Here is a 114,077-nt window from a genome sequence, read left to right on the forward strand (position 1 = left end):
TAAATACAAATTTTTGCAAAAATATTTTTCTTAAATCTATGTTCACAGGAATAATTCAATCAATTGGAAAACTAAAACAAGAAAAAAATATTTTAGAAATTGAAATTCTAGATAATTTATTTGATATGGCAATAGGTGACAGCATAGCTGTTGATGGAATTTGTTTGACAGTTAAAGAGATTTTTCAAAATAAATTTACTGTTGATGTAAGTGAGGAAACATTAAAAAAAACAACTTTAGGAGTCAAGTCGAACCTTAATCAGATTGTTAATTTAGAGCCCGCTCTTAGGGTGTCTGACCGTCTAGGAGGGCATATAGTCAGTGGACATGTTGATGGCCTAGGAACAGTTGAGAATATAGAAAAACTTGAGAAATCCTGGCTTTTATCTATAAAGTGGAAAAATAATAATTTTTCGAAATATGTAGTTAATAAAGGCAGTATTTGTGTAAATGGTATAAGTCTTACAATTGCAAAATATGAGCAGGCAGGAGAAATATTCACTATCGCGATAATTCCTCATACTTGGCATAATACAAATTTAAATAAATTAAATATTGGTGATAGCGTAAATCTTGAGGCAGATGCACTAATTAAATATGTAGAGAAATTACTTTTATTTAATAAAAATAGTAATCAAGATTTATCTTCTAATTATATTTCTTCGGAGTGGCTTAAAGAAAATGGTTGGTAAAATATATTTTTTAATTTAATGGAATCAGATAAATTGTTTTTGACTCTTTTTTAAGATCGATTTTAAATTCCTGACCAGGTTCAAGACCTAATTTTTTTGTGTAAGCATGACCAATTAATAGGTTCCCATTGCCATGAACTTTAGTTTTGAATTCTGTCTGTCTGCCTCTTGAAGCTCTATTACCATTCTTCCCCTGACGACCATTTCCTATTTTGTAACCCTTAGCTTCGATGAGAGCCCTATAAAAACTTTTTCTTAATATTCTTCCGCTGGGACCTACGTACCCACAACCTTTTGCTATCTCATCTTCAGATTTTTTACTTAATAATTTTGCTTTTTCAAGAAGTTCTTTTCCTTCTAGCATTATCTGACAAATTTCTAACTATATATTCTTACTAAAAAGTAGAACTGTGGCAATATAAATTAATAAAAAATATATTTAATTGTTTAAATTTAGTTTTTTATAAAAGATACAAGATAATAAATAAAATAACCCATATTCCATCTACAAAATGCCAGTACAATTCAACAGCTTCCAATGGGAACATATTTTGACTAGTTAATCTTCCGCCATTGATTCTAGATTGCCAAGCAATAATTAAAATCATTAGAGTGCCTAAAGTGACATGTAATCCATGAAAACCAGTAAGAGCATAAAAAGTACTTGCAAATAAATTATCGGTTAATCCAAAAGGTAAATGAAAATATTCAAATAATTGACATATTAAAAATATAATTCCAAGAAAAGCAGTAAAAAATAACCATTTTTGGGAATCAGATTTTTTATCTTTTAATAGTGCTTTGCCTGCTTTATGGAAAGTTGCACTACTAACAAGTAACAAAATTGTATTGAGTGTAGGTATTGGTAGTTCTAATTCATAAATAGCACCATCAGGTAATGGATTTACTGCTTTATAAGTTAAATAAGCAGCAAAGAATCCAGCAAAAGTCATCCCGTCCGCAATTAGGAAAGTTATAAGCCCAAACATTCTGAAGTCTTCATGTGTTTCATTAACTTCAGATTTATTTTTTTGAATTTCTTTTGAGCTATCTAGAGTTGTCATATTTTTTTATTTTTGTTTAGAAATTTCTTTACCATAACCATAAGGTTCTTCAACTAATGGAGCTTCTCCTTCCCAATTTTCAACTGGAGGTGGAGAAGATGTTAACCATTCAGGTGTAAGAGCATTCCAAGGGTTATCTCCAGCATCTTTCCCATTTCTCACACTAAGGAATACATTAATTAAAAAAGGAATTGTACTTATAGCCATCAAAAGAGCCCCAAGGCTACTAATTTGATTAACGAACTGGAATTGAGGATCATATTCTGCAACTCTTCTTGGCATTCCATTTAAACCAAGCCAATGCTGAGGAGCAAAGCACAAGTTAAATCCAATAAAGGTAATGATAAAATGTAAAATTCCTAATTTTTCATTGAACATTTTTCCAGTCACTTTGGGGAACCAATGATAAATTGACGAGAAAATAATAAAAACAGTCCCTCCATAAACTATGTAATGAAAATGGGCCACAACGAAATAGGTATCATGTACGTGAATATCGAAAGGTACCTGTGCCAAAGCAACACCTGTGATACCTCCAAAAACAAAATTTATAATAAATCCGCAAGAGAATAACATTGCACTATTAATGGAAATTTTACCTCCCCATAATGTTGCAACCCAATTGAAAAATTTTATACCTGTTGGAACAGCAATAAATGCTGTGGCAATAGTAAAGAACAATCTCATCCAAGGAGGTGTTCCACTCGTAAACATGTGATGCGCCCAAACAACTAAACCTAAAACTACAATCCCCATTATTGAAAAAACCATTGTTGTATATCCAAAAAGTGGTTTTCTAGCATGTACAGGAAGTATTTCACTAACTAAACCAAAGGCAGGAAGGACCATAATGTATACAGCGGGATGAGAATAAAACCAAAATAAATGCTGATATACGACGACATTGCCACCTAAAACAGGATTGAAAAAACCTGTTTTAGCGATGATATCGAAGCTAAGTAGAATCAAAGTGCCTGCTAAAACAGGAGTTGACAAAACAACTAATAGACTTGTCCCAAGCATTGCCCAACAATACATTGGCAATTGCATAAGTTTTAATCCTGGCCTTCTTAATTTGATAATGGTCGCGATAAAGTTTATTCCACCAAATATAGAACTGCCTCCAAGTAAAAGAACGCTCAGAATCCAAATAATTTGTCCCGATTGAGGAGTAGTTATGCTCAAAGGTGGATAAGCCGTCCATCCAGCCTGAGCAGCACCCTCAACAAAATAGCTTGCTACCAGCATCAAACCTGAAGGAGGAATTAACCAAAAAGCTACGGCATTTAATCTTGGGAATGCCATATCTCTAGCTCCTACATAAAATGGAATTAAGTAATTTCCAAAAGCACCGTTAACTACAGGCACTATCCAAAGGAATATCATTATTGTTCCGTGCAAAGTTAAGACTTGGTTATAAACATCTCTTGGCATAAAATCAGACATTGGACTGGCTAGTTCAATTCTTATAGCGCTCGCTAAGGTTCCGCCTATTAAGTAGAAAAGAAAACCGCAAACTAAGTATTGTATTCCAATTACTTTATGATCAAGGCTAAAACTAAAGTATCTTAGCCAGCCTTTAGGTTGAAGACTTTCATTATTAGTTTTTTGTGGATCAATTGATATTGTCATAAATTCACCTCTGGTTTTTTATTTTTGTTAAACCATTCTTTGTAATCAGATTCTTCTTCAACGATTATGGAGGCTCTCATACCTCCATGATATGGGCCACATAATTCTGCGCAAATTATCGGATATTTGCCTACTTTTGTAGGAGTGAAATTTAGAATAGTGGGTTGTCCAGGAATAATATCCTGTTTAATTCTGAACTCTGGTACCCAAAAAGCATGAATCACATCTTTGGATTCCATCTTCATTGATACTTTTTGATCAACAGGAACGTGTAGTTCTCCTGATATGAAATTGCCCTTGGGATAATTGAATAGAAATGCAAATTGCATAGCTGAAACTTCAATTGATAAATTATTTATTGCTATTTCATTATCAGAAGTTTGACTTATTCCAGCCCATATTTTTTCAGTGTTAGAACTCATCATCTCATGGTTATGATTTAGTTCTTTCATCCCTCCCATTCGATCGTAGATGTTGTAGCTATATAAACCTATTAATAAAACAATTATTGAAGGAATAATTGTCCATACAATTTCTAAGCTTAAATTCCCCTCTAAAGCTATTCCATCGCCTATCTGATCACTTTTTTTCCTAAACTTAAATAAGCTATAAATAACTGCTATGGTCATTCCTATAAAAATTATTAATCCAATGATGAAAAGAATTTTAAAAAGTTCATCGTAAATTGGTGCATTAATACTTGCTTCCGCTGGGAGCAAATTTACATTAAAACCAATCCAAAAAGATATAGCAAAAACGAGGGAAATAGTAAGTATTAAATAAATGTTTTTATTTAACAATTGACCTCTGAAAATTTGTATTTATAACCTCAAGATATTCAATTTTTTTAATTCTGCATCCTTTGTTAAAAGAAAATTATTTAAATTCACAACTTCTTAAGATTTATGAAATAAAAGGCGTATTATTAATAACTTTTATGAGCTAATTGTCAGGGAAAAAAGATTATTTATATGAATTATTTTTTAAATTAAACATATTAATTTTTAATTAATGTTTGGTTTTTGAATCTAATTTATTATGCAGAATATATAGGTTTTATCCATTTGATCAATAACCAATTATATAAATCAAAATATCTGACAATTTTTAAAACTTTGGGGAGTCATAGTGTACTTGCACTTATCGCACTAATAGTAATTGGAGGTGCTACGAGAGTTATGGAGGCGGGACTTGCCTGTCCAGATTGGCCATTATGTTATGGATCCTTTTTGCCTTTTAATCATATGAACCTAAGAGTATTTCTTGAGTGGTTTCATCGTTTAGATGCTTTTCTGGTTGGAATATTAATTCTTTTTAAATTTGCACTTTCAATAATTTGGAAAAATGAAATTCCAAATTGGTTACCTAAAACTTATTCATTATTACTTTTTCTCGTTATTGTCCAAGGATCTTTTGGAGCCTTAACTGTAATAAACCTGCTTGATTCATATACTGTTACTGGCCATCTTTTAATAGCTTTTCTACTTCTAATCACAACAATTTCAATAAATCAAAATTTAGAAAATGACGATATAGAAGAGCCATTAATTTGGTGGAGATTATTATTGTTTTTTCCTCTTTTACTTACTCTGATTCAATCTTTTATTGGAGTAAGGCTTTCATCAACTTGGTCAGCACATATTTGCTTATCTTTTAATAAACAATGTCTTATTCTAAATACTCATAAATTATTTGCTTTTCCAATTGCTTTTTCAATTCTATTGATTATTGCTATAGCAATTTATAAGAGAAATTTGCTTAATGAAAATTGGAAATATCTCTCAGCACTTATTCTTCTATTGTTTTCCCAAATTGGTTTGGGTGTTTTAAGTCTTAAAACAAATTTGAATGAACCTATTTTTATTATCGGTCATCAACTTAACGCCTCATTATTTATTGCGATATTAACAACATTAATTTTTAGAAATCCTTTTCCCAAAAAAGACCTAGACCACTCCCTTAATTCTCAAATGGTTGGTATCAATTCATGAACAGTAGTAACTTAGAAAACTTTAACTATAAATCTCCAACTAGGGATGAAGTTGTGCCTTCAAGAAAAAGATTAACTTTGCCACCTTGGCTTGAGGTGGCAAAACCTAGATTAATCCCACTTTTACTGGCGACAACTTTAGGAGGAATGGCTTTAACAGACGAATGGCCTTTGTCTTCACCAAAGCTTATCTGCACTTTAGGAGGCGGCGCTTTGGCAGCAGCAGCAGCAGGAGCTCTTAATTGCTTGTGGGAAATGGAATTAGATAAAAGGATGACAAGAACTAGCAAAAGAGCCTTGCCAGCAGGAAAATTGTCATCTGAGACTGTATTTTTAGCTGCCGTATCATGTACTTTGGCAGCTTCGATGCTTTTAGTAAGTGGTGTAAATTATTTGGCTGCGGGATTAACTCTTCTTGGTTTATTTAGCTATGTAATTTTATATACAGTTATTTTGAAACCTCGTACAACCAAAAATATTGTTTTCGGAGGAGTTGCTGGCGCGATACCACCTTTAGTTGGTGCATCGGCCGCCACAGGGCATGTAGGTCTTAGTGGTTGGTGGTTGTTTGGTTTAGTTATGTTATGGACTCCAGCTCATTTTTGGGCACTTGCAATTTTATTGAAGGACGATTACGCATCTGTTGGTATTCCTATGCTCCCTTCTGTTAAGGGATCTGTTTTTACTGCTAAAGCAATTTCTCGTTATGGATGGGCAACAGTTTTAATGAGTATTATGGGGGTTTTTGCTTTACCTGAAGGGGGTCTCTTATACGGAATTATGTTATTGCCATTTAATGGAAGACTTTTGCAATTAATAAATGAATTAAAGAAATCTCCTGATGATCTTTCAAGAGCAAAGTCTCTTTTTAGGTGGTCTATTCTATATATGTTTGGTATTTGTCTTTTGTTATTAATTTCCAGAACCCAGCTATCCGTAGAATTTGAGCAGCAATCACTTCAAATATTTTTCTCTATAGTGTCTCTTCTTAGTAATTAAATTAGATGTAAAATGTTATATAAGTAAATAGTAAGTTTGATGAATTATATAAAAGTTAAAGGGCTCTCAAAATCTTATTCAGATATCAAGGCATTAAAAAATTTATCGATGGAAATTGAAGCCGGCACATTATTCGGAATACTAGGTCCAAATGGTGCTGGCAAATCAACACTAATAAAAATACTCGCTACTTTAATAGAGCCTGATAGTGGAGAAGTTTTTATTAATAATATTAATCTGATAAAAAATTCAAGGAACATTAGAGAATTAATTGGTTATGTTGCCCAGGATATTGCACTTGATAAAATATTAACTGGACGAGAGCTTTTGGATTTTCAATCAGATTTATATCACATCAACAAAAACAAAAAATTTGAAAGGATAAAGAAATTAATAGATCAATTAGAAATGAATGATTGGATTGATCGTAAGTGTGGAACTTATTCAGGGGGAATGAAAAGAAGAATAGATCTTGCAGCTGGACTTTTACATTTGCCGAAAGTATTAATATTGGATGAACCTACAGTTGGTTTAGATATTGAAAGCAGAAATATTATATGGCAACTTTTGAAAGATTTGAGAAATAATGGAATGACTATTATTTTAAGCAGTCACTATCTTGATGAAATAGATAAATTGGCAGACAGATTAGTGATAATTGATGATGGAAGAGTCATAGCACAAGGGACTCCTGCAGAGCTCAAAAATAAATTAGGAGGTGATAGAGTAACTTTGAAAGTAAGAGAATTTAGTAATCAGGAAGAAGCAAAAAATATATGTCAAATTTTATCTTCAATAGATGGAATTAGTCAGATTATCATAAATGAAGCTCAAGGTTTCTCGATAAATTTTGTGGCAGATAAGGAAAAAGATTTACTTACGAAACTCAAAGTGGAATTGGCCTTCTCAAAGTTTGAAATTTTTTCTCTAACCCAAAGTCAACCAAGCTTAGATGATGTATATCTTCAGGCAACTGGGAAAACATTATTGGATGCCGAAATTTCTATGGCAGGGAAAAGAGACCTTAAAAAAGAATCAAAGCAATCAATGCGATAAAAAAACTTTTGGTTAACTAACTATAATGAAAACTAAATACTGCTAATTATGGAATTACAACAGTATAATTTATTTTTTTTATATCAAGAAACATTCGCCTTAACAAAGAGGTTATTTATTCAATTAAAAAGAAGACCATCAACTCTTTTAGCAGGAATATTACAACCCATAATTTGGCTTTTTTTATTTGGGGCTCTATTCTCTAAAGCTCCTGAAGGTTTTTTACCAGGAGTTGATTCTTATGGGAACTTTTTAGGGGCGGGACTTATTGTTTTTACTGCTTTTAGTGGAGCCTTAAACTCTGGTCTTCCTTTAATGTTTGATAGAGAGTTTGGATTTCTTAATAGATTACTTGTGGCTCCTTTAACTAGCAGATTATCCATAGTTTTATCTTCTTTTATTTATATAACAATCCTAAGCTTTGTTCAGAGTATTGTAATTATGGTTGTTTCATACATTTTAGGTTATGGATGGCCTAACTTATATGGTTTAGGAATTGTTTTTACAACACTAATTCTATTGGTTCTTTTTGTGACATCAATAAGTTTATGTTTAGCGTTTGTCTTGCCCGGACATATTGAATTAATCGCTCTTATATTTGTGATAAACTTACCTCTTCTTTTCGCAAGCACTGCTCTAGCTCCAATCTCTTTCATGCCAAATTGGCTTGGTTGGTTAGCCTCATTAAATCCATTAACTTTTGCGATTGAACCAATTAGGACTGCTTATACAGAAACTATGAATTTAGAATTAGTAGCGTTACATGCCCCATATGGTGATTTAACTTGTAAGAGTTGTATATCAATTTTATTTTCATTAACAGTTTTTTCCTTGATTATCATAAGGCCACTGTTAAATAGAAAGTTAAATTAATAAATTTATGCTTTTAAAAAATCATCTAATAGAAGTTTTTAAAAAAGCCTCTTCAGCAAAAAAACATTTTGCTTAAAGAAAATATTGTCCTTAAGTGGGTTCATAGATTTGGGATTGATTCGTTAAATGATTTATTAATCCATACCCCAGTTCTAAGGGAATATAAGTTTGAAGAAGAAAATCAAGAACAAATTAGTCTTGAATCTTTTAAAACTTTAGAAAATTTAGAAGAAACAAATTGTGAATCAAATTACTTAAAAATTTCTAACAAAAATCAAGTCTTCAATACTAAACTAGAGTCTAATCAAATACATCAATATATTAAAACCCCAAAATTACCACTACCTAATATTAAAAATTTAAGAAAATGGATTAATAAAGATAAAAAAGCTAGTTAGTTTTTACATCATACCTGGCATACCCATGCCGCCCATACCTGGCATACCCATACCTCCCATACCTGGCATACCCATGCCGCCCATACCTGGCATGCCCATACCTCCCATACCTGGCATGCCCATACCTCCCATGCCTCCCATTGGATCTCCACCTGGTCCTCCTGGGGCTGCGGCTTCAGGCTCTGGAATGTCAGCCATCGCAACTTCTGTTGTGAGGAGCATAGCTGCAATAGATACTGAATCTTGAAGAGCTAATCTTATTACTTTGGTTGGATCTAATATTCCTGAATCCTTTAAATCCTCATATTTTCCTGAATTAGCATTGAAGCCTTTGTTAAGTCTTTTAATTTCAGCGACAACTACATCACCATTAAACCCAGCATTTTTTGCTATTTGTTTAGTAGGTTCCAAAAGGGCTTCTTTTAATATATTTATCCCTGTTCTTAAATCATCGGAAGATGTTTGACTTAAATTTAAAAGGTTATCTGATATTTCAATTAAAGTTTGTCCACCTCCAGAAACTACACCCTCCTCAATAGCAGCTTTCGTAGCATTAAGGGAATCTTCGATTCTTAACTTTTTGAACTTCATCTCTGTTTCTGTTGCAGCCCCAACTTTGATAAGTGCTACTCCTCCAGCTAGTTTTGCTATCCTTTCATTGATTTTGTCCTGATCATACTCTGAGTCTGTTATTTCAACTTCTCTCTTTAATTTTTCTACTCGCGCTTTAACTAAATCCTTAGTGTCTTCGAAGGCAACTATTGTAGTTTTGTCCTTCGTGATAGTTATTTTTTTTGCTTTACCTAAATCATTAATCGATACTTTATCAAGTGTCATCGATTTATCTTCACTAATTAACTTAGCTCCTGTAAGTATTGCAATATCCTCAAGGGCAGCTTTTCTTCTTTCACCAAATAACGGAGCTCTTACTGAAGCTACATTTAACACTCCACTATTCTTATTCAAAACTAGTGTGGTTAAAGCCTCTCCTTCGATATCTTCAGCAAGAATTAAAAAAGGTGAGCCTGATTTCTGAATTTCTTCAAGTATGGGAACCAGATCAACTAAAGTTGAGATTTTTTGATCAGTTATTAATATTTTAGGGTTTTCAAGTTCACAAACTTGTCTTTCTTGGTCTGTTACGAAATATGGAGAACTATAGCCTCTATCAAAAGACATTCCTTCTGTTATATCTAATTCTGTATCTAGTGATTGAGATTCTTCAACAGTTATTACACCATCAGAGGTAACAATATCCATGGCCTTTGAAATTATAGATCCAATTTCTTCATCCCCTCCAGCACTAACTGTTGCAACTTTTTGGATATCAGAACCACTTAATGAAATACTTTTGGAACTTAATTTTTCTAAAACAAAAGCTAGGCCTACCTCCATACCTTTTTTTAACTCCATGGGACTGGCACCAGAAGCAATATTTTTTAATCCCTCCTGAACCATCTTTTGAGCCAAAATAGTAGCTGTTGTAGTTCCATCACCAGCACTCTCTTTTGTCTTAGATGCAACTTGTTCTATTAATTTCGCACCTAAATTAGAAATAGGGTTTTCAATCTCAATCTCTTTAGCAACAGTGGATCCATCTCTTACTATATCTGGTGAACCGAATTTTCTCTCTATTACTACGTTTTTTGCTTTCGGCCCAATAGTAACCTTTACTGCATTAGCTACGAAATTTACACCTTTTTCTAGCTCTTCTCTTGATTCATTAGAAAAACTTAACTGTTTTGCCATGTTTATTCAGTCTTTTATCTTATTCTAATCTCCCACAGAATCATTTTTAAGGGATATTTAATTAAGTGGGGAAAGCCGAATTTCTTTTAATGAGACATACAAATTTATTCAAATAAGAGTATCTTTAATATATGGATGAAACTAATAATCTTATTTTTACTCTTACCGCAATCCTAGCGATTGCAATGACACTAATTTACTTCCCTCTAAGATTTTTCTTGACTTTAACTGCTAGAAGTCGAAGACTAAAACTTTTAAAAAAAATTAGAAGTTTAAGAGATGAATTGGGCCAACCTTACGAAAGTACTTAATTAAATACTCATACCCCCATCTATACTAATTGTTTGTCCTGTAATGTAACTTCCAGCGTTACTTGAAACTAAAAAGGATACTAAGTTTGCAATTTGAGAACAACTTCCTAATTTCCGTAAAGGAATAACTTTAAGAATATCTTCAGTATTAAGTTTTTCAGTCATCTCTGTTTCTATAAAGCCTGGAGCTATTGCATTTACGTTTATACCTCTTGAAGCAAATTCTTTAGCGCAAGTTTTGGTGAATCCAATAACTCCAGCTTTGGCTGCAGAATAATTTGCTTGGCCGGGATTACCAATTAATCCAACAACAGATGAAATATTTACGATGCTACCACTTCTTTTTTTCATCATAAATTTTGAAGCATATTTTGTACAAAGAAAAACTCCTTTTAAGTTTGTATTTAATACGTCATCCCATTGTTCCGATTTCATTCTCATCAATAGTCCGTCTCTAGTAATACCAGCATTGTTAATGAGGATATCAATGGTGCCATTGATTTTTATAATTTCTTCAAAAGCTGAACTCACAGAATCCTCTTTTGAAACATCAAATTTTAATTTATGAGCTTTACCTCCTGAATTTTTTATTGAACTTACTACTTCTTCAGCTTTTTCATCTGATGAAGAGTAATTAATAAAAACTTCTGCTCCTAAGCGGCTTAGTTCTAAAGCAATTTCTTTACCAATTCCTCTGCTAGCTCCAGTGATTAAAGCGACTTTGCCTGATAATGAATCTGTATTTGACATTGTGCGATTTTTATAATCTTCAATCGTAGTACTATTTGTGTAAAGATATAGCTTTTATTTATAATTGTCTAGAAAATATTAAGACCTTTTATCGTGCACTTTTTAATACCAGCTGCAGGCAGTGGTAGCAGAATGAAAGCTGGAAAAAATAAATTACTTATTGATTTAGAGGGAGAGTCTTTGATTTATTGGACACTTAAATCTGTATTTTCTGCAAGCTCTATAAACTGGGTTGGAATAATTGGGCAACCAAAAGATAAAGAATTATTATTAAATTCAGCAAAGAATTTTGCTAATAAAGTGCATTGGATTAATGGTGGAGACACAAGACAACAATCAGTTTTTAATGGTTTAAACGCGCTGCCAAAAGATGCTGAAAAAGTTTTAATACATGATGGTGCTAGATGTCTAATTAATCCTGAATTAATAGACCAATGTGCTAGGCAACTAGATGAAAATGAAGCTGTTATTTTGGCTACTAAGGTAACTGACACAATAAAGATTGTTGATAATGAAGGTTTTATTAAAGAAACACCAGATAGAAATTATTTATGGGCAGCGCAAACTCCTCAGGGCTTTTTAGTAGATAGATTAAAAAAAGCTCATATGATGGCAATTGATAAAAACTGGAAAGTCACAGATGATGCCTCACTATTCGAAATGCTTAATTGGAAAGTGAAGATTATTGAAGGAACTTATTCAAATATAAAAATTACATCTCCTATAGATTTGAAAATTGCAAAACTTTTTGTGAATAACCCTTAGTTAAAAGATGTATCGATACTAAGAATGCCATCATCACCATTTAAGGTAGCTTCGTATCCTAAAGGAATGCAAGCATTTCCCGATATGTGGCCTATTGGGAGGTCAAAAAGAATAGGAAAATCAAACTCTTGGAGTCTTTCAATAATGCAGTTTTTTAGTAAATCTTTCCATTCAAGGTCGCAGGAATCATTAGAAAAACTTCCAAATCCAATACCAGCAATTTCAGTAAGTGTTTTAGTCATTCTGAGGTAAGTCAACATGCGATCAATTTTATAAATATCTTCATTAATATCTTCAAAAATTATTATTTTCCCTTTGCAATCTGGAAAGTGATTAGTACCAATTAAAAAAGTAGCAATAGTTAAGTTAGAAACGATAATTTCTCCTTTAGCTTTTCCATCTCTTAAAGGAATTCCTCTTATGTCCTCAACATATCCCTCAAAAAGTAAATTTCTTAATCTCTCAAGACTCCACTCTGGCTCTTTAAAAAGGCCAGTAACCATTGGGCCATGAATAGAACCTATAAATCCTTGAGAATATTTAGATAGTAATAGAGAACATGTATCTGAGAAGCCAAGCATTAAACCATGCTGCCAAGAAGGTTCTTTTTCTAAAAGTCTTGCTGAACCCCAGCCTCCTTTTGCAAAAATGATTAGCTTACTATTTTGTGCTTTTTCCAGTTCTTCAAATCTAGTTAAATCATCACCTGCAAAATAACCAAATTTTTTTGATAGAGAATTATTTTCATTAATTTCCAAGCCCCATTTTTTTAAGATTTCTATACCTTTTTGAAAATTTTCGTCTTCATCAATAAAGGAGCTTGGAGCTAAAATATCTATTAGATCCCCTTTTTTTAATCTAAAAACCATATTTAGAATTTATGAGGCAAGAATAATTCCTAATAAAAGGACTCCTCCATAAATTGATTGATTTTTGAAGTGATTCCCAATATTTTTTATTGATTGCTTTTCCTCAGGAAATACTTTTAGTATATCTCTCTGCATTAAGATTGAAGTTGTAAGACAAATTGGCCAAAAAATAAAATCCATTTGATTAATAAATGCGCATAATGCTAGGAAACAAGAAGTTAAAAAATAACAAATTTGAATAGTTATTCTTGTATTGTTCTGGAGGTTGACAGCGGAACTATTTATTCCAATTTTGATATCATATTTTTTATCTGCTAAAGCATAAATCGTGTCAAAGCCAAAAGTCCAAAAAATGGTAGCTAGCCAGCAAAATAATAAAACAATACTATTTAAATTGCCTTCATTTGCGGCCCAGGGAATTAATACAGCAAAACCCCAGCATATGGATAAGATTAATTGAGGATATTTAAACCATCTTTTAGCAGAAGGGTAAATTAAAATAATAGGTAAAGCTATAAAAGCAAGTGAAATAGAAAGGATTCTTCCAGGCTCAGGTAGTGACAAAGTTAAAAAAAAGCTACATAAAATTAAAAAGAAAAGGATTAAATAAGCCGTTTTAAGACTAATTTTATTTGCAGCTAGAGGTCTATTTTTTGTCCTAACAACTTTTTGATCAATTTTTTTGTCCCAAATATCATTAACCACGCAGCCTAATCCACTTACTATTAGACCTCCCAGTATTATTCTTACCAACATTAAAAATGTTGGATTAGCATCTGGGGTTAAATATAAACTCCATCCAGCAGGAATAAGTAATATCATTCTTCCAGTCGGTTTATTCCACCTTAATAATTCAAAAAAAATACTTAATTTAATTTGTCGATTTTTATTTTGCATATGACCTATTGTATATTTCATAACTTTAAATAATCTTACTAGGATTAAATGATTTCTATTATTTAATAATCAATCTTGGCTATATTTATTAATGGATTAAAGATATCTGCATCTTATAAAAAGAAATGATACATAAACAAGATTTAAGATATTTTCAAGAAAAGCAAATTTTAGTAGCTTCTATAGATATTGGAACTAACTCTACACATCTCTTGGTAGCAGAAATTAATCTAGAATTAAAATCATTTTCAATAAAATTCACTGATAAATCAACCACTCGTCTTGGAGAAAGAGATGAGGAGGGTAATCTTACTGAAGAATCAATCCAAAGAGCATTAGTTACTCTTAAGCGATTTAAGGAATATTGTAAAAGTAATGGAGTAAAACAAATAGTAACAGCAGCAACAAGTGCAGTTAGGGAAGCTCCAAACGGTCAAGATTTTATTAGAAGAGTTCTTGATGAAACTGATATTCAAATAGAAATGATAAGTGGTTCTGAGGAAGCCAGATTAATTTACCTTGGTGTCCTTTCTGGTATGGCTTTTGAAGATCAGTCTTTTGTAATCATTGATATTGGAGGAGGATCTACAGAATTAATACTTGCTGATAAAAAAGATGCTATAGCTCTTACCAGTTCGAGAATTGGTGCGGTAAGACTTAAAAATGATTTTTTAAATAAAGAGTCCATAAATTCAGAAAGATCAAGTTTTCTAACAACTTTTATTAAAGGATCTTTAGAACCAGCTGTTCGAAAAATAAAGAGTAGATCTAAGGGAGATAAGACTTTATCTATGATTGCAACCAGTGGCACTGCAACCTCATTAGGAAATTTGATTTCAGATGATTTGGGAGAATCTAAACAAAAGTTGCATGGTTATAACTTTAAAAAAGAAAATTTACAAAATGTATTGGGAAAACTTATTAAATTACCAGTTTCGGAAATCAAGAAAATACCTTCATTAAGTGAGAGAAGAGCAGAAATAATTGTTCCAGGAGCATTGATATTAAATACCGCAATGGAGATGTTGAATTTTAATGAATTAACAATAAGTGAGAGGGCTCTTCGGGAAGGTTTGGTTGTAGATTGGATGCTTCGTAAAGGGATAATTAAAAACGAATTAAATATTCAAAGCAATATTAGAAAAACAACAATAGTTCATCAGGCTAGAAAGTTTGGAGTAGATAATAAAAGAGCTGAGAAAATTATTGATATTGCCTTTCAAATCTATGATCAGACTAAAAATATCTTTCATAGTGATAATGACCCTAAAGCCAAAGAACTTCTTTGGGCAGCTTCTAATCTTTATAATTGCGGGAAATACGTGAATGTTGGTTCATATCACAAGCACTCTTGGTACTTAATAAAAAATTGTGAGTTGTTGGGATATTCTGAAGCAGAAACAAATATTATTGCTTCAATTGCTAGATACCATAGAAAGACTCTACCCAAGAAAAGACATGAGTCTTGGCAAAATTTAATATCCAAAGAAGATAAAACATTAGTACTTGAAATGTCATTAATTTTGAGACTAGCAGCCTCTCTTGATCAAAGACCTGACAAGGTGATCTCATCAGTTCAAATAAAATTGCAGGAAAATATTCTTACATTTGAACTTTTACCTTTAAATAGAAACCATGATCTTCTTCTTGAAAAATGGAACTTAGGATTATGTCGTAATGTAATAAAAGAACTAAAGAATTTGGATTTAAAAGTTATTTAGTTTTTTTAATAAGTTCTTGTTTTGGAGTTTGATTCTGAGAAGAGTCTGAAAATAAATTGAAAATTAAGGACGAGGCGATTAGTCCGAGAAGGCCTGAAATTAAAATAAATATCCAAAACCCTACTGGACTTAGATCCTTAGATTGTCTAGTTTCATTAGTTTTTTTAGCAACTTCTTCAACTATTTCTTCTATTTTTATCTCTTGCCTTTCTGTCTTAAATTCATTCATTATAAATTCTGTATCAAGTTTCAGCTTCTGTGCAATTCTACGAACCATTGCTTTAATAAATACTTTTTCAGGTAGTTCTTCTTCATTACCTTCTTCAATGGCTTTAAGTTGATGAGATCCAATTTTTAAATCAGAAGACAATTCTTCAATAGATTGCTCTCTACTTAACCTTGCCTCTTTGATCAAATTTCCAATTCTCTTTAAAGAGGATTGTTCTGTTTTGGTATTGACATCTGGGTTAAATTTTATTTCTTTCAAAACAAATAAATTTTTACTAATTATAGTAATTAATATTTTTCTATCAACTTTAAGTTTATTTATTCCTGAAGAGATGACTATAAGAAGGATTATAAAGATTAGATCTTTTTTGAGAATTACTAATCGCTGGGCTAATTATGTAAATGGTTGTTCTAATTAGTTTTTTCTCAATAGAAAACTTTTCCATATCTTTTAATTCTATTAATGATGTCCAACCATCATCCCAAGATACTCTAAATCCAACAATCACTTTAGTTTCTGGAGGGTAAAACTCTAGTAAAGTTTCTTGCGACCTTTTCACATGCCTAGCACTTAGATAAAGACATATAGAGGAATTGTGTTTTGCAAGATCTTTCAGAGATTCTTTTTCGGGCATCCCTGTTCGCCCTCCTGCTCTAGTTAAAATTATTGTTTGCGTTACTTCAGGGATGGTTAGTTCAGCTTCATGATATGCTGCAGCAACTTGAAAAGCACTTACTCCAGGAACAACTTCGATTTCAATTTTTTCGTTTTTTAAAATTTCGATTTGCTCTCTAATTGCTCCAAAAAGGCAAGGATCTCCATCATGCAACCTTACAACAGTTTTACCTGCCTGAAATTTTTCTATCATGATTGAGGTGATTTGCTCTAAGTTGAGCGAACTCGTTTTTATTTTTTCAGAACCTTCTTTAGAAAAATCTAAAATCTTTTCAGGAATTAAAGAATTAGTCCAAATAATGACATCTGCAATTTTTATCTTTTTTAATGCTTTTAAAGTTAATAATTCGGGATCTCCTGGACCAACACCAATAAAGGATATTTTATTATCCATTCTCTCTATTTTTCCCACTAGATGTTCTCAATCTTAAAAAAAATATTCCAATTAATCCAGAAGAAAATAGAAAAATACTTATAAATTGAGCCATTCTAATACCGCCATCACAGAAAGGCGGAAGCCCACCAATACATAGTGGGTCAGTTCTTAAACCTTCAATCCAGAATCTTCCAAAGCTATAACTTATTAAGTAAAGACAGCTAATAAAGCCAGGCTTGAAAAAATCTGTTTTATTTTGTTTATTAAAGGTAATAATAAGGATGATGAAAATTAAAAGATTCCACAATGACTCATAGAGAAATGTAGGATGAAAAAATTCATAATTAAGAAACTCTAAAGGCCTATTTTTGATAGGTATAAATAATTTCCAAGGTAAATTTGTAGGAACTCCAAAGGCTTCATTATTGAAAAAATTCCCCCACCTTCCTATTGATTGTCCAAGAATTATCGAGGGTACTAGTATATCTATAAAAGTTTTTAAATTAATTTTTTTCGAATTACAGAAATAGATAATAGATATTAATCCTCCAATTAGACCTCCATGGATTGCTATGCCTCCTTCCCAAACTGCAAGAAAAGAAGGTATTTGAATGATGTTATTGAATAGTTTAAAAGAAGTAAAAAAGTTCTCTCCGCTATATTGCCTCCACTCAAAAATTACGTAATAAGCTCTAGCTCCTATTATTGAAGAGATTATTAATGATGGAAGTATTTCACTAATGTACTCTGGGTTAATATTTCTTGCCTTTGCTAGTTTTTTAGAGACAAATAGGCCTATTAAAACTGAAACTGAAATAAGAAGTCCGTACCATCTAATAGTTATAAATCCTAAATTTAAAAAAGTTTCACCTGGAGATTGTATAAAAGCTTGAAGTATAAGCATTTAAAGAAAGTTAGATACCCTCTGCTGCTTGCACTTTTTCTACTTGTTTTTTCTTCAAAACTAAAAGTATTTGTGTTAGGCCTACACCAATGAAGAATGCAATCAATCCAATAACTCTATAAGGGCTCTGAAGTACAACCTCAGCATCTAATTGTCCAAAGCCGCCAACGTTGGGATCATTAGTAAGAGGGTCACCTGCATTTATTTTGTCTTGTGCTTTTACGATAAGTTGAGGACCAACAGGCACTACTTCAGTAGTTATCTCACCATTATCGTTTTCTATATTGACCTTATGGCTTCCATCTTCAATTGTTTCTATTGAATTTACAGTTCCTGATGTGGTAGAAGTGAAAACTACATTATTGCTTTTGTCTCCAGTTGGGTATACCTGACCTCTACCTCTATTGCCTCCGATATGTAACGAGTATTTTCCATAGTGATATTCTTTATTAGTGGATGGATCAGGGGAAAGTACAGGGAAAACTATTTCTTTATTAGTATCGCCAGGTAAAGGTCCTACAATAATGATATTATCTTTCTCTTCACTGTAATTAGTGAAATAAACCCCTTCCGTCTCCTCTTTAATTTCTTCGGTCCATCTTTCTTGTGGAGCAAGTTTAAAGCCATCAGGCAGCATTACAACAGCACCAACTTGTAATGGGACTTCAGAACCATCAGCACCGATCTCTTTTAAGTCATTTTTGTAGGGTATTTTGACTACAGCTTTGAAAACACTGTCTGCTCCAACAGATTGTGGAACCTCTGCAATTGTAGGCATCTGAGCTAAATGACAATTTGCACAGACTATCTTTCCTGTTGCTTCTCTTGGGGATTCATAGTTTTGCTGAGCCCAAAATGGATAAGCAAAAGTGATCTTTGGATAAAATACAATGCTCGAAATGAAAAGCAGAGTACAGATAAATAAACTTGTTTTTTTCATGATTTGATTTTTAAGACCTTTCATTTTTTATGCCCACCATGGATTTTCATTGGTTCTAAAGTCAGTTTCTGACCATTGTTTAACGAGTACAGCATCATCTTCAATATCGACATGCGCTAGGGCTAAAGATAAAGGAGCAGGCCCTCTTACTACTTTCCCATTAGTATCGTACTGACTGCCATGACAAGGACATATAAATTTATTAGCACCACTATCCCATGGGACAACGCAACCTAAATGAGTACAAATTGCATTTAAACCAAATTCTCCTATTTCCCCACCCTCATTAACTATTAAATAAGTTGGATCTCCCTTTAGACCCTGCACAAGACTTCTGTCTCCTGCTTGATGGGTAGCTAACCAACCTGTCTTACTTATTGGATTCCCTAATTCATCTTTAGCAGAAGTTCCACCACCACCACCGCCTGCTCTTAAAGGCATGAAATAATTAGCTACAGGGTAAAGGGCTCCTAAAGCTACACCAGTTGCAGTACCAAATGTAAGAAGATTCATAAATTGCCTTCGACCCATTGATGGGACATCATTGGAACTTAATTGAGTCATTCGCTACTTGGTTCTGTTATTTATTAGTTATTATGAATCAAATTGATCAATTTCTGTTGCAAATAGATAGGACTTTTAATAATTTAAAGTAAAAGTTTAGGAAGTCCTAATTAATTGATTTAAATGAACCCATTGCTCGTAGATGAAGTTATACATTATTTGATTCATCGCTGGGGGAAAAAATATGATTTTAGACTCTTTAGAAGAGGAAAATTTGTATATTTTCAAATGATGTGGGGATTTCTTGGACAGGAATCATTCCCTTTAAGTGAAGATGAATATAAAAAATCGATAGCTGATAAAATCGAGATTTTAAATAGATGTGGATATTCTGAAGAAGTAAGAGAATGGCTAAAGAAAGTCAATGCTAAGCCGAGGTTAGGTAGAGCTGTCAGCTTGCAATTAAATCTTAATGAGAAGATGAAAGAGTTTTTGACTTAAGATTTTCTGATAAGTAAGTTAAACCAGTACCCACAAAAAATAAAAACACAATCGATATAGATAGCAATGACATAGTCAATGGGTCTGTTGAAGGGGTAATCACTGCAGATAATATTGCAGAGGAAATTACAACGATCTTCCAATTCGAAATCATTTTTTCTGTTGTAATTATTCCAAGAGAACCAAGAATAAATTGTAATACTGGCAATTGAAAAGCTATTGCAGTGCTAGACATTAATAACAGAACAAAATCAAAATATCTTTCTATAGACCAAGTTGGTTCAACAATATCAGCACCAAAACTAATGAAGAAATTTATTGCTGCAGGGACTAATATCCACCAGGAAAAAATTAATCCTAAAAAAAACAGAAGACCTGAGCCAAAAACTGCGGGCAATATAAGGCTTTTTTCTTGTTTTGTTAAACCAGGAGAAATAAATAATATTATTTGATAAAAAATATAAGGCATAGAAACTATTAATCCGCTGTAACCTGCAACTTTAATAGCGACAAATAAAAACTCTCCTGGAGCAAGTTGTAGTAAATGAATATCACCAGCTGGGATTTCTAAAAAAGATATTAATGGCTTTATGATGAGAAAACTGAAGAATATTGAAATAAGTATTGAGTAAATTGAGTGTAGGATCCTTTGACGCAGCTCCTCTAAATGATCACTAAAAGTCATCGAATCTGATAATTTATTCTCACTTTGACCTGAACCTCTCATTATTTTTAGATAAAGATTTTGTAAGAAAAAGGTTTAAAATTACTATTGTCAAAGTCCAATTTATTTTCGATAAATTTAATTATTTGCTTAATTTAGGATTAGTTGGATCTGGTAATAAGAAAGGAGGGGCATCATTTAGGGATGATTCACCATAAGTTTCATATTCTCTATATCCACCCATTTTTCCATTTGTTTTCATTAAAGCGCTTACGAAGGCAAGAAGTAAGAAAACAGTAGGAGCTCCAATTATTAATGCAGCACCAAATAGATATCCAACAATAAATTCTGGGAAACTATGATTTCCTAAAAATTCATGAGTGCCCAAAAGAAAATCAAACATTTAAATTTAAAAATTTTTTTTATTATAAACTAAATTACTGTTTTAAGATTTTTTTTAATGTAATCTTCTCCTCTTGTAGGATTTCCCCAAATAATTTCTCCATTTTTAAAGGAAACGCAACCCGGTCCGCCTTTTTTGATTTTTTGCAAATCTTTAATCTTTACTAAATTAATTGGAACTTTAATGTTTCTTTTTGCCTTACTAAATAAAGCAGCTAAATCTGCAGCAATTTGAAGATCTTGTTCAGATGCTACTTGAGATGAAGACTTCAAAACTACATGACTGCCTGGCGCTTCCTGTGCATGAAACCATAAATCGCCCTTTTTTGAGAACTTAAAGCTTATTAAGTCATTTTGCCTCATATTTCTCCCTACCTGAAGCTTCAATCCAGTAGGAGTATCAACTTGAATAGGTGAAGATTGTATCTCTGATGAGCTTTTCTTATCTTCTTTTTGCCTCTTTATGTTGATATTAAACTCGTTACAAATCTCTTCCACAATTTCTTCTAATAGTTTAATTTTAATGAACAGTTCCTCTTGATATAAAGAATTTATATTCTCTAGAAGTGTAGTGAATTCATCTAGTCTATCGATATTAGTTTTGTAAATATTTAGTCTTTCTTTTATTAATTCTCTAGATCTTTTTAGTTTTTTTGATTTTTTGTATAGTTTTTGTCCTCTAATAATATCTTTTTTGTTGATCTCATTTTTTGTGAATATATTGTCAGCTTTCTCTTTATATATTTCGTAGTTTTCTGACTTAGATAGGAGATCATATTGAATATTTAAATTTTTTTTCTCATTATTTGTTTGTTTAAAAATTATCCCTTCAATTTTATTTACTAATAATCCAAATTTTTTTTGTTTTAAATGATGATCATAATAATTTTCTAAACCAGTGCATAAATCTATTTTATTTTTACAGTTAATTTCTTTATCTAAAAACCAAACTGAATAAAAATAATTATTAAATATGGAAAAGTGAAAATTTTTGTTTTGAAATCTATTTATCCATATTTTCCAACTTTTAAATATCTCCTTTAAGTCAACATCACTAATGAAATCAATATTTTTTTCCATTATTTCCGAGTCGTTAGTATTACTAAATACTTCTAGTTGTTTTGTGAGGATAGGGCTTACTCCTTGGTAGGTATTTATTAAACAGTATTTTAAAGACTCAGGTACTGTTGAAATTGATTCTTTCCATGATCGAAAAGATTCATCTTCTTTGGGTTGTTTTTTAAGATTTACTGGAGGGTCAGAATAAATTGATCCTGTTGAAATTGTTCTAAAACTAGATTGACTTGATTTAACTTGTTTACCAACTGCGATAATTTTATGTTTATTATCCAAATAAAAAATATTGCTATGTTTTCCCATTAACTCAAAAATTAAATACTTACTAATTTCATCTCCAGGTTTTTTTGCAAAACCAAATTTTATAACTCTTTCGAATTCATCTTGATCAATCGAAATTAAAGCCATATATTTTAATCCATATCTTATTTGTTTAGAAAGTGTACTTTCTCTTCCCATTTTTTCTGGCTTATTTATCTTTAATATTCTTGGAGATTCACCATTCCATGAAACTTCTAACCAAGTTTGAGAACCTACTCCTCTGAAACATAATTGAATTGTATTTGGTTCAGGTTGTTGAGCAGTTTCAAACTTTGTAGGTAAAATACTATTTGATAAATAATGCAATACGGATCTAATAGATGTAATATCCATTATCTGTGGCACGCTTTTTTGCATTATTTCTTTTAAATTCACAAGAATTTATCTTACTGTAAAAAATTTAATATGAAAAATCTAAAAAAACTAATTATCCTTACTGGACCTAGCGGGGTGGGTAAAGGAACTGTTATTAAAGAAATATTAGCTAAAGATAAAAATATTTGGCTTTCAATATCTGCAACTACTAGAGAACCTAGAGAGGGAGAGAAAGAGGGAGAAAATTATTACTTTTTGAATCAAGAAAAATTTAAAGAAATGATTAAACAAAACCTTTTTCTTGAATGGGCTCAGTTTGCTGGAAACTACTATGGAACGCCTTTGTCTTCTGTAAATGCAAAAATCAAACAGGGACTTTCCGTACTACTTGAAATTGAAGTGGAAGGTGCGAAGCAAATAAAAGAAAAGTTCCCTAATTCTCTATCAATATTTTTACTACCTCCTAATAAAAAAGAATTAGAGAGAAGAATAAGAAATAGAGGTACAGAAAAAGAGGAGGCAATTAAAAAAAGACTCTCAAGGGCTAATTATGAGATTTCAGCATCAGATGAGTTTGATTTTGCATTAACAAATAACGATGTTGATGAAACAGCAAAAAGAATAATTGAGTTAATACAAACTTGATTATTCTCTCTTTTATTAGCTCATTGGATGGAACAATAAATCTGGGAAAAACCTATTAAATTCAATGATTATTCCGGCTGTAAGGCTTAGCCAGATTGCTGCAACTACTGGGGCAGATCTAACAAATTTTGTGTTTAGAATTTTGAACATTTGATTTGCAAAAAAGTTTTTTTAAGTTTTTAACGAGGACCGTTGAGTGTAATATTATTATCCTTTTCTCTTAAATCTCCATTCCTACCTTGTTTATTGGCAAGAAGAGGCCATTGTGCACCTTTAATAAGACATTTTCTAGCTAAGTCTAGATCAATAATGATCTCAAGATCTGCTGGATTCTTAGTCTTTTTTGATTCAATCAAATACTCTCTGCCTGACCAGCCTATAATTCCAGCAATGTAAATGAACAAAACTCCTGGTATGAGTAAATCACCTTCATGGCCTCTATTTAGAAGAGCTCCCCATGGCTCAAGAGGAGGCCCAATTATTAAATGAGGAAGGCCATCATCTCCGCATGATGCTTTACCATACCTTTCAAATCTTGCTATGTCTTTTTGAGTAGTTGCAGAACTTGCTCTCTCCATGAATTTAGGATTTTCAGAGCATTTTGTGAGGGCTGATGCAGTATATTCTGTGCTTGCTCTATCTGCATTTAAGGCAGGCCCATTAGCCGCTAAAGCAATTGGTGTAATTCCTAGGAACAGAAAAACGGATGTTATGATTGAAAAAAAGAATTTCATAAGTTGCAATCTTTAATTCCTTATAGTGGGTTTAGTAAGAAATTAATATTAAAATAGAACAAGTTGAATCAAATATGCGTAAAGTTTTAGCTATTGAAACAAGTTGTGATGAGACATCCGTCTCAATAGTGTCGAACAGTGGTGATACATATAAAATCCATTCAAATATAATTGCTTCTCAAATCGAAGATCATGCAAAATGGGGAGGAGTGGTTCCAGAACTTGCTGCAAGAAAGCATTTAGAATTATTACCTTTTGTTTTAGAAAAGGCTTTAACAGAATCAAAAATCAAAATTGAGGAAATTGATTATATCGCTTCAACTGTAGCTCCTGGATTAGTTGGGTGTTTACGTGTTGGCTCTGTAACTGCAAGATCACTTTGCATGTTACATTCAAAGCCTTTTTTGGGAATTCATCATTTGGAGGGACATTTATCTTCAATTCTATTTTCAGAAAACTATCCAAAGAAATCTTTTCTAACATTACTTGTTAGTGGTGGACATACTGAATTGATTAAGGTTGATGATAGAAGGGTAATGTATAGACTTGGTAAAAGTTTTGATGATGCGGCTGGAGAAGCCTTTGATAAAGTTGGAAGATTATTAGGCCTTAGTTATCCAGGAGGACCGGCAATTGAAAAGATAGCTAAAAATGGGGACCCAATGAAATTCAATTTACCAAAATGTAGGATTTCTGATAAAAAAGGTGGATTTCTTAAATACGATTTCTCATTTAGTGGTCTAAAAACCGCTGTATTAAGATTAGTTGAGAAAATAAATTTAAATGGAGAGACAGTACCTGTTACTGATATTGCTGCAAGTTTTGAGAGAGTTGTGGCTGAGGTCTTGGTAGAGAGAACTATAAGATGTGCAAAAGATCATTGCTTAGATAATATTGTTGTTGTTGGGGGAGTAGCTGCCAACAATACATTAAGAAAAATGATGATTAGTGAAGCCAGCAAAAAATCTATTAAAGTTCATTTAGCTCCCCTTAATCTTTGTACAGATAATGCGGCGATGATTGGAGCAGCAGCGTTGTTCAGAATTAAATTTAAGGATCATTTAAGTTCCCTTAAATTAGGAGTCTCAGGAAGACTATCAATTGAACATGCAAATACACTTTATGAAGAAAATCCTCCTTTTTAACTTTAATGAATAAACAACCTAAAATCGAGATTAAAGAGACAAAAAACTTTGTTGATAAAAAGGAACTGAATTTATGGAAGAGAGGTTTTACACCTCAAGCTGAGATATGGAATGGAAGGATGGCAACTGTTGGTATAGGGATAATTTTAATTATTATTGCTCTAATAAGCCAATTTTCTTAGTAGAAATCAAATTTATTTGAATTAAGAGTAGTTTTGAGAGATTTTTTAAATTTAGTTTTATTCATCATATTAATAAAATTAAAAAGTATTGTATTTAATGGACTTCAGATAGGATTATTGATTTAATCAAAATAATTAATTTTTTTATTATTTAATAAGTTTATATGACGCCTGAAAGGCTTGGACTACTTTGGGGAATAACCGTATTTGCAGGTGCTTGTGCTCGACTATTTTCTTCTCTTACAGGATTCCCCAGTGTAGTTATTTTATTGCTCTCTGGATTATTAATCGGAAGATCAGGTTTAGGACTTGTTGAGCCTCTAGATCTTGGACAAGGGCTTGAAACTATTGTGGGGCTTTTAGTCTGCTTGGTTTTATTTGAAGGGGGACTTAACTTAAAACTGCCTGAGGGGAATATAAGAAATACTGTTCTAAAAATTTCATTGGTAAGACTTTTTATTTCATTATCAGCTGGAATTTTTATTGCTCATTGGCTTGCAGGCCTTTCATGGCAAGTCGCAGGAATATATAGTGCCATAGTCCTAGCTACTGGACCAACAGTTGTTTCGCCCTTAGTGGAACAAATAAAATTAGCCTCCCCTCTTTCGGAAGTTTTAAAAGCTGAGGGTTTGTTACTTGAACCAATTGGTGCAGTACTAGCATTACTACTATTAGAACTAACTTTAGGTGATCTACGTGGGATTAACGATGTATTTATAGCATTAATGCAAAGATTAGGGGGCGGAGTTTTAATCGGTATAAGTACAGGATGGTTACTATCAGAAATTTTAAAAAAAATAAAAAATGAAGCCTCATTTGGTATAGAGCTTCAAGTTACCCTTGGATTTATTTTCCTTGTGTATGGAATTTGTGAATATTTTTTACCAGAATCAGGCTTGCCTGCATCAGTTGCTGCAGGTTTTATTGTAGGTAAAAGAGAAGTAATAGATAAGGAGAAATTGGATAATCTAATAGGTGAATTGGCTCAATTAGCAATCACAGTACTTTTTCCTCTTTTGGCAGCTGATGTTTCTTGGGGTGAATTAAGTCCACTAGGCTGGGGAGGGGTTGTTTGCGTTTTGATGTTGATGGTAATTGTTCGTCCTATCTCTATTTGGATAGCAACAATTGGAAGAGAATTAAACTTAAGAGAAAAAATATTTTTAGCCTGCTTAGCCCCAAGAGGTATTGTTACTGCAGCGGTCGCCTCTCTTTTTTCTATTAGACTAGAACAGGCTGGTATACTTGGAGCTGGACGTCTTCAAGGTTTAGTTTTTCTTACTATATTAATGACAGTAGGAATTCAAGGTCTTTCGGCTAAACCTCTGGCGAATCGACTTGAATTAGGACAAAAAAATAATTTAGATTGACTCAAGACATCTTTCAATTCGAGATATATCAGTTTTACTCTCTGAGAAAAGTTCCCAACTTTGAATTAAATCTGGTCCACTGAGAGAACCAAAAAATGCTACTCGTAGTGATTTCATTAATATCCCTTTTTTAACATTATGTGTTTTTGAAATTCCATTTATTATTTCTTTGGCTTTAACCTTGTCTAATTTTAGAATATTCTGCTCTGTTAAATAATTTAGGATTAGTTTTAGAGATGTTTTGCTATCGTTTTTTTCGAGGAAATCTTGACCTTCTTTTTGAATTGGCGGTATTAAGAAAAATGGTTTTGATTGATCAATGGCGTCTTTTAGAAGGGTCATAGAGTCTTTAATCAAATTTGATAATTTAATAGCCCATTCTTGAGATGGCGGCTCCCAACCATTGTCATCCCAGTATTTTTTAGTTATCTCAATTAACTTTATTGATTCCATTTTTTTTATATATTGAGAATTAATCCAGTTGAGTTTTTCCCAACTAAATTTGGCTCCAGCTTTATTTATTGCTGATAAGTCAAAAATTTCAGATATCTCTTCAAGTGAAAGTATTTCTCTGTCGGCAGATTTTGGAGACCAACCTAAAAATGCCATGTAGTTTGATAGGGCCTCAGGTAAATATCCCATTTCTCTAAATTCGTCGATTGAAGTAACGCAATCTCTCTTAGATAATTTTTTTCCTTCGCTATTTAGTATTAAGGGTGTATGCGAAAAAGTTGGTAAATTAAAATTTAATGCTTTATAAATCAATATTTGTTTTGCAGTGTTCGAGATATGGTCTTCACCCCTTACAACGTGAGTAATATTCATGAAATTATCATCAACTACAACTGCAAGATTATACAAAGGATCACCAATCTCATATCCCTTAGCCCTTCTTGATAAAACTAAATCACCGCCCAAATCCTTCCCTTGCCATTTAATTTCGCCTCTTATCTGATCTACCCATTTTATATCAATTTTTTCATCAATCTTAAATCTTATTACTGAAGTCCGCCCTTGGGATATGAATGTTTCTATTTCTTCTTTTGAAAGACTTCTGTGTCTATTATCATGCTTTGGAGGTAATCCTTTCTTTTTTTGTTCTCCTCTTAATTCAGATATTTCATCTTCTGATGTAAAGCACCTATATGCAGCTCCACATTCCAATAGTTTTTTGATATGACTTTTGTGAATCGAAATTCGGTCACTTTGCTTTATAGGTTCTTCATCCCATTTTAGCCCAAGCCATTTCAAGCCCTCTAATATATTTTTTGTATATTCAGATTTAGATCGAAGAAAATCTGTATCTTCTATTCTGATAAGAAATTTTCCACCTATTTTTTGTGCATACAACCAATTGAATAATGCTGTACGCGCTGTCCCAATATGAAATAAACCCGTTGGACTCGGGGCTAGTCTTAAACGTTTTTCCAAATTTCCTTTAGAAAAAACGGGACCGACGGGATTCGAACCCGCAACTTCCGCCGTGACAGGGCGGTGCTCTAACCAGTTGAACTACGGTCCCAGAGTTTTGTTCTAAATTTATTTAGAACTTCATTCTTAAAATTATCAGATCATAATACTTAATTTATGGGGTTGTAATAAAAAAAATTTATTAATTTGAGGATTTACAGAAATAATTAGTTTTTAACTACCTTAGTGTAAACAACTATTTATTTTTGAGGTCTAAAACCAGCAGGTTCTATCAACCTAACTTGATTGCCTCTAGCAGTAAATTCTCTGCCTTGGTCACTTTGTACGACAACTCTCCCACCAGACTTAACTCTGATAACTCTTGCACGAACCCATCCTAAAGCTGCTGATTCGAGGACTTTAACTACGTCCCCAGGTTGAAGATCTAACTCCATATTATGAAAAAATGATTTACATAATGTTGATCAAACGCGTCGTGGAGGACTTGAACCCCCGACATCAGGTTTTGGAGACCTGCGTTCTACCAACTGAACTAACGACGCATCTAAATGATTATAAGCGTCTTTGTGACCAATAAGTTGATTAATTTACAACTTTATCGGTCAAAGCGTTGTTTTACGCGAGTAGCCTTTCCTACTCTATCTCTCAGATAGAATAACTTAGCTCTTCTTACTTTACCTCTACGTTCAACTTTTAGAGAGGCAACCTGTGGACTATGTAGCATAAATACTCTTTCAACACCTATACCCTGAAAAATTCTTCTAACTGTAATAGTCTGGTTAATTCCTCCATGTCTTTTTGCTATGACAACGCCTTCATAAGGTTGGACTCTTTCTTTATTACCTTCTGTAATTTTCACTCCAACTTTAACAGTGTCTCCAACATATATTTCAGGTAATTCTTTTTTTAATTGTTCGTTCTCAAATTCCTTAATAAGATTGGATGCGGTTAAGGTTTGCGTAGTCTCAGAAACCGTATTTTTTTCTTTTTGTTCAACTGCTACATCAACTGATGCGTCAGCTTTAATACCAGTTTCTAAATCCTTCTCTTGTTTCTCTTTGGCCATTTTGGTAATTATTATCCTACAAGTTCTATATCTTAACCTTTTGACTCGCCTTTAGTAACCTTTTTGGTAAATGAAATTGTTTTTGAAAACATTTGGAATCCTGTGACGAGCATCCATAAAACTCCAAGGGAATTCAATATTACGTATATAAGTTCTCCATTATCTCCAAGCCATTCGCCCTCATGGAGAGACATTAACCAATGAACTTGTTCTCTAGAGTAACCCAGTAAATCTTTTGAAACCCTATAAAGAAGACCAGTAATTGAAGATATAAATAATGGAAGAAAAATCCAGGGCGCCAAAGCCTTATGAAATTGCCTAGAATTAAATAAAGTTTTCATTTTCGTTTCTTTCCCATTGTTATTGATAGATTTAAGATAGCCAAGATCATAAAGGCTATTTTGAAGATATTTACCTATTACTATTATTTATTCCAATGAGACATTTTGCAGATCTTTTGTTAAATAAAAATAATTCCAAAGCTAATGATCAAGTTCCTTTTATTCAGAGGAGAAGAGGAATCGAAATAAAGTCTTCACGTGAAATAAATTTGATGAAAAAATCTAGCAGAATTGTAGCTACTGTTTTGAGAGAAATTAATGACTTAATTAAACCTGGAATGAGTACAAAAGATTTAGATGATTTCGCAGAAAAGAGGATAAAAAGTTTTGGAGCTGTGCCAAGTTTCAAGGGCTACCATGGATTTCCTTCCAGTATTTGTTCTAGTATTAATAATGAGGTTGTCCACGGTATTCCAAGTAAAAATAAAATAATTAAAAATGGTGACTTGGTTAAAATTGATACAGGGGCATATTTAGATGGTTTCCATGGAGATAGTTGTATATCAATTTGTGTAGGAGAAGTTAGTTCAAAGGCTCAAAAACTTAGTGATATAGCTTTTAAAGCATTGTATGCGGGGCTTTCGAAAATCAAGGCAGGGAATACACTTCTAGATGTGGCTGGGGAAATCGAAGACGTTGTTGTGAAAAATGGCTTTAGTGTTGTAGAAGACTATACAGGTCATGGAGTTGGACGAAATCTTCATGAAGAACCATCGGTATTTAATTTTCGGACTAAAGAATTGCCTAACGTCGTCCTTCGAGAAGGAATGACATTAGCGGTGGAACCTATAGTTAATGAAGGGACTAAATTTTGCAAAACACTCAATGATAGATGGACCGTAATAACAAAAGATGGAAAACTATCGGCCCAATGGGAGCATACAATAGTTGTTTTAAAAGATGGTATTGAAATATTGACAGATCGAGATTTTTAGGCACTAAGATTTATATTTATAGATAATTTGGCAATATAAAAAATTAAAAAATTCTTTCAATGGAAAAAGTACATATGTTAAAGGGTTTGGACTAATTATTAATAAATAATTTTTTGAATTAGCTAAATCATAAATTCTTTTAGAAACAAATTTTGGACTCATAATTCCTATGGGATTTAGTTCTGATTTAAAAGGCCCCAAGATAATTTTTTTAATTATTAATTTTTTCTTGGTATCTTTATCCAAAAGATTTTTTTTGAAAGAAACCAATTTACCAATAAGGGATTTACTAATTTCATATGATGGATTTAATGCTGGCAATATTTCTGCTTCAGATGTGTTTATCCAAACTTCTTTTTTAATTAATGACTGACTACTTGAGGCTATATCTTCAAATAAATTTAAAAATTTGAATTTGCTTAATGCATTTATTTCTATAGATTTTTCATAATTAGAATTTTCTCTACTCAAATCATAGATTCCATGGTTCAAAATCAAGATATCTACTTTTCGTAAATGTTTTTTTAATAAAAATTCTTTCCCACATTCCCATCTAATCCATTCATTTGGAGATTCAAGATTTTTTTCATAGTTATTTATACTATGGGTGAATCCAATCACTTTATACCCTTTTTGACGAAACAACTTTGTTAATTCTTTCCCTAGTGCGCCAGAAGCTCCAGTTATACCAATGGTTTGTTTGTTGGGAGTTGAATTAATCATTTTATTAGTTTTGATGAAATACCAAAGGATTAAAATAAATTTACCAAAAAACAAATTTAATTATTTGATTAAAACTCATAAATAAATATTTGTTTAGTTCTAAAAAAAACATTATCTTAAACCTATTGATAAACAATTTCACTAATTATGAGCGATATATTGTTAATTGGTTCATGTGAACCATTTAGTGGTAAGTCTGCATTGGTTCTTGGGATAGCAAAAAGACTCTTACAAGAGAAAAAAAAAGTACGTATTGGCAAACCATTAGCAACATGCATAGAACTTACTAATCTGCCTTCAATGTCTTATGAAGGATTAATCGATGATGATGTTAAGTTTATTGGATCTACATTAAATATCAAAGAGGAGAATTTAATTTCTTCAGTAGGATTGTTGGACAATATATCAGCTGAAAAAAGAATCTTTAATAAAGACTTACTCCCAGGAAAAGGTTTTGATCAAATTGAAGGATTGGTTAATGATGATTTTGAAGGTCTGAATATTTTAGAGGCAGCTGGAAGTCTTCATGAAGGTATGATTTATGGCTTAAGTCTCCCACAATTGGCTAAGGATTTAGATGCGAAAGTTTTAATTGTGAATTTATGGGAAGATTGTAAAAGCGTGGATTCATTACTTGATGCGAAAAAACAATTAGGTGAGAAATTGGCTGGAGTTGTACTGAACGGAGTGTTGCCGCAAGAAGTAGAAAAAGTTAAAAATGAAATAATACCTTCTCTTAAAGAGCTGGAAATTGAAGTGTTTGGGGTGATGCCTAAATCACCGCTTCTAAGAAGTGTCACCGTTGGTGAGCTTGTAAGAAGACTGGATGCTCAAGTAATTTGTTGCCCTGAAAAAGATCAATTACTTGTTGAAACCTTAAGTATTGGTGCAATGGGGGTAAATTCTGCAATGGAATTTTTCAGGAGAAGACGAAATATGGCTGTAGTTACTGGAGCTGATAGAACTGATATACAGCTTGCTGCTTTGGAGGCTTCGACTCAATGTCTAATTTTAACTGGTTTGGGAGACCCTTTATCACAATTGATTCATAGAGCTGAGGAATTGGAGGTACCAATTTTAAAAGTGGGATTAGATACTCTTTCCTCTGTAGAAATTATTGAACAAGCTTTTGGTCACGTCAGAATACATGAATCAGTTAAAGCATCTTATGCTATTCAATTAGTTCAAGAGCATGTGAATCTAAAAAGAATTCTCGAAAAGATAGATTTTCCCTGCAATTTTTCAGATAAATGCTAATTTCAAATATAGGAACTATATTATTTTGAGTCGCTCTCTAGATCTACCAGCAACTGAAGGCGTTGATGCCTTAGCTCAAGAACTTGCAAAACTCCAAGATAATGGGAAAAGGAGAATTGCTTTTTTGGGTAGTAGACACGTGCCTGTTGTAGATATCCACTTAATTGAATTAATAGCAAGGTCGTTAGCAGAGGAAGGGCATAATATCCTTACTTCTGGATCTCAAGGTGTTAATGCAGCTGTTATTCGAGCTGTCTTGGATATCAATCCATCTCTATTAACTGTTTTATTACCACAAAGTCTTGATAGACAAATACCTGAAATAAAGGATCAACTTGAAAGGGTTATGCATTTGGTTGAAAAAAGTGAAAATGATGAATTACCTTTACCACTTGCAAGCAGTCTTTGTAATCAAGAAATTATTACTAGGTGCGACCAATTAATATGTTTTGCCTTTCACGATAGTGAAACTTTGCTAAATAGTTGTAGATGTGCGGAAGAAATGGGAAAAGTGGTTAGTTTGTTATTTTTTGATTAAATTAATCCATTTCCCCTCATGAAAAGATGATTTATGCTAATAATATTTAGCGTTTAATAATTTACCATGGCAGAAAGTTTTTCATTTGATGTGGTTTCTGATTTTGATAGACAGGAATTAGTTAACACTTTGGATCAAGTAAAAAGAGAAATTTCTCAGCGCTACGATCTTAAGGGCACAGATACTTCAGTTGATTTAGATAAAGAAAATATTTTTATAATTACAAATAGCGAACTTACCTTAAATGCTGTTAATGACATAATTAGACAAAAGGCAATAAAAAGGAACTTGTCTTTAAAAATATTTGACTACGGTGAAATTGAAATGGTTAGTGGAAATAAAGTAAAACAGACAATTTTATTAAAACAAGGAATTAAACAAGAAATTGCAAAAAAAATCAGCAAAAATATTAGAGATCAAATAAAAAAAATTAATGTCAGCATAAATGGCGAAACACTCAGAGTTGCTAGTAAGAGTAAAAATGATCTTCAATTAGCAATTAAGCTTGTTACTGAGTTGGAGGAGTCTTTGAATATTCCTCTAAAAGCTAATAACTTTAGATAAGATCTTTACATAGATAATTTTTACATTATGGCAGATTATTCAGAATCTCTCATTAAATCATTGATTAAGAAAGTAAAAGATTATCCTCGTTTTTCTAAAGAAGAAATAGAGAAATTTTGTTGGATGGCGGTACATGAATATAAACATGGTGCTTTACCCTCTGAATATGATATAAGGGAAATAGATGAGGACCTTTATTTAGAACTTTTACGAGAAATTAAATCAAATATCGCCTAAAATATCTGTATTTTTGTTCGCAATTATTAAAAAAATATTTTAATTAAATGGCTTATTAATGCACTAATTAGTCAATTAAAATATGATTAATTAAACAAAAAAACTTAATGTCAACATCCTTTAAAAATGTAACCCCAACAGGTCCTGGTGGGACAGCAACATTATTAATTGTATTATCCTTTACAGGCTTTCTTTTACTCACTCAATCTCTCTTTGTTGTCCCCTCTGGACAAGTTGCAGTGGTTACAACATTGGGAAAAGTAAGTGGTCCCTCTAGGAGAGCTGGTTTAAACTTTAAACTTCCATTTGTTCAGTCTGTATATCCATTTGATATAAAAACACAAGTTCAACCAGAAAAATTTGAAACTTTAACTAAAGATCTTCAGGTTATTAGGGCTACAGCTACTGTTAAGTATTCAGTAAAACCTAACGAAGCAGGAAGAATTTTTGCAACAATTGCAAGTAGAAATAGCGATGTTTATCAAAAGATTGTTCAACCATCTTTACTTAAAGCTCTAAAATCAGTTTTTTCGCAGTACGAGCTAGAAACAATCGCTACTGAATTTGCAGTAATTTCTGAAAAGGTAGGAGATACTGTTGCTCAAGAACTTAATTCGTTCGATTATGTTGACGTTAAAAGTTTAGATCTTACTGGATTAGAGATTGCTGAAGAATACAGAGCTGCTATTGAACAAAAGCAAATAGCTGGTCAGCAATTACTTAGAGCAAAAACAGAAGTAGAAATTGCTGAACAAGAAGCACTTAGATATGAAACGCTAAATAGAAGTCTTGACGATCAAGTGTTGTTCAAATTATTTCTTGATAAATGGGATGGAAGCACACAAGTTGTCCCTGGCCTTCCAGGTTCTGAAGGAGGAAGCCCTCCAGTTATAGTTGGTGGTAGAAGATAATTATTTAAAATATAAGTTTCTGCAACATTTAATCATTTACTTATTTTTCTTGAATGAAAACTTGGTAAATGATTATTTTTTTATCGCATTAAAAGATTGATCAAAAGCTTCGATAGTTTTATCAATTTCTTCTTCACTATGAGAGAGTGATGTGAAACCAGCTTCAAAAGGACTTGGGGCAAGGTAAATCCCTCTTTGAAGCATTTCTCTATGCAACTTGCCAAATAGTTCAGCATCATTAGTTTTGGCCTCATCAAAATTTCTTACTGGCCCGTCGCATAAGAAAAATCCAAACATAGCACTTACACTTCCACCGTTAATAGGAATCCCATTATTCTCTGCAGATTGAATTATCCCTTCAATTAATCTAGAAGTTGTTGATCCTAGTTTATCGTAGGTACCTTCTTGTTTGAGTAGCTCAAGCGTTTTTATTCCAGCAGTCATTGCGAGCGGGTTTCCGCTCAAAGTACCTGCCTGATATACCGGTCCGGAAGGAGCCACCATTGACATTATTTCTTTCTTACCTCCATAAGCTCCAACAGGTAGCCCTCCGCCAATAACTTTCCCAAGTGTGGTTAAATCAGGAGTAACTCCAAATTTTTCTTGAGCGCCTCCATAACTTATTCTGAACCCAGTCATTACTTCATCAAAAACTAATAAGGCACCATTTTCAGTGGTTAATTCCCTTAAGCCTTCTAGGAATCCAGGCTCAGGTGTAATAAAGCCAGCATTACCTACAATCGGTTCAAGAATAACTCCCGAAATGGCATCAGGATTCTCGGAAAATAGTTTTTTTACTGCCTCAAGATCATTGTAAGGAGCTGTAAGTGTATTTGCAGTTGTTGATCTTGGGACTCCTGGAGAGTCTGGTAATCCTAAAGTGGCTACACCTGATCCTGCTTTTACCAAAAACATATCAGCATGGCCGTGATAACAACCGTCGAATTTAATAACTTTATCTCTACCAGTAAATGCTCTCATGAGCCTTAAAACAGCCATACAGGCTTCAGTTCCACTATTTACAAATCGAACCATTTCTACAGATGGAACAGCATCTATTACCATCTGTGCAAGTTTGTTCTCTAAAACACATGGAGCTCCAAAACTGGTGCCTTTCTCAATAGCTTCCTGTAATGCCGTTGTAACTTCAGGGTGGGCATGACCACAAATAGCAGGGCCCCAACTTCCTATGTAGTCAATATATCTATTTCCATCGATATCCCAAGCGAAGGGACCTTTGACTCTATCAAAAACAATTGGTTGACCTCCTACGGACTTGAAGGCTCTTACTGGAGAGCTAACTCCTCCCGGCATTAATTCTTGAGCAGCGGAGAAAATTTCTTCAGATTTGGTGAGATTTAATATATCAGTCACTGTTTAACTAAATAAAGCTTTGAGAAAAATTTTGTCATGTCCTAAATTAGAAATAAGTAAAAATTTTGTCAATAAGATTGAAATTCTACATTATGATATTTTTATTGCGATAGTAGAGATTGTAAATTATTAATTTTTAAGAAATTATCAAATAAATCAATTTATCTCTAAACAACCCTTTACGTATAAGCCTTTTGGGGCTTTAAAGAGATATCTATTTATTTAATTTATATTTCGAAAAAATTATCCTCATCCTCAAAAAAATCTTCATTTATGTCATTCAAGTTAAGATCAATCATTACTGGGGTGTGATCACTGGGACGTGAATTTTCTCTAGGGGAGCTGTCTATCACACAACTTTTAAGTTTTGAAGCAAGTTCTTTACTGATATAGATATGGTCTATTCTCCAACCTTTATTTAATTGATAAGCGTTATTACGGTAATCCCACCAGCTCCAATGACCAGTGTTTTTCTCAAAAATCCTGAAAGAATCTATTAGTCTTCCTTTCAGAACATTATCTAATGCATTCCTTTCTATCTTTGATGCCATAATTCCTCCTTCATATTTCTTCGGATCATGAATATCTAGTTTTGATGGAGCAATATTAAAATCTCCCATAAGACAAATTAATTCTCCTCTTTTTTCCTGCTCATCCAAAAACAATGCTAAGCACTTTAACCAATTAATTTTATACTCGAACTTATCAGATTCTAGTGAAGATCCATTTGGCACATAAACATTTATGATCTTAATACCATTAATATCAGCAGAAATTAATCTTTTTTGCTCCTCGAAAATACTGATTTTTTGATTAGAGTCTTTGCAATCGTAGAATCCTTTTTTTACATTTTCAGCTTTAATTTTAGAAATAATGGCAACACCATTGTATGACTTTTGTCCGTAAACCTCTACTGAATATCCTAATTTTTCGAAAGGTTCAATTGGGAAACTATCATCCATCACTTTTGTTTCCTGCAAACATAGAATATCTGGACTGACTTGATTTATCCAATCTATTATTTGTGAAAGTCTGGTTCTTATTGAATTAACATTCCAAGTTGCTATTAACAAATTTCTACAAATTATGTAAAATTAAATTAGCAAAGATTTTAGTTTTTAAAGAATTTTGAAATTAAATAAAATGAAAAATTATTTTTACAAAAGTCTTCCTAAATCAATATCTTTAGTGATTATTTTTATTTCCTTAATTTCTTTAAAAGGTGATTTCTTAAATGCTGAATATTTATTTGAAGAATTAGAAATTGATAATTCAACTAAAAGAGAAGATGATAGTTCAGTTATTCCAGCTAATCCATTTGAAATTGTTGAAATGATTAGGAGACATAATAGTATGAATGATGCAACTAAACCTTCTGATGCAATTGACGATGCGTTAAAGTCTTTTAGTAGTTTGGAGGAAAAATAAGAAATTTAATACGAAAAATTTTTCATCTCAAATTTTAAATATGTTAAAAAATCCTATCCCACCAGTTACTAATAAATTGCAGTATAGAGCAATCGGTATTATTAACGGTAAATTTATTCCACATGATGGTAAGAAGTTAAATAGAGGTTTTTTAATTGATAAGAAAGGCGAAGAAATTGAAACAGTAGTATTAGGTAAAGCATTATCACTTTTAAAAAAGCATATTGATTTGAAGAAAAATTATTTTTGGATTGTATATCCAAAGAATAAAAATACTCAAAACCTGCATTTACAGGTAGCGGGCATCTGGGATCCTTACAAACTTAATGATTTCCCAAATGATTCTTCAAAAACTAACTTCTCTAGTCTTTTAGAAGAGTTAGATTTAAAAGATAATTATTTTTCTGTTAGAGGAGAATTAGTTTTTGTAAACACTCAAAAAAAAGAAATTGTTATTAAGATATTTTCTGCTTCAAATTTAAGGAATTTAAAAAATAAAAATTTCAAATTAGTTATTAAGGGTGAGCTTTCACTTGAACTTCTTAATAGTTTTGTAAGTTTAGATATCAATAGAGAAGGAAATTCTTTGAAATTAATTAAGTACGAAGTTATTGAACAAGATCTTTCTAAAAAATCTAGAATGAAAGACTGATTTTCATCACAACTTTACCAATCAAGAATTCTTAGATTTATGAGTGATATTTTAATTGAATGTTCTCCGGGCATCTCTGGAGATATGTTGTTAGGAGCTTTTTATGATTTAGGTGTGCCACAAAAAGTCATTGAAAAACCACTTATTGATCTTGGATTAAAGGATCTTTATCATCTAGAGTTCAAAGAATCAAAAAGTTGTTCAATAAGAGGGATAAAAGCAAATGTCCAGAATAGTGACTTGAGTCCTATTAAAAGAACTTGGAGAAGTATTAAAGAAGTTATTTTAAATGGGCACTTAGAAGATAAATTAAAGCAAACAATTTATGAAGTTTTTGAATCTTTAGCAATTGCCGAAGGAAAAGTTCATGGGATCAAATCTGAAGATGTCCATTTTCATGAAGTTGGAGCTATAGATTCACTAGTGGATATAATAGGAGTATGTGCGGCATTAAATTTTTTAAATCCAACAAAGGTTTATTGTAATGAACCAATGTTGGGCAAAGGTTTTGTTCAAACTGAACATGGAAAATTATCTGTCCCACCTCCTGCCGTAATAGAGCTAATAAGCCAAAAAAAAATTAAAGTTTTGTCAAGCTTTGACTCTATAGAGGGTGAACTATCTACGCCTACTGGCATTGCTTTACTTTCTAATTTAGCGGACTATCTAGAACCTCCTTCAAAATATTCTATGAACTCTTATGGAGTAGGAATTGGTAACTTAAAATTCCCATTCCCTAATTTGGTAAGAGTTTATAAAATTAACTCATTTAATGATTCATCTATTAGTGAACAAATTAATCCAAGGTGTGAAGAAATATCTGTACAAGAAGCATGGATTGATGACCAAACACCGGAGGATATATCTAATTTTGTAGAGAAACTTAGAATTGAGGGGGCTTACGACGTTTCATATCAAGCTATCAATATGAAAAAAAATAGAATTGGATTTTCTATTCAAGTAATCTTGCCCATAGAGAAAAAAGAACTTTTTAGACGATTATGGTTTGATTATTCCAATACTATAGGAGTTCGTGAAAGGACCCAATCTAGGTGGGTATTACTTAGACGCAGAGGAGAATGTTCAACGACTTTTGGAAATATAAAAGTTAAACAAACTTTGAAACCAGATGGATCAATAACTATGAAACCAGAAAATGATGAGGTTTTGAGATTAGAGTTAGAGCATAAAATATCAACGCACGAAATAAGAAAGATAATAAAAGAATCAAGTAAAAAATTTAAAGCATTTGAAAACTGGAAATGAGATTTAACTCAAGTAATCAACAAAATTTTAAATTCCTTAAAAAAATTAATTTTAGTTGTTTAAAGAGCATTTTCTTTATTACGAGCTTGTCCTATTTTTGTATCTATTTTTTTGATAATATTGATCAGATTTCTTTTGATGTCAATTTAGAAAGAAATGGAATTAATCTATTTTTTTCATTTTTATTTTGTATTTTAAGTATTTACCTGAATGCTTATGCATGGAAATATATTGTTAGATGGTTCGGGAAAGAATTTAAAAGTAATAATCTAGTCTCTTTTTATGTTTTAACCAATATTCTTAAATACGTTCCAGGAGGGGTTTGGCATTTTGTGGAAAGATTTAATTTTATAAAAAAAATAAGTAATCCTCAGATTGCTTTTTATTCGACACTTATAGAACCTTATTTTATGTTGAGTGGATCTTTTCTCTTGGCATCAATGGGATTGATTTTTTCACCATTTTATTTTTTTTTAATTGTTCCTTTGGTATTCCTAAATAGGAAATTTATTTTTATGATATTAAAAAGATTAGTTTCTCTTAAGGGAAAAGTTTTTGAGGTTTTGAGACTTTCAAATTCAAAGACTCAATTTGAAGAGAGAATAAATATAATTTCATTTTTCCCTACTAGAGCTTTATTTCTTGAAATTGGATTTGTTTTATCTAAATTTATTGGGTTTTATATTTGCTTAAATACTTTTTATGCCAGTAATACTCTGAACATTATATTTTTATTGGTAATCTTTTCTTTTTCATGGTCTATAGGCTTGGTAGTACCGGCAGCTCCAGGAGGAGTTGGCGTTTTTGAGGCTTGCCTCCTTTTATTTGTGGGCAAAAGTATTCCACAAAATATAATTCTTATTAGCTTAGTTTATTTTAGGGTTATATCTACCTCGGCAGATTTGTTCTTAAGCCTACCTTTCCTAATAAGAAAACTTTCTAAAAGAATTTAGTTTTTTTTCTCTAAACTTGGGATTAATGTAATTGATGCGATTAAGCCTAAAGTCATGATAATAATTGCTGGTAATATTGCTTCTACCATCCTCTCGTCTCCAGCATATTGATATATTCTCACAGATAATGTATCAAAATCAAATGGTCTCAAAATAAAGGTTATGGGTAATTCTTTTATCGTGTCCACAAAAACTAAAAGTGACCCTACGAATATTGGTCCCTGAAGAAGAGGTAGATGAATTCTTTTTATGATTCCCGTCCAATTCTCTCCTAGTCCAAGTGCAGCTTCATCAAGACTAGGAGAAATTCTCTCAAGACTTGAATCAATAGAACCCTTAGAAATAGTAAGAAATCGAACAAGATAACCCCAAATTAGAAGGCAAATAGCAACGAAATTGAATTTTGGAGAAAAAATGCTTATTAAAGATAATGCTAATACAGTGCCTGGAATTGCATAACCTATTCCCGCAAGGTTTGTTATTATTTCTAGTAATAAGCTTTTATTTGGTCGTCTTGCTAAGGAAATTATTAGGGAGAATAACATCGTTATTAATGCAGTAAAAAATCCTAGACTTAAAGTTCTGAATGATAGGGTAAGTAATTCTATAGATAACCCTTTTTGAATTTGATCAATATTGAGCAGAACCCAAAAACATGGAATCCCAAAAGAGAAAATTGGAGGAAATAAAGATATTGTTATTGCTAAAAGAGCTCTTGTTTTTTTTAATTCCCACCCCTGAGAGTCTTTTGATGCAGGATTTTCACTCCACCTCTTTGATTTTCTTCTCGAGAACTTTTCAAAAATAATTAAGGTGAAAATTATTAATAAAGCTACCAAAGATAGTCCAATAGCACTTTTTGGATTGCCCTCAATTATCCAATTTTCGGCTATGCCTGTAGAAATACTTGGAATATTTAATAATGCAAATGTACCTAACTCATTCATTACTTCCATACACATTAAACTTATACCTGTTATTAGTGCTGGTAACGCCATTGGAAAAGCGATTTTAAAGAAGCTTCTCCATGGCCCAACGCCTAATCCTCTACTAGCATTGATTTGATTGACTCCAAATTTATTAAAACTTTCGTTAGCAAGAATGAATACATATGGATAAGTAGATATTGAAAGTATTAATACCCCCCACCATAAACCGGTTACTTGATACCCAAAAATACTTCCTAAATCCTGCAAAATAGCTGTGCTTAGGTATGCTGGGGCGGCTAGTGGAATGAGCTGACAAATGCGTAGAACTTTTCTGAACTTAAAATCACAATTTGAAAGTAACCATCCATTTAAAGTGCCTAATCCTCCTCCAAAAAAACTTGTTAGTACTAAAACTTTTAAAGTTTCTAATACCTCTTCTTCTCCAGCAATACCTAATGAAAAATTCCCACTTACAACATATTGGACTCCCTCAATAAGAAAATTGGAAATTGGGATGATTACTAAAAGTGCGACAATAAACGAAGTAAAATAAAAAAGTTTTAATTCGGTTAATGCTTTTTTAAATCCTTTAATAAGTATTTTCAAAAATTAATTAAATCCTAATATTTAAATACTAATCTGTACTAAATCTACATGATGAAAGTTGATTCTTAATAGTTTGATGATTTAAGTTTTTACCAATTAATACGATCTTGTTAGATTTTTCTTTTGTCCATTCTTCATCATCAAGAGAAAATCGTTTTCCAGATAGGTGAAAAATGTGTTTTCTATCACTTTCCATAAACCATAATATTCCTTTCGCCCTAAATACATTTTGTGAGATTTGATTATCTAAGAAATATTGAAACTTCCTTAAGGAGAATGGTTCAAATGTCTCATAAGAAACTGATGTGAAACCCTCAATATTATTATTCAAATCGTGAGAATGGGAAGAGTGATCGTGAGAATGGGAAGAGTGATCGTGAGAATGGGAAGAGTGATCGTGAGAATGGGAAGAGTGATCGTGAGAATTGTCTTCTACATCTTGTTTATCCTTATCGAATTTAAAAGTATCTGTTTCAAATAGACCTACACTCATTATTGTTTGTAATCCAACTTCACTATTGGTTGATCTCAATATCCTTGGTTCTTTTTTTATTTTATTTATAAATGTTTCGACTTTCTTTAATTGTTCTTCGTTGACTAAATCACATTTATTTAGGAGAAGAATATCTCCATATAAAATCTGAGAATAGGCGACACTTGTATTTTTAATTTCAAAATCAAAATTTTCTCCATCAATAACAGTGATGATTGAATCTAATCTTACTTTTTCTCGAAGATCTCCAGCTGCAAAAGTCATGGCTACTGGCAATGGATCTGCTAGCCCAGTAGTCTCAACAATTAAATAGTCTATTTTTTCAGATCTTTCTAAAACTTTGGATACTGTATTTAATAATTCACCATTAATAGAGCAACATATACATCCATTATTTAATTCGATCATATCTTCTGAGCCTTCTATTATTAAATCATTATCTATTCCAATTTCTCCAAATTCATTAACTAAAACAGCTGTTTTAATACCAATTTGATTTTTTAAAATATAATTAAGAAGTGTGGTTTTACCAGATCCTAAGAAGCCACTAATTATCGTAACTGGCAACAATTTTTTAGACATAATGACTATTTAATGAATAAGGTTTTAAATTTATTTATCGAAAATATTGTTAATTTCTGAAGCTAATGTTTGATCCAAATTTGTAATTCCTCCCAAATCATGTGTATTTAATCTAATTATTACTTTTGAATAAACATTATCCCAGTTGGGATGATGGTTATATTTTTCACAGATTAAAGCAACTTTAGTCATAAATGAGAATGCTTCAATAAAATTAGCGAAATTAAATTCTCTTTGGATTTGTTCAGAGTTAACTTCCCAACCAGGTATTTTGACAACTAATTCCTTCAATTCATCATCATGCAAAAGGTAAGGTTTCATTAAATAACTTATCTGAATTTAATACATTATAAATATTTTTCTTTTTTCTCACCAATTATATGTACGTTTATAATTCTTTCCTTTTGTTCAAATCTATGTTCCCATAAATAAACTGCTTGCCATGTGCCAAGCATAATTTTACCGTCTTGAAAACTTAAAGATAAAGAAGTGTTTGTTAGGGATGTTTTAATATGTGCTGGCATATCATCAGCTCCTTCTTGATAATGTTTATAGTTTATTTCTTCTCTATCCTTTGACAAGGATAAGTAGGAATCATATGGCACTATAGATTGCATATATTTTTTTAGGTCCTTTAGTACATTTGGATCTGCATTTTCATTAATAGTTAAGCTGCAACTGGTATGTAGTGAAGTTAAATTGAAAATTCCGGAATGAAAATTATTTTTACCAATAAAAAAATTCAAATCATTTGTGATGTCAATAAAACCCTCACCATGGGTTAAAAATTTTATTTTTGAAAAAATTTGTTCCATATCTAAGTCAAAACCCAATTAATCAATATCCTATTATGGATATAAGATGTATGTTTTTATTCATACATTAAAATTTTTATCTTAAGATGAATCTAATTTAATTTAGATTTTTGGCTGAAACTCAATGGAATAAGCTAGGGGCTTATCTAAAAGAAACTCAAATATTAGGCTCAATCCAGAATACACTTTATTGGGATCAGAATACTGGGATGCCAAAGAAAGGAGCTTCTTGGAGGTCTGAACAACTTACTTATATTGCAAAAGTATTGCATAAAAGAAACTCATCTGAAGAATTTTCTAACTTAATACAATCTGCTAATAAAGAACTATTAGATATTGAACGAAATTCCGATAATGAACTTTTTATTAAAGATAAAGAAAGAAATATTAATCTTTTATTGAAAGAATTTAATAGAGAAAGAAACTTAGATCCTAAATTAGTCGTTTCTTTAGCAAAAGCAAAATCTAAAGGCTATGAAAGCTGGCAAGAGGCCAAGAAAAAATCAGATTTTAAAATTTTTCTTCCATTCTTTGAAGAATTAGTCAAATTGCGGATTGAAGAGGCAAAACAAATATCTGATAAATATTCACCATGGGAGACACTTGCTCAACCCTTTGAGCCTGAATTGACTTTGAAATGGTTGAAAAAAATGTTTCAACCATTGAAAGAAACCATCCCGGCCTTGATTGGAGGAATTAATCAGTCAAAAAAAAATTATTGGGATTTAGATCCAGAATCTCAACAAGATTTATGTTCTAAATTACTTGATGAGTTTGGGAGGGATAAAGATCTCGTTATTGTTGGCAAATCACCTCATCCTTTTTCGATCACATTAGGACCTAATGATTATAGGATTACCACAAGAATTGTTGATGGCGAACCATTATCAAGTTTTTTAGCAACTGCTCATGAGTGGGGTCATTCAATTTATGAGCAGGGTCTGCCATCGCAAAGTCATCAATGGTTTGCTTGGCCATTAGGTCAAGCAACTTCCATGGGGATTCATGAAAGCCAATCTTTATTTTGGGAAAATAGAATAGTTAAATCAAAATCTTTTTCAAAAAGATTTTTTAAAAAATTTGTTTCGGCTGGATGTTCTTTAAATAATTATTTAGAACTCTGGAAATCTATTAATCATATGGAAGCAGGATTCAACAGGGTTGAGGCAGATGAATTGACTTATGGCTTACACATATTAATAAGAACCGAACTTGAAATAGATTTGATTGAAGGAGATTTGTCTGCCGCAGATATTCCAGAAGAATGGAATAAAAGATATGGTGAACTCCTTGGAATAAAACCATCTAATGATTCAGAAGGTTGTCTACAAGATGTTCACTGGAGCGAAGGAGCTTTTGGATATTTTCCTTCATACTTGTTAGGTCATCTTATAAGTGCGCAAATATCTTCTCAAATGGAAAAAGAAATTGGTTTGATTGATAATTTAGTCGAAAATGGTGAATATCAAAAAATCATTTTTTGGTTAAGAAATAATATTCATAAATATGGCAGATCAGTTAATTCTATGGAATTGGTAAGAACTGTCACCAACGAAGAACTATCACCAAACTATTTTATTAATTATTTAAGGTCTAAGATAAATGATATTTACTGAAACATTACTTTTAAATAAATAGTTTGAGTGTGAGGATGTAAGATAAACAAAAATTATTTCTTGATGGCAAACCTTAATCAACCCCCAAGTAGGATTACACCAAATTTATTGCACATATTAGATGCTTTTACTGATAGTTCAAATACGGTAGTTAACAGTATTGTTGAATTGAATTCAAATACAATAAATAAATATGAATTAATTACAGAAACAGGCCACTTAAAACTAGATAGGGTTGGTTATTCTTCACTTGCATATCCTTTCGCTTATGGATGTATACCAAGGACATGGGACGAAGATGGAGATCCACTTGATGTCGAGATTGTTGGCGTAACTGAACCATTAATACCTGGATCTATTGTGGAGGCAAGGATTATTGGGGTGATGAAATTTGATGATGGAGGAGAGGTCGATGATAAGGTAATAGCGGTTCTAGCAGATGATAAAAGAATGGACCATATCTCAAGTTTTGAAGACCTTGGAGAACATTGGTTAAAAGAAACAAAGTATTATTGGGAACATTACAAAGATCTAAAAAAACCTGGAACATGTACGGTTAATGGTTTTTTTGGAATAGAAGAAGCTGTTAGAGTAATTAAAGATTGCGAAAGTAGATATAAAAAAGAAATTGATCCTAAATTAGTAAATTAACTAATTTTTGTTTTCTCTAAACTCTTCAAATATTTCTCTGAGAATTGTTTCGGCACCTTGGAGCTTTAGCTTTTTCGCTAGTTCTATTCCTACTTGCTCAGGATCATTAATTTTGCCAATAACTTGATCTTTTATAAGCCTTTCTCCATCAAGAGAGGCTACCATACCAGTAAGGTAAAGTTGTTCATTCTGAATTTTACTATTAACACCTATTGGAACTTGGCACCCACCTTCAAGTTCTCTTAAAAAAGCCCTTTCTGCCTGACATCTCTGACTAGTGGGTTTATCTTCTAAAACATTTATAATTTCTAAAACTTTTTTATCATCAGATTTACATTCAATGCCTAGAGCTCCTTGACCAACGGCATGGAGTGAAATTTCACTTGGAATTATCTGGTGAATCCTTGATTCAAAGCCCAATCTCTTTAAACCAGCGGCAGCCAGAATTATACAATCGAATTCCCCTGCATCTAATTTTTCTATTCTTGTAATAACATTTCCCCTGATATCTTTGAAAACAAGATGTGGGTACTTATTTCTTAATTGTGCAAGTCTTCTTAGAGAGCTTGTCCCCACAATCGAACCTTTAGGTAAGGTTTCTAATTTATAGCATTCATTTTTTTTGCTTACTACTAAAGCATCTGCAGGATCCTCCCTTTTTGTGATACATCCTAATTTAAGGCCATTAGGCAAATTTGTTGGTAAATCTTTCAGAGAATGCACTGCTATGTCAGCATGGCCTACGAGCATTTGCGCTTCAAGTTCTTTTGTAAATAAACCTTTGTCTCCTATTTTTGCTAAAGCTACATCAAGAATTTTGTCACCTTGAGTTGCCATGGCCTCTATGGATACTTCTAAATTGGGAATATGTTTTTCTAGTTGATCTTTAACCCATAAAGTTTGAACCATTGCTAGTTTACTTCTTCTGCTAGCTATTTTCAGTTTAAAATTTGTCATCAAATATTATTTTGAGTTTAGATTGGAATTAAATCGAATTCATTTTAAGATATTCTTTTGCAACTTTCCAAAGCTGAAAATTATATTTAACTATTTTTATTTTATATATTCTTTTAAAACCCCATTTCGATTTGGATGTCTAAGTTTTCTGAGAGCTTTTGCTTCTATTTGTCTAATTCTTTCTCTCGTTACATCAAAAATCTGTCCAATTTCTTCAAGAGTTTTCATTCTTCCGTCATCAATTCCATATCTTAATCTAAGAACATCTCTTTCCCTTGGACTTAGAGTTGCTAGGACTCCTTCTAGGTCTTCTCTTAACAAAGTTTTAGATACATCTTGCTCTGGATTTTCTATATCAGCCTCTATGAAGTCTCCAAGCCTTGAGTCTTCTTCTTTACCTATTGGAGTTTCTAAAGAAATAGGTAGCTGAGCACTTTTAGCTATAAATCTTAATTTTTCAATTGTCATTTCCATACTCTCAGCTATTTCTTCTTCACTTGGCTTCCTTCCAAATTCTTGGCTAAGAACTTTTGTGGTTTTTTTAATTCTGGATATTGTCTCGTACAAATGAACTGGCAATCTAATTGTCCTACTTTGGTCTGCGATTGCTCTAGTGATAGCTTGGCGAATCCACCAAGTGGCATAAGTGGAGAATTTGTAACCTTTTTCGTGGTCAAATTTTTCTGCTGCCCTAATCAGTCCCAAACTTCCTTCTTGTATTAGATCTTGAAATGATAAACCTCTATTCATATATTTTTTTGCAATGGAAACAACCAACCTTAAATTTGATTGAACCATTTTTTCTTTGGCTCTTCTACCTAAAAGAAGTCTTCTTCTGAATTTGGAAAGAGGCATATCTATTAATTCGGCCCACTCTCTAACTGATGGGAAATGACCTTTTTCTGACTCATATTGTGTTGCCAGTTCTTCTAACTGGAGTAAATCAGCAATTTTTCTTGCCAGTTCAATTTCTTCGTCTGGTCTTAAAAGTCTAATTCTTCCAATTTCTTGGAGGTAAACTCTTATTGAATCTTCGGTGTATATGCCTTTTGGCCCAAGCTTTATATTTCCCAGGCCTTTGTCTTCTTCCTCAGAATCGCTAAATTCATTGTTATTTTCTACGCTTTCGTTAAAACCTGAAGATGGCTGTAAACTTTGATTTTTATTATCTTCTTCAACTACTGTTTCTAGATTTGTATTAATTTTTTTATTAATCTTTTTTTTTGAACTAGGCTTAGAATTCCTTGATTCTGCTGCTACTGGACACATAATGGACTCCTCTCTACGGTGAATTTAACTAGATAAAATTTTATTTAGGGCTAATTTGTACAATTAGTAGTAAAAATAACCTTATTTTTTAAAAGAACTTTTTCGCAAAATGCAAATAAAAAAAGTTTTTAAAATTGTTGAAAAATTTAAATAGTGCTATAGATTACCTTAAGTAAAAAGTCTTGGGATTTCTCAGACAGGCTGATCAGTTTTTGAATTTTTTAATCAATGATCCAAGCTTCATGTCTCCCTTAAGAGCAGGATACTTACAATGTGCAAAAACACTTTGTGGAATGTTCAACAATCCAATACTAAGAAAAAGTTTTGAAGCCGGCAAGTAATCAGTTATCAAATATCTCTTTTAAATTTGAGGTTTTGCTTGATATAGGGACTGTTAGGGATAGTTTTCACTATTTAGATGGAAATAATCTTGGCGTAGAAGTTGGAGACATTGTAATTGTAAAACTTAGAGGGAGGTTATTAAATGGCTTGGTGATCTCCAAAGAAAACTTTTCTAAAATTAATAAAGATGAAACAAATATTACTAAAAGAAAAAATATAAAATATTTGTTTGTTGAAGGTATTTTGCAAAAAAAAATAATTGATGTCTGGTGGAGAGAATTGATAGAATCCTTAGCCTCTTTTTATATGGTTAGTAATTTAAAAATGTTTAAAACTGCATTTCCACCTGGTTGGATTGGTAAACATAAGAAAATTTCTCTGGTTTTAAAAGATCAAATATGGATTGGAACAAAAAAAGAATTAGATATTAAAAATAAATTAACTAAAAAAGAATTTTTACTGATAAATGCCTTGTCCCAAAAAGGTAATTGGCAAAGTGAATTAATAAAGTCTGGGTTTAACTATAGTTTGATTAATTCTATGGTTAGAAAAAATTACCTTGTTAAATCTAAAAGAAAAAAAACAAAAAATCCTAAATTAAATTCCTCTCAAGATGATCCAAGTGCAATAAAAAAACCAAATCTTACAAGTGAGCAGAAAATTGCTTTTCAAGAATATCAAGCGATGCAACCGGGACATGTGTTAGTGCTTTGGGGTGAAACCGGCTCAGGTAAAACAGAAGTTTATATGAGAATGTCTGAAGATCAATTGCTTAATAAAAAAAGTTGTATAATACTTGCCCCAGAAATTGGCCTAATTCCTCAACTAATAGATAGATTTAGTAGTCGATTTAATAATGTTGTATATGAATATCATAGTAACTGCTCCTCTAATCATAGAACTTTAGTTTGGAAGCAAATCATTAGTTCTAATGAACCCCTAATAGTCATAGGGACAAGGTCCGCAGTATTTCTTCCTATTAAAAATCTAGGATTAATAATAATGGATGAAGAACATGATGTTTCATACAAGCAAGATAGTCCTATGCCTTGTTATGACGCAAGAGAAGTTGCTATTGAAATAGTAAAAAGAAATTCTGCAAAGCTAATTTTTGGAAGCGCAACCCCATCAATGCAGACATGGAAAAAATGTTTTTATGAAAAGAATTTTAAATTGGTTCGTATGATTCAAAGAATATCTAGGAATGAGGTTCCTGAAATAAGAATTATCGATATGCGTAATGAATTCAAAAAAGGAAATATGAAAATTTTATCTAGTGAATTATTAGAATTGCTTCCCAAGCTACCTTTAAAGAAAGAACAAGCAATAATTTTGATACCTAGAAGGGGGCATAGTGGCTTTTTAAGTTGTAGAAATTGTGGATACTTAATAAATTGCCCAAACTGTGACGTCCCTTTATCAGTTCATCTTGGTTCGCAAGGGAAAAAATGGTTAAGTTGCCATTGGTGCAATCATAAATCGAGACTAATTAATCATTGTCCTGATTGTAATTCAAATGCCTTGAAGCCTTTTGGAATAGGAACTCAAAGAGTTATGGAGTTTTTAAATGAAGAATTTCCTGACTTAAGAGTTCTTCGATTTGATCGCGATACAACTTCAAGTAAAGATGGACATAGAGATATTCTTTCAAAATTTTCTAAAGGGGATGCTGATATCCTTGTAGGAACGCAAATGTTAGCAAAAGGGATTGACATTCCTAATATTACTCTTTCAGTCGTTATCGCGGCAGATGGATTGCTCCATCGTCCAGATCTTTCAGCAGAAGAAAAATCATTACAATTATTCTTACAATTAGCTGGTAGAGCAGGAAGAGCCAACAAAAAAGGAAAAGTTATTTTTCAAACATACAAGCCAAGCCATCCTGTAATTTCATACCTTCAGAAAAGAGACTATGAAGGATTTTTGACTGAAACTTCGAAATTAAGAAAAAATGCTAATTTATTCCCATACTGTAGAATTTGCCTACTAAAGTTATCGGGTGAAAACTACGAATTAACAGAATTAACTGCAACTAAAATAGCAAAATATCTCCTAAATTACTGTAAAAAAAATAACTGGAAATTAATAGGTCCTGCTCCTAGTTTAATTTCTAAAGTTGGGAAAAAATTTAGATGGCAGATATTAATTTATGGTCCTGAAGGTTCAAATATACCTTTGCCAGATAGGTCATTATTGTGGGAACTTGTTCCTAAAAATGTGTTTTTAAATATTGATGTTAATCCAGCAGAGTTATAATTATTCTGATGGAAGTTGAGGTAAATCTGTACCTAACTTAAACCTATAGAATCTTAAACTATAAGCCAATATTATTGTTATCAGAATAAACAAAATTCCAATTAATATTTTGTTCCAGTCCCAGAAGGAAAATTCGAGGCTATTCATCTGCCCAGGATGTAATTTCCAGATTATGAGATTTTTTGTAATTTCTAGATTTGAATTATTTTTACTAGTTAGGGCAGCTTTATTAGGATGAATGATTTTTAAAATAAGTTCTAGATCATTAACACTTTGAACAGAGTTGAGATCTAAATTCATCTCATAAAAATATTTTTTAAAAAAGATGAAGTTTTTTTGAGCAGTATTTATTTCTATATCTGTTGAACCTCCAACTAGCTCTCCTGCTGTATTTTGTATTGTTTTGAGAACTTTTTTAGTATCTTCTAGATTCAGATTTTTATTTTTCAGTGAAAAAATTGATCCGTCTTGTTCAATTTCTTCGTCAGGGAAAAGATCTTTAATTTTCTCCTCAAATTTTAATTGCCAAGGGAATTTCTTTATGTATTTACTTTCTATAACTAAATTATTAGTTATAGAATCAAATTCACTAAGATCAAGAGTATCCTCAATTTTAACGCAGCCACTTAAGATTGGGATCAATAATAATAGTATTAATAAAATGATTAGTGAAAAGCCTTTCTTAAAAGGTTTTGTTTCACCAGTTGGAGAATCAGTAACATTAATAAATTTTTTTTTCTCCAATACTTCTCTTTTCTTGCGTATTGAGTTAAGAGATTTTTTATTTAGTGATGGGTCGCTTTCAAACTGTACGTTCCAATTTTCTGGCTTTTTTATGTCAGGAGAATCTATAACTTCCATCAAATATTTTGCATTTTCTCTCGTCTTATTATCGTAAGATTTTAGGAGTTCTTTACAAAATCTTTTAGCCTCCTCCTTTTTATTGATACCACAAAGAGCAGTAATTAAAATTGTTCTTAAATTTACTCCCTCTTTGCTTGATAAAGGAAATGATTCGATTATAGGCAAAAGAAATTCAATACAATAATGATACTCACCTTTTGCTAAAGCAAGTTCTACTGTTTCTAAAACTTGCTCATAAGTTTTCATTGGTTAGGCTACTATCATTGTACCTATTCCAGAATTTGTAAAAATCTCAAGAAGTAATGAATGTTCTATTCTTCCATCGATTATGTGAGCTGCTTTGACTCCTTGCGCTAGAGCTCTTATGCAGCATTCCGTCTTTGGGATCATACCTTCAGTGACAATATTTTTTTCAATAAGATCTCTTGTTTCTTTGAGATTCGTTTTTTCAACAAGACTATTTTTATTATTTTTTTCTTTTAAAATGCCTTGAGTATCAGTAAGAAGAATAAGTTTTTCTGCATTAATTGCAGCAGCAATTTCTCCAGCAACAAAATCCGCATTAATATTATGGGAAATACCCTCAATGGTTGATCCAATACTAGAAATAATAGGGATATACCCTTTAGCAATAATAGGATCTAATATTTCAGGATTGATTTTTGTGACCTCTCCCACTAATCCATGGCTCCCATCTCCTAATTCTCTAGATTGAATTAAGTTGCCATCAAGACCTGATATTCCTACAGCTAAGGATCCAGTTTTATTGATACCTTTTACAATTTGCTTGTTAACCCTACCCATTAGAACCATCTCGACAATATCCATTGTTTTTTGATCAGTAATTCTTAATCCATTTTCGAATTTAGGAGATATTTCTAATTTTTTTAACCAATTATTAATCTCGGGTCCACCTCCATGAATCACTATCGGACACACCCCCACTGTTGATAAAAGTGCTATGTCTCTAAAAAAAGCATTTTTTAAATCATCATCCTCCATAACAGAACCTCCATACTTGATAACAATTTTTCTACCTGAGAAACTTTGAATATATGGAAGTGCTTCGCTTAATATTGATACTCTTTGAGAATCATTCATTATAAAAATTAAAACTTGATTGGATTGAGAAATTCGGTTTTTATAAATATATCCCTATATTCAATAAAAGAGAATAAAATCAAATTCTTTTTTATTATCGTCGATAATAAATTCTGATTCAAGACCTTTGACGAAAAACCTGTTTAATCTTTCTTGTTTTTCAACCCATTTTTCTAGGGGGACAGCGTTTAATTCGAAGCGCATTCTGAGACCATTTTTTTCTTCCTTTCTAATTTCTTCTATTTCTTTTAGTTGAGGGGGATTATCCTCATCCCACAAATTTAAAGATTCTAATGACGATTCAAGATGAGCTTTTATCCCGTATCTCCATCTTGTAACATCTTTAACTAGTGCTGTTAATTCTTTTGGTCTATTAAATTTATTTGTCGCAAAATTTTTCTTGTCAAACAACTCTACAGGAGGTATTTCGGAAGTCTTTAAACCTAATCCAATTAAAAAAATAGGTACTCCATAAAAAAAAGTAGGTACACTTAAATTTACTGAGTCTGTAAAATAAGCAGTCATTCCAACAAAAGCTAATATACCCCCAGTGGTTACGATTAAGTTTCCAGGGGATAGGTATTTCTTCATTTTGATTTAGTAGAATGAGTTTTAAATGGTCTAACAAATATTATGCAAGATTCTAATACTGCAAATCAAGGAGATTTGATTTTTAAACTTGATCAAGATAGAGCATGGCTTTTAGAAAATCTTGATAAGGGTAAATGGCCAGAAGTTAGAAGCGAACTTGCCGCACTTGAAAGAAAAATAAGCAAATTTATTATAAGTGTTCAAGAAAATAATGTTGATATTTGATTAAAAAGGTATTTCATCAACTTCAGGTACTAAAGGTGAACTATCCCAACTGGAATTTTTGGTGTTTTCTTTTTTTTCAAATGAATCATTATTTTCTTTTTGATCAGACTTAATAACATCAACAGGCGACATTTGATGAATTTTTGAGGCTGTTAGTTCTGGTTGCTTTTCTTTCGTTCCGTCTTTTCTAGTGACAGAATTCATCTTTAGACGTCCCTCAATAACAATATTTTGCCCCTCCTTTAGTTCATCTACCATTTCTTGGGCAATATTTCCCCATCCTATGATCTTGAGATCTCTGGGTGGATCTTCACTACGTAATCCTTTAAAATTAACAATCATTTCTGCAATTGGAGTTTGGTTTTCTTTGGTATACCTCATTTGGGGAGCGCTATTAATGACCGCCTGAATTAAACAATGATTCATTACTTACTATTTAATTAAAGACATACTGATGCAGAATCAAGGAAATTGCTATAAAAATGTTTGGATCCTATCAGGAACTTCGGACGGACCTGTAATAGCTAATAGGCTTCTTGAACTTAATTATTCAGTCTTTGCAAGTGTTTTAACTTATAAAGCAGGGCAAGCTTATATTGAAAATCCAAAGTTACATATCATTACGGGGAAATTAAATAATAAAGATCAAATAATTAATTTCATAAATAAAAATAAAATCACATGCGTTATCGATGCTACTCATCCGTTTGCCGTAATAATTTCTAAAAATCTTAATAATGCATGTAAAGAGATTAATACACCTCTTTTACTATTTGAGAGGAAATCTCTGATAAATAACACTAATAATTTTTTTTATATTGATGATTTAAAGGATATAAATAACGTTGATATTGAGAATAAGAATATTCTTCTTGCAATAGGCTCAAGATTCCTTAACGATACAGCTAATTATTATATGAATTGTAAAGCAAATGTATTTACAAGGGTACTTCCAACTTATGAAAGTATAACTAAAGCTTTTGGATCATGTATTGAAAATTCAAATATAGCGATACTTGAACCGAGTAAAAATAATAGAAGCATTTTAGAAAAAAAACTTTGTGATTTTTGGGAGATAGATTATGTTTTATGCAGGGAGTCTGGAAGTTATTCTCAGAAAAACTGGGAGAGTATAGTTTCTGGAACTAAAATGAAGTTATTTTTGGTTAAAAGGCCAAAAGTTAAAAATGATTATTCTTACTCTTTTGATCAATATCACAATTTGATAAATCACATAATTAAAAAATATTGATGTTTAATTCATTATGGAAGTATTAGTTATGATCACAACTGAATCAAGTAACGCAAATGCTTTGCGAATGGCTAAATTACTATTACAAAATAAACTTGCAGCTTGTGTTTCGATAAAGCAAATTTTTTCAATTTATCAGTGGGATGATGATATTGAAGAAACTAAAGAGTTTGAAATCACAATAAAAAGTAAACTAGAATTTAAAGATTGTTTAATTGATTTCGTAAATAAAAATTCTACATATGAAGTTCCTCAAATTATTTACAAAAAATACCATGCTGAGATGAAATATTATGATTGGTTGAATAAGAATATTTGATTAAATCTATTTTATTAACTCTTTAAGATCAATATCTGATCTAGATCCTAATTGTGTAATTATTTGTCCTGCACAAATTGAAGCTATCTCTCCGCATTTTTTGAGGGAACAATTATTTATTAATCCATGAATAAATCCTCCTGCATAGATATCTCCAGCTCCTGTAGTATCAATAATCTTGCCTTTCGTTATTGACTTAATTATTTCGACATTATTTTTGTTAACGATGAGAGAACCATTGCTTCCAAGAGTTACTATGACTAATTCACATAAGGAAGATAGGTCTTCTTGGCAGCTTGCTAATTTGTCATTTTCAAATAGACTTAACACCTCGGATTCATTACAAAAAACAATATCTACATATTCATAAATTAATTCCAAAAAACTCTCACGATGTCTATCTACACAAAATGAATCAGATAAAGAAAGGATTATTTTTGTATTAGATTGTTTTGCAATTTGTGCGGCTTTAATAAAAGCTTTTTTAGCTAATTCGCTGTCCCATAAATATCCTTCTAAATATAAGTATTTACTTTCCTTAATTACAGTAAAGTCAATGTCTTTTGGTTCAAACTCTACAGATGCTCCTAGGTAAGTGCACATAGTTCTTTGTGCATCAGGTGTAACCAAAATGATTGAATGAGCTGTTGGAGCACCTTCAATAGTTGGTGGAGTGTTAAATATAGTTTTACTTTTTTTTATATCGTCAGAAAAGAAATCCCCAAATTGATCATTTTTCACTCTTCCTATAAATTGCACATGATTGCCTAATTCTGCCAAAGAAACAACGGTATTTGCTGAGGATCCACCTGAAATTTGTTTGATCACTTTGCAATTTTCTAACAATCTCTGAGATTCATCAGAATTAATTAGATTCATTGATCCTTTATCCAGATTATTTAACTCAAGAAACTCATCTTCAATATTTACAATAATATCTACTATTGCGTTGCCCAGACCAATGAGATCAACTTTTTTATGTTCAAAATGTCTAAAGGATTCCTTCATTAATTTGGAACTAAATTACCTTAGTAGTGCTCTTTTAGGACCATGTATTGGGTCTTCAATGACTATAGTTTGATCTCTATTAGCCCCCAACGAGACAATGGCAATTGGAACCTCCATTAATTCAGCTAAAAATCTTAGATAATTCATAGCATTCTCTGGGAGATCAGATAGTTTTCTGCAGTCTGCAGTTGAACATTGCCAACCTTTTAATTTTTTGAAGATTGGCTTACATTTTTTTAAGTCATCTGAATTTGTAGGAAAGTAGTCTATTTCCTCTCCATCGAGATCATATGCAATGCAAACTTGAATCTCATCTAATTCATCTAACACATCAAGTTTCGTAACGGCTAAACAATCAAGACCATTGACAGATACGGCATATTTACCAATAACTCCATCAAACCACCCACATCTTCTCCTTCTCCCAGTAGTGGTTCCAAATTCACTGCCTCTATCACAGAGTTGATCATTAATACTTCCTTGTAATTCCGTTGGAAATGGCCCCTCACCTACTCTTGTGGTATAAGCTTTTGCGACACCTATGACTCTATCAATTAAAGTTGGACCCACTCCAGCCCCAATGCATGCCCCTCCTGATATAGGGTTTGATGAGGTAACAAAAGGATAAGTCCCATGATCTAAGTCAAGTAGAGTACCTTGAGCACCTTCGAAAAGAATATTCTTCTTGTTTTTTGAGGCTGCATGGATAGTCCTCGTACAGTCAACAATATGCATTGATAATCTTTCCCCATAGTCAAAATATTCTTCAACAATATCTTCTAATTTAAGTGGTTTAATGCCATAGATTTTTTCTAGTAGACCGTTTTTTTCTCTTAATGGAATTTCGATCACATCACTTAGCCTTTCCTTATTGAGCAAGTCTCTTATCCTAATGCCATTTCTTTGTGACTTATCCGCATAAGTTGGGCCAATCCCACGACCTGTAGTCCCTATTTTGTTTGAACCTCTATCAGCCTCCATAGCTTCATCTAATATTCGGTGGTAGGGCATTGTTACATGTGATGTTGATGAAATTTGTAATCCTGAGATATCAATTCCATTATCAATTAACATGTCAATTTCTTTAAGCAAGATTTTTGGATCTACAACAGTTCCAGAACCAATTAGACAAGAAGTATTTTTATAAAGTATCCCTGAGGGAATTAAATGTAATTTTAAGACTTTATCATCTACGACTATAGTATGACCTGCATTAACTCCCCCTTGATAGCGAACGACAACATCTGCCGAACGACTAAGTAAATCAGTTATTTTACCTTTTCCTTCGTCACCCCATTGGGCTCCGATTACAACAACATTAGCCAATTTTAGAAGAGCATTATTTTTGTGCGAATATTTAATATATTCAAAAATCTTGGTTTACTTTTAAAAAGTAAATGAATTGTATCAACTTTCTCTTAGAACCATTTTTTCAGCAAGAGAAAATTCTTTGGTTAAACGCTCTTTTAGTTTATCTGGTAAAGGTCTACTTGCAAAGTTTTTGTAATGACCTGCCATAGCATTTAATGCTGTTTGCATTGTGGTAAATGATTGCGTTTTGTTCACCATCCCTCTATTTCTATATCTAGAAATATAGTCAGTTATTAGTGTAAGAGCCTCACTTCTTACTTCATCTTTATTTGGAGAATCTTTTGGAGTATCAACAGCTGTTTGTAATGTTTTAACAACTGAAATTGTATCCTTTGTATAGTCACCTGTCATAGCAGTTTTTGCAGCTATGGAAGGGGAACTAAAAAGTGTAAAAACAACAATTAAGGATATTGCAAAAGATATAGCTTTGGTAAGATTCTTAAAAAATAATTTTGATGTCCATTTCAGTAACATAACTTAGCTCCCAAAAAAAATAAGCCTCAAGACTTTTTATTGTACATTATTTCAGATTCGGAAATAAATGTTTCTAACAATTTATCAGTACTAATTTTAAGCTTAGTATTATTTGTTCTGCATAAAAGTTCTACTTCTTTATTAATAGAGTCTCTGCCAATAATTATCTGAAAAGGAATACCAATTAATTCCGCATCTTTAAATTTCACTCCAGCTCTATCGTTTCTATCATCAAGAAGGACATCAATTTTATTAATTAAAAAGTTGTTATAGATTTGCTCAGTAAGATCACTTTGAATGGGATCTTTTAGGTTTGTTGGGATAATAATAACTTCAAAAGGAGAAATCTGGATAGGCCAACAAATTCCTTTTTGATCATGATTCTGTTCGATAGCAGCTTGAGCTATTCTTGTTACTCCAATGCCATAACAACCCATCCATAAATTTTTTAACTGACCATCCTTATCAGAGAACTTTGCATTTAATTTTTCACTATATTTCTGACCTAGTTGGAAAATATGTCCAATCTCGATACCTTTTTTTTCTTTAAGTTCCTCATTACTATCAATATCTATTTTATCTCCTTTTTTGGCATTTCTGATATCCCCAATTAGATAATCTTTCGGAGCAAAAGAGAATTCTTGAAAAACTTTATGGAAATTAACTTTATTCCCACCACTTATAAAGTTTGAGAGGTTATTTGCAGAATGGTCAATTATTCTGGTCCATTTTTTATCCCAATTAGAACTAGCTTTAATAGTTTTATTATCTAAATCTGGTCCGATAAAACCTAAAGGAAAATCAACTAAATTTTTTTCGATGGTACTTTTATCTTCAATCTTCTTAAGATTAAGGAGATTGAAATTATGTAGTTTATTTAATAAGTTAAAAAGCTTTACTTCATTAATATGCTGATCACCTCTTATGCATGCAAGAATTGGAACCTCAAATTTACCTTCGAACTGTGCTAGGAACACTACTACTTTAATAATCTGACTAGGGTCTAAATTATTATTTTCGCAAACATCGAGGATCGTTTTTTGTCGCGGTGTTTCCAACCACCCTGAAATATTATCTTTTAGTGGAATAGGTTGAGAGGGTAGAGAAACAGCTTTTTCAATATTTGCAGCATAAGAACCGCTTTGAGTAAACAAAATGGAATCTTCCCCAGCATCAGCAGTAACCATGAATTCTTTAGAGGAGGCACCTCCAATCGCTCCACTATCAGCTTCAACCCCTACTGTTTGAAGTCCACAAGATTTAAAAATATTTTCATAAGCATTGCCCACTTTCTCATAGAAAGAAGCTAGATCGTTTTCTGAAGAATGAAAAGAATAACCATCTTTCATTATAAATTCCCTACTTCTCATCAATCCAAACCTTGGCCTTATTTCATCTCTAAATTTTGTCTGAATTTGATAAAAACATTGAGGCAATTGCTTATAGGAATTGATGGTCTCTGAAGCAATACTAGTGATTACCTCTTCGTGAGTTGGAGCCAAACCAAATTCTTTACCTTGTCTATCTTTGAGATTAAACATTATTCCTTCCCCTGCAGTATATCCTTCCCATCTTTCACTTTTTTTCCATAAATCTGCAGGATGAAGTTGGGGTAATAGTAATTTTGTACAACCAATACTATTAAGTTCTCTCTCTATTATTGCGGATATTTTTTCAATAACTCTAAGCATTATTGGCATGTATGCATAAATACCACTGTTAACTCTTCGAATATACCCTGCTTTTAAAAGTAATTGATGTGAAATAATCTCAGCTTCAGAAGGTGTGTCACGAAGTGTCCCCAGAGGAAATGAGGTTGTCACGCGCATACAAAAAAGTCCTTATTAATACTTAATTTTATCAATTAAGATGAAAAAAGAATTTAAAGTGTCTTGAGTCCCTCAACGCGGCTAGTCTAAAAATATTCTTTCTGCTAACTTCTTCAGTAATGAAGTTCAAACTCTTTTAAAAATTTATTATTACTAAAACATTTTCTTAAGTTTATGGAAAATATAGATTCCAATATTTCAAGTGAAGAGGAATTAGTAGGTATTGATGAAGTTCAAAAATTCCTAAACAGATCTAGAGCTTCTGTCTACAGGTATACAAATACAGATTTAAGAAATCTAAACCCTAGCTTTAATCCGAGGAAATTAAATCCTGAATTTAGAACTGATCAAAAAGACCCGTTAAAATTCCATCCTAATGAAGTTGCGAGATTTGCAAAAGATATTCTAAGAATTAAAGAAGTAACTGTTGAGGTCTTTAATACACCGTCCTCTGCTGCTCAAAATATACTGGTACAAATATTAGACGAATTAAAATCTATTAGGACTTTACTAGAAAATAAGTAATTAAAAAGTTACCAATTAATATTTTGATTTATTGACATTTTGAATGTAAAATAATCATGTTTAATTATCTCATTAATCTTTACCAATTAAGAGTTCTTGAGTTACACGAAATCAAAGCAGTTTATTCAAAGTAAATCAAGCGAAGAATCTTCTCTTGTTTCTGCTCGAAGTGATTTTGCAAGAGATGATGATGACCCCTTAAGTATAAGGAGTTTATCTATAACATCTTTAGGTATTATTTTTGCCTTTTTGACAATTTTATTACCTTCAATAAGCGTTTTAATTGGCAGACCTTTAACTCAAGGAAACGAGATAATTCATAATCACGATTTTAAAAAAGATGGACCTTAGTTCAATACCTCCATCTCCAATGAAGGGAATTGTAAATATTGTTGTTGAAATACCTGCAGGGAGTAGGAATAAATACGAATATTGCTCTGATGCAGGAATAATGGCTTTAGACAGAGTATTGCATTCTTCAGTGAGGTACCCTTTTGATTATGGTTTTATCCCAAACACCCTAGCTGATGATGGAGCTCCTCTTGATGCAATGGTGATAATGGACGAGCCTACTTTTGCTGGTTGTCTTATAAAAGCTAGACCTATTGGAGTTTTGGATATGCATGATTGTGGTGCTTATGATGGAAAACTTTTATGTGTGCCTATGGCGAATCCTAGGCAGGCTAATATATTGAGTATTAATCAAATTGCCCCTAATCAGCTTGAGGATGTTGCTGAATTTTTTAGAACAAGTAAAGGACTTGATGGAAGAACAGTTCAAATAGATGGTTGGAGGGATTTTGACGTGGTTGAAAGTTTATTGAAAAGTTGTATACCTTTAAAAAAGAAAAACTTTAAAGTACTTAAGAAATCAAAAATTAGTAAATTAAATTGAAAAAAATAATTTTTTATAGTTATTTAAAATGCTCTACTTGTCGAAAAGCTGCAAAGTGGCTTAAAAGCAAAGATTTAGAATTCCAGTTAATTGATATTGTAAAAGAACCACCACTTGTTAATTATTTAAATCTAGCCTTAGAACAATACCCCGAAGATAAGAAAAGGATTTTCAATACAAGAGGTAAAGTCTTTAAAGCTCTTAATCTTGATATTTATGGTTTATCAAGGGAAGAAATTATTCAACTTCTTTTAAGTGATGGAAAATTAATAAAAAGACCATTTTTGATTTACGAAGGAAAAAAAGTAATATTAGGTTTTAACGAAAGTGAATATGCCAAACAATTCTTATAAGTTTAAAAAATCAAGACTTCATTAATTTTATGCCTATTTATATTAAAAGTTTTTTAAAAGAATGGGGTTTACTAATTCTATTAACTTTTTTTGTTTCTTCTTGTAGATCATTTTTCGCAGAACCACGTTATATTCCTTCTGGTTCAATGCTCCCAGAATTACAAATAAACGATAGGTTAATTATTGAAAAATTTTCACTAAGAAACTCTTTACCAAAAAGAGGAGATATCGTTGTTTTTAATTCACCTTACTCTTTTGACGAAAAATTAATTTCATCAAGATCTAAGCCTTTACCCAAAAAAAGATATTGTTTTTTTATGAGTTTTCCTCCAATGTCTTTTATTCCTGGTTTGAGGGATCAAGCTTGCGATGCATATATTAAAAGAGTTGTGGCACTTCCAGGGGAAATTGTCAGTGTAAACAATAACGGTGAATTAATAATAAATAATAAATTGATTTCTGAACCCTATGTCTCTTATAAGTGCTCATTATCCCTCTTTAATAAATGTGGTGAATTTGAAAATATAAAAGTGCCAGAAGATCATTTTTTAGTTTTAGGTGATAATAGGGCAAATAGCTGGGATGGAAGATATTGGCCTGGAAGTAAATTTCTTCATAAAAAAGAGATAATTGGTAAAGCATATTTCAGATTTTGGCCTCTTAGTCAAGTTGGCTTTTTCAGTAAATAAAGCCTTTTTTGACTCTGACTTGATCAAAATAAATTTTTAACAAGGCTTATTTTAAAGTGCTCCTGAAGCAGTTGAATCAAGTATCCCCCCAAGGTGTGTTGTAATGTTAAGAGCGCTAATCACAGGGGGCTTATTGGGATCCTTAAAAAGGTCAATTATAGTTATGCCGCCATTGCCCTGTTTTATCATCCAAATATTTGAATAATTAATCCCAAGGATTTTGCAAATTAGAGTTTTATTGACTGCATCATGAGCAACCAGAAGGCTAAGATCATTATCCTTTTGAGATAAACAAATCTTGCCAAAAGCTTCTATAGACCTTTCTGATACATCTTTTATAGATTCACCTTCAGGCATTATTACTTCTTCTGGTTTATCATGCCAATTTTTTAATAAAACGGGCCACTGTTCTCTGATTTCTGCTTCCAGTTTACCCTCCCATAATCCATGACTAATTTCTACAAGTGAATCTATTCTTTCTATTTTTAAATCTTTTCTATTTTGAAGGATTATTTGTGCGGTCTCATAAGGCCGATGCATTGAACTTGAAAATGCCTTATTGAAAGAAATATTTCTCAAATATTCAAAAGTCTTTCTAGCTTGGTCTTTCCCGTTTTCATTTAAAGGAATATCAATTTGCCCTTGAAATCTACCTTCTTTGTTCCAGTTAGTTTCACCATGCCTTATTAGAAATATTCTGGAATCTCCAATTTGATTTGGAATATTTTTATTCAGATGGGAAGTTTGATTTAAGCATTCAATTTGGGTCTTAAAAGAGTTATCCTCCCTTGATATATTGAGTATCGATAAAGAGGCATTTTCTAATCTTATTTTCCTAAAACCTTGCTTAGGCTTTCCTAATAGCGAGAGGATTAAACATCTGAGAATAGCATTATGTCCTACAACTAAAATATTTGCATCATCTTTGTCTAGATAAATTTTTAAAATATCTTCTACAAAATTTGTTGCTTGAAAAAATAACTCTTGAATTGGTTTATAAGTTTTATTGTCTTTTCTTTTTAAGATTAGATTTTCTGGATCACTTTTCCATATAGGGTAAATTTCTGGAAATTTCTTTTTTATTTCATCAATTTTTAGACCAGACCATTCACTAAGATCTACCTCTAGCAAATTATCATCGAATACAATATCTTGTTCTTTATTGAAGGTCTTTTTAATTGTTTTTGCAGTCTCTGCCGCTCTCACAAGTGGAGAGGAATAGATTTTATCGAAGTTTATTTTTGATAATGCTTTTCCTGCTTTTCGGGCTTGTTTGTATCCTTCATCAGTTAATAATGAATCGTCTGTTCTTCCTTGAATTAATCCTTTTGCATTGAAACTGCTTAGTCCGTGCCTAACTAAAACTAATCTTATAGCCATTATATAAATTTGAAAATTAAGATAATTTAATCATCTCATGGCGTGATTAAAATAGATACATAAATATAAGGAAATTCAATGATAACTAACTTTAGTTTTCAAGAATATAATAAGTTATGATCTTTAAAAATAGTTCTAAGTCAAAACTCACTTTAGCTTTTATTTCTATCGTCATAACTTTTTTTGTATGGCAACAAGGCTTAAGAGATAGTTTAAATAGACCATCTGTTTCATTTGATATTAGTCAAAAAGAGCAAGAAATTGCTGAATTATCTGTCCAATCAATACCTGTAAATCTTAAAAAATTTTTTATCATTGATGATCCTGTTGATCAAATTAATAAATCACTCTCTGATGTCTCATTTGAAGAGCTAACAGAAAGAAATAAATTAATTCGAATAATCACTTCAGAATCAAATGATTCCTTAATTTATGAAAATATATCCAAAGATTTTAAAGATAAAAACTTTAAATTTCTGATTGATGAGATAGAAAAAAAATCTAATAATAACTCATATAAAGCAAATTCTGATAAATTTGATTTATTTAAAGGTGATAGATTTTTATATCACCTTTTAAGCAGGAAATTTGATTTTGACGATAGTGAATTAATAACAAAATCATTTTCAAGAAAAATGTTTTTTAAAATATTAGCCATAAGGCTAATTCCACTTTTAACAATACTTATTGGCTCTATTCTGGCTTTAAAAATATTATGGAAAACCATATCTTTGAAAAAGTTTGGTTGGAAAGAAATTAAATCTTTAGATTTAGAATTAATAGATATGGTTTTATTAATTGCAGGTGGATTTGTTGTTTTAGGAGAAGTGGTATCACCTTTATTTTCTATCAGTTTGGTTGAACTTTTTTCTAAAAATATCTCTAATGAATTGTCTCAATCTTTAAAAATTTTCTTTGGATATATTTTTATGGCTATTCCGCCATTATGGATAGTTTTTTATCAAATTAAATCCTTGAATGGTGAATTTTCTTTTAAAAAGGATTATTTGCAGTTCAATTTCTTGCCAATAAAATATGCAATTTTTCAGGGAATTATAGGTTGGTTAACAATTGTTCCTTTTGTTTTATTGATCTCTTTAATTATGAATAGTCTGATCGATAATCAGAATGGTAGTAACCCCTTGCTGGAAATTGTTCTTAATAATAATAATTACTTATCATTTTTTCTATTACTTGTAACAACAACTCTATTAGCTCCTCTATTTGAAGAGATTATATTTCGCGGTATTTTACTGCCAACTCTTTCAAGAGATTTTGGAGTAATTTCGGGCATCATAGTTTCAGCTTTTATCTTTGCATTAGCCCATTTAAGTTTGGGAGAAATGCCGCCATTATTTGTTCTAGGGATTGGATTAGCAATTACAAGAATTGCTTCAGGGAGTTTGTTTTCATCAGTGATTATGCATTCTTTATGGAATGGATTGACTTTCTTAAATTTGTTCCTATTGAGGACATAAAGAATTTAATTTTTACTTGCGAATCAAACAAAAAGATGTTTATTTAATTAATAACACTTCTTTTATTTAAAAATAAATCATAGATGAAACCTTATGGGAATCAACTTAATTTAAAAAAAAAAGTTTCATATGAAAGTAAAAAAAACTCTGGAAAAATATCTATAATTAATTTCAAATTAATACATCAAATTTTCGACACCATTAATATCACTCTTTTGGTATTAATTTTCATCTTTTTGTTCTTGTCTTTTAATAGTCAAAGAAAATGGTCAAATACATATAAAAACTTATCTAAAACAAGAGCTTTCAATAATAATCTTATTGATTATATTTCCAAAATTGAGGAACTTTATATTAGTGAACTTGAGTCTATTAATACTTATACAAAAACTAAACCTAAAGATTTAATCTATCTAGATAAACTTCAAGAAAAAAAAGAAAGTTTATTTAAGAAAAATTTAAGTAGTTTCATTGAAGGTTTTGTTGATAGCAAATATCAAAGGGGATATTGATGAAAAAATACAAAAAAATTGTTCGTCTAACACCACTGGATCAAGGAAGATTTAAATTTCTCTATATTTTTAGCTTACTATTAATATTTTGTTTGTTTGGTAGGTTAGTTAAATTGCAGGTCTTTAATGCCTCTGATTTGCAAAGGAAAGCTAGATTAATACAGTCTTCTAAAACTAACGCCTTAAAAAAAAGGAGAGCGATTGTTGATAGAAATAATAGAATAATTGCTTACGATAAACCGCTCTATAAATTATGGGCCCATCCAAAATATTTTAATTTTCCTGGTGATTCAATTAACAGAGTTCGCAGTATTGAAGAAGTTACTGAAAAATTGTCACCTATCTTGGACATAAATGGTGAAATACTCTTAAGTAAATTTAATAATAAAATCAGTGGCATCAAGCTTTTGGATAAAATTTCTGAAGAAAAGGCAGAAAAGATTAAAAACCTTCAAATAAGCGGACTTGATTTGTTTAAATATTCGCAGAGATATTATCCACAAGGGGAGATTTACTCTAATCTTGTCGGTTTTGTTAATGATGAGAATATAGCTTCAGCAGGTTTAGAGCTTCATTTAGATAATCAAATTAAAGTTTTTAATAAGAGTAATTTTATAAAAATAGGAGGAGATGGAACACCTCTACCGGATAATTCAGCCCCAGGTGATTTTATTTCTGATTACAAAAAATTAGGCCTAACTATAGATTCAAAATTACAGAAAGCGTCATTCAATGCTTTATCAAAGCAAGTTCGCAAATGGAAAGCAAAGAAGGGATTTGCCATAGTTATGGACGTTAATAATGGTCGAATTCTCTCCTTGGTTTCATTCCCCTCGTACGATCCAAATAAATTTTGGCAGTATGATTCTGAACTTTTTAGGGGTTGGTATTCTCAAGATTTATTTGAGCCTGGTTCAACTTTTAAACCTATTAATCTTGCCTTAGCTTTAGAAGAAAAAGTAATCCAGAAAGATGGACTAGTTGAAGATATTGGAAAAATTAATGTTGGAGGATGGACACTTTCTAATTGGGATAAACAAGGTAATGGATATATTGACTATCCAAAAGTTTTGCAGGTTTCAAGTAATGTTGGGATGGTAAAAATAATGCAAAATTTAGACCCTTCAATTTATTGGGATTGGCTAGAAAATTTAGGTATAAATAAAAATTTAGAGACTGACTTATTTGAATCAACTGCTGGCCAACTAAAGAGAAAAGATTTATTTGTAAATCAATCAATTGAGCCTGCTGTAACTTCTTTCGGCAAAGGTTTCTCAATCTCGCCACTTAAATTGCTTCAACTTCATGCGGCTCTAGCAAATGGTGGTTATGAAGTTACTCCACATGTAACCTCAACTTTCAAAGAAAGAGTTAATAAAAATCCAAAAAAACAATTTTTTTCACACGAAGTCTCAAAAACTGTTCTTGAATGGATGGAGAGCGTAGTTGATAAAGGTAGTGGATCTGGAGTGAAAATCGAGGGTTATAGAATAGCTGGTAAAACGGGCACTTCCCAAAAAGCTTTGAATGGTTCCTATACAAATAAAAAAGTTTGCAGTTTTGTGGCGACCTTACCAGTTAATGATCCTAAATATGTTGTCCTTGTAGTCGTTGATGAGCCTTCTAAATCTTATGCATATGGTTCAACTGTTGCTGTACCAGTTGCTAAAGAAATTATCGAGAGTTTGATAGTAATTGAAAAAATACCTCCCAAAATTAAAGATCATGGAATGATTGTTAAAAAACCCTAAAATTTTCCAATTTTATAAATATTTAGTTCATTATCTGATGATTTCATTAGGAATAAAAGCTAGTTTATGTATATATATATGATTATCTAGATATGAAATCAATTTTAGAACAGTTGTCCTCAATGACCATTGTTGTTGCTGATACTGGAGATTTAGATTCGATAAAAAAATTTCAACCAAGGGACGCCACCACCAATCCATCTCTAATACTTGCTGCTGCTAAGAACCCTGATTATGTGAAATTAATTGATAAAGCTTTAGAAAATTCAGAAAATGCATTGCCCCAAGGATTCTCCGAAATTGAATTAATCAAAGAAACTGTTGACCAAGTTTCAGTATTTTTTGGAAAAGAAATATTGAAAATTATTTCAGGGCGCGTATCTACAGAAGTTGATGCAAGACTGAGCTTTGACACCGAAGCTACGGTAGAAAAAGCGAGAAAATTGATCAATCTTTACAAAAATTTTGGAATTGAAAAGGAAAGAATTTTGATTAAGATTGCTGCTACTTGGGAGGGAATTAAGGCAGCTGAAATTTTGGAAAAAGAAGGTATTAAGTGCAACTTAACTTTACTTTTTAACTTCTGCCAAGCGGTAACCTGTGCCAATGCAAAGATAACTCTAATTTCTCCGTTCGTTGGCCGTATATTAGATTGGCATAAAGCAAAAACTGGTAAAACTAGTTTTGTTGGTGCTGAAGACCCTGGTGTTATTTCGGTTACGCAAATATACAAGTACTTTAAAGAAAAAGGATTCAAGACAGAAGTAATGGGGGCAAGTTTTAGAAATCTTGATGAAATAAAAGAATTAGCAGGTTGCGATCTTTTAACAATCGCACCAAAATTTCTTGAGGAACTGAAAAAAGAAAAAGGAGAGTTAGTTAGGAAATTAGATGTAAGTACCCAAATAAATAATTCTATTGACTATGAATTTGAAGAAAAAGATTTCAGATTAAGTATGTTAGAAGATCAAATGGCAAGTGAAAAGCTTAGTGAAGGTATTACTGGATTCAGTAAGGCTATAGAAGAATTGGAAGAGCTGCTACTAAAGAGATATTCAGAGATTAAAAATCATAAATTGATTTCTGCTAACTAAATTTAAGTTTGAATTGAAACAAATTAAGTCCCACTTTTTGTTAAAAGCCTTCTGATAACTCTTTTTGCAATATCTTCATAACTCATTTCTCCTGATAATATTTGAGCAATACGTTTAGGTGCTGTTTTTCTTTTGACACCTAATTGATATCCAGTCCTGGGAAATCTATAAAATACTTGGGCTATTCTCCTTCCCCAAACCATTGATTTCCCCCAAATGTTGTTAATTTTTTTTGTATAAAGATTTAAATCATCTACTTTTCCTGATAGGGACTGGTCTATGTATTCTGCAGCATAAAAACTGCTAATTAAAGATGGTCTAATTCCTTCAGCTAAAAATGGATCACATAGAGATGCTGCATCTCCAACCGCTAAAACTTTATCACCATTAATTGAGTGGAAGCCATTCCATATTCTCAGTTTCTTAATAATTGTTTTATCAGGAAAATCATCAAAACCGAAGCTTCTGATTACTTGTTTATTTATAGCCTGATTTTCTAAAAGACCATTATTTATAAATGTACCTAACCCAATATTTAAGCTGTCTCTTAAGGGGAATGCCCATGCAAAACCATATTTTATAAATCCAAACTCAAATCTAACTGCATCTCTAGGTATTTCACCTAACCCTTTTAATCTTAATGAGAGTGTATTTGCAAATTTCGGTTTTCTTGGCCCTAAATTGAAATAACTCGCCCATTTCGATTGGGAACCATCTGCAATTACAAGAAATTTTGTAATATATTTTATTTTGTTATTGCAAGTAATTTCCCATTTATCATCTTTTTTTATGATTTTTTCTATTAATAATGGCCTCATTATCTGAGCTCCATTACTCAAGGATTCATCAAGTAATAATTTATCTAGTTTTTCTCTTTTAACAATCCAAAAAGGGGATTCACCAGTCAGATCAGCAGTTACATTATCTGCAGCCTTCCATCTGAATTCAACATTCTTAATTTTTGATTCTATGCAATCTTCAATATTTAAAGGAAGAAATCTTTGCATTGAAGATGCCATCCCACCTGCACATGGTTTGTAATCTTGAGATTTTTCTTTTTCAATAATTAAAACTGAATATCCTTTCTTTGATAGGTTAAGGGCGGTGGAAGATCCTGATAAACCTCCACCAATTATTACAACATCAAATTCTATCAAACTTTTAGAATTTCCTTCTCTTTTTCAGACAATTTAGTTTCTATTAAAGCAATATATTTATCGGTAATTTTCTGAATTTCAGATTGATTATCTCTCGATTCGTCAATAGAAATAAGGCCATCTTTTTCGTCTTTTTTTTCTTTATCAACAGCATCTCTTCTGATATTTCTCAAAGCTACTTTTCCTTCCTCTGCATATTTAGAGGCTAATTTACAAAATTCTTTTCTTCTTTCTTCTGTTAAAGGAGGAACATTTATTCTTATTACTTTCCCATCATTATTTGGAGTAATACCTAAATCACTCATAGAAATAGATTTCTCTATCGCTTGTAAACATGAAATATCAAAAGGTTGTATTGAAATTGTTTGCGAATCAACAGTGCTTATAGTGGCAAGCGACTTGATTGGTGTTTCTGCTCCATAGTACTCAACACTTACTCTGTCTAATAAGGAAGCATTAGCTCTGCCTGTCCTGATTGTATTAAAGTTTCTTTGTGTAGCTTCAATACTTTTATTCATATTTTCTTGAATTTCTTTTTCTTTCATAATTAAAAAAATTAAATGATCTTTAACTAATTAAAGAGCCTATTGGCTCACCAGCAACAGCTTTGGAAATATTTCCTTTTTTGAATATATCAAAAACCATAATTGGGATATTATTATCTTTGCATAGTGCAATCGCAGTACTGTCCATTACTGCAATTTCATCACTAAGAACTTGTTGATAACTGAGAGAGGAATATTTTTTTGCATCTTTAAATTGATTAGGATCACGATCGTATACTCCATCAACTTTAGTAGCCTTCATAACAACTTCAGCGTTTATCTCTGCTGCCCTCAAAGCTGCCGTAGTATCAGTTGTAAAAAATGGATTTCCGCATCCACCTCCGAACACTACAACTCTGCCTTTTTCTAGGTGCCTCATGGCTCTTCTTCTGATATAGGGTTCGGCAATTTCCTGCATTTCGATAGCAGTTTGCACTCTGGTTGCAACTCCTACTCTCTCAAGACCATCTTGAAGTGAAATTGCGTTCATTACTGTTGCTAGCATCCCTACATAATCAGCAGTCGCGCGATCCATTCCGTCTGCAGATCCTTTAAGCCCCCTAAAAATGTTTCCACCACCAACAACTATTGCAAGTTGTACATTATTTTCGACTACTTTTGAAACATCCTCTGCAATTGATTGGACTATAGCAGGATCAATACCATAAGGTTTTTCACCCATTAGTGCTTCACCACTAAGTTTTAAGAGAACTCTTTTGTAAGCCATTCAATAATTGTACTTTTAAGACCTTAGCAAGTAAATGAACCAATTTTATTTTTTGTTCAGATATTGCTTGCGTCTTTAAACATTTCTAAACTTGCCTAAAGAAAATTTTAAATAATAATTTACTTCAACTAAAATTCAACACACTTTTGCGCTTTTATTCCTTGTTCTTTAAATGGATGTCTTATTAGTTTCATTTCTGTAACTAGATCAGCGTAATTGATAATTGAATCAGATGCTCCCCTCCCAGTTAAAACAATATGATTTTTTCTATTATTTAAGCTTTTTAAAAAAGTGATTATTTCTTCGGGTGCAAGATAACCAAGTTTTGTCGCAATATTAATTTCATCAAGAATGATAAGTTTATAAGATTCGTTTTGTATGTATTTTTTGGCTAGTTGCCAGGCCTCTTGAACTAATTTTTCATCTCTTATTCTGTCTTGTGTTTCCCAAGTAAATCCTTCTCCTAATGAATGCCAAGATATGTTTGAAGACAAGTTTTTAAGTGCTTTTTCTTCTCCAGTGGTCCAGCCTCCTTTGATAAATTGAATTATTGCTACTTTATAGCCATGCCCTATCGTCCTTAAAGCCATACCTAAAGATGCAGTTGTCTTGCCCTTGCCATTTCCTGTAAAAACAATCAATAAACCTTTTTTTGTTTTTCTAATTTGTAGTCTTTCGGCTTGAATATCTTTTCTTTGTTGCATTCTTTTTTTATATGAACTCTCATCGCTATCCGGTGATAATTTACCTCCCATTCCAAGTTTATTCGCTTGATTATCGAGGTTAAATATTTTCTCGGAAGATGAAGGTTTTTCTTGCATATGACCATTATTTTTATTTAGTTATTATAAATCTTTAAATATTTTTAACTCTTTTAACTTTTAAAAGTGCATTATTTACTGCCTTTTGTTGATCTCTTTTAGTAATCCAGTGGTGATAAGTTTGAGTATGTAAACTAACAGAATGCCCCATCATTCTGGCAGCTACAGTATCAGGTAAATCATAAAAAATTGTTCTCACTGCCCAAGCATGCCTTAGATCATAAGGTTTTATTTGTAAAGAGTATCGCTTAAACTGATCTGTAATTTTTTTTCCAATATTCTGTAAGGTTGTAATTTTAAGGTCTCTATTAATATTTGGTAGAAGTTCTGGATTCTCACCAAGTTTTGATAATTCGAACTTTTCCACCCATTCAGGATGAAATGGCCAAACTTGATGTTCCCCAGTTTTAGTTGTAGGTAAAACTCTAATAATTTTGTCCCCAAAATTAGTAAGAGAACTTAAATCACAAAAAAATACTTCATGATTCCTTAATCCATATGTAGCCATCAGACCAAAAACAAATTTCCAAGACTTGTTTGGTATCGTCTCCCACATTTTTTCTATTAATTCGTCTTTAGGTAGATCCCTAAATCCTGCTTTGTTCAGACCATATCCTCTAGAATTTAATTTCCAATCTTCTGGTAGTTTAATTTCCAAAAACTTAGCCAAAACACTTAAAGAAGTAGCGCATTGTTTCCTACTTCTGGTACTTTCCTTATAACTTTCAAGTGTTTTTTGAAATATTTTTTCTAAAGTTTCATTCTCATAGTCATTGTAAATATTTAGGATTCTTTTTATATATGGTTTGTAAGAACTTCTCCAAGTAGTTTTTCTAGTGCTAGTTCGAAAATCACTTTTGTTTTCTTTAAAAAAAAATTCCTCAAATTGATTTAATCTTTTTGGGAAGTCAAAACTATCTTTTATTTCCTTTTTATAAGGTTTGCCTATCCAATTAATCCAATCAAATTGATTCAATTCCAATTGCAAATTGATTAATTGTAATTTTTTTTTGGCCTCCTCTAATCCAGAAATATCAGCCTTTAAACCAAGAGATATTCTTTGAATTTTAAAGTTATTGTTATCTTCTTTGGAGGGTAGTGAACCACGAATATTTAATTTCTCTCCTCTTTTCTCAATTTTAAGCTTGCTTCCTTGAGTAGCAAATTTATCATTGACATTATTAATTTCCTGAATTACGTTCATTTACTTATATAATTGTCCATATAATGACGTTTTTAATGTTGATTTTCAATCTCCATAAGTTTTAAATGGATAAAATAGGCGTCTTACTAATGAATTTAGGAGGGCCTGAACGCATTACTGATGTAGGCCCATTCTTATACAATCTTTTTTCTGATCCAGAAATTATCAGGACCCCTTTTCCTGTTTTTCAAAAGCCCCTAGCTTGGTTAATTAGCACGCTTAGAAGTACTACCTCACAACAGGCCTACCTTTCTATAGGTGGAGGTTCACCTATCAGAAGGATAACTGAACAACAAGCAAGAGAATTACAATCTAAGTTAAGGGAAAAGGGGTTTAATGCTACTACCTATATCGCTATGAGATATTGGCATCCTTTTACCGAATCAGCAATTGCTGATATGAAAGCAGATGGCATAGATCAAGTTGTTGTAATACCTTTGTATCCACATTTTTCGATAAGTACTAGTGGTTCGAGCTTTAGGGAATTAAAAAAATTGCGAGATTCTGATGATGAATTTAAGAAGGTTCCAATGAGATGTGTAAGGAGTTGGTTCAGTCAATCAGGTTATTTAAAGTCTATGGTCGAATTAATTTCTGAACAAATTTCACTTTGTGAATCACCTTCAGAAGCTCATATATTTTTCACTGCTCATGGAGTTCCCAAGAGTTACGTAGAGGAAGCTGGAGACCCTTATAAACAACAAATTGAAGATTGTTCTCTATTAATTATAAATGAGCTAGAAAGATGTTTAGGCCATAGTAACCCTCATACACTTTCTTATCAAAGTAGAGTTGGTCCTGTTGAATGGTTGAAGCCTTATACCGAAGAAGTGTTAGCTGATCTTGGGAGGTCAAATGTTAATGATTTGATTGTTGTACCTATAAGTTTCGTTGGAGAGCATATCGAAACATTGCAAGAAATTGATATTGAATATAAAGAAATTGCTGAAAAGTCTGGTATTAAAAACTTTCGGAGAGTTAAGGCTTTAAATACTCATCCTACTTTTATTGAAGGCCTCAGTGATCTAGTAATTTCCTGTTTGGAAGGACCTCTTGTTAATATAGAAGAGGCATCACAGTTGCCTGAAAAAGTTAAACTTTATCCCCAAGAGAAGTGGCAATGGGGTTGGAATAATAGTTCAGAAGTATGGAACGGAAGGGTTGCAATGATTATTTTTCTTGTACTTTTTATTGAACTTATTTCAGGCTCTGGACCTCTACATAAATTAGGTATTTTATAAAGAACAATTGAAATTAATTTGAAAAGTATTAATTTCTTGCAAGACTATTTTGAATACATTTCTGACATTACATTTATAAATGAGGCAAAAGTATTTAATTAAGTTTAATATTTATAGTAAATATTGAATTTCTTTAGTGACCCTTACTTCGAGATCCTTTTCAAAGGGTAGTTCAAAACATGAAAATCCAGTTTGGATAACTGGTGCAGATGCACTAATGGATTCTTTGAAAATTCATGGAGTAAAAGTTATATTTGGATATCCTGGGGGAGCCATACTACCAATATATGACGCTGTTCATAAGGCAGAGCAAGATGGTTGGCTAAAACATTATATGGTTAGGCATGAACAAGGTGGTTCACATGCGGCTGATGGATATGCAAGATCTACTGGTGAAGTAGGAGTATGTTTTGGGACCTCAGGCCCAGGTGCAACAAATTTGGTAACTGGAATTGCTACTGCGCAAATGGATTCAGTTCCCTTAGTTGTAGTTACTGGTCAAGTCCCAAGACCTGCTATAGGGACAGACGCTTTTCAAGAAACTGATATTTTTGGTATAACTCTTCCAATAGTGAAACATTCATGGGTAATAAGAGATCCTTCAGATATCGCGAAAGTAGTTTCTGAAGCTTTTTTTATAGCATCATCTGGAAGACCTGGCCCTGTTTTAATTGATATACCCAAAGATGTAGGTCAGGAGTTCTTTAATTACCAAAGAGTTTTGCCTGGTGAGATTATTCCTAAAGGATTTAAAAGGAATGGAGAAATTAATGATTGCGATATCAATAAAGCAATTAAATTAATAGAAGATTCTGAAAGACCTCTTCTATACGTAGGAGGAGGGGCAATATCTTCAGGAGCTCATGATGAAATAAAAAATTTGGCAAAGAATTATCAAATACCAGTTACAACAACATTAATGGGAAAGGGCGCTTTTGATGAAAAAGACAATTTGTCAGTAGGGATGTTAGGAATGCATGGAACTGCTTACGCAAATTTTGCTGTTACAGAATGCGATCTTTTAATTGCTATTGGAGCTAGATTCGATGATAGGGTTACAGGAAAATTAGATACTTTTGCACCTAATGCAAAGGTAATTCATATAGATATCGACCCAGCAGAAGTTAATAAAAATAGACGTGTAGATGTTGCAATTGTTTCTGATGTCTCAAAAGCTGTTCTCAAAATTAATGAACAATCTCTAAAAAACAAATTTACTTGTCAGACGAAAAACTGGTTAGAAAAAATTGATTTTTGGAAAAATAAACATCCTTTATATGACCCGCCTAAAGAAGGAGAAATTTATCCTCAGGAGGTTCTTTTAAAAGTGAGGGAACTTTTACCAGAAGCTTATGTAACTACAGATGTAGGACAACATCAGATGTGGGCTGCTCAATACCTTAGGAATTCTCCAAGAAAATGGATTAGTAGTGCAGGCTTAGGAACTATGGGTTTTGGATTGCCAGCGGCAATTGGAGTAAAAGTAGCCTTACCTAATTCAGATGTAATTTGTATTGCAGGAGATGCAAGTGTCTTAATGAATATTCAAGAATTAGGAACTTTATCCCAATATGGTCTAAAGGTGAAATTGATTATTATCAATAATCGCTGGCAAGGGATGGTAAGACAATGGCAGGAAAGTTTCTACGATGAGAGATATTCTTCATCTGATATGAGTTGTGGTGAACCTGATTTTGTAAAACTTGCTGAGTCTTTTGGAGTTAAAGGATACTTAATTTCTGATAGAAAACAATTACAGAATGAATTAAAAAATGCAATTGATTATGACGGCCCTGCCTTGATTAATATCCTTGTCAGAAGAGGTGAAAATTGTTATCCAATGGTTCCTCCTGGTAAAAGTAATGCTCAAATGGTTGGATATGTTAATTGTGAAGACTAATTTTTTAAAATTCGTCATTTTAAAAAATTAACTTTAAGATAATTTAAAAACTTAGATATTTCTGAATTGAAAAAATTATCAAAAATTTTAATTATAATCTGCTTGATTGTTCTTAATCCTGTAATAGTTAACTCTGCCGAAATTCTTCAAATTAAAAGTTCAAATACTATTTTAGTTGGGGATCAAAATAGGAATTTAACTATTGGACTATTTTGTGTAGATGTAAATGAAAATGAAGAGCTTGAAGCAACTAATTTACTTAAGAGTGAATTTCCAAGGGGAAGCAAAGTTAAAATAAAACCTTTTGGTTTCAAAGAGAATGTTTTGTTAGCCAAAGTTTTTAATATTAAAGGTACTAAGGAGATGACAGAAATATTAGTCGCCAAAGACTTAACTAGTGAAATTTGTCCAAGTTAACTATCTTTATGAGCAAATAAAATTCCATTGTCTCGAGAATGTTTTGCTTCTTCTCCAGGAATTAAATTCATTTTTTAGTTTGTATGTGCATAAATTTGAGATTTCTATATTTGTATTGGGAATGCTCTCATTTAAAAGTTGCTTATAAGCAGATCTTTTAAGATCAAGTTGATTTAAGTCTTGCTCTTTGAAGTGATTCGAATCACTAAAACATAGATCTTTTTCAGCTTTAGTCAAATTGTTCGTTATGTTTTTGTCTTCTGCCTTTCTATAAAATTCTGTCATTGTTATTTTATCAACTAGATAATGTTCCTTCGAAATCGCTGGTCCTATAGCAACAAGTAAATCATCTCTAGAAGTACCTAAATTATCGAAAATTTTAATCATATTTTTTATTATTTTTTTTTCTAAACCCTTTCTTCCACAATGCAAAGCTGCCACACTTCTTTTCCTTTTATCTGCAAAAAATATTGGCATACAATCAGCCGTGTAAACCCATAAGTTTTGATTGAATTTATTACCAACAAGACCATCTGCATCAGCCTTACTCCCTTCTTGCGAATGTGATCCAAAAACTATCACATTACTGTGAATTTGATTAGAAACACAATTTATGTAATTTTCACAAAAGTGATTCCCTAATACTCGAAGAAATTTCTCAGAGCTAGACTTAGCAAAATATGCATGTTTGAAATTATAATGACTAAGAATAGGCGATGAATAATACTCAAATTTTTTGTTTTGAATAAAAATTTCAGCTTTTGAGAAATATATTTCTTTGTAATGAATAGTTCCTGCTCCTAAACTTAATTTATGAAATTAATTCAATATCTCTTAATATCCAGAAGCCTGCAAATTTTTCGATGTATGGCGTTGATTGTATGGAAATAAATTGATAACCAAAAGAATTTTTTTTATTCTCTAAAAACTTTTTACTTAAAATATTTGCATCTTTTTCTGGTAGATCTGTTACAAGCCATTTATCATCTTCTGAAGCTTCAAGGATGAGTTGGTTCTTATTGATAACTAATTTAATAGGTTCTAAACAACTGAACCATGCAGAAAGTGCTAAGGATCTATCTTTGCTAAAAAGTCTTAATCCTGGAACTAAGTCATTATCATCTAAATCTTGCTGAATTGGGAAAATATTTCCAAATTCTATAGGCCAATTTTCTGCTGATTTTAGTTCGCCAATTGATATTTCAGAGATAGTTAAAGCATCACCCCTCACTGCTTCTGGTAGAGGTTGAGGAGAGTTTTCCATTTTGGAAGTAAAATTAGGAGCTAGTACACCTCTTACATAACCTTTTTCCTTTGGATAAATTTCTTTTTCAAGAAATTCGATCCTATCGAATAAATCGTAAGTTCTTCTACTAACAAGAGCCTCGATACTTGTTGCCTCTAGAGATTTTTTAATAATCGATTTCATTGACGATCTCCAAAATCTAACTACTGAGGGTTTTGCCCAGCCTTCTTTTTTTGCATCGTTAATTGCTTCATTTAGTGCTTTTGTAAGCCATACTGAATTAACTTCATTAGCAGGGCATTTTTTATTCCAAAGAAAAATATCTTCTGTCTTATAACTTCTCGTAGAGCAAATAATTAACTCCCACCTTTTTTTTCCATTTGATTCAATAATTGGTCTTGAGTAAAAGTCTAATTCCCAATTTGAAATTTTCAATTCAAGACTTGGTTCTACTTCATTATTAATGTTCATTTATCTTGCTCTTTTTTATCAAAGAGTGCTTTAGTTTTTAGGGCTCTATCTGTGGCTTCTTTCATGACTTTTTGCTTATCAATAATTAATTCTCCTGCAGAGTTCTCCAAGAGAGCTGTGTTGAGACCAATGCGCCCTTTTTCGAGGTCAATTTCTGATATTAAAGCTTTTATAATTTCCCCTTCTCTAAAAATTTCTCGTAAAGAACGAATCGATCCATTTGTTAGTGAGGATTGATGAAGAAGTCCACTAGCTCCACCTAAATCAATAAAGAATCCATATGGTTTAACTGCTAAAACTTCTCCTTCAATTAATTGGCCTAATTCTAGACTTGTAAGTTTAGAGACTAATGATGCTTTCTTTTCAGAGAGAACTAATTTTCTGGATTCTGGGTTCACCTCAATAAAAGCTACTTTTAGAGTTTTGCCAACAAAGGATTGATGATCTTGTCCATCTTCAAGTTGGGATCTTGGGATGAATCCTCTCAATCCATCTACATCACAAGTAAGCCCACCTCTGTTAAATCCATTAATTAAAACGGTAATTAATTCTCCGTTTTTTGCTGAACTTGATACTTTCTCCCAACTTTGCCTGAGAATTAATGCCCGAGCACTTACTGTTACCATTCCATCAGCATTTTGTTCTTTGATAACCAAAACTTCCATTTCAAGGCCTATAGAAAATTTTTCTTTAAAGTTAGTTATGACGCCCAACCCACATTCTTTTTTTGGCATATAACCAGGTGCTTTCCCTCCAATGTCAACATATAGACCATCACTTTCGATTGCTATTACCTTCCCTGAAATTGTTTCTCCTGTAGCCCCAATTGGCTCATTTGCATTCAAAGCCTCCAAAAAAGCACTTTCATCAAAATCGAATTCATCAACTGTTCTTTCTATTTGAAAATCTGTTTTTTGTTCAGAAAAATTAAGGGGTTTATTTATGTCTTGTTGAGAATTATCAAAAGATTTTGTGTTCTCATTATTTTCTTTAATTTCTTTTATTGATTCATCTTTAATTATTTGAGGTTTGATTGCTATATTTTCTTTTTTAATTTCCTCTTGCGAATTGTTTTTCTCATTCTGTATTTCTTGAGTATCTTTTTTGCTTATGTGAAGTACCTGAAGAGGTTTTTTGAAATCTTTTTTATTGCCCTTTGGTTGGATATTATCTTGGGCATTTTTATTACTGACTCCCATCGTAGGTAAAATAAGAATAATTAATTATTAACATACTCTAAATGTTAGTACTCAAAATTAAAATTAATGAACTTTAAACCAATACCTAATAAATTTGAATATTTAAATTGGCAAGAAATTGAGAGTATTGCAAAAGATAAAAGATCAACAGTAATTTGGCCCTTTGGCGCTGTTGAGCAACATGGACCACATTTGCCTCTCGCTACAGATAGTATTTTTGTTGATGAAATAATTAGCGAAGTTTTTAAATTATTACCTTCCGATATCCCATTAAAAAAACTCCCAACTCAATATATTGGGTTTTCCCCAGAACATAAGGGTTTTGCTGGGACAATTTCACTTTCCTCAAGTTTAATAACCTCAATGATTAGTGAAGTCGGAGGTCAGTTGTCTGAAATGGGTTTTAAGAGATTGATATTAATTAATGGACATGGAGGTCAAATTTCACTACTAAATGCAGCGGCGAGAGAGCTAAGAAGTTTAGCACCTGAGATGGCAGTTTTCCCTTGTTTCTTGTGGAGTGGTGTTGATGGATTAAGTGAATTATTAACAAAAACTGAGATCGAGAATGGACTTCATGCTTCTTTAGCTGAAACAAGTTTAATGCTCGCTTTAAAACCAGAATTGGTGGGTGATGAGCGCCCAAATGAGAGCATCAAAGGAAAGATCCCAGAAGGTTGGAGTTTAGAGGGAAATGCGCCTACTGCTTGGCTTACTGATGACATAAGTAAATCAGGTGTTATAGGAGATAGCAGAGGGGCTAATGAGTCTTTAGGAAAAAATTTAAACGAATTATTGATTAATCATTGGTTCAAATTGATAATGAATCTCATGAAATCAGATTGGCCAAACAATTCCTAAGTAAAAAATTTGACTTAACAATTGAAACTATTTTCATGATATTTAAATAAACTCACTATAATCATGTAATATTCATGCATAATGAGCTAAAGATTACTGACATGCAAACTCTAGAATCAAATAAAAAAACTACTGAGGAATCTCCTAATCCGATTTCTTTAAATTTACCTGACTTTACTACAGATTCATATAAAGATGCATATAGCAGAATTAATGCAATAGTTATAGAGGGAGAGCAAGAGGCTCATGATAATTACATTTCAATAGCAACTTTAATACCAAATGAGGTAGAAGAGTTGACTAAATTAGCAAGAATGGAAATGAAACACAAAAGAGGTTTTACTGCATGTGGAAGGAATTTAGGCGTTCAAGCTGATATGGAATTTGCTAAAAAATTCTTTTCTGAATTACATGGTAATTTTCAAATTGCTCTTGAAAAAGGTAATTTAACAACATGTCTTCTAATACAAGCAATTTTAATCGAAGCCTTTGCAATCTCTGCTTATAATGTCTATATACGAGTTGCAGATCCTTTCGCTAAAAAAATAACAGAAGGTGTTGTTAAAGATGAATACCTTCATTTAAATTATGGTCAAGAGTGGCTTAAAGAGAATTTATCCACTTGTAAAGAGGAATTAATGGAAGCTAATAAGGTTAATCTTCCTTTAATTAAAAAGATGTTAGATGAAGTTGCAGATGATGCATCAGTTTTAGCTATGGACAGAGAAGAATTAATGGAAGAATTTATGATTGCTTACCAAGATACTCTTATGGAAATAGGTCTGGATAATAGAGAAATTGCAAGAATGGCTATGGCAGCTATTGTTTAATTATATTTCCAGTTAATTAGCAATTTTAATAATTAATTTTTTTATTTAAATAGATAGCTCTGTGCTATTCTTCATAACATTGTATTGAAACCATTTATAAACTTTAAATGTTTGGGTTAATAGGCCACTCAACTAGCTTTGAAGATGCAAAAAGAAAAGCTTCTTTACTAGGCTTTGATCATATTGCAGATGGTGACCTAGATGTTTGGTGCACAGCTCCTCCTCAATTGGTTGAGAATGTGGAAGTTAAGAGTGCTACTGGAATATCTATTGAAGGCTCTTACATAGATTCTTGCTTTGTTCCTGAAATGCTTTCTAGGTTTAAAACAGCTAGAAGAAAAGTATTAAATGCTATGGAACTAGCTCAGAAAAAAGGGATTAACATAACCGCCTTAGGAGGATTTACTTCAATTATTTTCGAGAATTTTAATCTTCTACAACACAAACAAATTAGAAATACTTCATTAGAGTGGGAAAGGTTTACTACTGGCAATACTCATACTGCTTGGGTTATTTGTAGGCAACTAGAAATAAATGCACCTCGCATTGGGATAGACCTTAAAAAAGCAACTGTTGCTGTAATTGGTGCTACAGGTGATATTGGTAGCGCTGTTTGTAGATGGCTTATAAATAAAACTGGGATTTCAGAACTTCTTATGGTGGCAAGACAACAAGAACCACTAGAGCTTTTACAAAAAGAATTAGATGGTGGCACCATAACAAGTTTAGATGAGGCATTGCCTCAGGCAGATATTGTTGTGTGGGTCGCAAGTATGCCTAAAACTATTGAAATTGATACTGATAACTTAAAAAAACCATGTTTAATGATTGATGGTGGATACCCAAAAAATCTTGATGAGAAATTTCAAGGTGAAAATATTCATGTTTTAAAAGGAGGTATAGTAGAGTTTTTTAATGATATCGGTTGGAATATGATGGAACTTGCTGAAATGCAAAACCCTCAGCGAGAGATGTTTGCTTGCTTTGCAGAAGCTATGATTTTAGAATTTGAAAAGTGTCATACAAACTTTAGTTGGGGAAGAAATAATATTTCTCTCGAAAAGATGGAATTTATTGGAGCAGCTTCTTTAAAACATGGTTTTTCTGCGATTGGACTCGATAAGCAGCCTAAAGTATTAACTGTCTAAATTATGGCTAAACGTTACCTTCTTGATTTTGAAAAGCCTCTTGTTGAACTTGAGAAACAGATAGAGCAAATTAAAGAATTAGCTCGAGATTCAGAAGTTGATGTCAGTCAACAGCTTCTACAGCTTGAAACCTTAGCAGCGAGAAGAAGAGAAGAAATATTTAAATCTCTAACTCCTGCACAAAAGATTCAAGTAGCTAGACATCCTCAAAGGCCCAGTACTTTGGACTTTGTTCAAATGTTTTGTGATGACTGGATCGAATTACATGGAGATAGGAATGGCGGCGATGATATGGCATTAATTGGAGGAATAGGTTCGATAAATAATAGACCAGTTATGATGTTAGGGCATCAGAAAGGTAGGGACACAAAAGAAAATGTAGTAAGAAACTTTGGGATGGCAAAACCTGGAGGTTACAGAAAAGCCCTTAGATTAATGCAGCATGCAAATAGATTTTCCTTGCCAATTCTTACATTTATTGATACTCCTGGAGCTTATGCTGGTTTAAAAGCTGAAGAACAAGGTCAAGGGGAAGCGATTGCAAGAAACCTAAGAGAGATGTTTGGACTGAAAGTTCCTATAGTGGCTACTGTTATTGGAGAAGGCGGTTCAGGAGGCGCACTTGGAATAGGTGTTGCTGATAGGTTACTAATGTTTGAACACAGTGTTTATACAGTTGCGAGTCCAGAAGCATGTGCATCAATTTTGTGGAGAGATGCTGCGAAGGCACCAGAAGCAGCATCAGCACTTAAAATTACAGGTAAAGATTTACTTAAATTGGGGATTATAGATGAGGTATTACAAGAGCCTTCTGGAGGGAACAATTGGGCTCCTTTAGATGCTGGCAATACATTAAAAGAGGCTATTGAGAAACACCTTAATTCTTTATTGCAAATGTCTGAAGACGAATTAATTGAGGAAAGATACAAAAAATTTAGGGTTTTAGGTAAATTTATTGAAGCAAATAATATTGAAGAGATTTATAGTGAAATTCCCCAGAAAACCGAATAAATTGAAACTTGCTTTTATAACGGGTGCTACTAAAGGTATTGGCAGATCAACTGCAATTACTTTTGCTAATGCTGGCTGGGATTTAATTTTGCTCTCCAGGAATATGGATGTAATGGAGAAACTAAAGAGCGAACTTTTGACTACTAAATCAAAAATTAACCTAGTTAAATGTGATTTATCAAATCCTCTAGAAATAGAACAGTGTGTTAAAGAAGCGATTGAGAAGTATGGGTGCCCTTCAGTATTAATAAATAATGCTGGTTGTGCATTTAATGGTCCTTTAGTTGAAATGGATTTAGGTCAATGGGAACAAACTATGCAAATAAACCTCACAAGTGTTTTCCAAATTTGCAGTTCAATAATTCCTAAAATGAGAAAAAATGGTGGATTAGTCATTAACGTTAGTAGTCATGCTTCTTATAATGCATTTCCCCAATGGGGAGCGTATTGTATTTCAAAGTCTGCACTATCTATGTTTACTAAATGCTTGAGGGAAGAAGAGAGATCTAATTCAATTAGGGCCTGTACAATAACTTTAGGTTCAGTAAATACTCCTCTTTGGGACTCAGAATCTATCAATGCTGATTTTGATAGAACTTCTATGCTCTCCTCAAGCGAAGTATCAGATACTATTCTCTACATGGCTCAACAACCTGAATCACAACTTATTGAAGACTTAACTTTAATGCCCTCTGGAGGAGCTTTTTAAACATTCTTTTTCTTTTCTTAATCCTTAAAAAAGTGATTTTTTTTAGGGCTACGTGAACCCGATTAAACAAGAGAGTGTGATATAGTGTATAAGTAATTTAAGCTTTTAGAAGATACAGTTAATTAAGTTGCATACAATTTTCTGTCAAGAATTTTATGACCTCTACATTACCCAACGATAATATTAGAAACTTTGACGACCAGATTACTAATAAATTAATCTCCGAAATTATAAGAGACAGAATCAAAGATTCTGGGACCAGATTTAGCGCCAACGATAATATTGCAGATTTTATAAATCCTGGAGAATTAGAGATTTTAGAAAGGGAAGTTGCTTCAAGAGTCAAGGACTTACTAAAGTCCCTCATAATTGATGTTGAGAATGATCATAATACTCAAGAAACTGCTGAAAGAGTTTCAAAAATGTATTTAAATGAAGTTTTTAAAGGCAGGTATCATCAACAACCTAAAGTTACAAGTTTCCCAAATGACAAGAATCTTGATGAGATTTATACAGTTGGCCCAATTTCTGTTAGATCTGCATGTTCGCATCACTTAGTTCCAATTTTAGGAGAGTGTTGGATAGGTATTAAACCTGGGAATAAAGTAATAGGACTTTCAAAATTTGCTAGAGTTGCTGATTGGGTTTTTTCAAGACCTCATATTCAGGAAGAAGCTGTAATGATACTTGCAGATGAAATCGAAAAACTATGTGAACCTAAAGGTTTAGGGATTATTGTAAAGGCCCAACATTATTGTATGAAATGGAGGGGAGTCAAAGAACCAAATACAAGTATGATTAATTCTGTGGTGAGGGGAGATTTTAGACACGATTTAAGTTTAAAACAAGAATTTTTTGAACTTGTAAAACAGCAGTCTGCTACTAATAATTACTAATCCTTTTTTAAAAACTTAAAAAGTTCTTCTGTTTTTTTTATATCTTTTAGACCAGGAGAAATCTCAATACAACTAGAAATATCTAGCCCATCAGGTTTGATATCATTGAGTATTTCATCAATCCATTCAATTGATATCCCACCGGCTAACCACCAAGGCTTGCTAAATTGCAGATTTTTTAAGTAAGTAGATTTTATTTTTTTTCCTGAACCTCCATAAGTTTCTCTATTCCAAGAATCAAGTAGTATCGCATCTACAAAATCCTCAAAAGGTTTGATTTTGTCTATGTCCTTTTCTGTTTTTATTCTAAAAGCCTTCCATAAGCCAATATTGGGAATTTTTTTCCTTATATTTTTGCAGTAATCAATATCTTCATCTCCATGTAATTGAATGATAGTTTCACTTGGGTCTCCTAAGAAATTTTTGATAATTAAGTCTATTGGACAATTTTGTACAACTGATATTCTCTCGATCTTTGGATAAAACCTCTCTATGGTTTTAAAAATTTTTTTCTTAATTTCAGCTGATATATACCTTGGTGACTCTTCCACTGAAATAATCCCTATAGCATGCGCTCCTAATTTTGCGATTTGAAGAGCCTGATCTTCAGAAGTTAGTCCACAAATTTTAACTAAAGGATTAGTCTTGGGCATATCATTATCCTGCATGTAAGATTAATATTATTGTTAAATATAGCGGAGATTATTTTTGAGAAGTTGGCAAATTTTTAAAATATGGGGAATTCCCTTTAAAGTTCACCCCTATTGGTTTGTTATTCTCTTTTTTTTCTCATGGAGTATAAGTAATCAGGTCAATTTATCTTCTGGTGATATCTACAATAATAAAGAAGCCTGGATTATAGGGTTTTTAACTTCTTTTTTCTTATTATCTTCAATTATTTTTCATGAGGTTTTTCATACTTTTGTTTCACTTAATCAGGGTGTAAAAATAAAAAAAATTACTTTTTATTTTTTAGGAGCAATTTTACAAATAGATAAGTATTGTCAAACTGCTTTAGGTAATATAAAAATTGCAATTGTTAGACCTCTTTTATGTTTCGCTACAGCATCTATCCTACTTTTAATTAGTAATAACAGTGTATCTCAAGAACAAATAGCAGTTAATGTAATTTCAAGAGTAGGTATATTTAATTTATTCTTAGGCTTCTTAAATTTGATTCCAATTGGTTCTTTAGATGGAGGAAATTTATTAAAAAGTATTATTTGGCATTTCTCAGGGAGTAAAAATAAAGGAAGAAATTTCCTCAATAAAGTAAATTTATTATTATCTTTTTTTGTTTTATTTTTTGGGATAATTTGTTTATTTAGATTTAACTTTTACTTTGGTTTTATTCTCTCTTTTTTGGGCTTGTTTGGAGTTAATTCTTCAAAATCTGAAAGTCAATTTTTTAAAATTGAAAACATACTTAAATTTAGTAAAATTTCTGAGATCAAATTAAAGCCTTTGAGGAAAATTGAATACGACTCAAATTTCTCTGAATTTAATAAATTTATAAAAAATAAGAAGGATGCATCGGATAAATATTTTTTTGTAACGAATAATGGTAGATGGACCGGTTTTGTTGATGAAAATATTTTAAAAACTATTTCCTTAAAAAAATGGGAACGGAACTTTGTTGGTGATTTTAAGAAACCAATCAATAGTTTTAAAAGTGTATCTTATAACGAGAAATTATGGAGAACTATAGAAAGACTTGAAGAAACAAATGAAGGTTTTTTATTGGTTCTCAATGCTGCAGATATTCCTTTGGGGATAATTGATAGGTCAAAAATTGGAAACTTTGTATTGAATAAATTAGGTTTTAATTTGCCTTCAGATATTGTTAACAAATTAAAATTTAAAAATCATTATCCCTTAGGAATTGAATTGCCGAGAATAATTAATTCAATGAAGCAGAAAGGAGATCTTTAATAATTCTTGTGATTAAAATTTTCTATTTTTTATTATCTATGGCAATATTTTTGAAATTTATATTTGATTTATTTATCAGGAATGAATTTCTCAAATGTTGAACTATTTCATCATTTGTTAGCTTTAAATTTACTTTTGGTGGAGCTTCTTCTTTGAATAATTTGAACCACAAATCTCTTGAAGGATTTGTTTGAATTTCTCCATGTTGAAGGAATGCACCTTTTTTACGAAATTGAGCACTACCTATTCTCTTAAACCCATCTTGATCAACTAAATCGGAAATTAATGAAGTTCCAAAACAATTTGTTTTAATGCTTGATTTTCGTAAATTACCATATTTTAAGTTTAGACCTAATTCTCTAAAACTTTCAATTAACCAATTATTAACCATTTCATAACTTAAGAATTTATAGTAAGTTTTTTTAAATGTTAATGCATATGTTATGCCTCCTGAATGCAGAACAGCACCCCCTCCAGAAGGACGTCTTACAATATTAATTTCCCCATTCGATAATAAATTTTTCCAATGAAGAGGAATTTCCTTTTGGTGATAGCCAATTGAAAGCCAATCCCCAGTCCAATAGTAGAACCTCAATGTGAGAATTATTTCAGGATTCGAAATTGTCTGATCTAAAGAATTTAAATCTAAAGCCATTTGATCAAATCCAGATAAATTATTTGTTGAAAAAATTAAAGCCTGATTTTCAATTCCCAAAATTAACTTTGTAGGTTTATTTATGATAATTTTCAATAAATTTTTTCTTTCAATTTGTTAATTACGTAACATCATTTTGTAATAGTGTTTCAAATCTTCTCTTTTCGGTGGAGAATATAGAAAATCATTTTTTTACCATGGAGCCAACTCAAACAATAAATCTTATTGCATTAAGCCTCATCGTTGTTATGCATGCAGGAGTTTTAGCATTAAGACTAGGAATTAGTTTAGGTAGGAACTAAAGTCTATTAGAAAATTTAAAATTTATAAGGTAATAATAAAGTAAGACTGAATTAATTTATTCAGTAAAAATTTCAACTACTTAATTTGTCAAAATCTTTTTATAAAAATAGTATTTTCTACAAAAAATATTTAGGGTCCGTATTTATAAAAAGACAACAGAAACAGGATAATTTTGCATCATTAGTTTTTTTAATTATAAAAATTAGCTTTTCCCTTTTAGCAATAATAAGCCTAATTAAACTTGGCTATAGCTCTAAAGTAAGGTTGACCAGATTAAGGGAGATTGAAGACTCATTTTTATACGAAAAATATAGATTTAATGTTTTAACAGATAAGTTTGATGATTTATTCTCTTCTGAAGGTGAGCAAAGATTTATGAAGGATCAGGATCAAATAATTTCTAGGGACATTATCAGAGTAATATGGCGTTGATAAGGATGATCTTGAATCATCCTACTTTTCATTTTTCAATTAACTTTTTTACTAGTGAGTAAGAACATTAAAGGTTTAGTCCTAATAACAGGAACAACTTCAGGAGTTGGATTAAATACTCTAAAACCTCTATTAAGATTTGGATGGGAGGTTATAGCAGTTAATCGATCAAATAAAAGAGCTATAAAAATAGCTGAGGAATCACTGACAAAAGAGGAAGTTGAAAATGTTCACTTTATAGAAATAGATCTTTCTAATTTGGATGATGTGAGAAAAGGTTGCGATGAAATATTAGAAAGATTTAAAAAACCAATAAATTCTCTTATTTGTAATGCAGCAGTTTATAAACCGAGACTAAAGAGACCTGAAAGGTCAGCACAGGGGTTTGAAAACTCTATGGCAGTAAATCATTTTGGGCATTTTCTTATGATAAATCTACTTATGGAAAATATTTTATCTTCTGAAAGAGAAATTGTTTTAAATGGCAAATCAACTGTATTCAAGCCAAGAATTACAGTATTAGGTACTGTTACGGCTAATTATTCAGAACTTGGTGGAAGAATCCCCATCCCTGCACCAGCTGATTTGGGAGATTTATCTGGATTCAAAAATGGTTTTTTATCTCCAATAAGTATGGCGAATGGAAAGAAATTTAAACCTGGTAAGGCTTATAAGGATAGTAAACTTTGCAATATGGTGACCGTTCAGGAATTATCAAAAAGATATCCTGCAGAGAAGGTCATTGTAAATTCTCTATATCCTGGATGTGTTGCTGATACAAAACTTTTTAGAGATACACCTTGGTTATTTAGATTCCTTTTCCCGATATTTCAAAAATTCATAACAAAAGGATATGTTTCACAAAGAATGGCAGGAGAGAGGGTCGCTCAAGTGGCAACTTATAAAGAATTTGCTAAACCATCAGTCCATTGGAGCTGGGGAAATCGTCAAAAAACTGGCAGAAAAGCTTTTTCTCAAAAGTTGTCAAAAAGAATAATTGATACGAAGACCTCTCAACAAACTTATGATTTAACAAGCCAATTGCTTGGATTAGATTAATTAAGACTAATCGAATCCTAATAAATCAAAAATTTCTCTATCTTTAAGTGGATTCCCTTCTAAAGGTTCTACGTTTTCAAGCATATTTTTGGCAAGAGATAAATATTCATTTTGAACTTCAATAACATCTTCAGTTGGTTCCATTTCAAAAATGGTGCATTTTTTTAGTCTTGACCTTCTAATGGCGTCGACATCTTTAAAGTGGGCCATAGTTTTTAAACCTGTTCTTTCATTGAATTTATCAATTTGATCTGTATCTTTTGATCTATTTGCGACTACCCCACCTAATCTGACTTTATAATTTTTTGCTTTTGCCTTAATTGCAGAGACAATTCTATTCATAGCAAATATTGAATCGAAGTCATTAGCGGTAACAATTAGACAATAATTTGCATGTTGCAATGGAGCTGCAAATCCTCCGCAAACGACGTCTCCTAGGACATCAAATATAACAACGTCAGTATCTTCTAATAAATGATGTTCTTTTAATAGTTTAACTGTCTGACCGGTTACATATCCCCCGCACCCTGTCCCAGCAGGAGGACCTCCACTTTCAACGCACATAACGCCATTAAAACCTTCAAACATGAAATCGGTTGGCCTCAATTCTTCGCTATGAAAATCTACCTCTTCGAGAATATCGATAACTGTAGGAACCATTTTGTGCGTCAAAGTGAAAGTGCTATCGTGCTTCGGATCACATCCAATTTGTAGAACCTTTTTACCTAATTTTGAGAATGCTGCAGAAAGGTTTGATGATGTAGTTGATTTTCCGATGCCACCCTTCCCATACACGGCAATAACTAAAGCCCCTTCCTCAATATTTATTTTTGGATCTTGTTTTACTTGAACACTTCCTTCTCCATCAAGAGGTCTATTTATAGTACTTGTCATTTAAAGCTTAAAACACATTATTATTTATATTCTTGCAGCGCAAATACACATGAAATATGTTTCTAAACAAATATGTATTTAATTGTATTAAAAGCGGGAAATATGTTCTTATAACTGAATTTTTAAGGATTAAATTTATTAGATTTTGAGTGAAAATACTCATGACTTAATTATGGTTTGTTAGTAAAAATTAACTGAAATAGGCTTTTGCATCGTAAAGGGTCTCATCGCTTATTTCTGGAATTCCTCTTAAGATTGCGTATTTTTCAGTATTCGTTTTAACTTTCCCTCTTACGAAAAATGGAACTTTTGTTAATTCAGCTCTACCAGCTTCAGTCCAGATAATTCCTTCTTCACTATTTTTTTCTTTTTTTTCGTCAGACTTTAAAAAGTCTTTTGTGCTTGTTGCTGTATGTCCTAAATGGCTTTGATGACCATCAACGAACTCAAAGTCATGTTTGAACATATCAATAAGATGCTCTTCTAATCCCATCATTAGGGGATGTACCCAGTCATCGAAAATCACATTTGCTCCTTCCCATCCCATTTGAGGGCTGTATCTTGCAGGAACATCTTGAACATGCATTGGAGTGCTAATTACTGAGCATGGAATACCGAGTCTTTTTGCACTATGCCTTTCCATTTGGGTCCCTAAAACTAGTTCAGGGGCCGATTTTTTCATGGCATCTTCTACTTCTAGATAATTGTTGGTTATCAGAGCTTCTACATTTAGATCTTTTGCAGTAGCTCTTACTTGCCTCGCCATCTCCCTACTGTATGTACCAAGACCAACTACTTCAAAACCTAATTCCTCTTTGGCAATTTTTGCAGCCGCGATTGCATGTGTTCCATCACCAAAAATAAAAACCCTTTTACCAGTTAAGTAATTAGAGTCAACTGATTTTGAGTACCAAGGAAGTTTTGACTTGTGTTCTAATTCTTCTTTATTAGTCAAAGGGAGATCCAACTTGTTATGAACTTCATTTATAAATTCAATTGTATTTTTTATTCCAATTGGAATTGTATTTGTATATTGCATTCCAAAGTTCCGTCTAAGCCATTCACATGATGCTTCAGCAATTTCTTGATAAAGACAAATATTTATTTCAGCATCAATTAATCTTTCAATATCTTCTGGACTAGCACCTAATGGAGCAACAACGTTTGTATCTATTCCTTGTTCTGAGAGTATGCGTTGGATTTCAATAACATCATCCCTGCATCTAAATCCTAGTAATGAAGGACCCAATATATTGACTTTTGGCCTGCGACCTAATTCCTTCCACCTTAGAGGACTTATTTTTTCTGAAGAACTTACTTTCTCTTTTAAAAGAGTTCTTGTTAATTGATAAAAAGTTTCTGAAGCGCCCCAATTTTCTTTTTTGCTATAAGCAGGTAATTCAAGATTAACAATTGGCATATCAAACCCCATTCCTTTTGCAAGAGCTCCAGGTTGATCTTGGATTAGTTCTGCTGTACAACTTTCTCCAACTAAAAGAGTTTTTGGTTTAAATCGTTCTACAGCTTCCTTAATATTTTTCTTCACTAATTCAGCAGTATCGCCTCCGAGGTCTCTAGCCTGGAAAGTTGTATAAGTCACTGGAGGCCTTTGCCCCCTCCTCTCAATCATTGTAAAAAGAAGATCTGCATATGTATCTCCTTGAGGTGCATGAAGAACATAATGTATATCTTTCATTGAAGAGGCAATTCTCATTGCACCAACATGTGGTGGTCCTTCATATGTCCATAGAGTTAATTCCATATTCTTTTAATGAGTTACTAAAGTTTTTGTAGTTAGTATTTGATTCCTTCTTAAAGGTTTGGAGAAGAGACCTGCTAAGTCTGCGGCTTGATCGATACCATGAATTGGACTGAATACCATTTCTATTGACCACTTAGTACTAATTCCTTCGGCCTCCAGTGGGTTAGCTAAGCCCATCCCACAAACTACCAAGTCTGGATTAGATTCCCTTACTCGGTCTAACTGTTTTTCTACATGTTGCCCTTCGACAATTTTTGTATTATCAGGTAATAAATTAATCTCCTCTTTCATTAAATCTTTATTTAGGTAAGGAGTGCCTACCTCTATAAGATCCATCTCGCATTCATTATGCAAAAATCTTGCCAAAGATATCTCCAATTGCGATTCAGGAAGAAGAAATAATCTTTTCCCCTTTAGTATTTCTTTGTGAGATTCAAGAGCAAGTTTTGCTCTATTAATTAAAGGCGAAATAATTTCATGAACTTTAAGTTCACTAATTTTGAAAGCTTTCGCTGCAGCTAAAAACCATTCAGTACTTCCTTCGATACCAAGAGGAAATGGAGCCGAAATTATTTCACAACCACGATGTTTTAGGTCTCGAACGGTATCACTTAAATAAGGCTGAGTTAATAAAACTTTTGTATTTTTACCAATCTTTGGTAATTCTGTTGATTGACGGGGTGGGAAGCTCTCAATATTTGAAATTCCTAAATTTCTAAAAATCTTTTTAAACCTATCCTCTACATTATTAGCAAGAGTCCCAACTAATAATAATTTCTCCTCATTTGATGACTCCATTAATGGAATTAAAGCTTTTAAGGCGCCATCCTCGCCTTGGGTAAAAGTTGTTTCTATCCCACTGCCAGAGTAATTTACAAATCTTACTTGACCTAAAAATCTTTTATTTAATTTCTCTGCAACAGTGGCAAGATCTAATTTGATTACCTCACTTGGACAAGATCCAACTAGAAAAAGAGTTTTTATTTCTGGTCTTCTCGCAATAAGATTATTGACCACTCGATCTAATTCTTCATGAGCGTCAGCAAGACCAGCAAGATCTTTTTCTTCAAGAATAGCCGTCCCAAATCTTGGCTCAGCAAAAATCATAACTCCAGCAGCACTTTGAATTAAATGAGCACATGTCCTTGAGCCTACAACTAGAAAAAATGCATCTGGCATTCTTCTGTGGAGCCAAACTATTGAAGTTAACCCACAAAAAACTTCCCTGGGCCCAGTTTCTTTATTAAATTCAACTTTACTCATTAAAAATTTTCTAGAGCTTATATTTCAAGCTTGCATAAACTTTTTAATTTAAGAAAGTAATTAATAAGTTCTCTTACAAAATGAACACATTTAAAAAACTTATATGAATGTTTAAATACTTAAATGGGAATTATGAAAAAAAACTTTTGGGGCGCATTCTAATTTCTGTAGAAGGAATTTCCTTGATTTATTTTTGAAATCTTCCACACATTTCTAGCTATTTTCGTTGCTAATAATCCTGCTCTTTCTAACTTAGATTTCCCGGGCTTTGCCCCAATTAAAGCTGTAACTTCTGAAGTGGTTAAAGGTGCTCCAGTATTTATAGCTAATTGCGTTAACTCCAATCTATCTCTAAGGTTCTTAAGATTTACTTTTTCAATTTTATCTTCTTCTAACCAACTAAATGATGGGTCTTTTTGAGATAGTTTTTGCATTAAGCTTAGGCTAACTAATCCAAGAGTTTGATCAGGAGTTAATTCTTTTTCAGTACCAGAAACATTTGGTTCTTTTTTTTGAGAAGTTCCCATAAAAATGCATATCTTTTACTTGAAGTTATCGTTTTGTGGGAAGCATGCAAGTAAATTTAATAGAAAAAATGAACCATTATCCGTTATAGTCGCGTGAATGGAACCAACTTCGAGTTTAAACAGAGGGGAACGAAAAAAAGGCAGTTCTCTTGTTACAGGATCTGAGGTGCAATCTCAGGCCAGTGGTGCAAGCTGTTTTATTACAACTGATTCAGAAAAGTCTTTGGTGTCCAGACAAGCAAGTCAAGTTGAGCAAATTGAGTTGAGAACATATGTTTTTTTGGATTCTCTTCAACCTCAATTAGCTGCATATATGGGTACGGTTAGTAGAGGTTTTTTACCTATACCTGGAGATTCATGCCTTTGGATGGAAGTTTCACCTGGGATGGCCGTGCATAGAGTCACTGATATTGCCTTAAAAGCAAGTAATGTAAGACTTGGTCAGATGATTGTTGAAAGAGCATTTGGCTCTCTTGCTCTTTATCACAAAGATCAAAGTACTGTTTTACATTCTGGTGATGTTGTTCTGGATGCTATTGGAAGTGAAGTTAGAAAAAGAACCAAACCTTCAACAAGTTGGACAGAAGTTATTCGAGCTATTACTCCAGATCATGCTGTTTTAATAAATAGACAAAATAGAAGTGGATCAATGATTCAATCTGGAATGAGCATGTTTATATTAGAAACTGAACCGGCTGGCTATGTCTTAAAAGCAGCAAATGAAGCAGAAAAAGCATCAAATATAACTGTTGTTGATGTAAAGGCAGTTGGTGCTTTTGGTAGATTAACTCTAGCCGGGAAAGAAGGAGATGTAGAAGAAGCAGCAGCTGCTGCTATAAGAGCAATAGATGAAATTTCAAATTATTGATAATTTTTTAATTTAAACCAATTTCTTTTTTGAGGTAAGGAGACATGATTTTGGCAGCTTTACCTCTGCTTCCTAACTTACTTAGTTGTGATTGTGAGAGCTCTCCATAAACAGAGTTAGCTTCTTTTACCCAAAAAATAGATTCAAACTCCCCATTTGGATATTTTGGTGCCTTAAGAATTTCTCCCCAGCATATTCCAGTTGTATCTTTCACTAAGTTTCCTGAGGGATCACATAAAACCATACAACTTATAAATCTTGCGCTCCTGTAAGGGCTATCAGAAAGTTCATTAATTAATTTTTTAATTTTTTCAGCGTTGTTTTTGGCATATCGAGCAGAATATATGCCTGGTCGACCATCTAAAATATCCACTTCAAGGCCTGAATCGTCAGCTAATGCCCAAGTTTTTGTCTCTAGAGCAGCCGCTTTTGCTTTTAAAAGTGCATTTTCAAAATAGGTATTTCCAGTCTCTTCGATATTTAAATATTCTGGTTGCTTCTGAACCCTTAAGGACAAAACATCCAGCATTTCCGAAATTTCAGAAACTTTACTTTTGTTGCCACTCGCAATAGTAAGGACTGGAAGATTCAAAATAACAAATAAATTTATTGAGAATATTATCTTACTTCAAAGCTAGATACGGAGACAGGAAAGGTTGAACATTCCACACCTGTGTAGACAGGGCCTGCCTCGTACGGAAATAACATAATGTAAATTTTTTCTTAACACAAGAGTATGTTTTGATGCACTAACTAATTTGCATAAGTATTGACATATCAATAATACCAAGGGTGATAAGTTTAACTTATGAATGATAGAAAAAACATTAATGGAGATTTTATCGAAAACGCTTGACTTATAAGTACTTAATGAAGCATTCTTCGAATTGAACATTCCACATTTAGTAATTAGTAGACAATGGCTACAGAAACAATGGGTATCGCTCTCGGCATGATCGAGACACGCGGACTAGTACCTGCAATCGAAGCAGCAGATGCAATGACAAAGGCTGCAGAAGTTCGCCTTATTGGTCGTGAATTCGTAGGTGGCGGTTATGTCACAGTATTAGTTAGAGGCGAAACAGGCGCAGTTAACGCAGCTGTAAGAGCTGGTGCTGATGCTTGTGAAAGAGTTGGTGACGGCTTAGTTGCAGCTCACATTATTGCTCGTCCTCATAGAGAAGTTGAACCTGCTCTTGGTAATGGTGAATTTCTTGGTCAAAAGGACTAATTAAGTAAAGCAAGATTTATAAATTTTGCACAATAATTATTTTCCCTACACAGACCTAAATTTATCCTTATGAGTAAGAAGTATGATGCAGGGGTAAAGGAGTACAGAGATACCTACTGGACTCCTGAATATGTACCCCTAGACACCGATTTACTAGCCTGTTTCAAATGTACAGGTCAAGAAGGTGTTCCCAGAGAAGAAGTTGCAGCAGCTGTTGCCGCTGAATCTTCAACAGGTACTTGGTCAACAGTTTGGTCCGAGTTACTTACAGATTTAGAATTTTATAAAGGACGTTGTTATCGAATCGAAGACGTTCCTGGAGATCCTGAAGCTTTTTATGCTTTTATTGCATATCCTTTAGATCTTTTTGAAGAAGGTTCTATTACAAACGTATTAACATCTCTAGTAGGAAACGTTTTTGGATTTAAAGCTCTAAGACACCTACGCCTAGAAGATATTAGATTCCCAATCGCTTTCATCAAAACTTGCGGTGGTCCACCAAATGGAATCGTGGTTGAAAGAGATCGTTTAAACAAATATGGAAGACCTCTTCTTGGTTGTACCATTAAACCTAAATTAGGATTATCTGGTAAAAACTATGGTCGAGTTGTATACGAGTGCCTTAGAGGTGGTCTTGATTTAACGAAGGATGACGAGAACATAAACTCTCAGCCATTCCAACGTTGGAGAGAAAGATTTGAGTTTGTTGCAGAAGCAGTTAAGCTTGCTCAGCAAGAAACTGGAGAAGTTAAAGGTCACTACCTAAACTGTACTGCCAACACTCCTGAAGAACTTTACGAGAGAGCTGAATTTGCAAAAGAGCTAGATATGCCAATCATCATGCATGATTATATAACTGGCGGTTTTACAGCAAATACTGGATTAGCAAACTGGTGTCGTAAAAATGGCATGCTTCTACACATTCATAGAGCGATGCATGCTGTTATTGATAGACATCCAAAACACGGTATTCATTTCAGGGTTCTAGCAAAATGTTTGAGACTCTCCGGAGGGGATCAATTACATACTGGAACTGTTGTTGGAAAACTAGAAGGTGATCGTCAAACAACTCTTGGTTACATTGATAACTTAAGAGAGTCATTTGTTCCCGAAGATAGATCAAGAGGTAACTTCTTTGATCAAGATTGGGGTTCAATGCCAGGAGTATTTGCTGTCGCATCAGGTGGTATTCACGTATGGCATATGCCTGCACTCCTAGCGATTTTTGGAGATGATTCTTGTCTTCAGTTTGGTGGAGGAACACATGGTCATCCATGGGGTTCAGCTGCTGGAGCTGCAGCTAACAGAGTTGCTTTAGAAGCTTGTGTAAAAGCACGTAATGCTGGTCGCGAAATCGAAAAAGAGAGTAGAGACATTCTTATGGAAGCTGCTAAACACAGTCCTGAATTAGCTATCGCTCTTGAAACTTGGAAGGAAATTAAGTTTGAATTTGATACCGTCGACAAACTCGACGTTCAAGGTTAAACCAGATTTCAAAATTGAGGAGATTCTTCTTCTCCTCAAACTTCTACAAATCTCGTTCTATTACGAGTAATTTTATTCACATTTAAATTTATTATGCCTTTCCAGAGCACAGTAGGCGACTATCAAACAGTTGCAACCCTGGAAACATTCGGTTTCTTACCACCGATGACCCAGGAGGAAATATACGATCAAATTGCATACATAATTGCTCAAGGCTGGAGTCCTGTTATTGAGCATGTTCATCCTAGTGGAAGTATGCAAACTTATTGGTCTTATTGGAAGCTCCCATTCTTTGGGGAAAAAGACCTTAACTTGGTTGTAAGTGAATTAGAGGCATGTCATAGAGCATACCCTGATCATCATGTAAGAATCATCGGATACGATGCTTACACCCAAAGCCAAGGAACAGCTTTTGTAGTTTTCCAAGGACGTTAAATCTACTTTAGGTAGTAAATATCTTTCTCCAAAAAATATTTTTGGAGAAAGTTTTTTCAAAAGAGTTTCACATTTGAAGATTATGTCAAAAAAAACCAGTAGAGAGATTGCACTAGAAAGAAGAAAGGCGATGAGTGATAGCGGCAAAAAAGCTGCTGCTTTTTCTTCAACTACTCAAGATAGAGTTCGATCTTTTCAAGATATACAGATTTCTGGTACTCAGTCTTCTCCAAATAATAAAAATATTACTAAACCAGTTACAAAACATATCCCAAAAACTTCGGTCAATAGTAAGTTTTCTTCAACAACTTTATCTAGTAAAGAGTTAGTAATAGAAAGAAGAAAAGCAATGTCTAGTCATGGTAAATCCGCAATTACTTCATCAGATAGAACTCGTACTGATGTTAAAAAAGAAAGCCCTGTAAACACAGTTAAAATTACTCCAAGCAAAAATCAAGAAGTTCAAAATTCACATAATACAGAAATTAAAATATCAAAATCAAACGTTAAAAGAAGAATTAATCAGAAGAGAAAGCCTATTACTAATACAAGTAGAGATATTGTTTTAGCGAGAAGAGAAGCTCAATCTAAGCATGGTAAATCAGCAACTAAACAAAATACCAGTGCAGCTTCTTTAGCTAGAAGGGGAGACCCAGATTTAAGTAGTAGAGAGATTTCGCAGAGAGTGAGAGAGCTAAGAAGTAAAACTGGTGCCACAGGCAAAAAAGGTAATGGTAAATGTAGACCATGTGGTCCAAATAAAAATGGGGCCAAACAAAATATTGCTGATGCTAGCTGGAAAGTTGGTAAAAGTGAAACTGATTCAGGTCAAATAGTTACTGGAACACAAGCTAATAGATCTGTAAAAACTACAGGTAATGAAGCAAGTACGTGTAGAACTGTCACTGGTACTCAATATATGGGAGCAGAAGTGGTTGACCAATTTTGTCAAGATAGATCAAGTTATAAACAACCACTTAGATCTACTGTTACCTCTACAACATCAGGTAATAAAGTAACTGGAAATGAAGTCGGTAGATCTGAGAGGGTCACAGGCGATGAGCCTGGGACTTGTAAAAACCTTACAGGTACTGAATATGTATCTGCTAATCAATCACAGAAGTATTGTGATGATGTCCCAAAAAATCCCTCAAAGGTTAAACTTAGTACTACAATTGATGGATTAAAAGTATCTGGATCACTTCCTGGTAGATCAACTCTGGTAACTGGAGATGAATCAGGTTCTGGACATCAGTTAACTGGAGATCAATATCTTGGCTCAGAGCCAAATCCTAAAGGCAAAGCATTTGAAAAAGTAGGCAGTTACAATACTCTAAATGGGAATAATGTAACTGGTACAGGGGTAGGAAGATCAGACCATATGACAGGCAATGAACATGGTAGTTGCAAGAATGTAACTGGTGATGAGTACATAGGATCTCAACAATATGAGAAGTTTTGCGGTTCAAAACCAAAACCAGAAGCTAGAAAAGTAGGTTTAAGCCTTTCTTCAAAGTCAAATTTAATAAGTGGGACTATGACAGGAAGATCAAAAATAGTAACTGGAGACGAACCAGGTTCATGCAAAGTGCTAACAGGAACTCCATACGCAGGCTTAGATCAGATTAATGATAATTGTAATAATGAAATTTCTGAAGATATGAAATCACGAGCAATAGTTAATTCTGGAAATAATTCAAATGCCAGACTTACAGGTCAACAACCAGGAATTGGCGGAGTAATGACAGGTGCTAAGAAAGGTGCTTGTAAAAACCTAACGGGGACTCCTTATGTTGGTGGAGATCAGTTCTCACAAGCTTGTGATAATCCTCCAAATGATACTGCTTATGCGAATCCAGAAAAGTCAGCAGGCAACTCTTGGAACGAATTCTCTGTTAAATCACCATCAAGAGATCAATATTCTGAAAAAAATACCCAAGGTGTTACGGGTAATGAATATGAAAATGGTTCAAAGGTAACAGGACCTTTTGATATGGCAGTTGATAAGGTCACTGGTACTGAAAAATTTAGATTTGAACCGAATAAAAATATTACTTATAAACAAAAAATGGAAATCGAAGAAGCAGACCGTGCTGCAAAGACACCAGAAAAAAGAGTAGCATCAAGGATTACTGGTGAAGGACAATCAGTGGGAAACGTAACTGGTGATGATTGGGATCGCGGTGATAAGGTAACAGGCACTGAGGGAGCTTCTTCTAGAAAGCGAAATCCATCAAGAGCAGGATTCATGAGCGCAATGCCCCCTATGGAAGTTAAAAGAAATGAGGAAACAGAAAAACCAGATTTCTTGATAACTGGATCTAGTGGTAATACTCGTGAAGGACAACTTGTTACCTTTTCAGGTGGTGCAAGAGGGTAAGTAAATAATGCCTTTAAGAGGACTGGCTAAAGCCAAGAACTTCACATTGGGGCCAACCGCTCCAATGAAAACTTTTACTGAGAATATCCATATACAAACTAAAGAATCAAATAATTTACGAAATTCTGGAAAGTCTCATCAATTAACCAATAATATTCAAAATGAAAATCTATTTGGGTATGAAAGCAAGATAAAAAGTGATTTTGATGAAATTGTTCCAACTCTCAAGGAAATTGCCCGAATTCAACATCATGAAGATTTTATAAATAAGGCTCAGAAAATATCAAGAAAAAATTTAGGAATAGATTTACCTCTACATGTATTAGATAAATCTTGGGTTAAACCTCTTGATATGAGAGCTTTATATGCATGGTGTGCTTTCAAACAGCATGAGAAACTTAGCGACAATTTTTTTAACAATGATCCACTTGAAGGTGCTACTGGAAGTAGAGATGCGGAAGACTTTGAAAAATTTCTTTTAGATTGTGGAATACATTTGCTTGATATTACTCCTTGTTCAGATGGAAGATTAGCTCATTCAGTTGCTTATGTAATGAGAATACCTTTTAGTTCAGTAAGAAGAAGATCCCATGCTGGAGCCCTTTTTGATATTGAAAATACCGTTAATCGATGGGTAAAAACTGAACATAAAAGATATAGAGAGAATGTTCCTAATGAAGCTCATAAAGATACCAGGTACTTAAAAGTTGTAACTTATCATTTTAGTTCAGTAGATCCTTTGCATCAGGGATGCGCAGCTCATGGAAGTAATGACGAGTTAGCTGCAGCAGAAGGTAGAAATAAATTGTATGCTTTCAAAGAGGCTGTAGAGAATAGCTTTTGCTGCGGAGCTTCTGTGGATTTAATGTTAATTGGACTTGATACAGACACTGATTCATTAAAAATACATTTACCAACTAGCGATGGAGGTATAGATTTAGAAAAAACTATTTCTACATCAGAAATTTATAATTCAACAATAAATTTTTCAAAAGAGGATGCGGAAAGAGAAATTTGCCAGATAATTTCTAAGCAATCTTCAAAAGATAAACTCAGTGGACTGGAAAAATTTACGTATAAATTAATTGTCAATAATATTTCTCAAATTGATTATGTTAAGAGTTTTCATAATGGTTCTTATGAAGATATTGGACATGCAGAGAGGTTTATTGGAGTAGGTATAGGTTTTAAAGAAGTACATCTCAGAAATTTAACTTATTTTGCTCATTTAGATACAGTCGAAGAAGGGGCTCCAGATTTAGATGTAGGAGTGAAGATTTTTACTGGATTAAATGTTTGTCAAGATCTACCTATTCCCGTAGTAATAAGATTTGATTACTCTGGTAAAGTACCCGGCGCAAAAGAGAGGGCTATAAATGATTGTGAAAGAGTTAATAATGCGATATCAATTAGATATAAAAATTTAGTTGATCAAGGTTTGTTACATACTTGCTCTACTATTAGAGACAGGGACAACATTCATTCCGCCCAAATTATTGGAATGTCTTTAGATAAAAAAACAGAGGAGGCTCACTAATCATGTTAATTTGTAAGGTTGTAAAACCACTTGTTTCTACCAATAGGATTCCTGGATTTGAACATAAACATCTGCAGGTCGTATTAGATGGTTCTTCTAATAAAGTTGCAGTTGATTCTGTTGGCTGTAAACCAGGAGATTGGGTTATTTGTGTTGGAAGTTCTGCAGCTAGGGAAGCAGCGGGAAGTAAATCTTATCCAAGCGATTTAACTATTGTTGGAATAATTGATCATTGGGATCCTGACAATTCATAAAAAAGGAGGATATAAATTGTGGAAATCATGAAGGTACTAGGAAGGATGGTATGCACTCAAAGAGTTTCTGGCTTAGGTCATATGAATTTACGAATTTTAGAAAATAATAAAGGAAAGAAATTAGTTGCTGTTGATCCTGTTGGAGCTAGAGAAGGTAACTGGGTTTTTACTGCTAGTGGCTCTGCCGCTAGATTTGCATGCCCTAATCCAGAAGTACAAACCGATTTAACAATTGGCGGTATTATTGATTATTGGGAGAGTGACTAAAGATTTTAACTTCAAAAATTTATTGAGAAACTTTGTAGAAGGTATAGTGTAATTAGTCTTGAATAAAGAATGTAATGTGGAATGAAAGAGAATCACCTTTGAGGATTGAAAAAAGATTTGAATTTGATCAATACTCAAGAATTAGTAAATTCATGGGGGAAATTGAGAAATTATGTAAAGAAAGGGATATCTATCCAAATATCAGCTTCGGTAGGAATTTTGTAAGTCTTTCAATATTTTTAGATACTAAAGAAATATCAGACAAGGAAAAAGACTTTTCAATGGAAATTGATAAATTTTATTTAAAAGATTAGTACTTTTTAATAATTATTTGGCTTTGCAATATCTCTTTTGATTAAAGCCATTAAATATTTTGGTGCTTTATATCTGCCAGGTAGACATCTATTTAAAGTTTCAAGATGACTCCAGCACACTGTCTTTTCTATATCTTTAACTGAGTTTCCTTTTAGAATTAATAGTCTAAGAGCTTTGCAAAATAAAGGATAACCTGCTTCTAGTTCATCTATATTAAGCTTTGCTGCTGACATAGATCAAAGATGAATTATCAACTAATAATCTATACAACTATGGTGCACAATTGGCTCATATTTCAAATTTCTCAATAATTAGAAATTAATCTAGAAATGCGACGCAATCTATTTCAACTAAAACTCCTTTTGGCAGAGATGAAACTTCCACACAGGCTCTTGCTGGAGGATTCTCTATATTAAAAAAATCACTATATATTTTATTGACAATTTGAAAATTACTTAAGTCCGTTAAGTAAATAGTTGTTTTTATTACATCCTCTATTTTGGCTCCGCCAGCTTTAAGAACTTCTGCGAGATTTTTTAAAACTTGAATAGTTTCCTTCTCTATATCACCTAAACATGTTATTTCATTTAAAGTTGGGTCTATAGCAATTTGACCAGAACAATAGATAAAATCCCCAGCTTTTATTGCTTGATTATAAGGTCCTACTGGATCTGGAGCATTTGATGTTTTAATTACTTGTTTGGGGGACATTTGTTTAATAAGATACCTATTTATTTAAACCCATAAATCTTTATTTGTTCTTAAAAAAGTAAATTCTTCTAAATTTTTTGCTCTTAAGAAAAGGTTTATTTTCATCTCTTCATCAAGTAAAAATGGAATTGTTAACTCATTAAGAGAAAGTTTTTTTTCAACTTCCAAAAGTTTATTTTTTATATCTTGATCTTTTGGCTTGAGATTCAATGCCCACAATATATTTGCCTTTGTATATTCATGTGCACAATATATGAGAGTATTTTTTGGTAAAGATTTGATTCTTTCTAGTGAAGAATACATTTGTTGATAAGTTCCTTCAAAAATTTTTCCACAGCCTCCAGAAAATAATGTATCACCAACAAAAAGAATAGGATTTTTGTCAGTATTCAAAAAGAAGGCAATATGTGAGCTTGTATGTCCTAATACTTCAATTATTTTTACTTCTTCACCTAGGATATTCAAAGTTTCTCCATCTTTTACGGATACATTTTGAAAAGGTATTCGCTTTTTTTCTTTGGAAGAAGCAATCACCTTAACATTTGGCCATTTTTCAATAAGATACTTCGTTCCTCCAATATGGTCTGAATGATGATGAGTTTGCAAAATAGCTTTTAAGTGGAAATTATTTTCATCTATATATCTAATTACTGGTTCGTGTATAGATGGATCTACAACTACAACGGATTTATCTTTTACCCACAACCAAATGATGTTATCACTTAAAACTCTGAGTCCTATTATATTTCGAGCTTTATTAAATTCCATTGTTAACTTAGAATGAAGAATCCTTGGAAGAAATTGATCTATGTTTACTATAGCTTTACCAAAAGGAGCTCTGTTAAAAGATTCAATTTCAACTTTTAAAAGAGCTGGGTTAGATTTTTCTGATGCGTTGGACAAAAATAATAGATCATTAACCTTTGAATCAAATTGTAAACGAGCTAAAGCTTTATTAGTAAGAAATGGGGATGTTCCTGTTTATGTAAGTTATGGTCAAGCTGATTTAGGCATTGTTGGGTATGACGTATTAAGTGAATCTGAATTAAAAGTCGCAAAGTTATTAGATTTAGGATTTGGGGGTTGTCATATGTCGTTGGCGGTCAAGAAAAATAGCAATTATTCAAAACCAACTGATCTTCCAGCGAATTGTAAAGTAGCAAGTAAATTTATTAGAACAGCGAGATCTTATTTTGATGAATTAAATATTCCTGTAGAAATAGTTCATTTGACAGGTTCAGTAGAGCTTGGTCCTATTACTGGTATGGCAGAGGCAATAGTTGATTTGGTGGCAACTGGAAAGACTCTTAAGGAGAATGGTTTAATTAAAATAGATGATCTTTTCTACTCGACGGCAAGATTAATTGGAAATCCTTTATCTATGAGGTTAGATGATAATCATCTCAGAGATACGATTTTATCAATAGAATCTACAAATGTTTTATAAAGAATAGCTTAATGTTTAAGGATTTTAGAAGGATAAAAAAGTTAGGTAAATATTTAACTAAAGATAAAAAAACAATCTATTTAATCTTAATAGTTTTGTTACCTGTTTCTTTCTCAGGAGCTATTCAACCATTGTTAGTTGGTCAAGCAATTACCCTTCTTAAAAATGAAAGTACAGAAGTTTGGCTAAGTAAAACTTTTATTGGGCAGTCAATAAATGCCATCATTTTAACCTTATTTGTAACAGTAATATTTAGGTTGGTTTTGCAAGGATACCAAACCTACAATATTCAAGCGGTGGGGCAAAAATTAACTGCAAGGATAAGAAGAGAACTTTTTGATCATTCAATATCTTTGTCACTTAAGTATCACGATAAAATGCCTGTTGGGAAATTACTAACTAGATTAACCAATGATGTTGATGCTTTAGCTGAGGTTTTTGGTAGTGGAGCAGTTGGAGTTATCGCTGACTTTGTCAGCCTGATTGTGATTTCATTAACAATGCTTTCAATTGATCGAGGACTTGCCATTTTATTGCTCTTAACTCAAATTCCCGTTTCATATTTCATTATTTGGCTGCAAAAACGTTATAGAAGAGCTAATTATCGAGTAAGAGAGGAGTTATCTCAACTCAACTCTGATTTTCAAGAGAATCTTCAAGGTTTAGAAGTTGTTCAGATGTTCAGAAGAGAGGCTTTCAATAGCAAGAAATTTTCTACTACTGGAGGTGCATATAAAAAAGCAGTTAATGGAACAATATTTTATGACAGTAGTATTTCCGCATTTATAGAGTGGATTTCGCTTGCCGCTGTTTCCTTAGTTTTAGCAGTTGGAGGGTATCTTGTTACCTCTGGGAATATTGGTTTAGGAACTTTGACAACTTTTATTTTATATTCCCAAAGACTTTTTGAGCCTTTAAGACAGCTTGCAGAAAGATTTACTCAGATCCAAGGAGGTCTTACGGCTGTTGAAAGAATAAATGAATTATTGGATGAAGAAATTCAGATTAAAGACTCTACTTCGGCAAGGCACTTTTCAGAAGATATCCGAAATGCAAATAAATTTAAGGGTAAGATTGAGTTCAAAAATGTTAGTTTCTTTTACAATGAAGGTGAATATATTTTAAAGAATTTATCTTTCTTGATAAACCCAGGAGAGCATGTAGCTTTCGTGGGGCCAACTGGTTCTGGTAAAACAACCATAATTAGATTGTTATGTAGATTATATGAACCTCAATCAGGCCAAATTTTAATCGATGATATTAATATAAAAGATATTCCTATCGCTACTCTTAGAAATATGTTGGGAGTAGTTTTACAAGATACCTTTATCTTTAGTGGGAATGTTGCAGATAATTTGAAACTAAGTGCCAATATAGACAATCTCAAACTAGAAAATATTTGTAAAGAATTAGGATTAAATAATTTGCTAAAAAAATTACCTGAAGGTTTGAATACTTATCTTAGAGAAAGAGGTGGGAATCTATCTTCTGGAGAGAGACAACTTATATCGGTAGCAAGAGTAGCGATTAGAAATCCTGTTGTTTTGATAATGGACGAAGCCACAGCATTTATGGATCCTTCTACTGAAGCTTCTTTGCAGAAAGATCTTGAAAGAATTCTTACAAAAAGAACTGCATTAGTCATAGCGCACAGATTAGCAACTATTGAAAGTTCTGATAAGATTTTAGTTTTAAAGGGAGGGTCGTTAGTTGAAGAGGGCTCACATCGTGAATTAAGAATGAAAAAGGGTTTATATTTTCAGCTCTCTGAGCTTCAAAGAAAAGGATTCGCAAATTTTTAATGATTTTTAGAAACCAGGGCTCATCAGTAAAAAAATCTAACAGTATATCGAGGGATAAACTTATAGATATCTATGGTTTAAATTCTTATGAATTTACTCAAAAAAACAAAGAAGAAATTTTTGTATGTAGTAAAAGAAAAGAATTAGATCTTATTGAACTAGATCAACTTTTACAAACTGTTGGATGGAGCAGGCGACCAATAAGAAGAGTTAAAAGAGCTTTGGACTTTAGTATTTTGGTTGTTGGTTTATGGCGCCATGACGATAAATTTCCTAGGCTAGTAGGATTTGCAAGATGTACTGGCGATGGAATCCTAGAAGCAACAGTTTGGGATGTGGCTGTTAATCCTGTCTATCAAGGGCTAGGACTGGGTAAAGAGTTAATGAAATATATCCTAAAAGAATTAAAAAATATTGGCATTTCAAAGGTTACACTTTTTGCTGACGCGGAAGTGGTTTCATTTTACAAAAGACAAGGCTGGGTATTAGAACCTAAGGGATCTAAATGCGCTTTTTGGTACGCAAATTAATTATTTTTTGTAGTAATCAGAATATATAGATTTTGTTGATTCGCCATTTAACCATCTTCTTCTAAAGTTCCAGTTTTTGAAAGCTTGGAGAAAAACATTAGTTTTTTCCCATTTCCTAGAACTTGTAAAAATAGGTAAATTTAATTGCTTTAAATCTTTTTTTTTCTTTAATCTCCTTATAAAATCTAAGTCTTCCATTAATGCAATGTTTCTAAATCCATTATTCTTGAAATAAATAGATCTATGAATTATTAAACCTTGGTCTCCATAAGGCTCTTTAAAATATTTGCTTCTAAAATTAACAATAGGCTCGAGGAATCTATAAATTATCTTTTTGTTGTTTATTTTGAATTTAAAATAGTAAATATATTTTTTATCTCCCTTAAAAACTGATTTTATTTTTGTAAACCACTTATTGGTTAATCTAGTGTCCGCATGTAAAAATATGAGCCAGTCTCCTTTTGAATTTTTAGCACCTATATCTAATTGTAAGCCTCGATTTCTTTCTTTAGATTTATATACTTTCGCTCCATATATATTGCCTATGTCAATAGTTTTATCTTCACTACCACAGTCAACTATAAGAATTTCCGCCTCTTTAGGAATAATCAACAAGTCTGAAAGCAATAATGGCAAATTATTAGCTTCATTGATGGTTGGAATAATAATTGAGATTTTAGACAAGTTTTTTTACTTTCTATTTTCAATATCTATTATTGTATCTATATCTATTTTTTGATTTAGAAACTTATATTTCAATTTAGTAGACGAAAAATTATTAATAGTATTTTGTAAAACAGTTTCTTTACTCCAACTAATATTGATAAATGGTAAATGAAGATGTTGAGATATTATTTTTTCTGATAAACCAATAAGCCAATAACCCCCATCATTAGATGGACCTAATACAAGATCATTTTGTTTTAGCTCTTTGATGGTATTCAATAAATCTAAATGGCATAAATCTGGGAGATCAGTACCAATAAAAATAATATTTTTTATCTTGTTCTGATTACAAAATTTTTTGTTTATGATTATTTGCCTCTTCATTTTTTCTCCCAAGCAACCTTTCCCCTGTAAATTAAACTTTTTAATTCCTAATTGCCGAGACCATTTTCTACAATTATTTCCCCCTAGACCTGATATGGCTATAGAAATATGAATTGGTTTAATTCTTTGGAGAGCTTTGGCGACGGAGATAGTGTGTTTGGTCATCACACTTTGCACATGTGCCGAATTAATCTTACCTATATCTCTGGATAATCTTGTTTTGCATCTTCCAAAACCATTCCATTTAGCCATGATAATTAGTAATGCTTTATCCAAAACTTCAACAAGATTTATAATAATTATATGTCTATAAAATAAAAAAATTTATTGCTATAAATTTTGAGCATGCTTTGTTAAAAAATTTTAAATTTGTCGTGATCTTGTGATTTGATAATGGCCAATTATTAAATTCCAACTAGATTAATAATCTATAGATTAAAACTTTGCAAGCAACTAATCCTATTTGGGCGGAAGTTCAACAATTACTCCAAAAAACTTTAAGTAAGCCTTCATTTGAAACATGGATAAGGCCTGCTAAATTTAACTGTTTTGAGAATGGGGTATTGACCTTAATCGCTCCAAATACATTTTCCAGTGATTGGTTAAGAAAGAATTATTGTGAAACCATCGAAAAAGCTGCACAAGAAATTTGTGGCCATAACGTAAAAGTTTCTTTTAAATCTGAAACAAACATGAGGAAGGAAGTTATAAATAATGAAAACCTAATTGAACAAAACGTTAATCATAAAAATAAATCTTTTTCAAAAAATAGCCAAGATAATTCTTCAAAAAATCAATTCAAAAATCCTAATGGTTTAAATTTACGTTACGTTTTTAAGAGATTTGTTGTGGGCCCAAATAGTAGGTTGGCTCACGCAGCAGCTTTAGCTGTTGCAGAATCTCCTGGGAGAGAATTTAATCCTTTATTTATTTGTGGTGGAGTAGGTCTTGGTAAAACTCATTTAATGCAAGCAATAGGTCACTATCGAGTAGAAATAGATCCAGAAGCAAAAGTTAAATATGTTTCTACAGAGACTTTTACTAATGATGTTATTAGTGGTATTAGGAGAGATGGAATGACAGCTATTAGAGACAAATATAGAAATGTAGATTTAATTTTAATTGATGATATACAGTTCTTAGAAGGTAAAGAATATACACAGGAGGAATTCTTTCATACTTTTAACGCTCTTCACGAATCAGGAAGTCAAATAGTTATAGCAAGTGATAGGCCTCCAAATCAATTATCGGGGATTCAAGAGAGATTGATTTCTAGGTTTTCAATGGGTATGACTGCAGATATTCAACCACCTGACCTTGAAACGAGGACGGCAATACTTCAAAAAAAGGCAGAACAAGAAAGGATGAGCCTTCCGCGAGATTTAATTCAATTCATAGCAGGAAGATTCACTTCGAATATTAGAGAATTAGAAGGGGCATTTACTAGAGCTGTTGCATTCGCTTCAATAACAGGCTTGCCAATGACAGTTCAATCAATTGCTCCAATGCTTGATCCTAATAGTGTTGGAGTAGTCGTAACTCCTAAACAAGTTATTAACAAAGTTTCAGATTTTTTCAAAGTTTCTACTGATGAATTGATTAGTTCAAGTAGAAGAAAACCAGTAAGTCAAGCTAGACAAATAGGCATGTATCTTATGCGACATGGAACCGATTTAAGCCTACCAAGAATTGGAGATGAATTTGGGGGAAAAGATCATACAACTGTTATGTATGCTATTGAACAAGTTGAAAAAAAGTTATCTGTCGATCCTAATATCGCAAGTCAAGTTCAAAAAATAAGAGATTTACTTCAAATAGATTCAAGAAAAAATTTATAGTTAATTAGAAATGAAATTTCTAGGATCTTGATCATATCTATGGTTGAGGGGTATCTTATCTATTTCATTATTATTACTTAGTAGTTCAATTTTATTTAATGATTTTCTTAATAATCTTGCAGAAATAATTGGCATATCTCTTGGTACTGAGATTCTATTTTTTAAATATCTCAAAGATTTTCCTGAAATATTCACAGGAATACTAACTTCACCTGTAACCATATGTGTCAATGCTGATCTCAGTGATTCTTCAAAGTATCCATTATCGTATGGATTTACTTTTATTAAACTATCTTTATGCTTTATTACTCTGTTCAGAGCGAATGCAGCGTAAAATTTTGAATCATACTTTTGATTAAATTCAAAATTACCAAGGCCCTCCCCACTATCTATTGAATTAGAGAAATCAATCTGTTCATCGTTACTTTCTTTGTAACATCCCCCCATTTGTGGCGGTAAATCATGAGAATGAGTATGAAAATCTCCCTGAGTTCCTCTATAGGCACTTTTCCCTTCAAAAAGGGTAAGCCATTTATCTACATATTGGTAATTGGATCTTAAATTAAAACCTTTATAATAAGTTAAAGAAGCATTCATTCTTTCCATATAAGGAATAAAAATTATATCCCCAGTACCAGGCTCAATATCACCAGATTTAGATAATGCTGGATCAATGAACCCAGAAACTGATCCGCTCAAGATTTTATCAAATTTAGAAATAGATTCTTTAAATCTTTTTTTTCTAAAAGAGTTATCCAAAAAATTAAAGCTTTCTCGGCAAAGCCAATTACACCAGGAGCTGAAAATTTCTCTCTCTAATTCTCTAGTTTTTCTGAGGTGACTCGAAGTTATAAAAGACCCAAGAGCTCCAAATTTGTTTTCTAAAAAAGCTATGATGTTGTCACTTTCAGTTATAACTTGTCCTTTAAATTCAATCGCAGGTAATTTACCTGATCTGACTTTATCGAGGAACCAACTTTCTTTTTGACCATAGCAAAACATATTTATTTTTTTTACTCTGTACGGAATCCTCTTGAATTCAAGCCATAACCATATTTTCTGGCAATAAGGGCACCAAGAATGTCTATCTCTATAAAGAGTAACTATTACATCATCTTTAGTGTGCCCAAATAATCTTAAATTTGCTTGGGAATTATTAATACCATTGACTCTATCAAATTCTTCAATTTCAAACTTATTTAAATCATCCCATGTCAAAATCCCGTTCATTATTTGAATTAAAGCTATAAACTAACGTTATATTAATTGATTAAAAAAGTCTTGGAATTTAAATTTGATTTAATTGTTGTCGGTGCTGGGTCTGGGGGACTGGCGGCGGCTAAACGTGCTGCTATTTATGGAGCAAAAGTTGCAATCATTGAAAAAAATAAAATTGGAGGAACTTGTGTAATACGGGGATGTGTCCCTAAAAAATTGATGGTTTATGCTGCTGTAAGTAAAAGAAATATGAGTTCTTCTGAAGGATATGGCTTAAAAAGTACAGGTATTAGCTTTGAATCCAGTATTTTATTGAAGAATGTTAGGAAGGAGGTTTCCAGATTAAGTAATTTACATAGAAATTCTCTAAATAAATTAGATGTAACTGTTTTTGAGGGCCAAGGAAGATTTACAACTCAAAATGAATTAGAAATAATTTGTCCAGAAACAAATAAAATTATAAATAAGATAAGTTCAGAGAAAATTCTTATTTCAGTAGGAGGTAAACCTAAGAAATTGAATATTCCTGGGATAGATTTAGCATGGACTAGTGATGATATTTTTGAATTAGAGAAGTTTCCCAAATCAATATTAATAGTTGGTGGAGGATATATTGCTTGTGAATTTGCTTCTATTTTCGCAAATTTAGGTACTGAAGTTACTCAGTTAATTAGAGGTCAAAATTTACTTAATGGCTTTGATGAGGATCTTTCTTCATGTCTTGAGGAATCACCTACTTTTAATCAAATAAATATAATCTCCAATACTAGATTAAAGTCTATCAAGAGAGTAAATGGAAATTTGGAATCTACCTTAGACTCAGGCGATAACCTTCTAACAAATAATATCCTTATTGCTACAGGTAGAGAACCAAATCTTTTGCCCTTAAATTTAGATTTCTTAAATCTAAAGATGGATGGCCAATATTTGGATGTTAATGAACTTAATCAAACAAGCAACGCAAATATTTTTGCAGTTGGCGATATTATAAATAAACCAAACTTAACTCCAGTAGCAATAGAACAAGGTAGAGTTTTTTCGGATAATTTTTTTAATGACCAAAAAAGAAAAGTAAATTATGACTATATCCCTAAAGCCGTATTTACAATTCCTGAACTTTCAACAGTTGGCTTAAGTGAGAAAAAAGCTAAAGAGATTTACACTGAAAAAAATATAAAAGTTTTCAAATGCAAATTTACCCCTATGTCTAATACTTTTAAAGAGAATAAATCAAAATGTATGTTAAAGATTGTAGTTCATAAGCTAACTGATAAAGTCCTGGGATGTCATATGTTTGGAGAAACATCATCTGAGATTATTCAAATGGTATCAATTTCATTAAATGCAGGGATAACAAAAAAAGACTTTGATATTACTATGGCTTTGCACCCAACCATCTCAGAAGAGTTTGTGACAATGTATGGCTAAAATTATGAATTAGAAAATTTTAATTTTTCTTGAGCAAATAGAATTACTATAAGTAGTGAAAAGTAAATAAATAAACCTATCCTTAATTCAGAGAGATAATTAAATCCATTCAAAAAGAGTATCTTATCGAGAATGTAAAAAATATAAAAATTAATCAAAATAAACCCTTCAATTCTAGTGATTTTCCCTTTGCTCCAGAAAATTGGTAAGCATGCAAAGGTAGTTAAAACCATAAAAGGTAAGTCAACTTTTATTAGACTTTGTTCAATTACTAGACCTTTAAATCCTGAGAAAATACTACAACTTCCAAGGATTAGAAGTTGATTGAGCAAATTACTTCCTATCACATTACCAATCGCAAGATCTGTTTTACCTTTAAATGCAGCAATTATCGAAGTCACTAATTCGGGCAATGATGTTCCGGTGGCGACGATAGTTAAACCAATAACAATTTCATTTACTCCCAAAAGAGTAGCAAGCGTTTGAGAACCATTTACTAAAATATTTGAACCAAAGCTTAAAAGAAATATTCCCAATATTAACTTTATTAAAATATTAAGTTTCCCTTTATAGTTATCTTTAAATTCTTCTATCTCTGGTTCAGCATCTTTTGTCTCTTCCCCTTTCTCATTGATGGTATTAATTTCCCATATTGTATTTAAGACTAAACAAAATATTAGAAAGACCCCTGCTTGCAAAGTCAATAAGCCAGTTGATGACATGGCCCAAACAGCACAAGAGATAGCCATTAATAGAGGAACATCTCTTCTGACTATTCTGCTTTTTACCTTGAGAGGCGTTATCAATGAGCTTATACCCAAAACAACGAGAACATTGAAAATATTGCTTCCAATTACATTGCTCGCCGCAAGCGAATCACTGCCTTTAAAAATTGAACTTAAACTTACTAACAACTCAGGAGAGCTTGTTCCAAGAGAAACAACTGTTAATCCAATTACTATTTGAGGTATTCCTAAAATTAAAGATAAAAATATGGCTCCTTGAATAAAGAACTCTCCTCCAGCAAAAAGTAGAACTACTCCTAAAACTATTTCTATTATTGGAAATAAAAAATCACTCATATCTAGGATTTATTTAGATAATAAAAATCTTCATAATTGGTTAATAACTATCCTCGAATATCTATAAATTATTGTCAATTTTAATTTGCTGTTAAAATTGATTAAATAGAAAAAATTTTGAAGACTTTAACTATAATAAAACCTGATGATTGGCATTTACATTTAAGAGAAGGTCTTGTATTAAAAAATATCATTCATTTTACTTCCAAATTTTTTGGAAGAGCTATCGTTATGCCAAATACTAAAACTCCTATTACATCCGTTGAAAGCGCTATCTCTTACAAAAAATCTATTATTGAAGCGTTATCAGAAAGTTCTAAGTTTGAACCACTAATG

At 32.3% G+C, this 114,077-nt stretch carries 130 protein-coding genes and 2 tRNA genes (1 of these 132 only partly in view); 68 read left to right on the plus strand and 64 right to left on the minus strand.

Features of this window, described 5'->3' with window-relative positions:
• Positions 1–38: 38 nt before the first annotated feature.
• Complete coding sequence (locus HA145_RS02310) at positions 39–692, plus strand: riboflavin synthase (protein WP_209127673.1); 654 nt, start codon at positions 39–41, stop codon at positions 690–692.
• Positions 693–702: 10 nt separating this feature from the next.
• Here the strand turns inward: HA145_RS02310 and HA145_RS02315 are convergent, their stop codons facing one another.
• The 4 genes from HA145_RS02315 to coxB all read right to left on the minus strand — a co-directional run bounded on the left by HA145_RS02315 (position 703) and on the right by coxB (position 4,188).
• Entirely contained in the window at positions 703–1,056 is a 354-nt protein-coding gene (locus HA145_RS02315) for an AbrB family transcriptional regulator (protein ID WP_025955288.1), read from the minus strand.
• Positions 1,057–1,153: 97 nt separating this feature from the next.
• Complete coding sequence (locus tag HA145_RS02320; protein WP_209127674.1) at positions 1,154–1,756, minus strand: cytochrome c oxidase subunit 3; 603 nt, start codon at positions 1,754–1,756, stop codon at positions 1,154–1,156.
• A gap of 6 nt (positions 1,757–1,762) precedes the next feature.
• The gene (gene ctaD / locus HA145_RS02325; RefSeq protein WP_209127675.1) at positions 1,763–3,388 is read right to left on the minus strand and encodes a cytochrome c oxidase subunit I; all 1,626 of its coding nucleotides are present in this window, start codon (positions 3,386–3,388) and stop codon (positions 1,763–1,765) included.
• Positions 3,385–4,188: a cytochrome c oxidase subunit II gene (coxB, locus tag HA145_RS02330; RefSeq protein WP_209127676.1), complete on the minus strand. Its 804-nt coding sequence runs from the start codon at positions 4,186–4,188 to the stop codon at positions 3,385–3,387. Before coxB ends, ctaD begins: the two co-directional genes overlap by 4 nt.
• Before the next feature lie 264 nt (positions 4,189–4,452).
• Here coxB and HA145_RS02335 point away from each other — a divergent pair, with 264 nt between their 5' ends.
• The 5 genes from HA145_RS02335 to HA145_RS02355 all read left to right on the plus strand — a co-directional run bounded on the left by HA145_RS02335 (position 4,453) and on the right by HA145_RS02355 (position 8,704).
• Positions 4,453–5,379 (plus strand): COX15/CtaA family protein, encoded by a 927-nt coding sequence (locus tag HA145_RS02335; RefSeq protein ID WP_209127677.1) that lies wholly within the window; start codon positions 4,453–4,455, stop codon positions 5,377–5,379.
• Positions 5,376–6,377: a heme o synthase gene (locus HA145_RS02340; protein ID WP_209127678.1), complete on the plus strand. Its 1,002-nt coding sequence runs from the start codon at positions 5,376–5,378 to the stop codon at positions 6,375–6,377. The genes HA145_RS02335 and HA145_RS02340 overlap by 4 nt, the downstream gene beginning before the upstream one ends.
• Before the next feature lie 39 nt (positions 6,378–6,416).
• Entirely contained in the window at positions 6,417–7,433 is a 1,017-nt protein-coding gene (locus tag HA145_RS02345; RefSeq protein ID WP_209127679.1) for an ABC transporter ATP-binding protein, read from the plus strand.
• A 48-nt stretch (positions 7,434–7,481) separates the two neighbouring features.
• Positions 7,482–8,306, plus strand: a complete 825-nt coding sequence (locus HA145_RS02350; RefSeq protein WP_032524162.1) for an ABC transporter permease — start codon at positions 7,482–7,484, stop codon at positions 8,304–8,306.
• A gap of 68 nt (positions 8,307–8,374) precedes the next feature.
• The gene (locus tag HA145_RS02355) at positions 8,375–8,704 is read left to right on the plus strand and encodes a hypothetical protein (RefSeq protein WP_245151763.1); all 330 of its coding nucleotides are present in this window, start codon (positions 8,375–8,377) and stop codon (positions 8,702–8,704) included.
• Between the two features lie 3 nt (positions 8,705–8,707).
• Here HA145_RS02355 and groL read toward each other — a convergent pair whose 3' ends face one another.
• Entirely contained in the window at positions 8,708–10,453 is a 1,746-nt protein-coding gene (groL, locus tag HA145_RS02360; RefSeq protein WP_209127680.1) for a chaperonin GroEL, read from the minus strand.
• Positions 10,454–10,584: 131 nt separating this feature from the next.
• Here groL and HA145_RS02365 point away from each other — a divergent pair, with 131 nt between their 5' ends.
• The gene (locus HA145_RS02365) at positions 10,585–10,764 is read left to right on the plus strand and encodes a hypothetical protein (protein WP_209127681.1); all 180 of its coding nucleotides are present in this window, start codon (positions 10,585–10,587) and stop codon (positions 10,762–10,764) included.
• On the opposite strand, the gene fabG is transcribed toward HA145_RS02365, so the two are convergent.
• Positions 10,765–11,514, minus strand: coding sequence for a 3-oxoacyl-[acyl-carrier-protein] reductase (fabG, locus tag HA145_RS02370; protein WP_209127682.1), 750 nt, complete (start codon positions 11,512–11,514; stop codon positions 10,765–10,767).
• A gap of 93 nt (positions 11,515–11,607) precedes the next feature.
• Between fabG and ispD the strand changes: the two genes are divergently transcribed.
• Positions 11,608–12,279, plus strand: coding sequence for a 2-C-methyl-D-erythritol 4-phosphate cytidylyltransferase (gene ispD / locus HA145_RS02375; protein ID WP_209127683.1), 672 nt, complete (start codon positions 11,608–11,610; stop codon positions 12,277–12,279).
• Here the strand turns inward: ispD and HA145_RS02380 are convergent.
• Together HA145_RS02380 and HA145_RS02385 are read right to left on the minus strand one after the other, a co-directional pair.
• On the minus strand, positions 12,276–13,148 hold the full coding sequence (locus HA145_RS02380) for an LD-carboxypeptidase (RefSeq protein ID WP_209127684.1): 873 nt from the start codon (positions 13,146–13,148) through the stop codon (positions 12,276–12,278). The genes ispD and HA145_RS02380 overlap by 4 nt on opposite strands.
• Before the next feature lie 9 nt (positions 13,149–13,157).
• Complete coding sequence (locus tag HA145_RS02385) at positions 13,158–14,066, minus strand: 4-hydroxybenzoate polyprenyltransferase (protein WP_432421776.1); 909 nt, start codon at positions 14,064–14,066, stop codon at positions 13,158–13,160.
• Between the two features lie 104 nt (positions 14,067–14,170).
• Between HA145_RS02385 and HA145_RS02390 the strand changes: the two genes are divergently transcribed.
• Positions 14,171–15,766, plus strand: coding sequence for a Ppx/GppA phosphatase family protein (locus tag HA145_RS02390; protein ID WP_209127685.1), 1,596 nt, complete (start codon positions 14,171–14,173; stop codon positions 15,764–15,766).
• On the opposite strand, the gene HA145_RS02395 is transcribed toward HA145_RS02390, so the two are convergent.
• The 5 genes from HA145_RS02395 to petC are packed head-to-tail and all read right to left on the minus strand — an operon-like array spanning position 15,759 to position 19,454.
• A complete protein-coding gene (locus HA145_RS02395; RefSeq protein ID WP_209127686.1) occupies positions 15,759–16,253 on the minus strand; it encodes a helix-turn-helix domain-containing protein in 495 nt (164 codons plus the stop codon). The genes HA145_RS02390 and HA145_RS02395 overlap by 8 nt on opposite strands.
• A gap of 55 nt (positions 16,254–16,308) precedes the next feature.
• Positions 16,309–17,064, minus strand: coding sequence for a precorrin-4 C(11)-methyltransferase (cobM, locus tag HA145_RS02400; protein WP_209127687.1), 756 nt, complete (start codon positions 17,062–17,064; stop codon positions 16,309–16,311).
• Positions 17,057–17,950 carry a prolipoprotein diacylglyceryl transferase gene (gene lgt / locus HA145_RS02405; RefSeq protein ID WP_209127688.1) on the minus strand — a complete coding sequence of 298 codons (894 nt, stop codon included), beginning with the start codon at positions 17,948–17,950 and terminating at the stop codon, positions 17,057–17,059. The genes cobM and lgt overlap by 8 nt, the downstream gene beginning before the upstream one ends.
• A 10-nt stretch (positions 17,951–17,960) precedes the next feature.
• Positions 17,961–18,890, minus strand: a complete 930-nt coding sequence (gene petA / locus HA145_RS02410) for a cytochrome f (protein ID WP_245151800.1) — start codon at positions 18,888–18,890, stop codon at positions 17,961–17,963.
• 27 nt (positions 18,891–18,917) lie between these two features.
• On the minus strand, positions 18,918–19,454 hold the full coding sequence (petC, locus tag HA145_RS02415) for a cytochrome b6-f complex iron-sulfur subunit (protein ID WP_032521364.1): 537 nt from the start codon (positions 19,452–19,454) through the stop codon (positions 18,918–18,920).
• A gap of 123 nt (positions 19,455–19,577) precedes the next feature.
• Here petC and HA145_RS02420 point away from each other — a divergent pair, with 123 nt between their 5' ends.
• Positions 19,578–19,895, plus strand: a complete 318-nt coding sequence (locus HA145_RS02420; protein WP_209127690.1) for a DUF3067 family protein — start codon at positions 19,578–19,580, stop codon at positions 19,893–19,895.
• Here HA145_RS02420 and tatC read toward each other — a convergent pair.
• The 3 genes from tatC to HA145_RS02435 all read right to left on the minus strand — a co-directional run bounded on the left by tatC (position 19,864) and on the right by HA145_RS02435 (position 22,692).
• Entirely contained in the window at positions 19,864–20,622 is a 759-nt protein-coding gene (gene tatC, locus HA145_RS02425; RefSeq protein ID WP_209127691.1) for a twin-arginine translocase subunit TatC, read from the minus strand. The genes HA145_RS02420 and tatC overlap by 32 nt on opposite strands.
• A gap of 79 nt (positions 20,623–20,701) precedes the next feature.
• Entirely contained in the window at positions 20,702–20,962 is a 261-nt protein-coding gene (locus tag HA145_RS02430) for a hypothetical protein (protein ID WP_011376025.1), read from the minus strand.
• 29 nt (positions 20,963–20,991) lie between these two features.
• Positions 20,992–22,692, minus strand: coding sequence for an Rqc2 family fibronectin-binding protein (locus HA145_RS02435; RefSeq protein WP_209128293.1), 1,701 nt, complete (start codon positions 22,690–22,692; stop codon positions 20,992–20,994).
• Between the two features lie 72 nt (positions 22,693–22,764).
• On the opposite strand from HA145_RS02435, the gene gmk reads away from it, so the two are divergent.
• Positions 22,765–23,319 carry a guanylate kinase gene (gmk, locus tag HA145_RS02440; RefSeq protein WP_209127692.1) on the plus strand — a complete coding sequence of 185 codons (555 nt, stop codon included), beginning with the start codon at positions 22,765–22,767 and terminating at the stop codon, positions 23,317–23,319.
• Between the two features lie 15 nt (positions 23,320–23,334).
• Here the strand turns inward: gmk and psaJ are convergent, their stop codons facing one another.
• A complete protein-coding gene (gene psaJ / locus HA145_RS02445) occupies positions 23,335–23,469 on the minus strand; it encodes a photosystem I reaction center subunit IX (protein WP_011862490.1) in 135 nt (44 codons plus the stop codon).
• 29 nt (positions 23,470–23,498) lie between these two features.
• Positions 23,499–24,053 carry a Photosystem I reaction center subunit III gene (locus tag HA145_RS02450; RefSeq protein ID WP_209127693.1) on the minus strand — a complete coding sequence of 185 codons (555 nt, stop codon included), beginning with the start codon at positions 24,051–24,053 and terminating at the stop codon, positions 23,499–23,501.
• A gap of 74 nt (positions 24,054–24,127) precedes the next feature.
• Here HA145_RS02450 and tsaD point away from each other — a divergent pair, with 74 nt between their 5' ends.
• The 3 genes from tsaD (at position 24,128) to HA145_RS02465 (ending at position 26,750) form a co-directional block, all read left to right on the plus strand.
• Positions 24,128–25,198: a tRNA (adenosine(37)-N6)-threonylcarbamoyltransferase complex transferase subunit TsaD gene (gene tsaD / locus HA145_RS02455; protein ID WP_209127694.1), complete on the plus strand. Its 1,071-nt coding sequence runs from the start codon at positions 24,128–24,130 to the stop codon at positions 25,196–25,198.
• 5 nt (positions 25,199–25,203) lie between these two features.
• Positions 25,204–25,380 carry a hypothetical protein gene (locus HA145_RS02460; RefSeq protein ID WP_025971820.1) on the plus strand — a complete coding sequence of 59 codons (177 nt, stop codon included), beginning with the start codon at positions 25,204–25,206 and terminating at the stop codon, positions 25,378–25,380.
• A gap of 164 nt (positions 25,381–25,544) precedes the next feature.
• A complete protein-coding gene (locus HA145_RS02465; RefSeq protein ID WP_209127695.1) occupies positions 25,545–26,750 on the plus strand; it encodes a cation:proton antiporter in 1,206 nt (401 codons plus the stop codon).
• Here HA145_RS02465 and gltX read toward each other — a convergent pair.
• The 6 genes from gltX to HA145_RS02495 all read right to left on the minus strand — a co-directional run bounded on the left by gltX (position 26,742) and on the right by HA145_RS02495 (position 29,588).
• Positions 26,742–28,181 (minus strand): glutamate--tRNA ligase, encoded by a 1,440-nt coding sequence (gene gltX / locus HA145_RS02470; protein WP_209127696.1) that lies wholly within the window; start codon positions 28,179–28,181, stop codon positions 26,742–26,744. The genes HA145_RS02465 and gltX overlap by 9 nt on opposite strands.
• 17 nt (positions 28,182–28,198) lie before the next feature.
• Positions 28,199–28,272 (minus strand) — tRNA-Asp (locus HA145_RS02475).
• 148 nt (positions 28,273–28,420) lie between these two features.
• Positions 28,421–28,615 carry a hypothetical protein gene (locus tag HA145_RS02480; protein WP_002807701.1) on the minus strand — a complete coding sequence of 65 codons (195 nt, stop codon included), beginning with the start codon at positions 28,613–28,615 and terminating at the stop codon, positions 28,421–28,423.
• 35 nt (positions 28,616–28,650) lie between these two features.
• Positions 28,651–28,723, minus strand: a tRNA-Trp gene (locus HA145_RS02485).
• Positions 28,724–28,776: 53 nt separating this feature from the next.
• The gene (rplS, locus tag HA145_RS02490; protein ID WP_432421778.1) at positions 28,777–29,256 is read right to left on the minus strand and encodes a 50S ribosomal protein L19; all 480 of its coding nucleotides are present in this window, start codon (positions 29,254–29,256) and stop codon (positions 28,777–28,779) included.
• A 23-nt stretch (positions 29,257–29,279) separates the two neighbouring features.
• Positions 29,280–29,588: a PepSY domain-containing protein gene (locus tag HA145_RS02495; protein WP_025945734.1), complete on the minus strand. Its 309-nt coding sequence runs from the start codon at positions 29,586–29,588 to the stop codon at positions 29,280–29,282.
• A 95-nt stretch (positions 29,589–29,683) separates the two neighbouring features.
• Here HA145_RS02495 and map point away from each other — a divergent pair, with 95 nt between their 5' ends.
• Positions 29,684–30,523 (plus strand): type I methionyl aminopeptidase, encoded by an 840-nt coding sequence (gene map / locus HA145_RS02500; protein WP_209127697.1) that lies wholly within the window; start codon positions 29,684–29,686, stop codon positions 30,521–30,523.
• A gap of 3 nt (positions 30,524–30,526) precedes the next feature.
• On the opposite strand, the gene HA145_RS02505 is transcribed toward map, so the two are convergent.
• Entirely contained in the window at positions 30,527–31,246 is a 720-nt protein-coding gene (locus HA145_RS02505) for an SDR family oxidoreductase (protein WP_209127698.1), read from the minus strand.
• A gap of 147 nt (positions 31,247–31,393) precedes the next feature.
• On the opposite strand from HA145_RS02505, the gene HA145_RS02510 reads away from it, so the two are divergent.
• From HA145_RS02510 to HA145_RS02530, 5 genes are all read left to right on the plus strand, one after another.
• The gene (locus HA145_RS02510; RefSeq protein ID WP_209127699.1) at positions 31,394–32,503 is read left to right on the plus strand and encodes a phosphotransacetylase family protein; all 1,110 of its coding nucleotides are present in this window, start codon (positions 31,394–31,396) and stop codon (positions 32,501–32,503) included.
• A gap of 25 nt (positions 32,504–32,528) precedes the next feature.
• Positions 32,529–33,041, plus strand: a complete 513-nt coding sequence (locus tag HA145_RS02515; RefSeq protein ID WP_011817989.1) for a hypothetical protein — start codon at positions 32,529–32,531, stop codon at positions 33,039–33,041.
• Between the two features lie 66 nt (positions 33,042–33,107).
• A complete protein-coding gene (locus tag HA145_RS02520) occupies positions 33,108–33,605 on the plus strand; it encodes a YajQ family cyclic di-GMP-binding protein (RefSeq protein ID WP_209127700.1) in 498 nt (165 codons plus the stop codon).
• 27 nt (positions 33,606–33,632) lie between these two features.
• Positions 33,633–33,842 carry a hypothetical protein gene (locus HA145_RS02525; RefSeq protein ID WP_209127701.1) on the plus strand — a complete coding sequence of 70 codons (210 nt, stop codon included), beginning with the start codon at positions 33,633–33,635 and terminating at the stop codon, positions 33,840–33,842.
• 107 nt (positions 33,843–33,949) lie between these two features.
• Positions 33,950–34,753, plus strand: coding sequence for a prohibitin family protein (locus HA145_RS02530; RefSeq protein ID WP_025894130.1), 804 nt, complete (start codon positions 33,950–33,952; stop codon positions 34,751–34,753).
• Between the two features lie 72 nt (positions 34,754–34,825).
• Here the strand turns inward: HA145_RS02530 and hemL are convergent, their stop codons facing one another.
• Both hemL and xth read right to left on the minus strand, forming a co-directional pair.
• Entirely contained in the window at positions 34,826–36,127 is a 1,302-nt protein-coding gene (gene hemL, locus HA145_RS02535; RefSeq protein WP_209127702.1) for a glutamate-1-semialdehyde 2,1-aminomutase, read from the minus strand.
• A 227-nt stretch (positions 36,128–36,354) separates the two neighbouring features.
• Positions 36,355–37,200 carry an exodeoxyribonuclease III gene (gene xth, locus HA145_RS02540; RefSeq protein ID WP_209127703.1) on the minus strand — a complete coding sequence of 282 codons (846 nt, stop codon included), beginning with the start codon at positions 37,198–37,200 and terminating at the stop codon, positions 36,355–36,357.
• 70 nt (positions 37,201–37,270) lie between these two features.
• Here xth and HA145_RS02545 point away from each other — a divergent pair, with 70 nt between their 5' ends.
• The 4 genes from HA145_RS02545 to HA145_RS02560 are packed head-to-tail and all read left to right on the plus strand — an operon-like array spanning position 37,271 to position 40,426.
• Positions 37,271–37,555, plus strand: a complete 285-nt coding sequence (locus tag HA145_RS02545) for a hypothetical protein (RefSeq protein ID WP_209127704.1) — start codon at positions 37,271–37,273, stop codon at positions 37,553–37,555.
• Positions 37,556–37,595: 40 nt separating this feature from the next.
• Positions 37,596–38,207: a hypothetical protein gene (locus HA145_RS02550; RefSeq protein WP_209127705.1), complete on the plus strand. Its 612-nt coding sequence runs from the start codon at positions 37,596–37,598 to the stop codon at positions 38,205–38,207.
• Between the two features lie 39 nt (positions 38,208–38,246).
• Entirely contained in the window at positions 38,247–39,473 is a 1,227-nt protein-coding gene (gene larC / locus HA145_RS02555) for a nickel pincer cofactor biosynthesis protein LarC (protein ID WP_209127706.1), read from the plus strand.
• The gene (locus HA145_RS02560; RefSeq protein WP_209127707.1) at positions 39,470–40,426 is read left to right on the plus strand and encodes a hypothetical protein; all 957 of its coding nucleotides are present in this window, start codon (positions 39,470–39,472) and stop codon (positions 40,424–40,426) included. Before larC ends, HA145_RS02560 begins: the two co-directional genes overlap by 4 nt.
• Here the strand turns inward: HA145_RS02560 and HA145_RS02565 are convergent.
• From HA145_RS02565 to HA145_RS02580, 4 genes are read right to left on the minus strand one after another with little or no spacing between them, the layout of a single operon-like run.
• Entirely contained in the window at positions 40,423–41,961 is a 1,539-nt protein-coding gene (locus tag HA145_RS02565) for an ABC transporter permease (RefSeq protein WP_209127708.1), read from the minus strand. The genes HA145_RS02560 and HA145_RS02565 overlap by 4 nt on opposite strands.
• A 28-nt stretch (positions 41,962–41,989) precedes the next feature.
• A complete protein-coding gene (locus tag HA145_RS02570; protein ID WP_209127709.1) occupies positions 41,990–43,036 on the minus strand; it encodes a CobW family GTP-binding protein in 1,047 nt (348 codons plus the stop codon).
• Positions 43,037–43,066: 30 nt separating this feature from the next.
• On the minus strand, positions 43,067–43,357 hold the full coding sequence (locus HA145_RS02575; protein ID WP_209127710.1) for a 4a-hydroxytetrahydrobiopterin dehydratase: 291 nt from the start codon (positions 43,355–43,357) through the stop codon (positions 43,067–43,069).
• A gap of 26 nt (positions 43,358–43,383) precedes the next feature.
• Positions 43,384–43,851 carry a secondary thiamine-phosphate synthase enzyme YjbQ gene (locus HA145_RS02580; protein WP_209127711.1) on the minus strand — a complete coding sequence of 156 codons (468 nt, stop codon included), beginning with the start codon at positions 43,849–43,851 and terminating at the stop codon, positions 43,384–43,386.
• A gap of 110 nt (positions 43,852–43,961) precedes the next feature.
• Between HA145_RS02580 and HA145_RS02585 the strand changes: the two genes are divergently transcribed.
• A complete protein-coding gene (locus tag HA145_RS02585; protein ID WP_209127712.1) occupies positions 43,962–45,467 on the plus strand; it encodes a carboxypeptidase M32 in 1,506 nt (501 codons plus the stop codon).
• A 63-nt stretch (positions 45,468–45,530) separates the two neighbouring features.
• The gene (locus HA145_RS02590) at positions 45,531–46,118 is read left to right on the plus strand and encodes an inorganic diphosphatase (RefSeq protein ID WP_209127713.1); all 588 of its coding nucleotides are present in this window, start codon (positions 45,531–45,533) and stop codon (positions 46,116–46,118) included.
• On the opposite strand, the gene hemC is transcribed toward HA145_RS02590, so the two are convergent.
• Complete coding sequence (gene hemC, locus HA145_RS02595; RefSeq protein WP_209127714.1) at positions 46,119–47,075, minus strand: hydroxymethylbilane synthase; 957 nt, start codon at positions 47,073–47,075, stop codon at positions 46,119–46,121.
• A gap of 96 nt (positions 47,076–47,171) precedes the next feature.
• A complete protein-coding gene (rpoD, locus tag HA145_RS02600; RefSeq protein ID WP_209127715.1) occupies positions 47,172–48,344 on the minus strand; it encodes an RNA polymerase sigma factor RpoD in 1,173 nt (390 codons plus the stop codon).
• Between the two features lie 182 nt (positions 48,345–48,526).
• Here rpoD and HA145_RS02605 point away from each other — a divergent pair, with 182 nt between their 5' ends.
• Positions 48,527–48,685: a hypothetical protein gene (locus HA145_RS02605; protein WP_209127716.1), complete on the plus strand. Its 159-nt coding sequence runs from the start codon at positions 48,527–48,529 to the stop codon at positions 48,683–48,685.
• Positions 48,669–50,942, plus strand: coding sequence for a replication restart helicase PriA (gene priA, locus HA145_RS02610; protein ID WP_209127717.1), 2,274 nt, complete (start codon positions 48,669–48,671; stop codon positions 50,940–50,942). Before HA145_RS02605 ends, priA begins: the two co-directional genes overlap by 17 nt.
• Here priA and HA145_RS02615 read toward each other — a convergent pair whose 3' ends face one another.
• The 3 genes from HA145_RS02615 to HA145_RS02625 are packed head-to-tail and all read right to left on the minus strand — an operon-like array spanning position 50,943 to position 53,498.
• Positions 50,943–52,052, minus strand: coding sequence for a DUF3153 domain-containing protein (locus HA145_RS02615; protein ID WP_209127718.1), 1,110 nt, complete (start codon positions 52,050–52,052; stop codon positions 50,943–50,945).
• A 3-nt stretch (positions 52,053–52,055) separates the two neighbouring features.
• Positions 52,056–52,907 (minus strand): acetylglutamate kinase, encoded by an 852-nt coding sequence (argB, locus tag HA145_RS02620; protein ID WP_209127719.1) that lies wholly within the window; start codon positions 52,905–52,907, stop codon positions 52,056–52,058.
• Between the two features lie 60 nt (positions 52,908–52,967).
• Positions 52,968–53,498 (minus strand): DUF2854 domain-containing protein, encoded by a 531-nt coding sequence (locus HA145_RS02625; RefSeq protein WP_209127720.1) that lies wholly within the window; start codon positions 53,496–53,498, stop codon positions 52,968–52,970.
• 42 nt (positions 53,499–53,540) lie between these two features.
• On the opposite strand from HA145_RS02625, the gene HA145_RS02630 reads away from it, so the two are divergent.
• Positions 53,541–53,723 (plus strand): hypothetical protein, encoded by a 183-nt coding sequence (locus HA145_RS02630; protein ID WP_209127721.1) that lies wholly within the window; start codon positions 53,541–53,543, stop codon positions 53,721–53,723.
• Here the strand turns inward: HA145_RS02630 and HA145_RS02635 are convergent, their stop codons facing one another.
• Positions 53,724–54,149, minus strand: coding sequence for a single-stranded DNA-binding protein (locus tag HA145_RS02635; RefSeq protein ID WP_209127722.1), 426 nt, complete (start codon positions 54,147–54,149; stop codon positions 53,724–53,726).
• 28 nt (positions 54,150–54,177) lie between these two features.
• Between HA145_RS02635 and cobK the strand changes: the two genes are divergently transcribed.
• Together cobK and cutA are read left to right on the plus strand one after the other, a co-directional pair.
• Positions 54,178–54,975, plus strand: a complete 798-nt coding sequence (gene cobK, locus HA145_RS02640) for a precorrin-6A reductase (protein WP_209127723.1) — start codon at positions 54,178–54,180, stop codon at positions 54,973–54,975.
• A 13-nt stretch (positions 54,976–54,988) separates the two neighbouring features.
• Positions 54,989–55,294: a divalent-cation tolerance protein CutA gene (cutA, locus tag HA145_RS02645; RefSeq protein ID WP_209127724.1), complete on the plus strand. Its 306-nt coding sequence runs from the start codon at positions 54,989–54,991 to the stop codon at positions 55,292–55,294.
• A gap of 6 nt (positions 55,295–55,300) precedes the next feature.
• Here cutA and HA145_RS02650 read toward each other — a convergent pair whose 3' ends face one another.
• The 4 genes from HA145_RS02650 to HA145_RS02665 form a co-directional block, all read right to left on the minus strand.
• On the minus strand, positions 55,301–56,302 hold the full coding sequence (locus tag HA145_RS02650; RefSeq protein WP_209127725.1) for an adenosine kinase: 1,002 nt from the start codon (positions 56,300–56,302) through the stop codon (positions 55,301–55,303).
• Positions 56,303–56,317: 15 nt separating this feature from the next.
• On the minus strand, positions 56,318–57,628 hold the full coding sequence (locus HA145_RS02655) for an adenylosuccinate synthase (RefSeq protein ID WP_209127726.1): 1,311 nt from the start codon (positions 57,626–57,628) through the stop codon (positions 56,318–56,320).
• 81 nt (positions 57,629–57,709) lie between these two features.
• The gene (gene psb27 / locus HA145_RS02660; protein ID WP_025926148.1) at positions 57,710–58,147 is read right to left on the minus strand and encodes a photosystem II protein Psb27; all 438 of its coding nucleotides are present in this window, start codon (positions 58,145–58,147) and stop codon (positions 57,710–57,712) included.
• Positions 58,148–58,173: 26 nt separating this feature from the next.
• The gene (locus HA145_RS02665) at positions 58,174–59,976 is read right to left on the minus strand and encodes a proline--tRNA ligase (RefSeq protein ID WP_209127727.1); all 1,803 of its coding nucleotides are present in this window, start codon (positions 59,974–59,976) and stop codon (positions 58,174–58,176) included.
• A gap of 174 nt (positions 59,977–60,150) precedes the next feature.
• On the opposite strand from HA145_RS02665, the gene HA145_RS02670 reads away from it, so the two are divergent.
• The 5 genes from HA145_RS02670 to lepB all read left to right on the plus strand — a co-directional run bounded on the left by HA145_RS02670 (position 60,151) and on the right by lepB (position 62,438).
• Positions 60,151–60,501 carry a resolvase gene (locus HA145_RS02670; RefSeq protein WP_209127728.1) on the plus strand — a complete coding sequence of 117 codons (351 nt, stop codon included), beginning with the start codon at positions 60,151–60,153 and terminating at the stop codon, positions 60,499–60,501.
• A gap of 96 nt (positions 60,502–60,597) precedes the next feature.
• The gene (locus tag HA145_RS02675; protein WP_209127729.1) at positions 60,598–60,852 is read left to right on the plus strand and encodes a hypothetical protein; all 255 of its coding nucleotides are present in this window, start codon (positions 60,598–60,600) and stop codon (positions 60,850–60,852) included.
• A complete protein-coding gene (locus HA145_RS02680; protein WP_209127730.1) occupies positions 60,842–61,396 on the plus strand; it encodes an inorganic diphosphatase in 555 nt (184 codons plus the stop codon). Before HA145_RS02675 ends, HA145_RS02680 begins: the two co-directional genes overlap by 11 nt.
• Complete coding sequence (locus HA145_RS02685; protein WP_209127731.1) at positions 61,393–61,749, plus strand: Spx/MgsR family RNA polymerase-binding regulatory protein; 357 nt, start codon at positions 61,393–61,395, stop codon at positions 61,747–61,749. The genes HA145_RS02680 and HA145_RS02685 overlap by 4 nt, the downstream gene beginning before the upstream one ends.
• 29 nt (positions 61,750–61,778) lie before the next feature.
• Positions 61,779–62,438 (plus strand): signal peptidase I, encoded by a 660-nt coding sequence (gene lepB, locus HA145_RS02690; protein ID WP_209127732.1) that lies wholly within the window; start codon positions 61,779–61,781, stop codon positions 62,436–62,438.
• A gap of 51 nt (positions 62,439–62,489) precedes the next feature.
• Here lepB and HA145_RS02695 read toward each other — a convergent pair whose 3' ends face one another.
• Entirely contained in the window at positions 62,490–63,818 is a 1,329-nt protein-coding gene (locus tag HA145_RS02695; protein WP_209127733.1) for a histidine phosphatase family protein, read from the minus strand.
• A 116-nt stretch (positions 63,819–63,934) separates the two neighbouring features.
• On the opposite strand from HA145_RS02695, the gene HA145_RS02700 reads away from it, so the two are divergent.
• From HA145_RS02700 to tal, 4 genes are all read left to right on the plus strand, one after another.
• Positions 63,935–65,296 carry a CPBP family intramembrane glutamic endopeptidase gene (locus tag HA145_RS02700; RefSeq protein WP_209127734.1) on the plus strand — a complete coding sequence of 454 codons (1,362 nt, stop codon included), beginning with the start codon at positions 63,935–63,937 and terminating at the stop codon, positions 65,294–65,296.
• 83 nt (positions 65,297–65,379) lie between these two features.
• The gene (locus tag HA145_RS02705; RefSeq protein ID WP_209127735.1) at positions 65,380–65,808 is read left to right on the plus strand and encodes a hypothetical protein; all 429 of its coding nucleotides are present in this window, start codon (positions 65,380–65,382) and stop codon (positions 65,806–65,808) included.
• A complete protein-coding gene (locus tag HA145_RS02710) occupies positions 65,808–67,559 on the plus strand; it encodes a peptidoglycan D,D-transpeptidase FtsI family protein (RefSeq protein WP_209127736.1) in 1,752 nt (583 codons plus the stop codon). Before HA145_RS02705 ends, HA145_RS02710 begins: the two co-directional genes overlap by 1 nt.
• A 92-nt stretch (positions 67,560–67,651) precedes the next feature.
• Positions 67,652–68,653, plus strand: a complete 1,002-nt coding sequence (tal, locus tag HA145_RS02715) for a transaldolase (RefSeq protein WP_209127737.1) — start codon at positions 67,652–67,654, stop codon at positions 68,651–68,653.
• A 23-nt stretch (positions 68,654–68,676) separates the two neighbouring features.
• Here the strand turns inward: tal and HA145_RS02720 are convergent, their stop codons facing one another.
• From HA145_RS02720 to HA145_RS02740, 5 genes are all read right to left on the minus strand, one after another.
• A complete protein-coding gene (locus HA145_RS02720) occupies positions 68,677–69,810 on the minus strand; it encodes an NAD(P)/FAD-dependent oxidoreductase (protein ID WP_209127738.1) in 1,134 nt (377 codons plus the stop codon).
• On the minus strand, positions 69,807–70,355 hold the full coding sequence (frr, locus tag HA145_RS02725) for a ribosome recycling factor (RefSeq protein ID WP_011818029.1): 549 nt from the start codon (positions 70,353–70,355) through the stop codon (positions 69,807–69,809). The genes HA145_RS02720 and frr overlap by 4 nt, the downstream gene beginning before the upstream one ends.
• A gap of 22 nt (positions 70,356–70,377) precedes the next feature.
• The gene (pyrH, locus tag HA145_RS02730) at positions 70,378–71,082 is read right to left on the minus strand and encodes a UMP kinase (RefSeq protein WP_025955359.1); all 705 of its coding nucleotides are present in this window, start codon (positions 71,080–71,082) and stop codon (positions 70,378–70,380) included.
• A 128-nt stretch (positions 71,083–71,210) separates the two neighbouring features.
• The gene (gene cobO / locus HA145_RS02735; protein ID WP_209127739.1) at positions 71,211–71,903 is read right to left on the minus strand and encodes a cob(I)yrinic acid a,c-diamide adenosyltransferase; all 693 of its coding nucleotides are present in this window, start codon (positions 71,901–71,903) and stop codon (positions 71,211–71,213) included.
• A gap of 34 nt (positions 71,904–71,937) precedes the next feature.
• Positions 71,938–73,107 (minus strand): site-specific integrase, encoded by a 1,170-nt coding sequence (locus tag HA145_RS02740; RefSeq protein WP_209127740.1) that lies wholly within the window; start codon positions 73,105–73,107, stop codon positions 71,938–71,940.
• 65 nt (positions 73,108–73,172) lie between these two features.
• On the opposite strand from HA145_RS02740, the gene hemH reads away from it, so the two are divergent.
• The 3 genes from hemH (at position 73,173) to HA145_RS02755 (ending at position 76,665) form a co-directional block, all read left to right on the plus strand.
• A complete protein-coding gene (gene hemH, locus HA145_RS02745) occupies positions 73,173–74,348 on the plus strand; it encodes a ferrochelatase (RefSeq protein ID WP_209127741.1) in 1,176 nt (391 codons plus the stop codon).
• Positions 74,349–74,484: 136 nt separating this feature from the next.
• Complete coding sequence (gene ilvB / locus HA145_RS02750; protein ID WP_209127742.1) at positions 74,485–76,248, plus strand: biosynthetic-type acetolactate synthase large subunit; 1,764 nt, start codon at positions 74,485–74,487, stop codon at positions 76,246–76,248.
• Between the two features lie 66 nt (positions 76,249–76,314).
• Positions 76,315–76,665 (plus strand): hypothetical protein, encoded by a 351-nt coding sequence (locus HA145_RS02755; protein ID WP_209127743.1) that lies wholly within the window; start codon positions 76,315–76,317, stop codon positions 76,663–76,665.
• A 6-nt stretch (positions 76,666–76,671) separates the two neighbouring features.
• Here HA145_RS02755 and pgeF read toward each other — a convergent pair whose 3' ends face one another.
• The 3 genes from pgeF to HA145_RS02770 are packed head-to-tail and all read right to left on the minus strand — an operon-like array spanning position 76,672 to position 79,581.
• A complete protein-coding gene (gene pgeF / locus HA145_RS02760; RefSeq protein WP_308789005.1) occupies positions 76,672–77,454 on the minus strand; it encodes a peptidoglycan editing factor PgeF in 783 nt (260 codons plus the stop codon).
• Between the two features lie 22 nt (positions 77,455–77,476).
• A complete protein-coding gene (locus HA145_RS02765; protein WP_209127744.1) occupies positions 77,477–78,382 on the minus strand; it encodes a Tab2 family RNA-binding protein in 906 nt (301 codons plus the stop codon).
• A complete protein-coding gene (locus tag HA145_RS02770; RefSeq protein ID WP_209127745.1) occupies positions 78,379–79,581 on the minus strand; it encodes a S1 RNA-binding domain-containing protein in 1,203 nt (400 codons plus the stop codon). Before HA145_RS02770 ends, HA145_RS02765 begins: the two co-directional genes overlap by 4 nt.
• Positions 79,582–79,647: 66 nt before the next feature.
• Between HA145_RS02770 and HA145_RS02775 the strand changes: the two genes are divergently transcribed.
• The 6 genes from HA145_RS02775 (at position 79,648) to folE (ending at position 85,036) form a co-directional block, all read left to right on the plus strand.
• Positions 79,648–80,442, plus strand: a complete 795-nt coding sequence (locus HA145_RS02775; protein WP_209127746.1) for a creatininase family protein — start codon at positions 79,648–79,650, stop codon at positions 80,440–80,442.
• 101 nt (positions 80,443–80,543) lie between these two features.
• Entirely contained in the window at positions 80,544–81,272 is a 729-nt protein-coding gene (locus HA145_RS02780) for an aldehyde oxygenase (deformylating) (protein WP_209127747.1), read from the plus strand.
• A gap of 107 nt (positions 81,273–81,379) precedes the next feature.
• On the plus strand, positions 81,380–82,420 hold the full coding sequence (locus HA145_RS02785; protein WP_209127748.1) for a long-chain acyl-[acyl-carrier-protein] reductase: 1,041 nt from the start codon (positions 81,380–81,382) through the stop codon (positions 82,418–82,420).
• A gap of 3 nt (positions 82,421–82,423) precedes the next feature.
• Positions 82,424–83,431, plus strand: a complete 1,008-nt coding sequence (locus HA145_RS02790; RefSeq protein WP_209127749.1) for an acetyl-CoA carboxylase carboxyltransferase subunit alpha — start codon at positions 82,424–82,426, stop codon at positions 83,429–83,431.
• On the plus strand, positions 83,406–84,140 hold the full coding sequence (locus tag HA145_RS02795; protein WP_209127750.1) for an SDR family oxidoreductase: 735 nt from the start codon (positions 83,406–83,408) through the stop codon (positions 84,138–84,140). Before HA145_RS02790 ends, HA145_RS02795 begins: the two co-directional genes overlap by 26 nt.
• Before the next feature lie 155 nt (positions 84,141–84,295).
• Positions 84,296–85,036 (plus strand): GTP cyclohydrolase I, encoded by a 741-nt coding sequence (gene folE / locus HA145_RS02800; protein WP_209127751.1) that lies wholly within the window; start codon positions 84,296–84,298, stop codon positions 85,034–85,036.
• Here folE and HA145_RS02805 read toward each other — a convergent pair.
• A complete protein-coding gene (locus HA145_RS02805; RefSeq protein WP_209127752.1) occupies positions 85,033–85,689 on the minus strand; it encodes a phosphoribosylanthranilate isomerase in 657 nt (218 codons plus the stop codon). The genes folE and HA145_RS02805 overlap by 4 nt on opposite strands.
• Positions 85,690–85,744: 55 nt before the next feature.
• Here HA145_RS02805 and HA145_RS02810 point away from each other — a divergent pair, with 55 nt between their 5' ends.
• Positions 85,745–86,968, plus strand: coding sequence for a site-2 protease family protein (locus HA145_RS02810; RefSeq protein WP_209127753.1), 1,224 nt, complete (start codon positions 85,745–85,747; stop codon positions 86,966–86,968).
• A gap of 22 nt (positions 86,969–86,990) precedes the next feature.
• On the opposite strand, the gene HA145_RS02815 is transcribed toward HA145_RS02810, so the two are convergent.
• Positions 86,991–87,719 carry a lipoyl protein ligase domain-containing protein gene (locus tag HA145_RS02815; RefSeq protein ID WP_209127754.1) on the minus strand — a complete coding sequence of 243 codons (729 nt, stop codon included), beginning with the start codon at positions 87,717–87,719 and terminating at the stop codon, positions 86,991–86,993.
• A gap of 101 nt (positions 87,720–87,820) precedes the next feature.
• Between HA145_RS02815 and psaM the strand changes: the two genes are divergently transcribed.
• The 3 genes from psaM (at position 87,821) to HA145_RS02830 (ending at position 89,417) form a co-directional block, all read left to right on the plus strand.
• Complete coding sequence (psaM, locus tag HA145_RS02820; protein WP_025887817.1) at positions 87,821–87,925, plus strand: photosystem I reaction center subunit XII; 105 nt, start codon at positions 87,821–87,823, stop codon at positions 87,923–87,925.
• Positions 87,926–88,010: 85 nt separating this feature from the next.
• Positions 88,011–88,358 (plus strand): hypothetical protein, encoded by a 348-nt coding sequence (locus HA145_RS09680; protein WP_209127756.1) that lies wholly within the window; start codon positions 88,011–88,013, stop codon positions 88,356–88,358.
• 54 nt (positions 88,359–88,412) lie between these two features.
• Complete coding sequence (locus HA145_RS02830) at positions 88,413–89,417, plus strand: protochlorophyllide reductase (protein ID WP_209127757.1); 1,005 nt, start codon at positions 88,413–88,415, stop codon at positions 89,415–89,417.
• Between the two features lie 6 nt (positions 89,418–89,423).
• Here the strand turns inward: HA145_RS02830 and bchL are convergent, their stop codons facing one another.
• The 4 genes from bchL to HA145_RS02850 all read right to left on the minus strand — a co-directional run bounded on the left by bchL (position 89,424) and on the right by HA145_RS02850 (position 93,863).
• Entirely contained in the window at positions 89,424–90,311 is an 888-nt protein-coding gene (bchL, locus tag HA145_RS02835) for a ferredoxin:protochlorophyllide reductase (ATP-dependent) iron-sulfur ATP-binding protein (RefSeq protein WP_011818051.1), read from the minus strand.
• A 190-nt stretch (positions 90,312–90,501) separates the two neighbouring features.
• Positions 90,502–92,073, minus strand: a complete 1,572-nt coding sequence (locus HA145_RS02840) for a ferredoxin:protochlorophyllide reductase (ATP-dependent) subunit B (RefSeq protein ID WP_209127758.1) — start codon at positions 92,071–92,073, stop codon at positions 90,502–90,504.
• Positions 92,074–92,079: 6 nt separating this feature from the next.
• A complete protein-coding gene (locus HA145_RS02845; protein WP_209127759.1) occupies positions 92,080–93,336 on the minus strand; it encodes a ferredoxin:protochlorophyllide reductase (ATP-dependent) subunit N in 1,257 nt (418 codons plus the stop codon).
• A gap of 158 nt (positions 93,337–93,494) precedes the next feature.
• A complete protein-coding gene (locus HA145_RS02850) occupies positions 93,495–93,863 on the minus strand; it encodes a hypothetical protein (RefSeq protein ID WP_209127760.1) in 369 nt (122 codons plus the stop codon).
• Positions 93,864–93,960: 97 nt separating this feature from the next.
• Between HA145_RS02850 and HA145_RS02855 the strand changes: the two genes are divergently transcribed.
• Positions 93,961–94,731: a hypothetical protein gene (locus HA145_RS02855; RefSeq protein ID WP_011818055.1), complete on the plus strand. Its 771-nt coding sequence runs from the start codon at positions 93,961–93,963 to the stop codon at positions 94,729–94,731.
• Positions 94,732–94,738: 7 nt separating this feature from the next.
• Here HA145_RS02855 and HA145_RS02860 read toward each other — a convergent pair whose 3' ends face one another.
• The gene (locus tag HA145_RS02860; protein WP_209127761.1) at positions 94,739–95,323 is read right to left on the minus strand and encodes a non-canonical purine NTP pyrophosphatase; all 585 of its coding nucleotides are present in this window, start codon (positions 95,321–95,323) and stop codon (positions 94,739–94,741) included.
• 327 nt (positions 95,324–95,650) lie between these two features.
• Between HA145_RS02860 and HA145_RS02865 the strand changes: the two genes are divergently transcribed.
• The 8 genes from HA145_RS02865 (at position 95,651) to HA145_RS02900 (ending at position 102,634) form a co-directional block, all read left to right on the plus strand.
• On the plus strand, positions 95,651–95,962 hold the full coding sequence (locus tag HA145_RS02865) for a BMC domain-containing protein (protein WP_002807869.1): 312 nt from the start codon (positions 95,651–95,653) through the stop codon (positions 95,960–95,962).
• 69 nt (positions 95,963–96,031) lie between these two features.
• Positions 96,032–97,447, plus strand: coding sequence for a form I ribulose bisphosphate carboxylase large subunit (locus HA145_RS02870; RefSeq protein ID WP_002805854.1), 1,416 nt, complete (start codon positions 96,032–96,034; stop codon positions 97,445–97,447).
• A 93-nt stretch (positions 97,448–97,540) separates the two neighbouring features.
• Entirely contained in the window at positions 97,541–97,882 is a 342-nt protein-coding gene (locus HA145_RS02875) for a ribulose bisphosphate carboxylase small subunit (protein WP_011376108.1), read from the plus strand.
• 82 nt (positions 97,883–97,964) lie between these two features.
• Entirely contained in the window at positions 97,965–100,262 is a 2,298-nt protein-coding gene (gene csoS2 / locus HA145_RS02880) for a carboxysome assembly protein CsoS2 (protein ID WP_209127762.1), read from the plus strand.
• Positions 100,263–100,269: 7 nt separating this feature from the next.
• Positions 100,270–101,799: a carboxysome shell carbonic anhydrase gene (locus HA145_RS02885; RefSeq protein WP_209127763.1), complete on the plus strand. Its 1,530-nt coding sequence runs from the start codon at positions 100,270–100,272 to the stop codon at positions 101,797–101,799.
• A gap of 2 nt (positions 101,800–101,801) precedes the next feature.
• Positions 101,802–102,053, plus strand: coding sequence for a carboxysome peptide A (locus HA145_RS02890; RefSeq protein WP_209127764.1), 252 nt, complete (start codon positions 101,802–101,804; stop codon positions 102,051–102,053).
• A gap of 18 nt (positions 102,054–102,071) precedes the next feature.
• Entirely contained in the window at positions 102,072–102,320 is a 249-nt protein-coding gene (locus tag HA145_RS02895; RefSeq protein WP_209127765.1) for a carboxysome peptide B, read from the plus strand.
• 74 nt (positions 102,321–102,394) lie between these two features.
• Positions 102,395–102,634: a 4a-hydroxytetrahydrobiopterin dehydratase gene (locus HA145_RS02900; protein WP_209127766.1), complete on the plus strand. Its 240-nt coding sequence runs from the start codon at positions 102,395–102,397 to the stop codon at positions 102,632–102,634.
• A gap of 6 nt (positions 102,635–102,640) precedes the next feature.
• Here the strand turns inward: HA145_RS02900 and HA145_RS02905 are convergent, their stop codons facing one another.
• The 3 genes from HA145_RS02905 to gloB all read right to left on the minus strand — a co-directional run bounded on the left by HA145_RS02905 (position 102,641) and on the right by gloB (position 104,114).
• Positions 102,641–102,868: a DUF3136 domain-containing protein gene (locus HA145_RS02905; protein WP_209127767.1), complete on the minus strand. Its 228-nt coding sequence runs from the start codon at positions 102,866–102,868 to the stop codon at positions 102,641–102,643.
• Positions 102,869–102,953: 85 nt separating this feature from the next.
• Complete coding sequence (locus HA145_RS02910; protein ID WP_209127768.1) at positions 102,954–103,346, minus strand: Rid family detoxifying hydrolase; 393 nt, start codon at positions 103,344–103,346, stop codon at positions 102,954–102,956.
• Between the two features lie 24 nt (positions 103,347–103,370).
• Positions 103,371–104,114, minus strand: coding sequence for a hydroxyacylglutathione hydrolase (gene gloB / locus HA145_RS02915; RefSeq protein ID WP_209127769.1), 744 nt, complete (start codon positions 104,112–104,114; stop codon positions 103,371–103,373).
• A gap of 40 nt (positions 104,115–104,154) precedes the next feature.
• Here gloB and hisG point away from each other — a divergent pair, with 40 nt between their 5' ends.
• The 3 genes from hisG to HA145_RS02930 are packed head-to-tail and all read left to right on the plus strand — an operon-like array spanning position 104,155 to position 107,125.
• The gene (gene hisG, locus HA145_RS02920; protein ID WP_209127770.1) at positions 104,155–104,793 is read left to right on the plus strand and encodes an ATP phosphoribosyltransferase; all 639 of its coding nucleotides are present in this window, start codon (positions 104,155–104,157) and stop codon (positions 104,791–104,793) included.
• A gap of 11 nt (positions 104,794–104,804) precedes the next feature.
• Positions 104,805–106,595 carry an ABC transporter ATP-binding protein gene (locus HA145_RS02925; RefSeq protein ID WP_209127771.1) on the plus strand — a complete coding sequence of 597 codons (1,791 nt, stop codon included), beginning with the start codon at positions 104,805–104,807 and terminating at the stop codon, positions 106,593–106,595.
• The gene (locus tag HA145_RS02930) at positions 106,595–107,125 is read left to right on the plus strand and encodes a GNAT family N-acetyltransferase (protein ID WP_209127772.1); all 531 of its coding nucleotides are present in this window, start codon (positions 106,595–106,597) and stop codon (positions 107,123–107,125) included. Before HA145_RS02925 ends, HA145_RS02930 begins: the two co-directional genes overlap by 1 nt.
• Here HA145_RS02930 and HA145_RS02935 read toward each other — a convergent pair whose 3' ends face one another.
• Positions 107,126–107,809 (minus strand): TIGR04283 family arsenosugar biosynthesis glycosyltransferase, encoded by a 684-nt coding sequence (locus HA145_RS02935; protein ID WP_209127773.1) that lies wholly within the window; start codon positions 107,807–107,809, stop codon positions 107,126–107,128.
• Between the two features lie 6 nt (positions 107,810–107,815).
• The gene (locus HA145_RS02940) at positions 107,816–108,427 is read right to left on the minus strand and encodes a TIGR04282 family arsenosugar biosynthesis glycosyltransferase (protein ID WP_209128295.1); all 612 of its coding nucleotides are present in this window, start codon (positions 108,425–108,427) and stop codon (positions 107,816–107,818) included.
• 191 nt (positions 108,428–108,618) lie between these two features.
• Here HA145_RS02940 and dnaA point away from each other — a divergent pair, with 191 nt between their 5' ends.
• Positions 108,619–110,013 (plus strand): chromosomal replication initiator protein DnaA, encoded by a 1,395-nt coding sequence (gene dnaA / locus HA145_RS02945; RefSeq protein WP_209127774.1) that lies wholly within the window; start codon positions 108,619–108,621, stop codon positions 110,011–110,013.
• On the opposite strand, the gene HA145_RS02950 is transcribed toward dnaA, so the two are convergent.
• Positions 110,014–111,243 carry a glutathione S-transferase gene (locus tag HA145_RS02950; RefSeq protein ID WP_209127775.1) on the minus strand — a complete coding sequence of 410 codons (1,230 nt, stop codon included), beginning with the start codon at positions 111,241–111,243 and terminating at the stop codon, positions 110,014–110,016.
• 51 nt (positions 111,244–111,294) lie between these two features.
• Here HA145_RS02950 and gorA point away from each other — a divergent pair, with 51 nt between their 5' ends.
• Complete coding sequence (gene gorA / locus HA145_RS02955) at positions 111,295–112,659, plus strand: glutathione-disulfide reductase (RefSeq protein ID WP_209127776.1); 1,365 nt, start codon at positions 111,295–111,297, stop codon at positions 112,657–112,659.
• Between the two features lie 2 nt (positions 112,660–112,661).
• Here gorA and HA145_RS02960 read toward each other — a convergent pair whose 3' ends face one another.
• Positions 112,662–113,741: a calcium/sodium antiporter gene (locus HA145_RS02960; protein WP_209127777.1), complete on the minus strand. Its 1,080-nt coding sequence runs from the start codon at positions 113,739–113,741 to the stop codon at positions 112,662–112,664.
• 117 nt (positions 113,742–113,858) lie between these two features.
• Here HA145_RS02960 and pyrC point away from each other — a divergent pair, with 117 nt between their 5' ends.
• Positions 113,859–114,077 carry the start of a dihydroorotase gene (gene pyrC, locus HA145_RS02965; protein ID WP_245151767.1) on the plus strand. It continues 831 nt past the right edge of the window, so only the first 219 of its 1,050 coding nucleotides appear in the window; its start codon is at positions 113,859–113,861; its stop codon lies beyond the right edge, outside the window.

Origin of the sequence: Prochlorococcus marinus XMU1411 (assembly GCF_017696075.1) — a bacterium.
GTDB classification, from domain to species: Bacteria; Cyanobacteriota; Cyanobacteriia; order PCC-6307; family Cyanobiaceae; genus Prochlorococcus_A; species Prochlorococcus_A marinus_V.

What these genes read in the sequence shown, in the direction of transcription:
- HA145_RS02310 (WP_209127673.1), top strand. Translation starts at nt 39, where the DNA reads ATGTTCACAGGAATAATTCAATCAATTGGAAAACTAAAACAAGAAAAA.
- HA145_RS02315 (WP_025955288.1), bottom strand. Translation starts at nt 1,056, where the DNA reads ATGCTAGAAGGAAAAGAACTTCTTGAAAAAGCAAAATTATTAAGTAAA.
- HA145_RS02320 (WP_209127674.1), bottom strand. Translation starts at nt 1,756, where the DNA reads ATGACAACTCTAGATAGCTCAAAAGAAATTCAAAAAAATAAATCTGAA.
- ctaD (WP_209127675.1), bottom strand. Translation starts at nt 3,388, where the DNA reads ATGACAATATCAATTGATCCACAAAAAACTAATAATGAAAGTCTTCAA.
- HA145_RS02340 (WP_209127678.1), top strand. Translation starts at nt 5,376, where the DNA reads ATGAACAGTAGTAACTTAGAAAACTTTAACTATAAATCTCCAACTAGG.
- HA145_RS02345 (WP_209127679.1), top strand. Translation starts at nt 6,417, where the DNA reads ATGAATTATATAAAAGTTAAAGGGCTCTCAAAATCTTATTCAGATATC.
- HA145_RS02350 (WP_032524162.1), top strand. Translation starts at nt 7,482, where the DNA reads ATGGAATTACAACAGTATAATTTATTTTTTTTATATCAAGAAACATTC.
- groL (WP_209127680.1), bottom strand. Translation starts at nt 10,453, where the DNA reads ATGGCAAAACAGTTAAGTTTTTCTAATGAATCAAGAGAAGAGCTAGAA.
- HA145_RS02365 (WP_209127681.1), top strand. Translation starts at nt 10,585, where the DNA reads ATGGATGAAACTAATAATCTTATTTTTACTCTTACCGCAATCCTAGCG.
- fabG (WP_209127682.1), bottom strand. Translation starts at nt 11,514, where the DNA reads ATGTCAAATACAGATTCATTATCAGGCAAAGTCGCTTTAATCACTGGA.
- HA145_RS02380 (WP_209127684.1), bottom strand. Translation starts at nt 13,148, where the DNA reads ATGGTTTTTAGATTAAAAAAAGGGGATCTAATAGATATTTTAGCTCCA.
- HA145_RS02385 (WP_432421776.1), bottom strand. Translation starts at nt 14,066, where the DNA reads ATGAAATATACAATAGGTCATATGCAAAATAAAAATCGACAAATTAAA.
- HA145_RS02390 (WP_209127685.1), top strand. Translation starts at nt 14,171, where the DNA reads ATGATACATAAACAAGATTTAAGATATTTTCAAGAAAAGCAAATTTTA.
- cobM (WP_209127687.1), bottom strand. Translation starts at nt 17,064, where the DNA reads ATGGATAATAAAATATCCTTTATTGGTGTTGGTCCAGGAGATCCCGAA.
- lgt (WP_209127688.1), bottom strand. Translation starts at nt 17,950, where the DNA reads ATGCTTATACTTCAAGCTTTTATACAATCTCCAGGTGAAACTTTTTTA.
- petA (WP_245151800.1), bottom strand. Translation starts at nt 18,890, where the DNA reads ATGAAAAAAACAAGTTTATTTATCTGTACTCTGCTTTTCATTTCGAGC.
- petC (WP_032521364.1), bottom strand. Translation starts at nt 19,454, where the DNA reads ATGACTCAATTAAGTTCCAATGATGTCCCATCAATGGGTCGAAGGCAA.
- HA145_RS02420 (WP_209127690.1), top strand. Translation starts at nt 19,578, where the DNA reads ATGAACCCATTGCTCGTAGATGAAGTTATACATTATTTGATTCATCGC.
- tatC (WP_209127691.1), bottom strand. Translation starts at nt 20,622, where the DNA reads ATGAGAGGTTCAGGTCAAAGTGAGAATAAATTATCAGATTCGATGACT.
- HA145_RS02430 (WP_011376025.1), bottom strand. Translation starts at nt 20,962, where the DNA reads ATGTTTGATTTTCTTTTGGGCACTCATGAATTTTTAGGAAATCATAGT.
- HA145_RS02435 (WP_209128293.1), bottom strand. Translation starts at nt 22,692, where the DNA reads ATGGATATTACATCTATTAGATCCGTATTGCATTATTTATCAAATAGT.
- gmk (WP_209127692.1), top strand. Translation starts at nt 22,765, where the DNA reads ATGAAAAATCTAAAAAAACTAATTATCCTTACTGGACCTAGCGGGGTG.
- psaJ (WP_011862490.1), bottom strand. Translation starts at nt 23,469, where the DNA reads ATGTTCAAAATTCTAAACACAAAATTTGTTAGATCTGCCCCAGTAGTT.
- HA145_RS02450 (WP_209127693.1), bottom strand. Translation starts at nt 24,053, where the DNA reads ATGAAATTCTTTTTTTCAATCATAACATCCGTTTTTCTGTTCCTAGGA.
- tsaD (WP_209127694.1), top strand. Translation starts at nt 24,128, where the DNA reads ATGCGTAAAGTTTTAGCTATTGAAACAAGTTGTGATGAGACATCCGTC.
- HA145_RS02460 (WP_025971820.1), top strand. Translation starts at nt 25,204, where the DNA reads ATGAATAAACAACCTAAAATCGAGATTAAAGAGACAAAAAACTTTGTT.
- HA145_RS02465 (WP_209127695.1), top strand. Translation starts at nt 25,545, where the DNA reads ATGACGCCTGAAAGGCTTGGACTACTTTGGGGAATAACCGTATTTGCA.
- HA145_RS02480 (WP_002807701.1), bottom strand. Translation starts at nt 28,615, where the DNA reads ATGGAGTTAGATCTTCAACCTGGGGACGTAGTTAAAGTCCTCGAATCA.
- HA145_RS02495 (WP_025945734.1), bottom strand. Translation starts at nt 29,588, where the DNA reads ATGAAAACTTTATTTAATTCTAGGCAATTTCATAAGGCTTTGGCGCCC.
- map (WP_209127697.1), top strand. Translation starts at nt 29,684, where the DNA reads ATGAGACATTTTGCAGATCTTTTGTTAAATAAAAATAATTCCAAAGCT.
- HA145_RS02505 (WP_209127698.1), bottom strand. Translation starts at nt 31,246, where the DNA reads ATGATTAATTCAACTCCCAACAAACAAACCATTGGTATAACTGGAGCT.
- HA145_RS02510 (WP_209127699.1), top strand. Translation starts at nt 31,394, where the DNA reads ATGAGCGATATATTGTTAATTGGTTCATGTGAACCATTTAGTGGTAAG.
- HA145_RS02520 (WP_209127700.1), top strand. Translation starts at nt 33,108, where the DNA reads ATGGCAGAAAGTTTTTCATTTGATGTGGTTTCTGATTTTGATAGACAG.
- HA145_RS02525 (WP_209127701.1), top strand. Translation starts at nt 33,633, where the DNA reads ATGGCAGATTATTCAGAATCTCTCATTAAATCATTGATTAAGAAAGTA.
- HA145_RS02530 (WP_025894130.1), top strand. Translation starts at nt 33,950, where the DNA reads ATGTCAACATCCTTTAAAAATGTAACCCCAACAGGTCCTGGTGGGACA.
- HA145_RS02545 (WP_209127704.1), top strand. Translation starts at nt 37,271, where the DNA reads ATGAAAAATTATTTTTACAAAAGTCTTCCTAAATCAATATCTTTAGTG.
- HA145_RS02550 (WP_209127705.1), top strand. Translation starts at nt 37,596, where the DNA reads ATGTTAAAAAATCCTATCCCACCAGTTACTAATAAATTGCAGTATAGA.
- larC (WP_209127706.1), top strand. Translation starts at nt 38,247, where the DNA reads ATGAGTGATATTTTAATTGAATGTTCTCCGGGCATCTCTGGAGATATG.
- HA145_RS02560 (WP_209127707.1), top strand. Translation starts at nt 39,470, where the DNA reads ATGAGATTTAACTCAAGTAATCAACAAAATTTTAAATTCCTTAAAAAA.
- HA145_RS02570 (WP_209127709.1), bottom strand. Translation starts at nt 43,036, where the DNA reads ATGTCTAAAAAATTGTTGCCAGTTACGATAATTAGTGGCTTCTTAGGA.
- HA145_RS02575 (WP_209127710.1), bottom strand. Translation starts at nt 43,357, where the DNA reads ATGAAACCTTACCTTTTGCATGATGATGAATTGAAGGAATTAGTTGTC.
- HA145_RS02580 (WP_209127711.1), bottom strand. Translation starts at nt 43,851, where the DNA reads ATGGAACAAATTTTTTCAAAAATAAAATTTTTAACCCATGGTGAGGGT.
- HA145_RS02590 (WP_209127713.1), top strand. Translation starts at nt 45,531, where the DNA reads ATGGCAAACCTTAATCAACCCCCAAGTAGGATTACACCAAATTTATTG.
- hemC (WP_209127714.1), bottom strand. Translation starts at nt 47,075, where the DNA reads ATGACAAATTTTAAACTGAAAATAGCTAGCAGAAGAAGTAAACTAGCA.
- rpoD (WP_209127715.1), bottom strand. Translation starts at nt 48,344, where the DNA reads ATGTGTCCAGTAGCAGCAGAATCAAGGAATTCTAAGCCTAGTTCAAAA.
- HA145_RS02615 (WP_209127718.1), bottom strand. Translation starts at nt 52,052, where the DNA reads ATGAAAACTTATGAGCAAGTTTTAGAAACAGTAGAACTTGCTTTAGCA.
- argB (WP_209127719.1), bottom strand. Translation starts at nt 52,907, where the DNA reads ATGAATGATTCTCAAAGAGTATCAATATTAAGCGAAGCACTTCCATAT.
- HA145_RS02625 (WP_209127720.1), bottom strand. Translation starts at nt 53,498, where the DNA reads ATGAAGAAATACCTATCCCCTGGAAACTTAATCGTAACCACTGGGGGT.
- HA145_RS02630 (WP_209127721.1), top strand. Translation starts at nt 53,541, where the DNA reads ATGCAAGATTCTAATACTGCAAATCAAGGAGATTTGATTTTTAAACTT.
- HA145_RS02635 (WP_209127722.1), bottom strand. Translation starts at nt 54,149, where the DNA reads ATGAATCATTGTTTAATTCAGGCGGTCATTAATAGCGCTCCCCAAATG.
- cobK (WP_209127723.1), top strand. Translation starts at nt 54,178, where the DNA reads ATGCAGAATCAAGGAAATTGCTATAAAAATGTTTGGATCCTATCAGGA.
- cutA (WP_209127724.1), top strand. Translation starts at nt 54,989, where the DNA reads ATGGAAGTATTAGTTATGATCACAACTGAATCAAGTAACGCAAATGCT.
- HA145_RS02650 (WP_209127725.1), bottom strand. Translation starts at nt 56,302, where the DNA reads ATGAAGGAATCCTTTAGACATTTTGAACATAAAAAAGTTGATCTCATT.
- psb27 (WP_025926148.1), bottom strand. Translation starts at nt 58,147, where the DNA reads ATGTTACTGAAATGGACATCAAAATTATTTTTTAAGAATCTTACCAAA.
- HA145_RS02665 (WP_209127727.1), bottom strand. Translation starts at nt 59,976, where the DNA reads ATGCGCGTGACAACCTCATTTCCTCTGGGGACACTTCGTGACACACCT.
- HA145_RS02670 (WP_209127728.1), top strand. Translation starts at nt 60,151, where the DNA reads ATGGAAAATATAGATTCCAATATTTCAAGTGAAGAGGAATTAGTAGGT.
- HA145_RS02680 (WP_209127730.1), top strand. Translation starts at nt 60,842, where the DNA reads ATGGACCTTAGTTCAATACCTCCATCTCCAATGAAGGGAATTGTAAAT.
- lepB (WP_209127732.1), top strand. Translation starts at nt 61,779, where the DNA reads ATGCCTATTTATATTAAAAGTTTTTTAAAAGAATGGGGTTTACTAATT.
- HA145_RS02695 (WP_209127733.1), bottom strand. Translation starts at nt 63,818, where the DNA reads ATGGCTATAAGATTAGTTTTAGTTAGGCACGGACTAAGCAGTTTCAAT.
- HA145_RS02700 (WP_209127734.1), top strand. Translation starts at nt 63,935, where the DNA reads ATGATCTTTAAAAATAGTTCTAAGTCAAAACTCACTTTAGCTTTTATT.
- HA145_RS02705 (WP_209127735.1), top strand. Translation starts at nt 65,380, where the DNA reads ATGAAACCTTATGGGAATCAACTTAATTTAAAAAAAAAAGTTTCATAT.
- HA145_RS02710 (WP_209127736.1), top strand. Translation starts at nt 65,808, where the DNA reads ATGAAAAAATACAAAAAAATTGTTCGTCTAACACCACTGGATCAAGGA.
- tal (WP_209127737.1), top strand. Translation starts at nt 67,652, where the DNA reads ATGAAATCAATTTTAGAACAGTTGTCCTCAATGACCATTGTTGTTGCT.
- frr (WP_011818029.1), bottom strand. Translation starts at nt 70,355, where the DNA reads ATGAAAGAAAAAGAAATTCAAGAAAATATGAATAAAAGTATTGAAGCT.
- pyrH (WP_025955359.1), bottom strand. Translation starts at nt 71,082, where the DNA reads ATGGCTTACAAAAGAGTTCTCTTAAAACTTAGTGGTGAAGCACTAATG.
- cobO (WP_209127739.1), bottom strand. Translation starts at nt 71,903, where the DNA reads ATGCAAGAAAAACCTTCATCTTCCGAGAAAATATTTAACCTCGATAAT.
- HA145_RS02740 (WP_209127740.1), bottom strand. Translation starts at nt 73,107, where the DNA reads ATGAACGTAATTCAGGAAATTAATAATGTCAATGATAAATTTGCTACT.
- hemH (WP_209127741.1), top strand. Translation starts at nt 73,173, where the DNA reads ATGGATAAAATAGGCGTCTTACTAATGAATTTAGGAGGGCCTGAACGC.
- HA145_RS02765 (WP_209127744.1), bottom strand. Translation starts at nt 78,382, where the DNA reads ATGAACATTAATAATGAAGTAGAACCAAGTCTTGAATTGAAAATTTCA.
- HA145_RS02770 (WP_209127745.1), bottom strand. Translation starts at nt 79,581, where the DNA reads ATGGGAGTCAGTAATAAAAATGCCCAAGATAATATCCAACCAAAGGGC.
- HA145_RS02775 (WP_209127746.1), top strand. Translation starts at nt 79,648, where the DNA reads ATGAACTTTAAACCAATACCTAATAAATTTGAATATTTAAATTGGCAA.
- HA145_RS02780 (WP_209127747.1), top strand. Translation starts at nt 80,544, where the DNA reads ATGCAAACTCTAGAATCAAATAAAAAAACTACTGAGGAATCTCCTAAT.
- HA145_RS02785 (WP_209127748.1), top strand. Translation starts at nt 81,380, where the DNA reads ATGTTTGGGTTAATAGGCCACTCAACTAGCTTTGAAGATGCAAAAAGA.
- HA145_RS02790 (WP_209127749.1), top strand. Translation starts at nt 82,424, where the DNA reads ATGGCTAAACGTTACCTTCTTGATTTTGAAAAGCCTCTTGTTGAACTT.
- folE (WP_209127751.1), top strand. Translation starts at nt 84,296, where the DNA reads ATGACCTCTACATTACCCAACGATAATATTAGAAACTTTGACGACCAG.
- HA145_RS02805 (WP_209127752.1), bottom strand. Translation starts at nt 85,689, where the DNA reads ATGCCCAAGACTAATCCTTTAGTTAAAATTTGTGGACTAACTTCTGAA.
- psaM (WP_025887817.1), top strand. Translation starts at nt 87,821, where the DNA reads ATGGAGCCAACTCAAACAATAAATCTTATTGCATTAAGCCTCATCGTT.
- bchL (WP_011818051.1), bottom strand. Translation starts at nt 90,311, where the DNA reads ATGACAAGTACTATAAATAGACCTCTTGATGGAGAAGGAAGTGTTCAA.
- HA145_RS02840 (WP_209127758.1), bottom strand. Translation starts at nt 92,073, where the DNA reads ATGGAATTAACTCTATGGACATATGAAGGACCACCACATGTTGGTGCA.
- HA145_RS02845 (WP_209127759.1), bottom strand. Translation starts at nt 93,336, where the DNA reads ATGAGTAAAGTTGAATTTAATAAAGAAACTGGGCCCAGGGAAGTTTTT.
- HA145_RS02850 (WP_209127760.1), bottom strand. Translation starts at nt 93,863, where the DNA reads ATGGGAACTTCTCAAAAAAAAGAACCAAATGTTTCTGGTACTGAAAAA.
- HA145_RS02855 (WP_011818055.1), top strand. Translation starts at nt 93,961, where the DNA reads ATGGAACCAACTTCGAGTTTAAACAGAGGGGAACGAAAAAAAGGCAGT.
- HA145_RS02865 (WP_002807869.1), top strand. Translation starts at nt 95,651, where the DNA reads ATGGCTACAGAAACAATGGGTATCGCTCTCGGCATGATCGAGACACGC.
- HA145_RS02870 (WP_002805854.1), top strand. Translation starts at nt 96,032, where the DNA reads ATGAGTAAGAAGTATGATGCAGGGGTAAAGGAGTACAGAGATACCTAC.
- HA145_RS02875 (WP_011376108.1), top strand. Translation starts at nt 97,541, where the DNA reads ATGCCTTTCCAGAGCACAGTAGGCGACTATCAAACAGTTGCAACCCTG.
- csoS2 (WP_209127762.1), top strand. Translation starts at nt 97,965, where the DNA reads ATGTCAAAAAAAACCAGTAGAGAGATTGCACTAGAAAGAAGAAAGGCG.
- HA145_RS02885 (WP_209127763.1), top strand. Translation starts at nt 100,270, where the DNA reads ATGCCTTTAAGAGGACTGGCTAAAGCCAAGAACTTCACATTGGGGCCA.
- HA145_RS02890 (WP_209127764.1), top strand. Translation starts at nt 101,802, where the DNA reads ATGTTAATTTGTAAGGTTGTAAAACCACTTGTTTCTACCAATAGGATT.
- HA145_RS02900 (WP_209127766.1), top strand. Translation starts at nt 102,395, where the DNA reads ATGTGGAATGAAAGAGAATCACCTTTGAGGATTGAAAAAAGATTTGAA.
- HA145_RS02905 (WP_209127767.1), bottom strand. Translation starts at nt 102,868, where the DNA reads ATGTCAGCAGCAAAGCTTAATATAGATGAACTAGAAGCAGGTTATCCT.
- HA145_RS02910 (WP_209127768.1), bottom strand. Translation starts at nt 103,346, where the DNA reads ATGTCCCCCAAACAAGTAATTAAAACATCAAATGCTCCAGATCCAGTA.
- gloB (WP_209127769.1), bottom strand. Translation starts at nt 104,114, where the DNA reads ATGGAATTTAATAAAGCTCGAAATATAATAGGACTCAGAGTTTTAAGT.
- hisG (WP_209127770.1), top strand. Translation starts at nt 104,155, where the DNA reads ATGTTTACTATAGCTTTACCAAAAGGAGCTCTGTTAAAAGATTCAATT.
- HA145_RS02925 (WP_209127771.1), top strand. Translation starts at nt 104,805, where the DNA reads ATGTTTAAGGATTTTAGAAGGATAAAAAAGTTAGGTAAATATTTAACT.
- HA145_RS02930 (WP_209127772.1), top strand. Translation starts at nt 106,595, where the DNA reads ATGATTTTTAGAAACCAGGGCTCATCAGTAAAAAAATCTAACAGTATA.
- HA145_RS02940 (WP_209128295.1), bottom strand. Translation starts at nt 108,427, where the DNA reads ATGGCTAAATGGAATGGTTTTGGAAGATGCAAAACAAGATTATCCAGA.
- HA145_RS02950 (WP_209127775.1), bottom strand. Translation starts at nt 111,243, where the DNA reads ATGAACGGGATTTTGACATGGGATGATTTAAATAAGTTTGAAATTGAA.
- HA145_RS02960 (WP_209127777.1), bottom strand. Translation starts at nt 113,741, where the DNA reads ATGAGTGATTTTTTATTTCCAATAATAGAAATAGTTTTAGGAGTAGTT.